The sequence below is a fragment of the Halobacillus massiliensis genome (assembly GCF_900166625.1).
Classification (GTDB): domain Bacteria; phylum Bacillota; class Bacilli; order Bacillales; family Halobacillaceae; genus Halobacillus_A; species Halobacillus_A massiliensis.
Window position 1 is genome coordinate 3,445,702 of sequence record NZ_LT800499.1, and the last position, 97,694, is coordinate 3,543,395.

Here is a 97,694-nt window from a genome sequence, read left to right on the forward strand (position 1 = left end):
GGGCCTGAGGAAACAACTCGCTTTCCATGGGCAAACACTGAGATATCTCAGGCTAGAGCTCTCAAGGGTCTCACCTGTTCTTTGCTCCCAAGGAGGCTTCTTTAATTTTCGCATAAATGGGAAGAGAATTCCGTTTACCTTGATATAGAGAATCGGGCCTGAGGAAACAACTCGCTTTCCATGGGCGAACGGTGAGCTTCCTCAGGCTAAAGCCTTCCGGGATCTCACCCTGTTCTTCTCTCCCATAGGAGTCTCGCCGTTTCCCCCGGCCCTTTATTTTTTTGGAGTAACGGAACGTTGGGTAGGTGGATTAAAGAGCGTATTTAAATTATAGCGTTCCTTTTTCCCTACTAGAGATAAAATTGTTTCCCAGCCGCTTTTTGCTACTTTTGGTAAACGGAACAGCCTATTTCCTTCTCAAAATGTAATAGACCAAGAAAAACAAAGAAACGCAAAAATAATAAACACAATAACTAAACTTTTTTACTCTTTTGTCAGTGATTCTATATACTCTCTTAATACATGGATAGTTCTCACGCAGTCATTTAATGTAGACCACTCTTCAGGGTTATGACTGATCCCCTTCTGGCTTCTTACAAATAACATTGAAACAGGGAGATGATGGCCGACAATTAACGCATCATGGCCCGCTCCGCTCGGTATTAGTTTTGGTTCGATGGAGTGGTTCTGCAAATGTTTCTCTAAGCGATCAATATATTCATCTTGTATAGGAACAGGAGTCACCCTGATGGTTTGCTTATAATTTAAAGAAACGCCATAATTCTCCGCCGTATTTCCTGCTTCTTTAATAATTAAATCAGCAAGCTCATCCCGTGTATCTTCGCTAATATCTCTTATATCTACGATAAGTTTTACCTCTCCCGGTATAACGTTAGGACCATTTGGAGATACGTTTAGCTTGCCTACCGTAGCGACAGCTGTATCGCTTACTCTTTTAGGCAGTGCATGGATTTTACTGATAAACTCTCCAGCTGCTACTAAAGCGTCTCTACGATCATTCATAGGAGTATTCCCAGCATGTCCGGCTTCCCCTTCAAATGACATATCCAGCCATAGAGGTCCGGCAATTCCTGATACAATTCCAGTCGGTTGACCATATTGTTCTAGAAGCTTCCCTTGTTCAATATGCACTTCTACAAAATGACTAATTTCATTGAGGTCTCTATTTATTTCAAAAAAGGCGCTTGCTGACAGCCCAGCTTCATCTAATACTTTTTCAAACGGTTTATTTTTTTGGTCCATTAATGTGTACTGAACATCCTTTTCAATTTCCCCAGTCATTGCCCGGCTGCCTGTAAGTCCACTGTTAAACCTTGAGCCTTCTTCATCTGTAAAAATGACTACTTCATAGGATCTCTCCGGCTGAAACCCTTCTTTATTCCATGCTTCAACAATTTCCAGGGCAGAAAGCACTCCAAGCGGGCCGTCAAAATGGCCTCCGTTTGGCACACTGTCCACATGAGAGCCGCTTAAAACGGAAGGAAGCTTTGGATTCTTTCCTTCTAGTCTCCCAAAGACATTTCCTGCTCCATCTTCATATATCTCGAGTCGTGCTTTTTTCATCCAGCCTTTTACTAAGTCTTTAGCTCGTTTCTCTTCATTGGAAAAACCGGTTCGGTGACTCCCTCCATCAGATGTTAATCCTATTTTAGAAATTTCATGTAGGCGTGCAGCCAGCCTTTCTCCATCAATTCCATCACGGCTTAATTTTTCATCATATTCTTTTAACAAATTCGCTGACAAGTTCCATTCCAATTGCCTCACCCCAGTAGATTTTTATAAACTTTTCCATCCTTCATTACAAAAGAAATATTTCGAGAATTCTCTAGGGAGCGGACATTCTTTATAGGGTTTGTCTCTGTTATAATAAGATCCGCATATTTCCCTTCTTCTATTGTTCCAACCTTGTCATCCCATCCTAAACATTCTGCTGCAGTTTTCGTTGAAGCAACAATAGCTTCCATAGGAGACATCCCTATGTCACACATAAGCCCAAGTTCTCTGAGGTTTGTCCCATGTTCCATTACCCCAGCATCCGTTCCCATGGCAATCTTTACACCTGCTTCATACGCCTTTGCAATAGAGGCTTTATGGGCTTCTATAACTTCTTTTGATTTTTCAATCGCATATGGTGCCATTCTGTCGTCTTTTTCCCCTGATTCAAGCACAGAAACAGGCGCTAATAATGTAGGAACTAGAAATGTTCCGTTTTCTAACATTAGTTCTATTGTTTCTTCATCAATATAGATGCCATGTTCAATCGAATAGATACCTGCTCTGATTGCATTCTTAATTCCTTCCGCTCCTTGGGCATGCGCCATAACTTTTACACCATTTCGGTAAAAGGCTTCTTCAACCATTACTTTTAGTTCTTCATAAGAAAATTGTGTAAATTCCGGATGATCGGTCGGACTTGTTACTCCCCCTGTTGCATGTACTTTTATAACGTCAGCTCCTGCCCGGAGCATTTTTCTAACAGTCTTCCTTACTTCTTCCACTCCATCACAAATACCACTTGGCATGCCAGGATATGTTTGGAGAGTGGTATCTACACCAGACCTTGTCCAGTTATCTCCATGGCCTCCCGTAATCGTAAGAGGGTTTACACTGATCTGCATCCTTGGTCCGTCAATCAATCCGTCCTCAACAGCTTTCTTTGTACCCATATCCGTAAACCCTGCATCTCTGACAGAAGTAATTCCTGCCTCTAACGTAGACTTAAGATATTTGGCACTCTCATAAAAACGATAGGAAAATGGTGTCGAAATGGTATCCTGGATACTTCTTATTTCCATTGTCATATGTACATGAGTATCTATAAATCCTGGCAGAATATACTTCCCCTCAGCATCAATTACTTTTCCATCCTCTAGATTCCGACTAAAACTGTCTTGTCCAATCTCCACTATTTGATTATCTTCTATTAATATCCATGCATCACTTACAGGTTCTGTTCCTTGTCCATTGATTAAAGTGACATTTTTTATTAATGTAAATCCCATATTTATTGGCTCCTTTTTTAAAGTGTACTTATTAGTATACTTGCAATCACAATAGATCCGACTGTAACTGAGGTGAATCCGCCTATTAACATGGGCGCTACTAATTCGTCCATTATCCTTTTTTCTTCTTCTTTTGTACGTCCTACACTCCGACTTACTTCTTCTACAATTAAGTAATCACCAGGAAAGCCGTATAATGCTGTTAATACAACAGGTATAGATTTTGTAGATTTCCATTTGAAAATCTTACCTCCAATTATTCCGCCCAATACTAAACCTAGCGTTCCTATAGCTATGATTGTTATAACAGCTACTAAAGAAGAAACTACCTGCTCAAACGTAATCCCGACTAGTGAACTAACTACCACTACGATGAGGGCAACCATAGCAAATCCTGAACTGTTCGAACGGTCCAGGGCCCTTGAAGGATAAAAGCCGATAGCTGCCCCGGCAACACCTATAGCTAAAGACCAAAGACTGTAATTAATTCCTGTTATACTCCCAAGCCACGTAGCTAATGCGCCGCCAATAAACAATAAGAATAATAGGATAAAATTACTTTTTAGAAACTTATCTGGCAAGAGGAGTTTTTGATTATTTTCCTTTTCTAGCCCTTCACTTCCAGCTGCTACTTCGCTTTCAGATTTTATCGAAACTTCCCTATCAAAAGTCTCTCTTATAGTAACTGCATATTTGCTTAATAGAATAGAAGTAAGTGGCATACCTACTAAGTTTTGCAGAGCAAATACGACAACAGGAATAGCGGCGAGAGCTGTAAATCCTGCTTCTGTCAGCCCCTCAGCGGTAACGATATAAGCTATGATACCTCCTGTAAGCGGCCCTGCTCCTGCTACAGCGGTGCGATAGTCGAAAAATAAAGTTATTAAAGTAAGCATTAAAGCTACAGAGATTAATAACCCTATTAAAGTAATAATTACAGCTTTATACTGTGCTTTAATAACAGAGATAGGTATCATTGTTCCCAAATGCACAATTAATACTGGAACAAGTACGCCCCCTACTGCTACCAACGTTGAGGCTTCAATATAAGATTCCGGCAATATCCCTGTCTGCAGCAACAGGAAAGTCACGGCCACAACAACTAGCAGAGTTGGAACTTTTGCCCTCGATGTTATAGAAAGTATTTCACCTAGAGCAATAATCGCAATGAGAATTAGTACTATATAGATTGGTTGCATATTCCACTTCCTTTCTTCGGTAATATTCCAAATTATAAGACAATTTAAAAAATAAAAAAATAAAGGTAACCGACAAAGTTTAGTTAAACATTTTGTCGATTACACACAATAGAGACTTATTTATTGTTAAAAGTATTTAGTAAATGTAAGGCTAATTGTAATTCGAACACACTTTTCCCGTTTATATTTTTTATATTTAAAAGTTCTTTTATAGTCTTCAAACGGTACTTTATTGTATTTACATGGACAAATAACTTTCTTGAACTAACTGACATGTTTTGGTTTGCATTTAAATAAACCTCCAGTGTAGTTAATAGCTGCGAATCGTGTTTAGTATCATACTCGATAACACTTCCTAATGTTTCGTTTACATACTCTTTTAATTCTCTTAGATCTGTATTTAAAAATAAGCGGTTAATTCCTAACTGACTATAGCCCAGAACTCTCTGCATAGTGTCAGACGATCGAATAGATTGGATACACTGTTGTGCTTCTTTATAGGATTGAGGAACATCATTAAGGTTCTCTACTACTTTTCCTATCCCTGTAAAATGGTCCAACTCATAATACTTCACAGAGGTTCCATTAATATTATTAAATAAGTCTGTCAGTTTTTTTATAACCTCTCCTTCCCTTTCATTGGAGGGCACCGTAAACAAAATAGTTAATTTATAGTTCTGATTGTGAACGACAGTTTTATAGGGCTGTCTTGCAATCTCTCTATAAATTAACCTGTTGAGCTGAGCTTTCCTTTCATTTATTTTTTCATAAGTGAAGAGAGGATTTTCGATTAAGAGCTCAGCTATTACGTAATTATGATATCTGCGCTCTGGAAAATTGATTTTAACAGCATGGTCAGACGGCAGGACGTCATATCCCCCACTTATTAGCTGTTCCAGCAAAGCTCCTGAGTAGCTAAGGTCTTCTGCAAGTAATTTCTCTTGTCTGTCAATTTCCATTGCAAAAATATTGACTGCTTGTTCAACTGCAAATCTGTCGAGCGGATCTAAATCGGAATTTTCCCCTTCTAATACAATAGTAAGAAGGCCTAGTCTTAGTTTTTCATTTTTAATGGGGAAAAAGTATATTTTAAGAGTTTGATTATCCACCTTTAAGTCCTTGTTGGAAACTTCTCCTTTAGTAATAGCTTCATTTAAAAATTTATTATTACGTTCTCTTAGAATCTTAGAAAAGCGGGTAGCTTTATCATCTGAAGCAGTTAAAAACTCTACAAGTTCATTAAAGATAAAGACATGCTTATCGATAAGGGAAGCTAGGGTCTTCGTAATATCTTCGAGTCCTTTTTTAGAAAGAAACACTTTGGACAGCTCTTCATGAATTTTTTGAGTACGTACATTTTGCGAAAATAAAGTTGCATTTTCAATCGCTATTGTTGCTTGTGCGGCAAAAGTTTCTAGAAGCTGCAAATCAGTTTCAGTAAACTGTATATCTTGCTCATAAATATCTACAGTAAGTACTCCTATACATTCATTGTAAGACATGAGAGGAACACAAATTGCACTCATGGGATACTCCATACTTCCTAAAGAGCTGGCATAAAGATCTTTAACTTCCGTCGTAAGGTTTTCCATGCCAAGATATGTATCTTTAGGTGAAGTAAACATAATCCCCTCTTTTGCAGAAAATGTTTTTCCGCTCATCCCCTGACCAGGTTTCATCCGAATCTCTTTTAAATAATCCATATCAAAACCAATGGAGCTCTTTGCGTAAAGTTCGTTTTTTTTCTTATCGTATAAAAATAGAACGCTTGCGTTCGAACCTTCTATTACATTTAATACCTCTTTGATGAGTTGATGTAATACCGCTGATAAATCTCGTGTAGAGTTTAAGACTCTAACAGAATTAATTAAGCTCATTAACCTTCTTTCAGATTCCAAGTCTTCTCCCCCTTCCTCTGGTATCTTTAGAGCTGCTTTCTTCTGTTTTTAAAAATATATTACGTCATTAACAAACCTATCCTATTATACTTATCGTAACACGAACTTTATTGACGAAGAGGCCGGTGTCACTCAAAATAATAATTAGAATGGAGGCTGTCGTTTATGGAGCTTATCCCTTTAATGGTTCAGTTAAATAATAAAAAAGTCATTATTATCGGCGGTGGTCGAATAGCTGATAGAAGAATTCACACTTTACTGCCTGCTGAAGCGGCCATTCATGTAATCAGTCCGGAAGTTACGCCGACTATTCATGCGCTTCATGTTGAGAAACAAATCACCTGGCATAAAAAAAAGGTCGAGCGCGATGATTTGCTTGATGCGTTTCTCATAATTACAGCGGCAGATGATGTTAAAATTAACGAGCTGGCTGCTGAATGGGCACCTTCTAATGCGTTAGTCAACTGCAGCGGGGTTCATGAATATGGAAATGTTCATTTTCCTTCATCCTTTAAGCGGGGCAGGCTGCAAATCAGCGTTTCGACGGGTGGAGCGAGTCCGATCCTCGCTTCAAAGATAAAAAAACAGCTGGCGGCCTCCTATGATGATCGGTACGAGCAGTATGTAGACTTTCTTTTTGAGGCCCGTTCCTTAATTAAGGAATCTCGGCTTTCTAAAGAAAAGAAACAGGCTCTCTTAAGGGGAATTGTGGAAGAAGACTATTTCGAGTCAGAAAAACAAAGAAATTTTATTTTTCATTTAAAAAATGATCTCAGTTTATCCTGAGATCATTTTTTTATGAAGAAGCGTTCTGCTGATAATATTTAGTGAGCTCAACAACTAAAGCCCCCATCTTGGGCTTCTCCGGCTCAACAATCTGTTCGATGCCGAAGGTTCTGAGTTCCTTGGCTGTTACTTTTCCAACCGCTCCTGCAAGGACATGCTTTTTAAAAGCATTCAGCACGGCTTCATCCTCTTTGGCAAAAAGATTTTGGACTTGTGTTTTGCTCGTAAAAAGAACAGCATCCAGTTGATTCTGTGTGATCAAATTTCGTAATTCCTCGATCGTGTCAGAGTCAGGGGATTCATAGTGATAAGGCAGAGATTGATAGAGTTGAATAGGAAGTGATGTTAAGCGGTCAATCAGCTGTTTTTCATCCTTATTATAAAGCTGGAGAAAAAAGTTCTGTTCATTTAGATCTACCATTTTTAAATGCTCAATTAATTCATGCATTGTTCCATCGCTTGACACTATTTCTGCGTTTAAGCCTTTCTCTCTCATCCATTTGACGGTTTTGCTTCCGCGTACCGCCAGCTTCGCTCGTTTTAAGGCGTCGAGAAAATCCTGCTGGCGGCCCGTGCGCTCTGCTGCTTCTTCTAAAGCCTTAGCGCCGATCCCTGTCGTTAAAATCACCCAGTCAAAAGAAGTGTCGATCAGTTTGTCAACATCCCGTTCAGCACTGGCCTCATGGAGCCATTTTCTTCCCTGGATTGATTTAGTCACAGCTTTGCCGCCCTGTTTTCTGATCATTTCTTCGATAGCTTCAGAGTTGCGGTCTGCAGCAATTCCGATTGTTTTATCTGCTAAAACGCTCATTCGTTTACATCTCCTCTATCAGAAAGAGGCATATTAAAGGACTCTTGGACCCGCTCTACTAAAGCCGCCTTCATATTCTCGTGATCGCTTAAGTAATGAGTGAGAGAAATGTCATATCCCTCTTCCTTCAATGCTTCCACCTTTTTCTTCATCGATTGAATGAGCAGTCCGTCAAACCATAAATAAGGGGCGACAATCAGTGAAGATTGTTCATTCATTTGATCTAATGCTTCGTCAAAGGAAGGCTTTATCGCTGCTAAATAAGCAGTGTCTACCTTTCGATCCAGGCGCTTTGAAAGCGAATCTGCAATTCCTTCAATATCTTTTCTCGTCTGAGGATCATAGCTGCCTCTTCCTATTAATAGGATATTACCCGTTTCATTGACTTCATGAATTCGATCCTCTACTACATCAATCAAACGTTCCTGTACACCTAATGGTTCACCGTATGAAAATGAGATAGAAGGATATTTTTGCTGAGCTTCCTCCAGTTCCACCGGGATGTCTTTTAAGGCATGGCCCGCAGTTAATAATAGGATCGGAACAACAGAGATTGAATGCGCACCAGCTTCAACGAGCTTTTGAATACCTTCTTCTATGTTTGGGCTGTTAATTTCCAGGAAGCAGATTTCCTGAAGAGTGGCATCGATTTCAGGTTGAATCGAACGGATAAATTCAATGGCTTCCTGTTTTCCTTTTTCATAACGAGTGCCATGACTTACATAAAGTACTCCTTGCATCGTGATCCTCCTCTTTTTCATTGGGGCCGGCTGAAGGAGTCGTCTCGTAAAACGACTCTGCCAGCACCGGCCTTTTTAAATGACGGAAGATATAACAGGGAGCTGGTTCTTCTCAAACCATTTGATCTGCTCGCGCATACGGACAACTTCTCCAATGACAATCATAGATGGATTGGCGATTTGATGAAGCTTGTCTTTAATGGTTTCAAGTGTTCCGGTCACAGTTTTCTGTTCAGTGGTCGTTCCCCAGTGAATAATTGCTACAGGTGTTTCAGGATTCATTCCATATTTAATAAGCTGGTCACAGGTGTGCGGAAACTTTTTCACACCCATATAAATACACAAGGTTCCTTTATGCTTAGCTAAATGTGTCCAGTATTCTATTGTATCCTGTTTCGGATCCACTCCTGATACAAACGTAACCGAAGAACTCAACTCACGATGAGTCAATGGAATACCGGCATATGCAGGGGCAGCTGCACCTGAGGTGATTCCGGGAACAATTTCAAAGTCAATTCCTTTTTCACTAAGAAGGGCTGCTTCCTCACCGCCTCTTCCAAATATGAAAGGGTCTCCCCCTTTCAACCGTGTCACTACTTTCCCCTGTTTGGCGTAATGACATAACAAATCATTGATTTCATCCTGCGTTAATGTATGCTGATCCGGCATTTTGCCGCAGTAAATGAATTCAGTCCCAGGGGAAGCGTATTGAAGGAGTTCTTCATTAACTAAACGGTCATATAGAAGCACATCAGCTTTCTCAATCGACTTCATGCCTTTTACTGTAATTAAATCCGGATCTCCTGGACCTGCTCCCACTAAATATACCTTCGCCACTGCTATACCCCCATTTTATTGGACTTACTGTTTAAATCCAACTTTTTTGTTGTAATAACTCAATAATTCTATCTGCCGAAGCTTCTTCTGACTCTTGATCTGTATGGACAACTATCTCACTGTTAAGCGGTTCTTCATAAGGAGAATCGATTCCTGTAAAAGAAGGAATTTCTCCCTTGCGTACCTTTTTATAAATTCCCTTTGGATCACGTTTCTCACATTCTTCTAAAGGGCAGCTTACGAATACTTCAATAAAATCGTTTTCTTCTAAATTGCTGCGGATTTGTTCCCGGTCGGAACGAAACGGGGAAATAAACGAAGCGAGGACGATAGTGCCGCTGTCGGCAAACAGCTTGGCAACTTCTCCAATACGCCGGATATTTTCCTGTCTGTCTTTATCACCGAAACCTAAATCCTTGTTCAGTCCGTGACGTACATTATCTCCATCCAACACATAGGTTTGTAATCCCTTTTGATAAAGCTTCTGATTAATGATGTTTGCGATAGTAGACTTACCAGAACCAGAGAGTCCGGTAAGCCAGATTACACCGCTTGAATGATTATTTTTGCTTCTGTAATCTTCTTTATTAATCGATGTTTCATGCCAAGTTAAATTCGTACTCATTTTCTTGCTCCTTCCTTACTGAGGTACTTTCTGCAGACCTTCAATTAATACACCTGCTACTTCCGGACGGCTGAATGTTTCAGGCGGCTTCTCCCCGTTGCGCAGCATTTCTCTTACTTTTGTTCCTGAAAGAATGACATGCTGATCTTTATCATGCGGGCATGTTTTGCTGGATACCATTGCTTTGCACGTATGGCAGTAAAAGCTGTGTTCAAAGAACAGCGGTGTAATTCCCAGCTCATCCTCTGTGAAGTTAGAGAAAATCTTTTGTGCATCGTACGTTCCGTAGTAATCTCCTACACCGGCATGGTCTCTTCCAACGATAAAGTGAGTGCATCCGAAATTTTTACGGACAAGCGCGTGGAAAATCGCTTCTCTTGGCCCTGCATAGCGCATCGCTGCATTAAAAACGGCAAGGAAAACGCGGTTTTTCGGATAATAGTTATCAAGCAGCACGTGATAGCTTTTAAGTCGTACATCACTTGGAACATCATCGCTTTTCGTTTCACCTACAAGCGGATTTAAAAACAGGCCGTCTACTGTTTCAAGTGCTGTTTTCTGGATATGTTCGTGAGCCCGGTGCACAGGGTTACGCGTTTGGAAGCCTACGACCTTTTTCCAGCCCAGCTCAGCAAATTCATTTCTTGTTTCCGCAGGGTCAAGATAATAAACTTCAGAGTGTTTACGAGGCGGACGCTTCACTACATGAATCGGACCACCGACGTAATAGACTGAACGTTCAAACAGCTTCTTCACGCCAGGATGCTCAGTCTCTGTCGTTTGATAGACTTTCTCGGCTTCCAGCTCCTTATCCGGCTGATAGATTTCTTCAATCTCGATCCAGCCATAAGTCTCTCCATCCTTAGTCAGTTTGGCTTTGCCGCCCTTTTCAAGTTCATTCGCTTTCTGCTCATCAACAGGCAGTGTGATTGGAATACTCCAGGCGATCCCATTAGCAAGCCTCATATTATTCACAACAGATTCATAGTCTTTCTTGTTTAAAAATCCGGTAATCGGGCTGTAAGCACCGTTTCCTATTAACTCCAGATCGCTGATTGCGATTTCGTCCAAAGCGATCTCATTCGTGATTTCAACGTTAGCCAGTTCTTCTTTTTCTACGAGTCGATTTACTAATTGTCCTCCATGAGGTTTACTAATTGTCATAATTGATTTCCTCCTTCAATGGCTTCTTCAATACAGCCCCTCGGCCGAAATTTGTAATGATTAATGTGGCTAGAATTCCGCCAACTATAATTGCAGCATTGTAAAAGCTGGAATTAATAAAAATGTCTGTGAGAATAAAAGCAAATACTAACGAAACAATGGGAGATGTGATCCAAACTTTAATAATTTGGTAGATTGTCTTGTTTCTCCTAGTTCCATGCCAATTTTTCGCTGCTCCCACTCCTACGATCCCGGAAGTCGTAACCTGAACCATAGGGATAGGAATTCCAAATAAGGAAGATGTAATAACTAAGATTCCCGTCGTTCCTGACACAGCTATTCCGTCTAAAAGGTTCAACTGAGAAATTTTCTTTCCATTTGTTTCAAGTACTCTTCCTCCAAGAAAGATACTTCCTAACGCAACAAATACGCCCCCCACAATAAGGCCGATATTAGTATCTATAACGCCAGCTCCTACCAGTGGTCCTACCGCATTAGCTACATTATTCATCCCGGCAGCAAAGGCTTCGATAAACCCTGTAACTACAAGGAGAAGTCCGAGAACCTTTACAGTTTTCGAGGAGGCCTTTACAGGGTATTTTCTTCTCACCCAGTTCGTAAATCGTACAAATAGAAAAACAACGAAGAATGAAACAAATGGAACCAATATCCAGAATGTAACAATTTCAAGTAAGTTAAAAAAATATACCTTCTGAATAGCCAGCCCCACTCCAATGATTGATCCAACAGTTACTTCGCTTGTAGAAAGTGGGATTCCTATCATGTTTGTAAAATAAAGAGTAAAGGCAGAAGTAAACAAGATGATCATGGCAATGTGTATACTCATCATTCCCTCAGGAATTAATCCCTTCCCAATCGTTGTTACTACTTCTCCTCCTAATAATGCCCCTAGAAAGCAGCCCGCTCCGCTGAGGATTAAAGCGACCCGTTTTCGTTTGATCACTCCTGATCCGTAAACGGCCCCCATCGTAGCGGAAGCACCGCTGGCTCCTATATTAAAGGCGAAGAAACTGGAGATAAGCAGTGCGATAATGAGAATAATCATGACTCGCTGCCCTTAGACTGAACGGTATGCAGGCCGCATTCCGTTTTCTCGAACCCTTGCCACCTTCCTGACCGGTTGTTTGGATCATCTGATGGAGTAGTACATGGCATACATCCAATACTTGCATACCCTTTATCATGCAATTCGTTATATGGGAGGTTATTCTCCTTAATGTGATTCCAAACATCATCCCATGTCCAGTGGATCAGCGGACAGACTTTAATGGAACGGAATCGCTCATCTTTATTCACATAGTTCGTTTTACTGCGTCCTGGAGACTGCTCTCTTCTCAAACCTGAAACCCAGGCCTCTGCCCCTTTTAATGCATCTTCCAGAGGCTTTATCTTTCTGATATAACAGCACATGTCCGGATTAGTCTGCCACAGCTTTTCTCCGTGCTTCTCTTCCTGTTCCGGCAGGGTTAAACCTGGCTGCTTCATAGTAATTTGCAGATCGGGAAACCGCTCCTTCATACGCTCGATCAGTTCATACGTTTCTTGAAAATGTACATGCGTATCAAGGAATACAATGTGAGCATCCTTTTTCACACGCGAGATTAAATCAATGAGTACAATTCCTTCAGCCCCGAAGCTGCAGGCATATACGATATTGTCATATTTGCTGTATGCCCATTCCAAAACGGTAAGAGCACCCTTTGTACCGTCTTCTGGACTTTGCTTTAAAAAAGGATCCTGTTGAAACGATTCAAAAGTGACGATTTCTTGCACTTGAAAAACCCCCTTATATTGAAAAAACCTCTTCTTATTAAAGATAAGAAGAGGAAGAGCACCACGGATAATCATCCCATCTTATCTTTCAAGCAGTAATGCTTGCTGGAATTAGCACAGTACTTTGAATAAGTCTGTTGCCGAGGTTTCAACGGGCCAGTCCCTCCACCTCTCTGGATAAGAATACATATTAAGTTTATGCGATTTAATGGAAATATACAGCATCCTTGAGCCCCTGTCAAAGGGTTATTTTAGCAAAATCTGGTCATTTGATGCTCAAAACCCTTTTATTCCTAGTGTTTTAGTTGGTTTTAAATTTTTTAAAAAAATTTTGAGAAGCTAAAAAAATGACTTCTCAATCTCTATAGGGCTCATTAATCGATTGATCAATTCTATTCGTAACGTGTGGAAAAGTTCCGAAACAATGGATTGATTTTTTCAGGACACCATTAAGGGTTATTTAATTCTCATTAAAAATGAGAAGCCAGTTCCGCATGCTTGAATACAGAGAACCGGCCCCATGGAAAGTCTGAGGACAAATCCGCTAGAAATTTAAAGGAAATTCCCTTGTTCCGTTTACCATGATAAAGAGGATCGGGCCTGTGGAAACACCTCGCTTTCCATGGGCAAACGGCGAGCTTCCTCGGGCTTTTAGCCCTCCGGGATCTCCCCCTGTTCTATCCTCCCAAGGAGTCTCGCCGTTTCCCCCGGTACTTTATATTATTAAAGTAAAGAAACCTTGGAATAGCGAGGACAAATTCGCTAGAAAGTTGAAGGGAATTCCCTTGTTCCGTTTACCATGATAAAGAGGGGCAGGCCTGTGGAAACACCTCGCTTTCCATGGGCGAACGGTGAGCTTCCTCGGGCTTTTAGCCCTCCGGGATCTCACCCTGTTCTATCCTCCCATAGGAGTCTCGCCGTTTCCCCTGGCCCTATATGTTTTTTTGAGTAACGGAACATTTAAGAAGAAAGGATCGATACCATGAGAGAGCTTACTGAGATTACAGCGTTCCGTTTCCCCCATTAAATTTAAAGAGGCTGGGAAATGGTGAGACTCCTGCAGGGAGATAGAGCCATGGTGAGATCCGCGAGTTCAACGAGCTAGCTCACCGGCTCCCCGCGGAAAGCGAGCTATTTCCCAGCCGCTTTTCTCTTACTACAGTATACGGAACTGTCCTTATTTCTCTAATCATTATAATAAACAGAACCCGTTTGGTACAAAAACATGAAAAAGGGCTTCCCTATAATAAGAGAAGCCCTGATTTTTAAGCTTGATGCATTTTTTTATACATAGGCAGAAAGCCAAGAACTAAAAGAAAGACTAAGCTCGTCCCTGTTACCCCAAACCACCGGAAATTCTCCCACAATGTGCCGACTGCTGTACTTCCAATCGTCACTCCTATGTAATAGCTGATTAAATAAAAACCGGAGGCTCCACTTCGGTGATGCTTTGCTGATTTAGTAACTAATGCAGATGCCATAGAGTGAGCGATAAAGAACCCCATACAAAGCAGTCCCAGCCCCATAACGACAAACAGAGCAGGAGTAATAAGTGTCAATCCTACCCCACTTAGAAGCAGCAGGACACCTGCAAGCATCACTTTAGGTAGCCCTATCCGGTTTGAGATTCTTCCGGCAAGCGGCGGTGCCAGTACACCTAACCCATAAGCAAAATACGTAAATGCTATCCACTTCAGCGGCCAATTGTACGGTTCAGACTGTAAGTAAAACGGAAGATACGTCCATATAGCTGTGAAAACGATTTGAAGCACCATCCCCATTAAAAATAGGGAAAGCATCTTTTTATCCGCCAAATGATACAGCATCCCTTGTAAATCTTGACGCAGCGGCTGATGCTGTTTTGTGAAAAATCTTTCTTTTGGCATTAAAAAGATAAAAAGTACTGTTGCTGCAATACCGAAAATTCCTACTGCTAAAATGGTTGTCTGCCAAGTGAATAGATCAGTTAAATAACCAGCGAGCACTCGGCCCCCCATGCCGCCTAACGCATTGCTGGATATGTAAAGGGTCATCGCAAGACCAATATCACGCGGCGAAATCTCCTCTCCCAGATAACCCATGGCCGCTGCCGGCACTCCTGCTAAGAAGAAGCCTTGTAGAAACCTTAGGATGACAAGCACGCTAAAAGAAGGAGTAAAAGGCATAGCGATTAATAATACAGCCGTTATGCCTAAAGAAATAATCATTACCCACAGTCGTCCATAACGATCTGCGAGAAAACCTAATACAAATAAACCAAATATCATAGAAAAGACACAGGCAGACACAAGCAGGCTGGACTCTGTCGCACTTACATCAAATTCACGGACAAAGACCGGCAGCAAAGGCTGAAAAACATACAGTGTAGAAAATACAAGCAGAGAGGCAATCATCAATGCTGCTGTGACCCGCCAGAACCCCCGCTCTTTAGGAGTATAAGGAGCAGAAGCTTCTTTGCTCATGTCCATGTTTATCCCTCTTTATTATTTAAAGTTTGCTGGAAATGATGTTAGATCAATATCCCACACAATAGGTAAATAGAAATAGATTGCTAAAGTAACTAGTACAATAGAAAGTATGTTCAAAGCAAATCCGGCCTTAGCCATGTCAGGGATTCTTAAATAACCTGAACCGAACACGACGGCATTTGGCGGTGTCGCAACCGGCAGCATAAACGCACAGCTTGCAGCTATACCAGCAGCAATCATTAAACTATACGGATGCACATTTATCGCTGCGGCAAGAGAAGCCATAATCGGGAACATCATTGTTGCTGTAGCCGTGTTTGAGGTGATTTCCGTTAAGAAAATTACAAGTGTGGCAACGACAGCTAAAATAAAAATAAAACTTATCCCCTCAAGTACTGTCAGCTGTGTACCAATCCATTCAGCAAGCCCGGATTCCTGAAATCCTGCTGCAATTGCAAGACCTCCACCAAATAAAAGGAGGATGCCCCACGGCAGGCCTTTGGCTGTATCCCAGTCCATAATAAATTCTCCTTTTTTACGGGCAGGGATTATAAATAAAATCACAGCAGCGATCATAGCGATAATCGTATCATCTATATTCGCATTTATATTAACGAGGAAGAAGGACCTTGTGATCCAGGCCAATGCTGTAATTGAAAATATGGTTAACACAATTTTTTCTTCTGTTGCCATGGCCCCTAAGGCCTTTTGTTCTTTATGGATGACGCTCTTCCCTCCAGGAAGCTTCTTAACTTTCATTGGATAGGCCACTTTGACTAAGTAGAACCATGTAAGCCCCATTAAAATAATGGTTAATGGGACACCGAAAGCCATCCAGCCTGCAAATGATATCTGGATTCCATAGTTTTGCTCGACGACTGCACGGAAAATCGTGTTAGGTGGTGTACCGATCAAGGTACCCAAGCCCCCAATGGAAGCACTATAAGCGATACCTAGCATTGTTACTTTTCCAAAATTAAAGGAAGAGTGATCAACCTGGAAACCTTGCTTTTTCTCCAGCTGTTCAGAGGATTGATAAATAACTGCCAGCCCGATTGGCACCATCATCATCGCTGTCGCCGTATTTGATATCCACATGGACAGAATTCCTGTAGCCAGCATAAATCCGAGTACAATCATTTCTGTATTTGTGCCAATTAAAGAAATAATAAACAAAGCAATACGTTTATGTAAATTCCACTTCTGCATAGCGAGTGCTATTATAAATCCGCCCATGAATAAGAAAATGGTATTGTCGCCGTAAGAGGAAGCAGTAGTTCCTCCATCCAGCCCGCCTGTAAGCGGAAACAAAACTAATGGCAGCAATGAAGTGGCAGGAATCGGTATTGCTTCTGTAATCCACCACGTAGCAATCCAAATGGTGCTGGCAAGTACAGCCACAGCACTTTGAGAAAGTCCTTCTCCTTCCATAAAAAGCAAAGTAAGCGCAAACAAAAGAGGTCCTAGAATCAGCCCAGCTTTTTGGCGTGTTCCATAAGACGGCCCGAATCCATCAGGTCCGGAACTTGAACTGCCGGATTTATATTTTTGTTTCGTATCAGCCTGAGACTTGTTGACCGATCCAGTAACTGTAAATTTCATCAAGTCTTTCGCTTGATCGTGCATTTCCCAAAGACGAGTCCAATAACTTCTTATTAATGATTGATTATTCACGCCTTCTCCTCCCATCCTAATCGTGTTGTATAGAATATATGAAATTTTCATACATTATCAAATTTTATCACAATTTCCCGATATTTACATAGGAAGAAAGAGATAGAGAAGGCTCCTTATTTTAATCGGCAGGGGAAGCGGTCTGTAATCCCCTTGAGAATGACTCACGGGGCCGCGTCGACCGGTACCAGTGCAAGCAGATGAAAAAGATGATCACAATATCAATTAAATCACCGCCATAATACATAAGCATAGATCCTTTTTCCGCCTGACTGACAGGGACACCAGCTGGAGGGTTTCCGTAAATGTATTTAGAAAGAATCCCATGACCAGCGAGAGCTACTACCATAACAGCTGATCGATAAAGATAGCTTCTTCTATGAGGAATGGGATCAAAATATACCATTGAGATGGTAAACAAGTATCCAGCAAGAAATACATGAAAATGTATAAAGAGATGAATCAGCAAGCTCTCATGCATGGCTTCATATAATGGAGTAGTATATAAGACCCATAATCCTCCTACATTAAGTATTGATGCAGTAATCGGATCACTTATGATTCGAACAGGCCAAGACTTGAGTACTGTTGTTACCCGTTTAGCCGTCTTGACTCGTAATGCTCTTAGAAACAAGGTCATAGGAGCTGCGGCTGCCATTAGAAGCGGTCCAAGCATTCCAAGCAGCAAATGGCCGAGCATATGGGCCGTGAAATCAAAGTGGGCTCTTACAGCAAGAGGCCCAGCCACTGCTGCAAGCGAGCAAATAATACCAGCTGTCCAGAGAAGTGTACGGTGAATCGGCCATTTTCTTCCCTTTCTATTAGCAGCAAGCAGAGCGGCCGCGTATAGAAGGAAAGCAATAACAAATGGAATTGCCAGCAAGATTTGTGACAGATCAGCCATAGCACTCATTTGATTGTGTGGATCATGCATATCCTTTTACAGCAGCCTTTCTCGTACGGACCAGCAGGATAAGCCCCGCAACGATCATGATAAGTGCGATTACGTTCCATATGATATCGTAAATCATCACATTATCTACGTAACGTATTTGGTGAAGCCGCATTAGTTTGTGCTGAATCGTACCATCATAGAGCTGAAAGATTCCAGAACCCAGTAAACTGGCTCCCCACCAGCGCTTCAGCCAAAACGCCTTTCTGCGCCTTAGATCAGCGACTAAGAATAAACCGCCTACTGTGGCGAACCAGCTGAACGCATGGAAAAATCCATCAGAAATCAAGCCAACATCCGTCGTAGATTTATCGTAAAAGTGATGCCAGCGAAGCAATTGGTGAAACAATGTTTCATCGACAAAAGCTGCAAAACCAATGCCAAACAGAAGCCCGGATAAGAGGTTCCGGTTTAAATAAGAATGTTTGTTGTCATTCCCTATAGCGGCCATAAGATCCTCCTTTAAACAATGTGCTTATTGAAGAAATTCCCTTACGTTTACTCAGTAAACTAATTATCCTGAAAAAATATTTCTTTCATTTCATAATAAACGCCCAGGCAGCTCATGCGCCTGGGCGTTTGGTTATGCTTCTTTTAGTCCAGCTTCCATGTTCCAGGAATTTTTCAGGACGTCGATTTTTTCACGAAAGCGGACAACCTCTCCAATAATGATCATGGCTGGATTCTCGATTTTATCTTTTTCTACAATCGTTACTATATTAGAAATCCTGCCTGTGACTACACGCTGCTCAGTAGTTGTTCCCTGCTGAATTACGGCAACCGGTGTGTCAGCTGACTTTTCGTTTTTTAATAGCTGTTCACAAATATAAGAGAGATTGCTGACTCCCATGTAAATAGCGAGCGTGTCAATATTCTGGGCCAGACTTCTCCAGTCTATTTCTTTATGATTGGATTTACAGCGATGACCTGCCACTACTGCAAACGAACTTCCCAGCTCTCTATGGGTGACAGGAATATCAGCATAAGCCGGTGCAGCAATTCCAGAGGTTATTCCAGGAACCACTTCAAATGGAATGCCATGACGGGCAGCTGCTTCTGCCTCTTCGGCTCCCCTGCCAAAAACGTAAGGATCGCCTCCTTTAAGCCGAGTAACTATCTTCCCTTGTCTGGCATATTTGACGATGAGCGAATTTATTGTTTCTTGTTTAAGAATATGAAATTTAGGGTGTTTTCCGCAGAATATTAAGTCAGCCTCTTGTTTAGCTTCTTTGAGAAGTTCTTCATTAACCAGCCGGTCATAAAGAATTACATCGGCTTTTTGTATGCACTTTAATGCCTTTACTGTTATTAACTCCGGATCTCCCGGTCCTGCGCCCACCAAGTAAACTTTTGACATGATATGCCCCCTAAGGATTATTATTCCGGCAGTAAAACATAGGCCTGTCCATTTTCAACTTCTACTTTAAACGTATTTACACAGCCTGTATCATGGCCCTGTACTTGACCGTCCGTTACGTTAATTTCCCAATCATGCATTGGGCAGAAGACACTATCTCCGCTCACTAATCCTTCTGCTAAAACTCCCCCTCTATGAGGACAGCGATTTTCGATCGCTTTAATCCTTCCGTTTGAAAGCTTGAAAACAGCTAACTCCAGATCACCTATCTGTACGGTTCTCCCTAATTGTTCCGGAAGTTCCTCAATATTTGCTATAAACACCTTCTGCTTCAGCTGTGCCATGTTTCATTCCTCCTTTATTAGTTAGAACCTGCTGGAATTTTCACGTTCTGGTAAAGGTCTCTAAGGAGCGTTTCATCATTTATAACCTGTTCCCAAGGTTCCTGAATGACGGACAAAGCTTCGTCCATTCGCTGAATAAGATCGATAAACGCTTTTTTATCACTCATTACTTTTTGGACATATTCAATTCCTACTCTTTCTACCCATGCTGAAGTTCTTTCAAGATAGGCGGCTTCTTCTCGATAAAGCTGAAGAAAAGCAGCCGTATAATCGATAACTTCTTCCTCTGTCTTCACTTTAATTAACAGATCCGCTTTTCTCATATGAGTTCCGCCATTTCCACCGACATAGACTTCGAACTCACCATCAAGACCGACGACTCCCACATCTTTAATAGATCCTTCCGCGCAGTTTCTAGGGCAGGCGGAAACACTCATCTTCACTTTATGAGGGGTGTTCAATCCTTCAAATTTCTTTTCAATTTGAACTCCTAATCCGACAGAATCCTGTGTTCCAAATCGGCAAAAGTCTGCACCTACGCATGTTTTTACAGTTCTTAAGCCTTTCGCGTAAGCTGATCCTGATTTCATTCCAAGATCTGACCATATACTTGGAAGATCCTCTTTATGAACACCGAGAAGATCTATCCGCTGTCCCCCTGTCACTTTAATCATCTTCACCTTATATTTTTCAGCAGCGTCCGCGATTTTTCTTAAGTCATCGGCATTTGTTACCCCGCCATACATCCTCGGTACGACAGAATACGTTCCATCTTTTTGAATATTTGCATGAAGACGTTCATTTACGTAGCGGGATTCCTTTTCATCTTCATATTCGGTTGGATGGACCATTCCTAAATAATAATTTAAAGCCGGCTTACACTTAGGGCATCCTTCTTCAGTAGACCAGCCTAGAACATTCATTACTTCTTTTACATGGGTCATCTGTTTTTCTTTAATCTCTTCAATTACTTCATCCCTGGACAAAGTAGTACATGCACAGATTGTTTCTTTTTGATTATGGTCGTATTCATCTCCAAGCGTACATTCTAATAAATCAGAAACTAAGGATTTACATCCGCCGCAGGAACGTGAAGCACTCGTACACCCTTTTACCTGCTCCACAGTTGTCAGACCTTCATCCTGTATAGCTTGAACGATCGTACCTTTTGACACCCCATTACAGCCGCAAATCATCTCCTCATCCGGCATGGAAGCAATGAGATCGATACCAGACTCTGCTGTCTGATCTGACTCGAGATACTCCTCTACAGGGGCTTTTTTATTGATTAAACTGAGCAGCCGATTACCGTCTTTTGTATCGCCAAATAATACTGCACCTGTTATTTTCCCTTCATCTACAAGTACCTTTTGATAAATACCGCGCCAGTCATCAAAAACTTTAATCGATTTAGTATTCTCGTCCTCGGTTATTTTTCCAGTAGAGAAAACATCAACACCGGACACTTTTAACTGTGTCGATAATACAGAACCTTGATATCCTTCGCTTTCCTGTCCGCAAATTTTCTTTGCAAGCTCCTTGCCCTGCTGGAATAAAGGAGCGACAAGACCATAGACCATTTCTTTATGTTCGGCACATTCTCCGACCGCAAAGACGTCAGGTACTTCTGTTTCTAAATGATCATCCACAAGAATACCGCGGTTGACAGGAATTCCGCTCTCCTTTGCCAATGTTACATTCGGTCTGATTCCAACGGCCATGACGACGAGGTCGGCCTCCACTTCTTCACCATCGCTGAATTTTAATCCTTCCACACGATTATTACCTGTAATCTCTGCTGACTGCTTCTCGAGAAGGAAGTTCATCCCTTGATCTTGAAGTTCTTTTAACAGCATCTTTCCTGCTGTTTTATCAAGCTGTCTTTCCATTAAGCTGTCAGCTATGTGAACAACATCCACTTTCATCCCAAGATTCAGTAACCCCCGGGCAGCCTCGAGCCCCAGCAGGCCTCCGCCAATTACGACTGCTTTTTTATGATTTTTCGCAGCTTCCATCATTTTTTCACAGTCTTTAATGTCTCTAAAAGCTGTAACTCCTTCTTTGTCTGCACCAGGAAGCGGCAGCATAAACGGTACAGAACCTGTAGCTATAATCAGTTTGTCGTAAGAGACCATTCGATTTTTATCTGTAAACACAAACCGGCTGCTTGTATCCATATGGGTGACTGTTTCTCCCGGATAAAGAGCGATATTATTTTCCTCATACCATTCCCAGGTGTTGAGGGTAATGTCTTCGATTTCCGTGTCCCCTTGCAGAACTTTGGACAGTTGAATTCGATTATAGTTCGGATAAGGTTCACTTCCAAATACAGTAATCTCAAAGCCGTCAGGATCGAGTTTCAAAATTTCTTCAACTGCCCGGACTCCCGCCATTCCATTTCCAATCAGCACAAGCTTTTGTTTTCTCATTATTTGATCCCTCCAAAGATTAGTGATCTATAGCTTTCCTGCTTAAATACGGAGCTGCTCGAACCGCTGTCACTTTAAAACCCGGCATTTTGCAAAAAGGATCGAGTTCATCTGATACAAGCCTGTTCACATTTTGCTCTCCTCCCCAGTGAAAAGGTACAAAAACCGTGTCTTTTCTTATTTTTTCTGAAAAAAGTGTCCGTACTGTAATCTTTCCAAACCTTGATTCGATATTGACGAGTGATTCATTTTGGATATCGTATTTCCTGGCGGTAGATGGATGAATTTCAAGAAAAGATTCAATATGCCTCGCTGCCAGCGAATGACTCTTACGGGTCTGCACCCCTGTTAAGTAATGAGACATCACCCGGCCTGTCGTCAATGTGAGCGGATATGCTGCATCTTCAACCATTTCTTGAATTTCATTAGCCGGTGTAAACATTAAAGCTTTACCGTCTGAGTGGGCAAACCGCTCCTCAAACAAACGCGTTGTTCCTTCGTGGTTTTCATTTGGACACGGCCATAAAATACCGTTCCGGCTTCTAATCTTTTCATAAGTAATTCCTGAATAATCCGCTTTACCACCCTTGCTGGCCCGCCTTAACTCTTCAAAAATCTCCTCTGCTGACTGAAACTGGAACTTGTCCCCTTTTCCTAAAAGCTTCGCTAAATCGCAAACAATCTGCCAGTCGTGCTTGACCTTTCCCGGCAGTGGGTAACTGGCTTCTCTTAATGTCACCCGCCCTTCCACATTGGTCATCGTGCCTTCATCTTCTAAATAGGAAGAAGCCGGCAGGACGACATCGGCATGTTCAGCAGTTTCTGATAAAAACATATCGACAACGACAAGGAACTCCAGTTTTTTTAACGCTGATTTGATAAATCCGGCATTAGGGCCGGAATTGACAGGATTGGAACACATGACCATCATTCCTTTGATCAGCTGTTCATCTGCCTTTTCAAACATTTCATAAGCAGACACCCCTTTACCCGGAAGCTCTTCTTCATCAATCTCCCATACGCTCGCTATATAAGCGCGGTCTTTCGGATTTTCAATCGACCGATACCCTGGCAGCTGGTCTGCTTTCTGTCCGTGCTCTCTTCCCCCTTGACCATTACCCTGCCCTGTCACCGCCCCATAGCCTGAATAAGGCTTTCCGATTTTTCCGGTAGCTAATAAAATGTTGAGAAAGCTGCGAACGGTATTTGTTCCGTTCACCTGCTGTTCAATTCCTCTGGCCGTAAAAATCATTCCTGACTCTTCCTGACCAAAAGCGGTTGCTGCCTGATACAGCTCCTCTAATGGAACACCTGTCGTTTCAGCACAGCCTTCTAAATCCAGATCGTCTAAATAATGATAGATCTCTTTAAACCCGGTAACTCTCTCATCTATAAACTCCTGGTCTGCTAAGTTCTCTTTTATGATAATTTTTAAAAGAGCATGAGCCAGGATTTCATCTGTCCCCGGTTTATTCTTTAAATGTAAGTCTGCCAGATCCGTAGTCGCTGTTTCTCTCGGATCCACAGCTATAATGTAAGCCCCGTTTGCTCTTGCTTGTTCAAAATAAGGCATTATGGTCGGCTGACATTCTGCGATATTCGTCCCGGCCAGAATGATACATTTCGTCTTTGGAATCTCCTGCAGGCTGTTCGTAAACCCTCTGTCCATACCAAAGCTCTGATTTGCCCCGGTAGCCGCCGAAGCCATACATAGGCGGCCATTGTAATCAATGTACTTCGTTTTAAGGGCCACTCTGGCGAATTTGCCTAGTAAGTAGGCTTCTTCATTGGTAAGAGAGCCGCTGCCATACACAGAAAGTGCATGATTTCCATTCTCTCTTTGAATCTTGGAAAAGTTTCTATGAATAGCAGCATAAGCTTCCTCCCAGCTGACAGGTACAAATTCTCCGTTCTTCTTGAGCAACGGCTGCTTCAAGCGATCACGATGAAAGCTGTGCTGATGGGCATTCATTCCTTTCACACATAACCTTCCTTCTGTCGTAGGATTATCTGCCCCAATAGTTTTATAAGTCGTTCTTGAGACCACCCTTTGTTCAATAAGCTTCATTTTGCACTGCATGCTGCAGAAAGGACACTGGGAATCATAGACCTTTTCGGATTGAATGTCTTTTTGCTTATCTCTAAAATACTTCAGCATTAATTCTGTCAACCCGGCTCACCTTTCTTACTTCTTCAGTATTTGTTCAGTATCTTCTTCAAATGTATGAAGCAATACGTGACGCAGTTCTTCATCAAAAATAGCTTCTCTGATGTGAATAATCCCTAATCGTTCGACCCACTGCCACGTTCTTTCTAAATACCTTGCTGATTTACGATAATACTGCAGACAGGCTGTCAGTATCGTTTCTGTCTCATCTTCGTTATCTGTGGTACAAAGGAGCTGACCGCGCTTTTTACTGCTGCCGCCAATGTAAATTTCCCATTTCCCCTCAGTATAAATAGCTCCCATATCCTTTCTATCGGCATAAGATCTATTGTGAATGCATCCGGAAATGCCTGCCTTTAACCGATAGGGAACTTGCAGCCTTTCTGTCTTTCTTTCAATAGACTGAGCCAATTTAATAGATTTAAACTTTTCACACGTACATGCTTCATCTCCAACTGAAGTGGCTATCGTGTCGATTTGATTGCCACTAAGGCTTTTTAGAGGCATGTTCAGCACTTCTTTTATTTTTGGCAGATCATTTTCGGCTGCTCCAATCAGCTGAATTCTCTGATCAAGCGACAGCGCTACCTTCAAGTACGGAAATTGCTCAGCTGTTCTCGTAATCCTTCTCAGCTCTTGTGCCGTGACAAGGCCTCCGTAAGTTTGAGGCACCACTGTACTCACGCTCTTCTCTTCCACAAATTCTTTGGGAGAGGGATAAATCATTCCTAAATAGTAATCAACAGCCAGCCGGCAAACCGAGCAGCCGCCTTGTTTCCAGTGCAGACGCTGGAATACCTCTTCTGCTGTTTTCAAGTTCTGAAGCTGTATCTGTTCTACCAGCTCATCTTCTGTCAGGCTTGTGCAGGAACAGAGAGATGAATTCGGTAAGGCTTCCTGCGGTTCACTCTTAATATAATGAAGAAGTTCGGTGACGAGAGGCTTGCAGCCGCCGCATGAGCTTGACGCTTTTGTCTTTTCTTTCACATCTTCAAGAGTGGCTGACCCTTCCTGCTGTACCGCCTGCACGATATCAGCTTTACTTACCTGGTTACATGAACAGATTGCTTTATTCATCGGATAGGAAGCCGCTGCTGATTTTTTCGGATCTGGACTTTCCAGCAGAAGAGCTTTATCTTTACGTGATAGCACCTTCTGCTTGATTACAGCCTCTTTAATAGCTTCACTAAGCTCGGATGCTCCTATTAATATGGCGCCTGCTGCTTTATTTCCTTTAAAGAAAATTTTCTTATAAACCGAATCTTCTTCATTAAAGAATTCAATTGATTTGGTATCACCGTCAGGCTCTATCTGGCCGATAGAGAAAACTTCCACACCAGAAATCTTTAATTGAGTATAAAGATGGGAGCCTTTATAACCTCCCGTTTCTTTGCCGCATAAATGTTTGGCCAGTACTTCAGCCTGTTCGTAAAGCGGCTGGACCAGTCCATAAACATTCTCCCTATGTTCGGCGCACTCTCCAGCGGCATACACACCGCTGCAGTTCGCTTCTAAAAAATCATTCACTATAATTCCGCGGTTTGTTTTAATTCCACTTTCTTGAGCTAAGGAGATTCTAGGTTTAATTCCTGCAGCTATAATCACTAAATCTGCTTCAATACTGGAACCATCTTTAAAACGCAAACCTTGAACTCGCCGGCCTCCAAAAAATTCTTCTGTCGACTTATTCAGCAAAAAGCGGATTCCCTGCTTTTCAAGCTCACCCTGCAGCAAAGAGGATGCTCGATCATCCAGCTGTCTGTTCATAATCTTAGAAGATATGTGGACCACATCTACTTTCATTCCACTGTTCAATAGCCCTCTGGCTGCCTCAAGACCGAGAAGCCCGCCGCCAATGACGACAGCTTTTTTACAGGTTTCCGCTTCTTTTAATATCTTTTTACAGTCATCCATTGTTCGAAAGGTCATAACCCCTTCCTTATCCGCCCCTTTTATAGGAAGAACGGCAGGTGTGGATCCTGAAGCGAATACCAGCTTGTCGTAGACCACCTTCCGATTATGATCAGTAGTAAGAATTTTTTCATTTGTATCTACCTTAATTACTATTTCTCCAGTAACTAGCGTTACGCCATTTTCTTCATACCAGGAATCAGAATGGATTATAATGTCGTCAACCGCCGTCTCTTCCTGTAAAACAGACGACAGCATGAGTCTGCTGTACCCTGGATGGATCTCACTTCCAATAATGCAAATATCGTAAAATGACGGGTTTTCGCGGAGAATGTTTTCAACAATCCGGACACCTGTCATGCCATTTCCGATAATAACCAGCCGTTGTTTATCCATTCCGAACCTCCCCGTGTGTTTTGTCGAATATATCATGCAAAAATAATAATGTAAGCTACCATGTCAGAAAACCTAACACAAAAATTCCAAATGGTTCCTCATATTTTTTTTGGAAATGTACTGGTTAAGATTATTCATAGATAGGACAAATGAACGAGTTTTAAAAGGATTTGCAGAAGGAAATATACAATTTAGTGATTGAACAAACCATATTAGGGTATGGAGTAATAATTGTAATAGGAAAGGAGACAGTTTTGAAAAGTTAAAATCTTTGGTAAAATCATGCTATAGAAATATAACTTACATAGATAAGGAGAGGGTCGATTATGGACGAGGAGAAAAAGAAGAAAAGACTCAAATTTATGAACAGTGTGTTTTGGGTTTCTTTCATTATTGTCTTCTTATTCGCATTATGGGGCGGCCTGGCCCCGCAGCAACTTGGCGAACAGGCAACTTATATTTATGATTTCATTGCCGGTACCTTTGGGTGGTTTTATCTAGCGTTTGTACTTTTCCTCATCATCTTCAATTTTTATCTTGCCTTTAGTAAATACGGAAGAATCCGTCTCGGCGGTGATGATACCAGACCGAAATATCCGTTGTTCACATGGATTGCCATGCTGTTCAGCTGTGGATTCGGTGTAAGTATCGTATTCTGGGGCGTTGCCGAACCGATGACGCACTTTGGAAGTCCTCCTCCATTTGATCCTTCTGTTGAAGCAGGAACTGCAGAAGCTGCACGCACAGCGATGTGGAATGCCTTCTTTAACAATGGCATTCACCAGTGGGCCTCCTTCACCTTCGTAGGACTTGCTATTTCCTGGTTTATTTATCGTCAGGATGAAAGAAGCATGATCAGTGATACGATGAATAACGTTATCGGAAGCAGTGGGAAAAAGCCGCTTCGCAACACAATTGATATCATAGCCATTATCGCGACAGTCATGGGAGTTGCCACTACATTAGGTTTAAGTGTTCTTCAAATTAATAGTGGGCTTGGCAGCGTATTTAACCTGCCAACAGGAGCAACAACCCAGCTGCTTATTGTCATCGCCATGTTTATCTTTTTCTCTATATCTGCCTTATCCGGCTTAGACAGAGGAATTAAATACTTAAGTAACACGAACTTAGCTTTAGCTCTTATTCTTATGGTAGTTGTGATCATCATTGGTCCTACACAATTTATCTTGGAAAGTATTACAATGGGAATGGGAGATTACTTACAGAACTTCTTTGAGGCAAGCTTAAGAATGGACAGCTATACTGAAGGTTCATGGGTACAGGATTGGCCGATTTATTACTGGGCATGGACGATCGCCTGGTCCCCATTTGTCGGTATGTTCGTTGCCCGAATTTCCCGAGGACGTACTGTTCGTGAATTTGTCCTTGGTGTTATGGTCGCTCCCCCGATGATCGGTATCGTTTGGATCGGGATTTTCGGCGGCACCGCCATGCACCTCGATTTGTTCCAGGGAACAGATATTGCATCGGCCGTAGCTCAGGATCCGACAACTGCACTATTCAGTATGCTGGACAACCTTCAGCTCGGCTGGCTTTTATCCATCCTGTCCATCTGCCTGCTGTTTACTTTCTTAGTCACATCGGCTGACTCGGCAACATTCGTACTCGGTATGATGTCCACAAATGGGGATCAAAACCCATCAGCTGTTATCAAAATGATCTGGGGTACATTAATCGCTGCCCTTGCTATCATTCTTATTATCAGCGCAGGATTGGAAGGGCTGCAGACCGCGTCACTCATTGGTGCCCTGCCGTTCGCCGTCGTCCTGTTTGTCGCCGCAATCTCGCTATTGAAATCTATTCGGGAAGACTATAAAGAAACCCGACGTGCGAGAGAAGAAGAACGGCAGCGGAGAATCCAGGAGCAAATTGAAAGTTACAATTCTGAAAATGGAAATTAATCTAAAAAGCAGCGTTTCCTCTTTAGGAAACGCTGCTTTTTAAATTAATTTCAATCTTATTTGGTTACTTCAATTGGTTCCTTTCTTCACTTTCTTTGTTTTCTTTCACGTCTAATGCCGAGATTGCTGCAGGCGTCTTTAACGTATTGTTGATTAAAAATTCCTTGTAAGAGTTGTATTACCTCAGAAAAACCAAAGAAAAATATCCCTATACCTAGACAATTAATAAAAATCATTAATCCAATAATCTCTTGTAAAGATTCTAATTCAATAAAGTATTCACTTGTGCCAAAATATATTCCTGCAACAATACCAACAGCTATAACTATTGCTCCAAAGATAAAAAGTAAAGAGACTATACGATTTTGTTTCACAGCTACTCCCCCTTACTATGATAAATATATTATTCATCACTCGGAAAAATATCACTTTTTATACCAAATAATATTTAGCCGTTTAGGTTTTCTTCCATCGGAGAGTGCCTTCTGACTCTATAATCTATAACTATAAATGAGAGGGTTCTCTACTTCTTATTTCTATATAAATACATCGTAAGCGGAGCAAAAATAACGAGAAAAACTGCCGAAGAAAGGAATACCCATCCGATTGCTTCAGCCGTCACATTTCCATGCATAAAGCCTCTTACGGCATTAACAAGCAGGGATATAGGATTCACATCTACAAAACCTTCAAGCCAGGAAGGTAACGTCTGTGGATCTACAAATACATTACTTACAAAGGTGAGAGGAAAGAGCACCATAAAACTGACCATCATAAGAGACTTTTCGGATCTCATTATGATCCCAAGCGTCGTCCACACCCAAGATAAGCAGAAACAAAAGATTAAAATCATTCCAACAGCACCGATAACCCCAAGAAAGCCTCCTTCTGGACGAAAGCCCAGGATAAAACCGAGAGTAAGCATAATAAGCGAAGCTCCGGAGTAGCGGATCATATCTACTAACAGGGCTCCGACGAGAGCAGACGGCAGCCATATCGGCAGTGTCCTAAAGCGATCAAAAATCCCTTTACGTATATCGTTATTTAAATCAATTCCCGTATACATTGTAATTTGGGACACAGTCATCACAAGAATACCCGGAAGGAGAAATTGTAAATATTCACTAGTAGAGCCGGCAATGGCTCCTCCAAACAGGTACGTAAACATAAGCAGAAAGATGACAGGAAATACCGTGACATCAAACAGCTGCTCCGGCACATGTTTTATCCTGAGGAGTGCTCTTGATGAAAAGGTCAAAGAAGTCGTCAGTGCTGAGGGACGCTCTGGGCGCTTCCTTGAGGTAATGGCTTTACGCAATTGCTCTTCCCTAATGTCATTTGGCTGACTCATTTCTTCTCCTCCGCTTTCTCTCCTGTTAATGTTAGAAAAACTTCATCAAGACTCGGCTTTCCTAAGGAAAAATCACTAACTCGTATGTTTTCATTTGTGAGGTCTCCTAAAGCTTTAGCAACTAGGGAAGCATCACTTACTTGTACCGTCAAAGCGCCTCCTTCAGGGGGTGAATGTATGGAAGTCTGAAGCTTCTCCTGAAGAATGTGGATCGCTCGCTCTTGCTGATCTGAGTCATCCAGCTGTACGTGAAGTGTTCCTGCTCCAACCGATGCTTTCAATTCACGGCTCGTACCTTCTGCAATAATTTTCCCTTTATTGATTACTGCAATTCTTTCAGCGAGCTGATCAGCTTCTTCGAGGTACTGTGTTGTTAATAATACGGTTGTTCCCGCCTTAACCAATGTTCGGATAATTTCCCAAACCTGATTGCGGCTTCTAGGATCAAGTCCGGTTGTAGGTTCATCGAGGAAAAGAAGATCCGGAGTAGAAATAAGGCTTGCCGCAATATCGATCCGGCGCCGCATACCTCCAGAATATTTTTTTACTTGTTTTTTAGCTGCTTCTCCAAGACCAAAAGCCACAAGCAATTCATTGGCTCGCACTTTAGCTTCCTTCCGGGAATAGCCTGCGAGCTTGGAGAGAATGACGAGGTTCTCCATACCCGTTAAATCCTCATCAATTGAAGCATATTGTCCTGTTAAACTTATGCGCTCCCGAACTTTTCCTGCTTCTGAAACAATATGATGACCAAAGATGTGAGCTTCTCCTCCATCCGGCTGCAGCAGTGTGGCAAGCATTCGAATCGTCGTAGTCTTACCCGCTCCATTTGGCCCAAGGAACCCGTAGACCATCCCTTTTGGAATCGAAAGATCGACACCATCTACAGCACGCTGATCGCCAAATACTTTAACAAGCCCTTTAGCTTTAATAGCATATTCATTCGTCATTTTTTTCACCCTCTGCTTTTTTTTAAAATCAAATAAGAGTATGTACACCTAAACGAACTATTCCTCTCTTAAATGCTAGTATTCCCCTTATTCTAAGAGTTCATAAAATACAATTCGATTACCGAAGGGATCGCCTACCCTTATTTCACGAGTATTCCAAGGAGTGGGTTCCATGCCGGGAGGGCGAATTTGTATTGTTTTACAGTGAGGTTTTCATGAAGGGAAGAAAGGTTTTCACCATTCTGACAGAGGAACCTGGACAGGCTTCCCCATGATTCTCAGAAAGATGGATTTTACAGCTGCCCTGAGATTTGCACGTCTAAACAAACTTATGCTCCCAACCTACTTCAAACCCTAAAAAAATTAAATAAAACTCTTTTACCTTGTCCACATCAAACATATGGAAAACGGGTGTTGAATTTTTTAATTTTGGAGATGTCATTCATTTGCCCTAAACGGTCTGTACTTACATTATATATTTCAGAAATTTTTTTTGGAAAGGTATTTTGAAACCAGATTTTTTAACAGCATAAGAAAACCGGCTGCTTATATAGCAGCCGGTTTTTAAGTATCTATATAGGAAGAAAATGACCTGACTAGAATATTATAGTGAGCTGCTTAAAAGGACCTTCTCCCCTGCTTCACTTTTATTCGTCCACGGACTCATCTCCAAATGAGTTTTAGTCACAATTTCTTTTCCAGCCATGTCACGCACTCCACGTGACTCGTCTGTGGAAACATATCCACAGGCTGAACCTCTTTCGTCTCATACCCACGTTCTTCAAGAACAGCTAAATCTCTTGCTAATGTCGATGGATTACAGGATACGTATACAATACGCTCCGGCTGCATATCCGTCATGGCATGCAGCAATTCTTCCTCACAGCCTTTACGCGGCGGGTCTACAACAATAACATCAGGCTCAAGGCCCTGCTTGCTCCACCACGGCATAAGCTTCTCAGCTTCTCCAACAAAGAACTCTGCATTTTCCATTTTGTTTAATCGTGCATTTTTCTTCGCATCTGTCACAGCTTCAGGGACAATTTCCACACCGTATACTTTTTTTGCTTTTTGAGCAAGGAAAAGGGAGATTGTGCCAATGCCGCAATACGCATCAATAACGGTTTCGCCTCCGCGTAAATCGGCATATTTTAGAGCCTGATCATACAGCTTCTTCGTCTGAGTCGGGTTGACCTGATAAAACGATTTTGGAGAGATCATGAACTTAATATCACCAATGGTATCGTAAATGTATTCTTCTCCATAGATAACGTGTGTTTCTCGGCCTAAGATGACATTCGTTCGTGCCGGGTTCACGTTATGAACGATTGATTTTACATTAGGGTAGGCATCACGAATTTTTTCTATCAGGGCTTCTTTATGAGGAAGCTTCTTCGTTTTCGTCACGAATACGATCATAATATCCTTTGTTTCCTGTCCTGTCCTTACCATTATATGCCTGAGGACCCCGCGGTGAGTCTCTTCATCGTATGCAGAAATGCCGAGATCTGTAGCAATACGGCGAACAGCTTCTACCATTCGATCGTTCATTTCATCCTGAATTAAACATGTATCTATATCAATGATATTATGGCTTCTCTTTTGATAAAACCCTGTCATCAGCTGACCGTCTTCTTTTTCTCCTACCGGTATTTGGACCTTATTGCGATAACGCCACGGATCGTCCATTCCGATCGTTTCATGAACCGGGACGTCTTCCAAGTGGGCGATTTTTTTCATGGTATTCTTTACTTGGTTTTGCTTCATATCGAGCTGCATTTGATAGCTCATATGCTGAAGCTGGCAGCCTCCGCACTGGTAATAAACATCACATGGCGGCTCTATCCTGTGCTCGCTTTTTTCTATGACATTCAGCAATTTTCCGAACCCAAAGTTTTTCTTTACTTTCACTACTTTTACTTTTGCACGTTCGCCCGGCAAGCCATAAGGAACAAAAAGCGGGTAGCCGTCTATTTTTCCAACTCCGTTACCTTCATGAGTAAGATCCTCAAACTTAATTTCAATTGTTTTGTTTTTTTGTACAGGCGGTTTTGGTTTCGCCATGATTCATCCGTCCTTTTTATTTATAACTGTCCAAAGCTTACAGTATTTATGAGAAAAACGCCACCGTTCAACGGCAGCGTCTTTTAGTTTATTCGTTATCTTTTGTGGCTTCAGCAAATTTCTTCTTAGGCACAAAGAAGTCAATGTGCCGATAGAGGTTGACGAACTCTCCAGGGAGCATTCCGCCGAATTCTCCATCGATGTTCAGCTGCATTTTTTCATCTGTTTTTACTTTCACACGGCTCGCTGTCGTATGAATAAATTTAGGATGAGAGAGATGGTTTCCCTGTATGGCTAATGTAGCCAGTCTTACAAATTCAGCAATGTTCATTTTCTCAATGATCATTAAATCAAACACTCCGTCGTTCATCTTGGCTTCAGGTGCAAGCTTCTCAAGTCCACCGACAGAATTTGTATTAGATACAAGGAACAGCATAACCTCTCCCTTATAAATACGTCCGTCACATTCCATTTCCACATAAGTAGGGCGTATAGAAGGAAGCATTTCTATCCCTTTTAAATAATAAGCCAGCTGGCCAAGCACAGTCTTCAGTTTACTTGGTACTTCATATGAGACTTCGGTAATTTTTCCTCCACCGGCAATGTTCATAAAATAATGGCCATTGACACGGCCGATATCTAAAGGTGTTGTAAAATTATCTAAAATGACGTCAACGGCTTGATGAATGTTTCTTGGTAGGCATAATGCCCTTGCAAAGTCATTTGTCGTCCCTACTGGAAGAATACCCAGCTTAGGAATGAACTCCTGCTCAGCAATTCCGTTTATGACTTCATTTATAGTACCGTCTCCGCCTGCAGCAACGACTACATCAAACTTTCTTTCCACAGCAAGTTTTGCTGCCTGTGTAGCGTCTCCGGCACATGTCGTCGCATGTGCGGACGTTTCATAACCAGCCTGTTCCAAACGCTGCAAAATATCTGGAAGAACTTTTCTAAAGATCTCTCTTCCAGAGGTAGGATTATATATAATTCGGGCACGCTGCATACTAAGACCCCCTCATCCATCGTCTCCAAATACCATCATAGCTTGTGTCGTGTTATTTGGAAACTATTTAAATTAGAAACTTTTTGTTTTTTAACGGAAATGGTTATCCATATAAAAAGCACGCACACTTTAGTACGTGCACTTTATATGGACGGAGAGAGGCTCTCCTCCGTCCTATTTTTATCTTTGTTCCATTTCTTCTAAAATGATTTTGTTTACCATAGGTGGGTTTGCTTGTCCTTTTGTTTGTTTCATTACCTGTCCGACAAGAAAACCAAGGGCTTTATCTTTTCCGTTCTTATAATCTTCAATAGATTGCTGGTTGTTATCAAGGATTCCTGTAATAATTTCACGAAGCTGCCCTTCATCTGAAATTTGTACAAGTCCTTTATCTTTAACGATCTTATCAGGATCGCCGCCTTTTTCTACGAGATCGCCAAAGACTTTCTTAGCAATTTTAGAAGAGATCGTGCCATCCTCGATCAGCTTAATCAATTTAGCCAGCCCTTCAGGTGTTAAGGCAAGGTCGCTGAACTCTTTATAATGCTTGTTCATGTAAGCAGACACTTCACCCATCAGCCAGTTGGAAGCCTGTTTAACATCGCCGCCGGCTGCGATCGTCTCTTCATAGAAATCGGACATTTCTTTATTGTTTGTAAGAACCATCGCATCATACGCTGGAAGACCAAGTTCTTCAATGTAACGCTTCTTCCTTGCATCCGGAAGCTCAGGAATTTGGCTGTAAATCCGGTCTTTCCACGCTTCATCAATATGAAGAGGGACAAGATCCGGCTCCGGGAAGTAACGGTAATCGTCTGAACCTTCTTTGACACGCATTAGAATCGTTTCTTTCGTCTGTTCATCATAACGGCGTGTTTCCTGAAGGATTTCTCCTCCAGCCAGAAGAACTTTTTCCTGACGTGTTTCTTCAAACTCAAGACCTTTCTGCACGAAAGAGAAAGAGTTTAAGTTTTTAAGCTCTGTTTTCGTTCCAAACTCTTCTTGGCCAATTGGTCGAAGGGAAAGGTTCGCATCACATCTTAGAGAGCCTTCTTCCATTTTACAGTCAGAAACACCCGTATATTGAATGATGTTTTTTAAAGCCTCTAAGTAAGCATATGCCTCTTTAGGAGAGCGGATGTCTGGCTCTGATACGATTTCTACAAGCGGTGTACCCTGACGGTTATAGTCGACAAGCGAGTATCCGTCATCACTGTGCGTCAGCTTTCCGGCATCCTCTTCCATGTGAAGACGGGTAATGCCGATGCGTTTCTTCACACCGTCAACATCGATATCAATATACCCATTTTCACCGATCGGCTTATCGAATTGAGAAATTTGATAAGCTTTCGGATTATCGGGATAGAAATAATTTTTACGATCGAACTTAGTGTCTGTCGCGATTTCACAGTTAAGCGCCATCGCCGCTTTCATAGCGAAATTTACTGCTTCTTCATTTAATACCGGCAGAACTCCTGGATAGCCCAGGTCAATCGGGTTTACGTTTGTATTGGGATCATCGCCGAACATATTCGGAGAAGGACTAAAGATCTTAGAATTCGTCTTTAATTCTACGTGGACTTCAAGTCCGATTATTGTTTCAAAATTCATTAGCGCGCACCTCCAAGGGACGGGCGTTGTTTATGGAAATCAGTAGCCTGTTCAAAAGCATGAGCTGCACGGTAAACACTCTTTTCATCAAAGTGGCGGCCGATAATCTGCAAGCCAATCGGCAGACCGTCAGAAGAGAACCCGCAAGGCACTGAAATCCCCGGCACTCCAGCCAGGTTAACTGGAATCGTTAAAATATCGTTGGCATACATCGTTAATGGATCATCAATCTTTTCTCCGACTTTAAAAGCAGGAGTTGGCGTTGTCGGTCCAATAATGACATCATAATCTTCAAGAACTTTTTCGAAGTCTTCTTTAATAAGAGTTCGAACCTGCTGGGCTTTTTTATAGTAAGCATCATAGTAACCGGAGCTTAACGCAAACGTTCCAAGCATGATTCGGCGCTTCACTTCATCGCCAAAGCCTTCTGCACGGGAGTTTTTAAACATATCGATCATTGTTCCAGCATCTTCTGTACGCTTGCCGTACCGTACACCGTCAAAACGGGCAAGGTTGGCAGATGCTTCAGAAGAGGAAAGCAGGTAATAAGTGGCTACTGCATACTTAGAATGCGGCAGGGATACTTCTTCCCATGTCGCTCCCAGCTCTTCATATTTTTTCAAGGCAGACTGAACCGCTTCTTTCACTTCTGGAGTTACCCCTTCGCCAAGGTATTCCTTCGGTACAGCTATTTTTAAGCCTTTCACATCACCTGTTAAAGCTTCTGTGTATTTTGGAACCTCTACATCCGCGGAAGTAGAGTCCATGCGGTCATATCCGGCAATGGTTTCAAGCAGATAGGCATTATCTTCTACAGAACGGGTAATCGGTCCAATCTGATCCAGAGAGGATGCGAAAGCAATAAGACCGAAACGGGAAACACGGCCATACGTCGGTTTCAGTCCAACAACACCACAAAAGGCAGCGGGCTGACGGATCGAACCTCCTGTATCTGATCCAAGGGAGAATGGAACTTCGCCTGCTGCTACAGCTGCAGCTGAGCCGCCGCTTGAGCCGCCGGGAACATAGTCGGTATTCCATGGATTACGAGTGCCGTCATAGCTTGAGTTCTCATTTGAAGAACCCATAGCAAACTCGTCCATATTCAATTTACCAATCGTTACAGATTTAGCTTCATTCAGCTTTTGTACAACTGTTGCATCGTAAAGCGGATCTGTAAAGTTATCTAAAAACTGACTGGCAGCGGTCGTCCGCAGCCCTTTCGTTACGATGTTGTCCTTTACTCCAATTGGAAGACCGAAAAGTTTTGCCGCTTCTTCTCCGCGCTTTTCATCCAATTCAGCTGCTTGCTTAAGTGCAGCTTCTTTATTTAATGTAAGGAAAGCTTTGACATGAGCGTCAACTTCCTCAATTCGCTGATAGGATTCCTTCACAAGATCTGTAACAGTGATCTCCTTGCTATGTAGCTTTTCTGTCAGTTCTCTTAAAGAATTTTCAAATAAAGACATAAGTGTCCCTCCTTATTCCAAGATAGATGGTACTTTAAATTGACCATCCTGCTGATCTGGTGCGTTTTTCAGAGCGTCTTCTTTCTCAATCCATTTCTTAGGCTCGTCTTTACGCATGACATTTTTAATATCCAATACGTGTGTTGTAGGTTTAACACCTTCTGTATCCAGTTCATTTAATTGTTCTGCATACGTAATGATATCGTCCAGCTGTTTTGTAAACATATCGGCTTCTTCTTCGGTGATAGCTAAGCGTGCCAAATGAGCCACATGTTTAACCTCTTCTTTGCTAATACGAGACATGTTGTTACCTCCATTTGTTCTTACATAATATATGATCATACCAAAAATCTGTTTTCATACGCAACGTACGGTAATACACCTCTCCTATAATAACATAAAGGAGGATGGCGGGGGAAATGGTGAGAGCCAAGTTTCAGATGAAAAGTTGCTGGTAATACAGAAAGAAAATATCATTTAAAAAAGCCTCTGGCCGAAAGCCAGAGACTTGTTTAGGATCTAAAATTAGCGACGAGTAACTTCCTCAAATTCGGCTTTAACTTCTGGTGCCGGCTTGCCAGCCAGACTGACTAGAATCGCCACAATACCAGATAGTAAGAATCCTGGGACAAGTTCATATAAATCGAAGATGCCTCCACTTAAGAAGTCTGCCCAGACAACAACTGTAACAGCACCAACGATAATACCTGCTAAGGCACCATTACGTGTAATTCCCTTCCAGAACAGGGAGAGAATGATAATTGGTCCAAATGCAGCACCGAACCCTGCCCATGCATATGATACAAGTTCTAATACTGTGCTATCAGGGTTACCTGCAATGAGTACGGCAATTAAAGCAATCCCTGCTACTGCCGCACGTCCTACCCATACAAGCTCACGCTCTGACGCGTTTTTACGGAAAATCGCTTTATAAAAGTCCTCTGCCAGTGCTGAGGAAGATACGAGCAGCTGAGAGTCAATTGTACTCATAATCGCGGATAAAATAGCTGCTAACAGAATACCTGCAATGACAGGATGGAATAAAACTTGAGAGAACGTAATAAAGATTTTTTCTGAGTCGGCAAGCATCTGCATACCGCCTTCGGTCGTTAACGTGACACCAAAGTCATCCAGACCGCTGATATCTTGTGTAGCAATAAAAGCTAAACCAAATAAACCAGTAAAGATTGCACCGTATAGGCCGATAACCATCCAGCCAATTCCGATTAAACGTGCTTTCGGCACATCTTTAGCTGAACGAAGGGCCATAAAACGGACAAGAATATGCGGCTGGCCAAAGTAGCCAAGTCCCCAGGCAAGTGAGGAGATAATAGCCATCGCTCCTACACCTTGTACCATTTGTAAATGGTTGGGATCAATTTGTCCTACGGCATCAACAGCAGCACTGAATCCTCCAAGCTCCTGCATGGCTACGATTGGTACGACAATTAGAGCTAAGAACATTAGAATACCTTGCACAAAGTCTGTCCAGCTTACGGCAAGGAAACCACCTAAGAAAGTATAAGAAATTGTGACAATAGCACCAATCCAAAGAGCTTGTGTGTAGCTCAGTTCAAAGGAAGCTTCAAAGAGTTTTGCTCCGGCAACCATTCCGGAAGAGGTGTAAAAGGTGAAGAATACTAAAATAACAAGTGCGGAAATCACACGTAAGATATGAGAGTGATCGTGAAAACGATTCTCTAAATAGTCTGGAACAGTAATCGAGTCTTGAGCGACCTCTGTATAAACACGTAGACGCTTTGCAACAAACTGCCAGTTTAAGTAAGCACCAATAGCTAAACCTACACCAATCCAAGCTTCTGCTAAACCGGAAGCATATATAGCTCCAGGCAGACCTAACAGCAGCCATCCACTCATATCGGATGCTCCTGCACTTAAAGCGGCAACTCCTGGTCCTAAGCGTCGCCCTCCTAATACATAATCAGATAAATTGCTTGTTAAACGGTATGCGGCAAATCCAATAAGAAGCATACCTATGAGATAAACTATAAAGGTAATTAACGTTGCTGAACCCATGTCTTTTTATTCGCTCCTCCCAGTAAATAGTGTAATGATTGATAAAATGATTAAAAGCGGCATTGGTACAAATAACCAAAACCATGTTACTCCAGCAATTGAGTGCTGCCCTGCTGCGGTTGCTAATTCAAACACATTGTCACCTCCGCTTAATTGTAATATACAGCTCCTATGCATTTTTTGCATAATTCAGAATGCCTGTTTCTTCAGGCATAGAAGCAAAAAAAGCCAAACACAGGTACAACTATAGCATATTATATTTTCAAGAACATTGCAAAAATTATAATATTAACTTTTACTTGTATAATTATTCAATATTTTTGCTTATATATGAAATTTTGTCCTATATATACAATATCTATTCACAAAACTTTATAAATAAAAATTCGAGAAATCTATACACCCTCTCAGTTGGAGGTTGGATATACCTAATCAAATAGTCTTATTAAAGAGAGAGGATACAGATGTTAAAAAAGCTCCTTTTGGTTGTCAAAAGGAGCTTTTAATCTTATAGCATTATAACATCTCAGATGTGGTTTTTCCTTGCATGTGGTGAATCAGGTAATCCGGTCCGCCTGCTTTCGAGTCGGTCCCTGACATGTTAAATCCTCCAAAAGGATGGTAGCCGACGATCGCTGCTGTGCATCCTCTGTTGAAGTAAAGGTTACCGACATGGAAATCTTCCCGGGCTTTTTCCTGGTTTTGACGATTGTTTGTTATGACCGCTCCTGTTAATCCATAATCTGTATTATTCGCGATTTCGATTGCTTCATCAAAGGTTTTTGCCTTAGTAAAGCCAACGATAGGCCCAAAAATCTCCTCCTGCATAATACGGGCTTCCGGATCTAGATCGGCAAAGATTGTCGGCTCTACAAACCAGCCTTTGCTGTCATTGCCTTTGCCTCCTGTAACCAGTTTTCCTTCTTTCTTACCGATCTCAATATATTCAAGAATCTTATCATACGCACCTTGATCAATTACAGGTCCCATATAAGTATCGTGTTTTGTCGGATCTCCGTAAGATACGGATTCTTTTGTTTTCTTCGCTACTCTATCCAGAAGCTCATCATACACATCTTCATGGGCTACTACACGTGAGCAAGCAGAGCACTTCTGCCCTGAGAAACCAAAGGCAGAATACGTAATCGCATCGGCCGCTAATTCTAAATCTGAATCCTTGTCCACGACAATTGTGTCTTTTCCGCCCATTTCAATAATCGTGCGTTTCAGCCACTTCTGACCCGGCTGGACTTTTGCCGCCCTTTCAAAAATTCGGGTACCTACTTCACGTGAACCTGTAAAGCTCACAAACCTTGTGCGCGGGTGATCCACAAGGTAATCTCCTACTTCTTTTCCACTTCCAGGGATATAGTTGATAACTCCTGCCGGCATACCTGCCTCTTCAAGTACTTCCATCATTTTATAAGCAATAATAGGTGTGGCGCTGGCTGGCTTAAGAAGTACGGTGTTTCCGGATACCATAGAAGCCACAGTTGTGCCGCACATAATGGCAAATAAGAAATTCCAAGGAGAAATAACAACACCTACACCTAATGGAATATAATGGAAACGATTATTTTCAATCGGACGGGAATTAACCTCTACCCCTTTATCGATTTCAATCATCTGACGGCCGTAGAATTCCAGGAAGTCGATAGCTTCTGCTGTATCCGCATCCGCTTCTTTCCATGGCTTGCCGGCTTCTTTCACTAGATGGGCGGTAAACTCGTGCTTACGACGGCGGATAATGGCCGCTGCGCGGAAAAGAATGTCTGCACGGAATTGCGCTTTTGTTTTACGCCACCATTTAAAAGTTTCATCAGCGACCTGATGCGCTCTTTCTGCTAAATCCTGATTGGCTTTTGAAACATAACCAATCACTTCTTTTTTGTTAGCTGGATTCACGACTTTAATCTTTTCATCTGTCATAATCCTTTCTCCGCCAATAATAAGTGGATAATCTTTTCCAAGGTTTGCTTCTATACCTTTGATTTCTTCCTCTAATGCCAGACGATTTTCACTCTGTGAAAAATCAGTAAATGGTTCGTGTTTGTATGGTACTACCATAAGTAATCCGCCTCCTGAATGATTAGTTGGGACGCTTTCTTATTTTGGAAAAAATACTAAATTAAGCGCTTCCACAAAATATTTTATCCTAACTCTATTTATTGTTCAAATTCTTTCACTAATTATCCATGATCCCTTTAAAACTTTGCTATTTCCTATCGGGGTGGACTTAGGGGAAGGGTTGTTCCGTTTATCAAGTATGACCTCGTTTTCCGCGGGGAGCCAGTGAGCTAGCTTTTTATACTCACGGATCTCAACTTGGCTCTATCTCTTGAGGACGTTTTAAAAGAAGGATCCGTTTATCAAATGCGGAGAAAAGCGGCTGGAAAATGACTCGCTTCTTCTCATTTTTGAGAAGTGTAATGACGGTTCCGTTTACTTTATAAAGAGAAACGAGGCTGGGAAATAGCTCGCTTTCCGCGGGGAGCCGGTGAGCTAGCTCGTTGCACTCGCGGATCTCACCCTGGCTCTATCTCCCTGCAGGAGTCTCGTCATTTCCCAGCCTCTTTTACCGTGTGCGGTATAAACGTAACACTATAGTTTCAGTAACCTCTCTTAAGGATATGGTTATTTCTTATTCAGTGTTCCGTTACTCCTAATAAACGCAAAGGGCTTGGGGAAACGGCGAGACTCCTATGGGAGGATAGAACAAGGTGAGATCCCGGAAGGCTTTAGCCTGAGGAAACTCACCGTTCGTGAGTTGTTTCCCCAGGCCCGATTCTCTATATTCAGGCAAACGGAACGCTCTGCCCCTTTTATGTGAGGATTAAAGTAGTTTCCTGGGGAGTATTGAACATGGAAAGATCCTGGGATGCTTTAACCTGAGAAAGCTTACAATTCGCCCCTGAAAAGAGAGTCGTTTCCCCCGACCTGTTTTTACAATATGGCAAACGGAATCTCCTATTAAGGAAAATTGAATTCATTTCATATCCACTAAAATCATTACTTTGAAAACAGATTAAATAGACATAAAAAAACTGGCCGAGAAACCTTAAAGGTTTTCAGCCAGCTTTTAAATCACTCATATATGTGAACAAAAGCCTCTTCTTCACCGACTTTTTTAACAATAAGGGCTTCCTGTTTGTCCATACTGTTAATTCGTACCTGTACGGAGTAATGATCCTCAAACATTTCCATGACCAGGCTGTACACATACTGGGTAAACCCAATGACTTCTGTCTGAGAATCAAACTGGATAGGAATATCGATGGTCACTTCCCGCAGTTCATCATCCACGTAAAAGCCATTGGCGATCATACCTACGAAGTTAGGGAAATAATCAGAAACAGATGCTCTAAAGTCCGAGAACTTTTCAGCATCATCGAAGTGCTCTTCCTCTGCCTCAGCTGAAGGAAACAGGATGTTCTCTTCATTGATTTCCTGCCAGTTTTTAACGGAATTATCGTTTCCTCGCGCATTCCCCTTCAATAAGAAGTTACCAGGTGATTCAGAGTTCGCTGATTCTTCTTCATAAATAGCAAATACGACAGGGATGTCTTGCAGGTCTTCCATTCCCCGGATTCTTTCAAGAATTTTCTGCGCATATTCCTTGCCTTTTTCAATGGATTCACTCGTTGGAATTTCTTGTGAGTAATCGCGTCCTTCTGCTGTGAAATTATAGGCAGATCTCATTGTAATTCCAATTGTCAGACCGGAAAGCTCTACCACATCATCTTCTGTACGGACAAGATAATCCTGCTCTACAATATTAGAGATGTATCTTGGCGTCTCGCGAAAATCCTTTTCTGAAGCTTCTTCCTCATTTAAAGCAGGATTGAGACCATCAGGGTTATTTTCTTTATCATAACGGGACAGCCAGCTCAGGATCGTGTCATCGTCTAAATATTGACCCGGCTGAAAAAAATAGTCTTTCGGATCATAATGTTCTTTAGAATGACGCATCATCCCGCGTTCAAATTCGGCGATATCCAGACGGTTTCCCATCTGGTTCATCGTCACTCCGCGGGCAGCTGAGATCTTTTTGCTTCCGTCCGTTAAGATCATTCTATAATTATCATCTTCTAAATCATAATTAGGGATGATCGCTTTTTCATCACTGTTTTCTTCTGTCGTTTCCCGTACCACTTCGTCGGTAGTATCATAAACGGGGGTACACGCGCTGACCAATAGGATGACAGCCAGCAATAGTGCGTGCAGCTTCCTCATATCCTCCACTCCCTAATCCTCTAAGGCATTCGCAAAATCTTCTTCATTCCAAACTTCGATGCCCAGCTCTTCGGCTTTTGTAAGCTTTGAACCGGCGTCTTCCCCTGCGATCAGAAGGTCTGTCTTTTTACTGACACTTCCTGTCACTTTACCGCCAAGCTCCTGAACTATATTTTTTGCTTCTGAACGTGTATAGTTCTCCATTTTTCCAGTTAACACAATGGTCTTGCCATTAAAAGGTGAGTCTTCAGGGCCTTCGTTTAACAGGGGGCCGTTGTATTCCATATTGAGCCCTTCCTGTTTTAAAGCATGAATCAGCTCATGCACTTGCGGCTTATCAAAATAACGGGCAATGGAATCAGCCATTTTCTCTCCGATTTCAGGAATCTGTACAAGACGATCCGCATCGGCTTCCATCAGCTTATCCATTACTCCAAATTCCTGGGCCAGCGTGCTCGCTGCTTTCGTTCCGACATAGCGGATACCTAAGCCAAAGAGTAGTTTCTCTAAGGAGTTTTCTTTTGAGGCTTCAATTGCTTTTAACAGGTTATCTACCGACTTTTCCCCCATACGCTCTAACTGAAGGAGCTCGTCCCTGTCGAGCTTGTACAGATCGGAAATATTATGGATCAGTTCTTCTTGAAAAAGCTGGGCGATTACTTTTTCGCCTAGTCCTTCAATATCCATAGCATTTCTTGATACGAAATGGATTAAGGCTTCCCGCAGCTGTGCCTGACAGTTAGGGTTAATACAGCGAAGAGCCACTTCTTCTTCCAGCCGAACGAGTTTACTGCCGCATTCAGGGCAGGTTTCAGGCATTGAGAAAGGTTCCTCTTCTCCTGTTCGTTGATCATCCAGTACGCGGACGACTTCCGGAATAATGTCTCCGGCTTTTTTGATTATGACAGTATCACCGATTCGGATGTCTTTTTCACGGATTAAATCTTCATTATGAAGAGAAGCACGCTGAACCGTGGTACCTGCGACCTGCACAGGTTCAAGAATAGCTGTCGGGGTTACGACGCCTGTTCGGCCAACGCTAAGTTCTATGGTTATAAGCTTTGTCACAGCTTCTTCAGCAGGGAATTTAAAAGCGGTTGCCCATCTCGGGCTTTTCGCTGTAAATCCTAATACTTTTTGCTGGTCCAGCCTGTCTACTTTAATCACAATTCCATCAATTTCATAATCCAAATCCGCTCTATGCTCAATCCAGCCGTTAACATATTCGATCACTTCATCAATGTTTTTACACTTTTTCCATTCAGGGTTCGTTTTAAGTCCCAGCTGTTTCATCCGTTCCAGCCGCTCACTATGTGACTTGGATGCTTCCCCCTGCCATTCACCGACACCATACAGAAAGATATCCAGGTTTCGCTTAGCAGCAATTCTCGGATCAAGCTGCCTTAAGGATCCGGCTGCCGCGTTTCTCGGATTGGCAAAAACCATTTCGCCTTTTTCTTCGCGTGCCTTATTCATGCTTAAAAACGATTTTTTCGGCATGAAAGCTTCTCCTCGGACTTCAATGGTCTCAGGAGCATCCAAACGCAGCGGGATGGTTCGAATTGTACGAAGGTTAGCTGTAATGTCTTCACCTGTCGTTCCATCTCCTCGGGTAGCTCCCCGTACAAGCAAGCCATCCTCATACTTCAATGAAACAGCAAGTCCATCAATTTTTAACTCGCATACATAGGAGACCTCTTCTTCCGTCCCTTGCCGGGCCCGTCTGTCAAAATCTCTGAGCTCCTGTTCGTCAAAGGAGTTTCCGAGACTTAACATCGGAACATTGTGTCTTACCTTTTGAAAAGCATCCAGCGGCTCTGAACCAACTCGCTGAGAAGGCGAATCTGCCGTAATGAGTTGTGGAAATTCAGTTTCAATATCTAACAGCTCACGCAATTTTTTATCATATTCATCATCTGAAACACTTGGCTGGTCAAGGGTATGGTATTCATAGTTATAGCGGCGGAGTTGTTTTCTTAAGGTTTCCAGCTTCTCTTTAGCTTCGGTTTGTTTCATACGAACACTTCCTTACGCTTTCTTAATAGGGGCAAACTTAGCCAGTAACCGTTTAATCCCAGTTGGAGCAGGAAACGCAATATCAAGCTCCATCGCTTCCCCTTCTCCTTTAACTTTTACGACAGTTCCTTCTCCCCATTTGTTATGAACAGCTTTATCACCCGGCTGCCAGGTGACCTTCTCTCCTCCTGAGGTCTGTTTCTCGATACGCTGCGGTGCTCTTCTTTTTGGAGAAGACGGCTTGGCACTGCTTTTCTCTTTCATTTGGTTGAAAAATGGAAGCGTCTCTTTCTCTTCTTTTCCATCAAGGAGATCCTGTGGAATTTCACCGATAAACCGGCTGACAGGGTTCATGTTCGTCCTGCCGAAAAGTGTACGCATTTTTGCATGTGTAATAAACAGCCGTTTCTCTGCCCTTGTAATGCCCACATAGCATAAACGACGTTCTTCTTCCATCTCATTATCGTCCATTAAGGAACGACTGTGCGGGAATACATTTTCTTCCATACCAATAAGGAAGACGACAGGAAACTCAAGCCCTTTGGCAGAGTGAAGCGTCATGAGTGTCACCGTGTCATCACTGGCTGGATCATCGTTCATCGAATCGATATCAGCAATCAAGGCGAGGTCTGTTAAAAAGGAGACTAGCGTTTTATCCTCGGAAGTTTCTTCAAAGTTCTTCGTAACTGTTTTGAATTCTTCAATGTTTTCGATTCGGCTCTGGGCTTCCAAGGATTTCTCATTTCTAAGCATTTCTTCATATCCAGTAGTTTCAATGACCTGGTCGACCATATCTGTTGCTGATAAAAATTCCTGCTGCTGTGTCCAGTTTTTAATCATCATGTAAAAATTCATGATTGACTTGGCGGCTTTGGTGCTGACTCCCACAAAATCAATCTCTGCGGAAGCCTCATATAGTGAAATATCATGGTCTGCAGCGTATGCCTGTAGTTTCTCCAGACTCGTCTTTCCTACACCGCGTTTTGGTTCATTAACGACACGCTGGTAACTAAGATCATCATTAGGATTAGCGATTAGACGTAAGTAGGCGAGCAGGTCCTTGATTTCTTTACGGTCGTAGAACTTTGTCCCGCCGACCATTTGATAGGGAATCCCGGCTTTAACGAATGTTTCCTCAATAGAACGCGATTGGGCATTTGTCCGGTAAAGGATGGAAATATCCTGATATTTAAATTCACCGCTTCTTATTAAATCTTCAATTTGATCTGTAATATAAAGAGCTTCGTCACGCTCCGTTCCCGCTTCTTTATACTGAATTTTAGTTCCTCCGCTATTGTCTGTCCAAAGATTTTTAGCTTTTCGTCCTGAATTATTTTTAATGACCTGATTGGCTGCATTTAAAATAAGTTCGGTGGACCGATAGTTCTGCTCAAGCAAAATTGTACGCGCTGTGGGATAGTCCTTTTCAAAGGATAAGATATTCGTGATATCCGCTCCGCGCCAGCGATAAATGGACTGATCAGAATCCCCCACAACACAGAGGTTCTGATAGCGGCTTGCTAAGTGATTAACGAGCTGATACTGGGCATGGTTCGTATCCTGATACTCATCGACATGAATGTATTGGAAGCGGCGCTGATAGTACTCCAAAACTTCCGGCAGACGTTCAAAAAGGGTTAACGTCTGCATAATTAAGTCATCAAAGTCGAGAGACTGATTTTTACGCAGCTTCTTCTGGTAAAACTTATACACTTGGGCAATCTGCTCTTCATGGATCGAAGAGGCTTCCTTTTCATAAGCTTCGGGAGTGATCAGCTCGTTCTTTGCGTTACTGATCGCGCCCAGCATCGCACGGGGATCCCATTTCTTTGGATCCAGATTCAATTCTTTTAAAACCTGCTTAATGACAGAAAGCTGGTCACTAGAATCTAAAATAGAAAAATTACGATCATAGCCAATACGATCAATGTCCCTGCGTAAAATCCTTACACACATAGAGTGAAACGTAGACATCCAGATTTTATCTGCTTGAGATCCGACAAGCTTTTCAACACGATCTTTCATTTCTCGTGCCGCTTTATTTGTAAAAGTAATAGCTAACACGTTTCTCGGTGAAACGTCCTTCTCTTCCATCAGGTAAGCGATCCGATGGGTTAACACCCTCGTTTTTCCACTTCCTGCTCCGGCCATAATTAACAGCGGTCCTTCCGTATGAGTAACCGCATTTCGCTGTTGTTCATTCAATCCTTTGACTAAAGGATGCATCGCTTGAGTCATAAGGACACCTTCCTTTTTTAATATATTATTTACAGGCTTCTACCGTTCGTAACGCTGCCTGAATGTCTTTATATATAATATTGCCGACAACGATGACATCCGCATACTGCTTCATCATTTGTGCCTGCTCTTTTGTCTCGATCCCTCCGCCATAAAAAAGAAGGGTATGATTAAGTTCTCTTTTGACTTGCTTCACGAGCTCGGGATCTCCCCATGTTCCACTATACTCTAAGTAAAAAATCGGCAGATGAAACATGTGCTCCGCTATTTGAGCATAAGCGACTGCGTCGTTAGCTGTCGGCAGCTGACAGCTTGTCTCCTGATAAACCTTTGCCTCATCATTCATGACACAATATCCTTCAACGAGTAGATCGTTCCATGTAATAAGATCACCATATTCTTTCACGGCATGATGGTGGAGTCCAATAATGAACTGCCTGTCTCTACTGTTTAAAACGGAAGGAATTAAATAGCCGTCAAACCCTGGCATAATCGCTTCCAGGTTGGAAAGCTCCAGAACACAGGGGATGTCATACTGCTGCACTCTTTCCCACAGATCAAACACTTTATTGAAGGTTACTCCGTCTGTTCCTCCGATGATCAAGGCATCTGTGCCTGAATGACAGATCATTTGAAGAGAAGATTCCTGAAGAGGCTTATTAGGATCCAGTTTAAAAACATGCTGCCAGTTCTTAACTTGTAACAAGGGTTTATTCCTCCAAGTTCGATTTGTCCATTCATATATTATAGCATTTTTTCACGTTCTACATAAATTGATCGTCTAGTTTTTACGAAAGAAATATAAACCAGTGTGCATACGGGAAACCTTCCTGCTTTTTCGTCGTTTCTCTCCGCTCTTTCGGCCTTTCTTCCCTCTCTTTCGGCACTTTTCTCCGTGCTTTCGACACTATCCTCCCCCTTTCAACAAAACAAAAAAATCCTCCGGATAAATCACCGAAGGACTGGTATAGCATTTATTTTGTTTTATTCTCTTGCACACGATCCAGCGCCAGGGTGTAGGCGTCATTGCCATAGTTTAAGCAGCGTTTCACCCGGGAGATTGTCGCTGTGGATGCCCCTGTTTCTGTTTCGATCTTATGATAAGTGTAGCCTTCTCTTAACATTCGAGCGACTTCGAGGCGCTGAGCCAGTGACTGGACTTCATTCATCGTGGCCAGGTCGTCAAAGAACTCATAACATTCTTCTACATTATTCAGTGATAAAATGGCTTCGAACAATTGATCGAGGGTTTTCCCTCGTAATTTATCAATCTGCACTGATTTCCCTCCCATTACTCTGTTGTTACGGTGCCAGGATCTTCAGGTATAATATTCACCCATGTCTGCCCCTTCACAAAAGAGACAAGATGACCATTTTTATATGGCAGTAATCGACCCTTTATATTCTTCCATTCTACATCAAATTGCCGGCCTTTTTGCAACAAATAACCTTTACCTCCTGTGGAAAGGTCAATATTTCGCCGGCCTTCTTCGTCTATTATTTCATGTGGAGCATGAATAATAAATACATTATCAAGGGAAATTTGGTCTTCTGTCTCCTGATCTACGCTCGGTTCTCCATTACTGAAACGAAGATACTTTTCACTCTTTTGCTCATATTCATAATGGACGATTTCTTCCTGCGCATAAGTGATCGTTACTTTGTTTGCTGTTTCCCCTTCTTCTTCTGCTCCTTCACTAAATGGCAAGGGGTCAATGTCTTTCTTCATTTGATACCCTTTGCTCTGTATGAGCATATCGATCCCATTTGTAAGCAAATAAGAGTTATGGGGAGCCTGTCGGTCTTCCGTTCTTTTAAACAGCATCCTGTCATTATCATATTTCGCACCGTCCGCGTAGTCAATGCCGCTGTTGCTGACCTGTTGATTAATAAAAGCAGCTGCGCCATGGTAAGTATAAATTCCATCAAATCCTTTGGCAATCTCCATATAATATGGACGGGCACTTCGCACAGGTCCAATCGTTTCCGGCAGGCGGCTTTGGTAAAGAGCTAAAAACCTTGTAATCGGCCCTTCAGCTAATGCTTCATAAACAACATCCGCTTTACTCAGACCTGACTGTGGCCGGGCTTTCACATGATTATTAACCATAACTGCTATCACCCGATCATCCACAGGTTCTTCACTGCTTTCCCCTGTTAGAGGATAAACGTATGAAGAGCCATCGATCTCCTCGCGGCCGTCATCGGTCTTACCTTCCCCTTTATTGCAGGCGGCAAGAAATACAATCAGGACGAACAGAAACAAGATCCCTGACTTTTTCATTTTCATATACCCCTCATTAAAAAGTTATTTCTCTCTCTAACTTCTATTTTACCTCATTATAGCGGGGTATAGAACCTCATTCTTTTTCACATCCATTAATCCTTGAGGTGTAATGCGGACAAATGGCAGGTGAACAGAGGATAGGAATAAAAGCGTATATACAGGGTCATCGAATTTAAATCCGTAGTTCTTGAGATGTTTTTTCAGCTTGACTTCTTCTTTCATTAACTTGTCCATTGGCAGATCTGCCATCATTCCGGATAGGGAAAGAGGGAGTTCGAAGATTACTTTTCCTTGGTCCACCAGGACAATACCGCCGCCTATTTCTTTCATTCGGTCAAATGCAATCTTCATATCTTTGCGCGACTTGCCTAGTATTATAACATCTCCAGTATTGGAATATGTGCTGATTAATCCGCCAAGAGAATTTGTAAACCCTTTCAGTATTGTGTTTACTTTCCACTTTCCTTCACGATCCATTAGGGTGAGGAATGCTTCATGATGATCGTGAGATAGTCTTTCAACGGAAGCCTCAATATCCACAGGGTAAGGCTTCATGATCACATCGTTTGCCATTTCCATTCCAACAGGCATGGAAAACTGCAGATCGTCTTCTGTCAGACTCCACGCGAGATCAAGAGGTTTTACTCCGTGTTTTGTCCAGTTAATTTCCGAATGGTCTTTCACAAGCTTTCCATCTTTTTTCACCCATTCGCCCTTAGCTATGACAGCATGGGGATGCGGGTTTTTCGGATCGGACAGGAAATTAAGATGGGCGACCCTTCCAGGAGCAAGACTGCCTACTCGGTCTTCTATGCCAAAGTGTCGAGCTGCCTGATAGGATCCCATCATATAGGCATCAATCGGATCAATTCCTTTTTCAATCGCGATTTGAATGCATGGATTAATGATTCCCTCACTATAAAAACCCGGCGTAGAACCATCAGTTGTAAACATCATATGGTCAAAGCTTTGAATATTTTTCTCCAATAGACCATCCAAAATTTTCGGCAGGTCAGGGCGGATGGAGGAATATCGCAGACCTGTCTGATAACCGAAGCTCAGACGTTCAATCACTTCATCTGCTGTCATGGATTCATGTTCTGAATCTATGCCGAGCAGTCTCATTTTCACAAGGGTTCTCCAGGATGCCCCTGGAAGGTGACCTTCTAAAGGTTTACGTGACCGCTTCGTCTCTTGCATACGGTAAAGCGTTTGATCGTCTCCGCCGTAAAGCACGCGGGGCCACGCTGTCAGTTCCCCTCCTTGAATGACAGCATCATGCTGGATCCACGGAAGAATCTGTTCATCAAATGCAGCCTGCTCGTCTTCCTGTAAGGCAGACTGCGAATCAAACCTCGCCCACCAGAAGACGCTGGCTGATAGATTCATGAATTCTTCAAGCAGGTCAAAAGCCTGCGTCTGATCAGTTAAGAACAGCCACATTAAATTATCATTAATCAATGTGGTCGTGCCTGTCTGGACTGCATAATCAGCCAGACTCCGGGGATTATATAACTGAAATGGATGAGCATGAGGCTCTACGTATCCTGGGACAACAAATGTGCCTTCTGCATCTATAATTTCTGTTCCTTCCAAGTTAGCCGGGAGCTCTTGTCCAGTATATATAATTCTGTCTTCATATATCCAAATGTGGCCGTTCAGCCATTGTTTGAGATAAACGTTTAAGTATGTTGTGTTTTTTATAAGTTTTGTAGGTGCCAGCTTTCCGTCTATGACAGCCGTATGTTCTCTAAGCTGTCGATTTCGCCAGCGGAAGCGTTGTTCATTCATGGAGCTCCCCCCTGATTCATTTGTTTTATAGTAACACAGGATGAAACCGTTCGCTAAGCAAAAAGAAAACGCTTTATTTACAATTTTGTGTCCAAATACACTTATCCATTCAAAAAAACAAAAAAAGACGGGCAAGCCCGTCTTTTTAAAGAAAAGGATGTGATTCAATGGATTTCCTGGAATACTTGACTGACGTAGGGTTTGTAATCTCCGTTATTATTGGTACAATCGCAGCATTACTCTATGTTTTGATCAGAAGAAACAGAGACTGAGCGTCCGATATCCTTTCTGTAAAAGAACTTATCCTGGGGTTCAAAGGCCTCTAAAGTGTGATACACCTTATCGAGTGAATCGGACAATGTTTTTCCTTTTGCTCCGAACAAAAGAACCCGGCCGCCGTCCGATACGTAATTTGCTCCGTCCTTTTTTGTTCCTGCATGAATGGAAAACACCTCTGTTTCACGATTCCATTTCGGTAGCTGTACACCCTTTTCGTAAGGACCTGGATAACCTGCAGATGCTACAACAACTCCAGCACAGGCCTCTTTTGAAAATCGAAGCTTTGGATCTTTGTTATCCAGCACATCCATAATGACCTGTACGAGATCATTTTCAAGAAGCGGCAGAACAACCTGTGTTTCAGGATCACCAAAGCGCGCATTAAATTCGATGACTTTTGGGCCTTGCTCTGTCTGAATTAATCCCGCATACAGTATCCCTGTAAAAGAACGATCTTCCTCAATAAGTGCCCGAGCGGTTGGGATTAAAATATGATCGACAGCGTATTGATAGGTCTCTTCTGTCACTACACGTGATGGAGCAAAGGCTCCCATCCCGCCCGTATTTGGTCCTTCATCATTTTCATATGCTCGCTTATGGTCTCTCGCCGTCACCATTGGGTAGACATTTTCACCATGGACAAAGGCCATCAGTGAATATTCCTCCCCTTCCAGAAATTCTTCAATGACGATTTCCGAACTCGCTTCACCGAACTGATGATCCAGCAGCATATCTTCTACAGCCTGAATCGCCTGTTCTATGGTTTCTGCAACGACAACGCCTTTTCCTGCCGCCAGCCCGTCGGCTTTTATAACGATAGGTGCTCCTTTTTCCCGAAGATATTTCTTTGCCTTTTCAGCATCGGTAAAGGCGGCATACTCTGCTGTCGGTATGTCATATTTATGCATCAGCTGTTTCGCAAAATGCTTACTTCCTTCGATGAGTGCTGCAGACTTTGTCGGGCCGAATACTTTGAGTTCTGCCTGCTTAAAGCTGTCAACAATTCCTTCAAGAAGTGGGTTTTCAGGGCCGACAAACGTAAGATCCACCTGCTGTTCTTTTGCAAATTTCACAAGCTGTTCATGATCGGTTTCTGTAATTGGCAGGCATTCGGCCTGTTCCTCCATGCCGGCATTTCCAGGGGCTGCATAGACTTGCGACACCTGAGGACTTTTGGCAAATTTCTGGACTAAGCTGTGTTCACGGCCGCCGCGGCCAATGACTAATACCTTCATTTCGTCAGCTCCTCTTTTAATGTTTAAAGTGACGCATTTTTGTAAAGACCATAGCAATTCCATGTTTATTACAGGCATCAATTGAATCCTGGTCACGCTTTGATCCGCCTGGCTGAATAATCGCCGTAATGCCAGCCTCGGCTGCGGCTTCAACTGTATCAGGCATTGGGAAAAAGGCATCTGAAGCCATAATTGCTCCTTTTGCTTGTTCGCCTGCCTGTTCAAAGGCAATTTTCGCTGCTCCCACTCTGTTCATCTGTCCTGCGCCTACACCTAGTGTCTGATCAGCTTTTGCCACGACGATTGCATTAGATTTCACATGTTTTACGACCTTCCAGCCAAGCTCCAGGTCTTTAAGCTCCTGCTCGTCAGGCTGGCGCTCTGTTGCAACTTCTAGTTCGACATCTTCAAGTGATCCTTCATCTGTATCCTGGACAAGCAGGCCGCCGCTGACGGATGTAAGCTTTTGAGTCTGCGTCTCTGGCTTGTTCATTTCTACTTTTAATAAGCGTAAGTTCTTTTTCGCTGTCAAAATATCGAGGGCCTCCTGGCTGAAAGAAGGGGCGATAACAATTTCAAGGAAAATCTCTTTTAATTTAGCAGCTGTCTCGCCATCCACTTCGCGGTTAAGGGCCACGATGCCTCCAAAAATAGAAACCGGGTCAGCTGCATAAGCCTTGCTATATGCTTCAAATAAATCTTTTCCAATTCCTACACCACATGGATTCATATGCTTAACCGCAACGGCTGCCGGCTCAGTAAATTCCAGTACGACATCAAGGGCGGCATTGGCATCCTGAATGTTGTTATAAGAAAGCTCTTTTCCATTCAGCTGCTCTGCATAGGCAAGCGAAGCTCCTTTATGGTTGGCTTTTTTATAAAAAGCAGCTGTCTGATGAGGGTTTTCTCCATAACGAAGCGACTGAACCTTCTCGTATGTAACGGTATAGGTTTCCGGATACGCTTCTTCGACAAGTTCTGCAAAATAACCCGCGATCATTGCATCATAGTTGGCTGTATGACGGAAAACCTTGGCCGCAAGTTTTCTGCGTGCTTCGAAAGATAAATCTTCAGATTGAAGGCTGTTAAGAACTCCTTCATAATCCTCAGGGTCAACGATCACCACTACGTCTTCAAAGCTTTTAGCTGCTGAGCGAAGCATAGTAGGACCGCCGATATCAATATTTTCAATAGCATCGGCTTCTGTAACGTCCGGTTTAGCAATCGTTTCTTTAAAAGGATATAAATTAACGACTACTAGATCAATGGTTTCAATATTAAGCTCATCCAGCTGACGCATATGGTCTTTATTGCTCCGTTTAGCCAAAAGACCTCCGTGGACAGAAGGATGCAGAGTTTTCACACGTCCATCCATGATCTCAGGGAATTCTGTTACTTCAGAGATAGAAAGTACAGGAAGGCCTGCTTCTTCAATGGCACGTTTTGTTCCTCCTGTAGAAATAAGTTCATATCCTAATTCCACAAGGCCCTTTGCAAAGTCTGTAAGACCGGCTTTATTTGATACGCTGAGCAGTGCACGTTTAGTTGTAGTCATTTAGCTTCCTCCTTGGTGAGTAATGATTGAATGACACGCGGATATAGCTTATGTTCAACCGCCTGGATTTTCTTTTGAACCTCTTCCTTTTTGTCACTTTCCGTAATCGTAATGGCCTCCTGGGCGATAATCGGTCCGGTATCCATTCCATCATCAACGAAGTGAACCGTAACTCCCGTTACCTTTACCTTTTTAGCCACAGCCTGTCCAATCGCGTCCTTGCCTGGAAAAGCAGGAAGAAGGGAAGGATGAATATTAATAATACGGTTATGGTAGGCTTCAAGCAGGGTTGGGCCGATCAGACGCATATAGCCGGCAAGGATAATCCATTCGACCCCTTTATCTCGGCAGTCTGCGAGTAGTGCCGACTCATAGGCCTTTTTATCAGAAAAGGATTTAGGATGATACACAACGGTGTCTACTTCTCTTTTCTGCGCTTTTTCAATCACACCTGCCTTGATGTTATCAGAAACGAGAAGACAGACTTCGGCATCCAGCTCTCCTGATTCTACAGCGTTCATAATGGCATCAAAGTTTGAACCTGTTCCTGATGCGAATACGGCTATTTTATTGCTCATGTCCACTGAATTCCTTCTTCGGCTGTGACTTGACCAATTTTTACAGCTTTTTCTCCCTGTTCACTTAAGATACGAAGAGCTGTATCTGCTTCTTGTTCTTCCACAAGTGCGACCATTCCAATCCCCATATTAAATACTCCAAACATATCTTCTACGGAGAGGTTTCCCTGTTCCTTAAGGAAGTTAAAAACCTCAGGAATTTCCCAGCTTTTTTCCTCAATAGAGACACCGAATCCCTCAGGAAGGGTGCGGGGAATGTTTTCATAAAAACCTCCGCCTGTTACATGGGCCAGTCCTTTAATTTGCACTTGTTCTTTTAAAGCTTTAAGTGCTTTGACATAAATTTTTGTCGGTGTTAAAAGCACTTCACCTAACGGCTGACTAAAAGGTGAATACACTTCCGTTAAATCAAGGTTATGCTCTTCAATAATCTTACGTACTAATGAAAAACCGTTGGAATGAACCCCGCTTGATGGAAGTCCGATTAAAACGTCTCCAGGTTGTACAGATTCTCCTGTAATCAGCTGTTCTTTGTCAGCCATACCAACAACGAAGCCGGCTAAATCATATTCTTCCGGTTCATACATCCCCGGCATTTCCGCTGTTTCCCCGCCGACAAGGGCGCAATTGGACTGTTCACAGCCATCGGCTATACCCTTGACAATCTGTTCTATTTTCTCTGGCTCATTTTTCCCGCACGCGATGTAATCGAGAAAAAGAAGAGGATCTGCTCCCTGAGCCGCTATATCATTGACACACATGGCGACGACGTCGACCCCGATTGTGTCATGTTTGTTCATTTCAAAAGCCAGCTTTAGCTTTGTCCCTACACCATCCGTCCCCGTTACAAGGACAGGATGGTTATAGGTCAGCGAACTGATATCAAATAAGCCGGCAAAAGACCCTAAGCCGCCGATGACTTCTGGTCTCATCGTCCGCTTTACATGCTTTTTCATCAGGTCAACAGCCTGGTAGCCGGCTTCCACATCGACTCCGGCCTTCTTATAAGATTGGCTCATAGGTGAGTCCTCCTCTGCTTTATGCCTTTTCATAAGGCGGGACAGTGTTTGGATAAATTTCTGTCGGATAATTTCCTGTAAAACAAGCTGCACAGCCGCCGTGATTCAGCGACTCCTGCCCTTCATAGATGGCTTCATTCAGGCCATCAACTGTTAAATAAGACAAACTGTCAGCTCCAATAATTTCTTCTATTTCTTCAACGGTGTTGTTTGCTGCAATCAGCTCTCCGCTTGTTGACGTATCTATTCCGTAATAACAAGGGTTTTTAATGGGCGGTGAGGCAATTCGGACATGGACCTCTGCTGCCCCCGCTTCTTTTAAAAGCTTCACAATCCGCCGACTTGTCGTTCCTCGCACAATCGAATCATCAACCATAACGACGCGCTTTCCTTCTACGATTCCGCGCACCGCAGAAAGCTTCATTTTAACTCCCTGCTCCCGAAGCTCCTGAGATGGCTGAATAAAGGTACGGCCGACATAGCGGTTTTTAATTAAGCCCAGTTCATAAGGAATACCTGCTTCCTCGGCATAACCGATAGCTGCCGATATGCTTGAATCAGGAACTCCTGTCACTACATCTGCCTCTACAGGTGCTTCCTGTGCCAGCTTTTTGCCCATACGTTTACGGGAAGCATGCACATTACGGCCGTCAAGGTTGCTGTCCGGACGGGAAAAATACACATATTCCATTGAACATAGCGTACGCTGAATCGGAGCGGAAAAACGTTTCGTTTCTACACCATTTTTATCAATTATCAGCAACTCTCCAGGCATTACTTCACGTTCGTAAGTTGCTCCAATGACGTCAAAAGCACAAGTTTCAGAGGATACGACCCAGGCATCTCCTAAATATCCGATACTAATCGGACGTAAACCACGCGGATCGTTCGCCACATAAATCTTTTCATCCGTCATAATTAAGAAGGCATACGCGCCTTTTATCATAGATAACGCCTGAGTAATGGCATCTTCAACTGGCAGGTGTCCTGCTCGTTTAATAAGGTGAGCGACGACCTCCGTATCAGAAGTTGTCTGTAAGATCGAGCCTTGGGCTTCAAGCTGTCCTTTTAAGGCTTGAGCGTTGACAAGATTACCGTTATGGGCAACCGCGAGTCCACCTGTCTGAGAACGAAACATAAGCGGCTGGATATTCTCAAAGCTTCCATCCCCAGCTGTGGCATAACGAACGTGGCCAATAGAAATGTCCCCACTCAATTCATTGAGCCGCTCCTGAGGGAAGACCTCTGAAATTAAGCCATGTCCTTTGGAAGCTTTCATGTGAGAACCGTCACTTGTAACGATTCCCGCCCCTTCCTGACCGCGATGCTGCAGGGCATGCAGGCCATAATACGTCAGCTGAGCGGCATCCGGATGGCCGAACACACCAAAAATTCCGCATTCTTCATTTAATCCTTTGATTTCACCAAGCATGGAATAGCTCCTTTCCAAAGCTGCTTTAATATTGATGTCTGCTCTTCCACGACGGTTTTACCTTCTGATTGAATGCGATACATCCCATCTTCGGTAACTTTTCCGATTAGGGTAGTATCTTCCATCTGTTTCTCAAAAGCTGATTGATTTTCAGGGTTAACGGAAACTAAAAAGCGGGACTGTGTTTCTGCAAATAATGCCGTCGTTACATCTTCGGTTACATTGACTTCACAGCCAAACTCTTTATTAAAAAGACTCTCTGCTAATGCGACAGCCAGACCGCCTTCTGATAAATCATGTGCGGATTCAATGATTCCTTTTTGGATAGCAGCCAGCAGCTGATTCTGTCTGATCCCTTCCACTTCAAGATCGATGGCCGGAGCCTTACCAAAGTGACGGCCCTCTAACATCCCTTGCAGCTCACTTCCTCCAAACTCTTCCCTTGTTTCACCGATCACATAAATAAGATCGCCTGCATTTTTCATATGAGATTGGGTGATATGATTCGTATCTTCAACTAGTCCGACCATGCCAACAATCGGTGTCGGGTAAATCGCCTGTCCGCCAAATGATTCGTTATAAAGAGAAACGTTTCCGCTGATTACAGGAGTACCAAGATCACTGCAGGCTTGACTCATTCCTTCTACACTCTTTTCCATCTGCCAGAAGATTTCCGGTTTCTCCGGCGAACCAAAGTTCAATCCATCCGTAATTCCAAGCGGACGTGCTCCAGAGCATACAATGTTGCGTGCAGCTTCTGCTACAGCAATTTTCCCGCCTGTTTTCGGGTCAAGATAGATATAACGGGAGTTACAATCTGTTGTCATCGCCAATGCTTTTTTCGTACCACGCACACGTACTACAGCTGCGTCTGATCCCGGCGTTACCGCTGTATTTGTCTGTACCATAGAGTCATATTGATCATAGACCCACTCTTTGCTTGCAATCGTAGGCTGCTGAAGCAGTCGTTTTAACGTTTCCCCGTAGCTGCTAACCTCAGGGACGTAGTTTTCCATCGATTGGTATTCTTCATAATAAGACGGTACTGCGGATGGCTGGTGGTAAACAGGTGCATCTTCTGCTAAGGAATCTACAGGAACATCAGCGACGATCTCTCCAAGGTGGCTAAGCCGGAAACGCTGATCATCTGTTACTTCCCCGACAGAGACTGCTTCAAGGTCGTACTTACGAAAAACTTCAGCAATTTCTTCCTCGCGTCCTTTTTCAACAACAAGGAGCATTCGCTCCTGTGACTCTGAAAGCATCATTTCATATGGCGTCATGTTAAGCTCACGCTGTGGTACTAAATCCAAGTTCATCAGCATGCCTGTACCTGCCTTACTTGCCATTTCACTGGCGGAAGACGTTAGACCGGCGGCTCCCATATCTTGAATCCCGATGAGAGCATCATGGTGAATGACCTCTAAGCACGCTTCGATGAGCAGCTTCTCCATAAATGGGTCGCCGACCTGCACAGAAGGGCGTTTCTCTTCTGACTCTTCTGAAAGCTCCTCAGAGGCAAAAGTAGCTCCGTGTATGCCGTCCCGTCCTGTCTTAGCACCCACATACATGACAGTGTTTCCAATTCCAGCCGCAATTCCTTTTTGAATATCTTTATGATCAATTAAGCCGACACACATGGCATTAACGAGCGGGTTACCGTTATACGCATCATCAAATTGAACTTCTCCACCAACGGTTGGCACACCAACACAGTTACCATAGCCGGCAATGCCCCGAACGACTTCTTCAAAAAGATACTTCACACGTGGATGTTTCAATGAACCAAAGCGTAAGGAGTTTAAAAGGGCAACAGGACGTGCTCCCATCGAAAATACATCCCGTAGAATTCCTCCCACACCAGTGGCTGCGCCTTGGTAGGGCTCCACAGCTGAAGGGTGGTTGTGGCTTTCCACTTTAAAAACGACCGCCTGCTCATCACCAATATCAATAATTCCTGCTCCTTCACCCGGCCCCTGCAGAACATGAGGGCCTTCCGTAGGGAATTTTCTAAGGAGAGGCTTGGAATTTTTATAGCTGCAGTGCTCTGACCACATGACAGAGAACAAACCGGTTTCTGTATAGTTCGGCAGGCGTCCGAGAATATCTTCAACCGACTGGAATTCTTCATCTGTAAGACCCATTTCTTTATATAACTGCTGGTCTTTAATTTGCTGCGGGCTGACTTCAAGCTTTGATGGCATACTTATCCCTCCAATGAGTAAGAATCGACTGGAACAAACGAAGGCCGTCTGTCGTTCCTACTAGTGAATCAACAGCGCGTTCAGGGTGAGGCATCATGCCAAGGACATTGCCGTTTTCGTTGGTAATGCCTGCGATATCAGCCACTGAACCGTTCGGGTTGTTTTTATATCGAAAAGCAATCTGGTTATTGTTTAATAGAGTCTGATAGGTGTCTTCATCGCAATAATAGTTTCCATCACCATGCGCAATCGGAATTTCAATTTCTTCCTGTTCTTCATATTGGTGTGTAAACATTGTGGCTGAGTTTTCAACGATTAATGTTTCATAGTGGCACATGAACTTCAAATGCTTATTAGGAAGCATAGCTCCTGGCAGCAGTCCCATCTCTAAAAGCACCTGGAACCCGTTGCACACACCAAGAATCGGCTTTCCTGCAGCAGCTGCTTCTCGGATCTGTTCTATAACGTCTGATGTTGATGCAATAGCCCCGGAGCGCAGATAATCTCCATAAGAGAAACCGCCCGGAAGAAGGATTGCATCATAAGAGGAAAGATCGGCTTCCTGATACCAGATAAGATCTGCTTCTTCACCTAGTGCTTCAGTAACTGCGTAGTACATATCTCTGTCACAGTTGGATCCTGGGAAAACGACAACAGCAAACTTCACTTAGACGACCTCCTCGATCGTATAGGAATAATCTTCGATGACTGGATTGGCTAACAGCTGATCACACATTTTATCAACCTGTTCTTCAATATCCTTTGTGTCCTCTACCATGACTTCCATGTATTTACCAACGCGAACATCTGCCACGTTTTTATACTCCAGGGAGTGTAGTGAATTTTGAACAGCCTTTCCTTGTGGATCAAGCACGCCTTCTTTTAATGTGATATAGATCTTTACTTTGCGCATGTGTTCTCCTCCAGTCGTTGTAATATGTTTTCATATACAGAGATTAAGTCTCCTAAGTTTTCACGAAAAACATCTTTATCCATCTTCTCACCCGTGTTTTCATCCCACAGCCGGCAGGTATCCGGAGAGATTTCATCAGCGAGAACAATCGTCCCATCTGCTAAGCGGCCAAATTCAAGCTTAAAGTCTACTAATTTTAAACCGGACTGCTTAAATAAATCTTTAAGGTGTTCATTTATTTTAAGAGCTGTTTCTTTTATAAACTGTATTTCCTCTTCCTTTACATCGGTTAAATAAAGGGCATGCTGATCATTGATAATAGGATCATCCAGTTCATCTTCTTTGTAGTAAAACTCAACGAGGGGAGGGCTGAATATTTCCTTTTCCTTAATGCCAAGCCGTCTTGTAATGCTTCCGGCTGCTACATTTCGAACAACCACTTCCAATGGAATAATGGTTGTTTTGGAAACGAGCTGTTCCGTATCGTTTAAAGATTTAATAAAGTGGGAACTAAGACCCTGCTGTTTTAAGTACTCAAAGACTTTTGATGTAATTAAATTATTCAGCCGGCCTTTGCCCTCGAATTGATCTTTTTTCTTACCATTAAAAGCCGTGGCATCGTTTTTATAGGATAAAACCAGCTGCTCTGGTTCGTTTTCAACGTAGTATACTTTTTTCGCTTTACCTTCATATAAAAGAGAACCCTTCATAAATAGAACACCTCGCGATTTGGAATGGTAGATTCTTAAAGTCCGATACGGTCAAATGTACGGTCAACCTGTTTTAAATGGTGCTTATAATCGAAGCAGGCATCCAGCTGATCTGTTGAAAGAACTGAAGTGATTTTTTCATCGGCTTCAATTAGTTCTCTGAACGGAATTCCTTTTTCCCATGATTCCATTGCTTTTGGCTGAACGAGGTCATACGCTTCTTCACGGACAAAGCCTTCATCAATAAGAGTAAGCAGAACACGCTGAGAGAAGATAAGGCCATATGTTTTCTCCATGTTTTCCTGCATCCGCTCTGGAAATACGGTTAAGTTCTTCACAATGTTACCGAAACGGTTCAGCATATAGTTCAGTGCAATAGTGGCATCCGGCAGAATAATACGCTCTGCTGAGGAGTGAGAAATATCGCGCTCATGCCAAAGCGGCACATTTTCATAAGCAGTCAGCATATGACCGCGGATAACACGTGCCATTCCTGTCATATTCTCAGAGCCGATTGGATTTCGTTTATGAGGCATAGCGGAGGAGCCCTTCTGCCCTTTAGCGAAAAATTCTTCGACTTCTCGAGTTTCTGTCTTCTGCAGGCCGCGGATTTCTACGGCGATTTTTTCAATAGATGTGGCAATCAGAGCTATTATAGATAAATAGTGAGCATGACGGTCACGCTGAAGAGTTTGAGTAGAAACAGGTGCTGCTTGTAAGCCAAGCTTTTCACACACATACTGTTCAACAAATGGATCTATGTTGGCATAAGTGCCTACAGCTCCTGAAAGCTTTCCGAATTCAATATGTTTGATAGCTAAATCCAGACGTTCAAGGTTACGCTTCATTTCTTCATAGTAAAGAGCCAGCTTCAACCCAAACGTTGTCGGCTCTGCATGGACACCATGTGTCCGTCCCATCATTACGGTGTGTTTATGTTCCAATGCTTTATCGGCTAATATATCAATAAAATTCACTAAATCTTTGCGGATGATAGCATTCGCCTGCTTCAGCTGGTAAGACAGCGCTGTGTCTACAACATCAGTAGAAGTAAGGCCGTAGTGTACCCACTTCCGCTCTTCACCTACGGTTTCTGAAACAGCTCTTGTGAAAGCTACCACATCGTGGCGGGTCTCTGCTTCAATTTCATGAATACGCTCGATGTTAAAGGAAGCTTTCTCGCGGAGCTTATCCACGTCTTCTTTCGGAATGACACCAAGTTCACTCCATGCTTCACATGCTAGAATTTCTACCTCCAGCCATGCCTGATAACGGTTTTCTTCTGTCCAAATCGCACCCATTTCGGGTCTTGTATAACGTTCTATCATTGTTCTCCTCCTCGTCAATTACCACATATGAACTTTGTTTTTTGCTATAAGGTTATCAATCTCTTCCAGGGATTCTCCGATAAATGTAATATGCCCCATCTTACGATTCGTCCGTGAGTCCTTCTTGCCATAATCATGAAGATGCATATCTTGATATTCTGCTAGTTTTGGCAGCAGGATGTCCCTGTGCTTGCCCAATACGTTGATCATGACGGCTGCCGGAAAGCTGTGGATAGGCAGCAGAGGCAGGCCGCAAATCGCGCGGATATGCTGTTCAAATTGGGAAACATTGCAGGCTTCAATCGTGTAATGCCCGGTATTATGCGGGCGCGGTGCCATTTCATTGATGTAAATTTCTCCGTCTTTTACGAACATTTCTACTGCAAACGTCCCGGCAATGTTCATTTTTTCTGAAAGGACGGCAACCGCATGCTGGACCTTCTCTTCCACTTCTTTTGAAACTTGAGCCGGTACCCTTGTCTCGTGTAAAATCTGATGGCGATGCACGTTTTCGCCGATGGGGAAGTAAGTAATCTTCCCATCAAGACTTCTTGTAAATACTTGAGAGATTTCAAGATCGAACGCCAGCCATTGTTCCACAATGTACTTTCCGCCTTCTTTCAAAAAGCTTCCAGCCTCGATTAAGTCCTTTTTACTCTCCAGCTTCAGCTGACCCTTGCCATCATAGCCGCCGCTGATCGTTTTGATAACTGATGGAAAACCGATATTTTCTACGGCTTCTTTCAGTTGATTCTGTGATTCGATGATTGCAAATTGTGCAACAGGGAGTCCGGCTTCAACAGCTGTCTGCTTTTCTTTCTCTCTGTTCTGAGTGACTTCAAGAGATAAAGCGCCCTGTGGAAGCTTGCCCGCTTCCTGCAAAAGTTTTGCCACTTTTAAGTCGACGTTTTCAAATTCGTAAGTTACAACACTGCTTTCTTCCGCAAGCTTTAGAGCTGCATCTATATCGTCATATTCTGCTTTAATGTGAATGTCAGCGACCTGGGCACACGGACAATCCTCTGTAGGATCTAATACTGCAATTCGATAGCCCATATGCTTAGCAGCAACAGCCATCATTCGTCCCAGCTGTCCGCCTCCTAAAATTCCAATAGTATCTCCAGGGATTACTACATTATTTTTCACGAAGTTCACCTCGCATTACTTCTACTTTCTCTTTCATTTCATCCCGATATTTTTCCAGACGCTGTTCGACCTGTTTATCAAATGCACCGATCATTTCAGCGGCTAACAACCCTGCATTCTTCGCTCCAGCTGAACCGATCGCCACAGTGGCTACTGGAACACCGCCTGGCATTTGTACGATTGAATAGAGAGAATCCACGCCGTTTAAGGCTTTGGACTGCACAGGGACCCCGATCACAGGAAGAGTTGTTTTTGATGCGACCATACCAGGGAGATGGGCCGCTCCACCGGCTCCTGCAATAATGACTTTCAAGCCTCTTCCCCTTGCTTCCTCTGCATAACGGAACATATTATCCGGTGTACGATGTGCTGAGATAATTTCCTTTTCGAAACCGATGCTCAGCTCATCCAATACCTTGCATGTTTCTTCCATAGTAGACCAATCTGAGATACTTCCCATAATCACACCAACTTGAGCCATGTTATCCCTCTTTTTCAACGTTTTAGGTCATTCTTTCATTAAAAAAGCCTGCTTTTCCCCCTCGTATGAGAGGAGAAAAACAGGCAGACGTAGAGCCAGTTTATATGATTCAACTGCTTGGTCTCCCCTCATAGTCCGGACATTTACGGTATCCAGGTAGAAACGTTCGGGCCCTATCCCCGACTTATATGAGGTCCAATATCCAATTCTGTTTACATCATAGCAGTAACTGGTGCTTGCGTCAATCCAAATAACGAACGTTAAATAAATCTATTTAATCATTGTTCGGGTTTATTGCTTAACCGCTTGAAAAACAATACTTCTTCCCACAGGTTCTATTCTTTTTTCACCATTTTTTACATATTCTTTAAAAATTGGCTCTTCGGCCCGGCGAATCGGTATATACCCATCCTTCTTTATGCGGTCGAGACACTGATCAATGGTTTCCTTTTCACCCACTTCATAGCGCTTCTTGCTGTTCTTTTTGGGCATCGCGGATTCTCCCCTTCTTCACCTGCTTCACCCAGAAGCCTCCATGAATCTGTTTTGGCTCATAGGCAATGATAAATGCTTTAGGATCTATAGTTTTAATCGTCTCATAAAGAGTGAGTTCATATTTACGAGGGGTGAGGATCTGCATTGTCAGCCGGTCCCCTTCCATACCATATGAATACCAGCTGGTCACTCCATAACCAGCATCGCGAAGCTTACGAGTGAATTCTATATCCGGGTTGGATGAAATCACATTGACTGTTGTGTAGCCAAGAGCGAGCTTCTCTTCTATTTTCATTCCAACGATAACCCCTAAACCATAACCGACGGCATAAGCAATTACATTCTCAATTCGATTCAAATTGTCGAGAACGAGCCCTAGCCCGATAATATATATGAGAATTTCGAATATGCTGATAAACGCCGCAAAGTAACGCTGTCCCTTTAAAGTGAAAATCATCCGAAGCGTAAAAAACGAGACATACACGATGTTGACAACTAATATGATGGATACCATCATCCATGGATTCTGCAGCAATTTTATTCCTCCTAAGTCTTTCACTGCTGTGTGAAAAACCTCAGTATACTCGACCGATCATCGCAAGCTGCCACCAGGGCATTCACCCAAAATGAACAATCTGCATACACTATATAACAATCCATCTTGATAGCACAATAAAATTCTTCGAAAAAGATTGTCGAACGAAAGGAGTTTTTATTATGAATCCATTTGATGATTGGAAACAAAATTTAGATCGTTTTTTCGGCCAGGATTTCTGGGGGGATTTTGAAGGTTTGATGGCTCCTACCGTCCCCCAAATGAATATTTACCAATATGACAATGAGCTGCTTTGTATGGTCAATATTCCCGGCATGGATCATCCTAAAAATGTTGATGTGCTCGTTAACCACTCTACCCTTACCATCAAAGGAACGATTGACATTAACCACCGGGGAGGCCACCAGATCAAATCGGAGATTTCTACAGGAGCCTTTGAGCGTTCGATTGATCTCCCATTCTCAGTTCGAAGCGATAAAATTGATGCTACCTACAAGCACGGCCTGTTAATTATTCAGCTTCATCGGCTTATTTCGGAATCTACAAATCCAAAGGCAATCAAAATCCGCCACCTGGAGGATGAGTAGGAAATAGTTCGCTTTCTATAAGCGGATGGTTCCATTTCAAAACTAATAAAAATGGTTTCGTTTACCTTAAACAGAGAAGCGGGCCGGTTGAATCAGCTCGCTTTCCATGGGCGAACAGTGAGCTTCCTCTGGCTTTCAGCCTGTTCTGTGTATCCCATAGGAGTCTCGCCGTTTCCCCCGGCCCTGTATGGTATTAAGAGTAACGGAATTTTGACGAAAGCGAGCTTAAAGATCTTTTACACTGAATTTTAGTGTTCCGTTTCAACTATTAAATAGGTAAGCGGCTGGGAAATGGCGAGACTCCTGATGGGAGATAGAGCCATGGTGAGATCCGCGAGTGTAACGAGCTAGCTCACCGGCTTCCCGCTTAAAAGCGAGTCATTCCCAGGCCGCTTTTCTCTTTTACTGTAAACGGGACAACCTTTTCCTGTCCATTTTCTCCTCTATGCCAAGAAAATAAAGTAAAGAATGAATATGACGAAAAGGAAGTACATAAGAGGATGAATCTCTTTTCCTCTCCCCTTCAATAAAAGGGTGATTGGATAAAAGATAAAACCAATTGCGATTCCCGTAGCAATACTGTACGTAAGCGGCATAGCTGCAATGGTGAAAAAAGCGGGAACGGCTATTTCAAATTGGTCCCAGTCGATACTTTTCAAAGTTGATGCCATTAACACACCGACAATAATAAGGGCAGGGGCCGTAACTTCAGCCGTTACCACACTGAGCAACGGTGAAAAGAACAAGGCAAGCAGAAAGAATCCTGCCGTTACAACCGACGTGAATCCTGTACGGCCTCCTGCACCTACTCCCGCTGTTGATTCAATATAGGATGTCGTAGTTGAGGTACCGGCAATCGCACCGGCAACCGTCGCTGTAGAATCTGCAAACAATGCACGGCCCGCACGTGGCAGCTTATTGTCTTTCATATAACCCGCTTGTGTTGCCACAGCTACAAGCGTTCCTGCGGTATCAAAAAAATCTACGAATAAAAACGTTAAAATTACAACAAGCATTTCAATTGTAAATATATCCCCAAAGTGGGCAAGAGCTGCACCAAACGTAGGAGACAGGCTCGGCGGCTGACTAACTATACCACTCATACCAGTCGGCGGCGCAATTAACCCCGTAACCATTCCGGCTATGGCGGTTAAGATCATTCCATAAAAGATCCCGCCTTTAATACCTAAAGCCATAAACATAACAGAAACTATAATTCCAAATATTGCGAGCATGGTCGTCGGCGAGGTGAGATCACCTAAAGCAACGAGAGTATCTGGATTCCCTTGCACAATTCCACTGTTCTGAAAACCGATAAAAGCAATAAACAAACCAATTCCTGCCCCAACTGCAAGCTTAAGATTGGCTGGAATAGCATTAATAATTTTTTGACGAAGCCCAGTTAAGGTCAGTGCCATAAAAATAAGACCAGAAGCGAGAACGCCTGCTAATGCCGTTTCCCACGGAATGCCATAGCCAAGCACAACGGTGTAAGCAAAAAAGGCATTAAGCCCCATTCCCGGTGCCAAAGCTATTGGATACTTAGCAAGAACTCCCATGACGAGCGTTCCAATTGCAGCCGCAATTGCTGTTGCTGTAAAAACAGCCCCCTGATCGATTCTAGTTACTCCCTCAGGCAGTTCTTCAATCCCTGTCAAAGCTAGAGTGGACGGGTTTACAAATAATATATAAGCCATCGCCAGGAAAGTCGTCATTCCCGCGAGAAACTCTGTACGATAATTTGTGCCGTATTCTTCGAAGTTAAAGAATTTCTTCATTACTTTTGTTCCTCCCCTTATTATCAGCCAGTCTGTCATTCAACTTGATGGAACTTGCTGAGAATATAAAAAACACCCTCAGCATATGGCCAAGAGTGTTCTAAACAATCAGGAAATGAACAGCACGGAATAGATGTGCAGTTATTTTCTGACGTAGTCGGACCATTTACGGCAGTCCGGTAGAAACTCATGGGCCATATCCCCAAAATTATACGACAGGATTTATTTAATTTAGTTCTTTATCCATCATACAGCTGTCGACAATTGTCGTCAACAGAAACCGAACATTAACACTTAAATCCGCAATGAATATTCGTCCTATTCCCATTCAATGGTGGAAGGAGGCTTGCTTGTTACGTCATATACGATACGATTTACGTCGTTTACTTCATTTACAATTCGGTTGGATATCCGCTCAAGAACTTCCCACGGAATACGGGCCCAGTCAGAGGTCATTCCATCGATAGAAGTTACCGCGCGAATGCCAATCGTATGGTCATACGTCCGCTCATCTCCCATGACACCGACTGACTTAATATTAGGAAGGACGGTGAAGTATTGCCAAATATCGCGTTCCAATCCTGCATTGCGAATTTCTTCTCTCAAAATAGCGTCAGACTCCCGAACGATCTCAAGCTTGTCCTCTGAAACAGCCCCAAGAATTCGAATAGCAAGCCCTGGACCAGGGAAAGGCTGCCTCCATACAATATGTTCAGGTACTCCTAATTCAAGACCAAGTGCGCGTACTTCATCTTTAAACAGCGTATTCAATGGTTCGATCAGTTGGAATTGCATATCTTCCGGTAGACCGCCCACGTTATGGTGTGATTTGATCGTTTGCGCTGTATCTGTGCCACTTTCGATAATGTCAGTGTATAGTGTACCTTGCGCAAGAAAATCGATATCCTTCAGCTTACCTGCTTCATCATCAAAAACATAAATAAATTCATTTCCAATAATTTTCCTCTTTTGTTCAGGGTCAGAAACCCCTTCCAGTTTGCTTAAGAAACGCTCTTTCGCATCTACTTTAATGATGTTCATGTTAAAACCATCACCAAGTGTACGCATTACATCATCTGCTTCATTTTTCCGAAGCAGCCCATGATCAACGAAGATACACGTCAGTTGATCCCCGATTGCCTTATGAATGAGTGCTGCTACTACAGAAGAGTCCACTCCACCGCTTAGTGCGCATAACACTTTTCGATCGCCAACCTCTTGACGGATTTTTTCAACTTCCATCTCAACGACATGTTCCATCGTCCAGTCATCTTCTGCTTCGCATACATCGAAGACAAAGCTTCTCAGAAGATCATTACCATATTCAGAGTGACGGACTTCTGGGTGGAACTGTACTCCATACATACGTTTCTCATCGTTACTGATCGCAGCGACCGGGCATGATGGGCTGGTTGCATCTACCATAAATCCAGCAGGTGCTTCGATGACTTTATCACTATGACTCATCCACACCGTTTGTTCTTTCGGAGTTTTTTTGAAAAGGGCAGGATCATTTTTCACAGAAATATCAGCTTTTCCGTACTCTCTCTGATGAGCTCTTTCTACTTTGCCGTTAAAGTGGTGCGTCATCAGCTGCATTCCATAACAGATGCCAAGTACAGGTATGCCAAGCTCAAACAGGTCTTCATCACAGCGGAAGCTGTGTTCACCATACACACTGTTTGGACCGCCGGATAATACAATACCGCTCGGGTTTAATTCTTTTATTTCCTCAGCTGTAATCTTATGAGAATGTAGTTCACTGTACACCCCGAATTCTCGGATACGGCGGGTGATCAGCTGGTTGTATTGACTTCCAAAGTCTAGGACAAGGATCATTCCCTGAACTTGTTCCATATGCACTTCAGCTCCTTTAATTAATGTAACCCTATAAAAAATAGACTTCTGCCTACGTTGATACGTGAAGGCAGAAGTCTTCTTACATACAGAAAATTCTGCCTTCATAGTCAGAGCATTTACGGTGCTCCGGTAGAGACTTTCGGTCCATATTACCGAGGATATATGAAGGAAGTTCGTTTGATTTTTACCATTCTACCAATGGTCAGGCCTTGAATCAAGACAATGTCTTTTTAATTAAATTTTCCCATAATTCTGTGACCTTTCCGGTTGATTCTGGATCCATTTTATTTCTATAAAGTGTCCGCTCATAATAATGGGTAAGCTGTCTCATTTCACCAGACTGGTAGCGTAGGTCAACAAGGGCTGCAAAATCCCTGAGCGTCTGACCGTTACGGCGTTTTAAGCCACGGCTCTCGAGGGCTTTTAGCAGAAGCAGATAAGCCCGCTCGAATGTATCCCCATCCGGAGTATTTCTAAATCTTTTGCCATAGAACCAGGCCAGCCACTTGAATCTGGTAAAATAAACCACTGCGGCCACCGCAGATATCACGGCGAGAGAACTTAGGAAAGCCGTCAAACCAGGGGAACCATTGTCTGAGCCGGATGCTCCTCCCTGTGCCGTTTCATCGTCTCTCTGCAGATCCTCCTGGTTAGGATTAGGTGTGTCGCTTTCTTCAGACTCAGGAGTATTCGAGTTCTGTTCGTCTTCCTGACTGCTTCCTTCTGTATCCTCTACTTCAAGGAAAAAGTCGGTATTGTTGGAGAAACCTTGAGTAGGTTCGAACGGCACCCATCCTACATCAGGGAAAAATACTTCCACCCAGGAATGAGCATTTCCGCTTGTTACTTCATAGACGCTTAAGTCTTCCCCTTCAATAGCAGCACTTTCTTCCAGACGTTCACCGCTCGCAAATCCTTTTACCCAGCGGGCAGGAATGCCTTGAGAGCGAAGGAGAACAACCATTGATGTCGAAAAGTTATCACAATAACCGACTTGTGTCTCAAACAAGAATTGATCTACATAATCTTCCTCTTCTTGCGGTACAGCGACATCCTCTGTTTCGTATTCAAAGCCATTAGAAGAAAAATAGGCTTCCACAGCTTTTGCCTTGTCATAACGATTATCCTGTCCTTCAATAATCTCTTCACCTAAATCGATAACTCGCTGCGGAAGGCTTTCCGGCAGCTGTGTGTAAAGCTCGGCAATTTCTCGCGGATCGCTTTCCTCAGCCTCACGAAGCTGATTATATTCAAAAGAGGGAGTGTCATAGTTAAGAAGATAGCTTTGAACTTGAACTGGGTTTCCAGCCATTAACGTGTCCATTTCTCCTGTGTAAGTGTGGAGATTTAATGCCACGTCCTGCGGAAATCGATCTAAAGATTTCGCTCCATACGCGTACACAAGCTTATTAAAATTCGCATCATTCGTAAAAGATAAGTATGATACACTCTCTTCTGTTTCTACATTATCTGTGAACGTCTCAAACTGAAGGTCCTCTGGAGCTATCATGTCTGTATCACCCTCAAGAGTATCCTCCCATCCTTTGCCTGTATAGGTATCTTTCGATTCTATACGCCAGTACTGATCATCCTGGCTGAAAGCACGGAAAACGAGGGTATCATCCTGAATAAATCCTCCTCCGAGCTGTGAGTCATTCTCCCCGTATCCTACCTTTTGAACAGTACTGCCAAAGCCTCCATTTCCTGGCCCTGCTCCTGGATTACCACTCGTCAAATAAGGGACAGGATCCGGCCACTGAGGTTCAAGTTTAGGGGCAGCGAATCCAAGCACAGATGCCAAGAGTACGAATGTAATCAGCGGAGCTATCCACCTGTAGTGCTGATGCTGCAGAGAAAGAGACTCTTTTTCCATCTCTTTGAAAAAATGAGTAATCCCTAATGCGATCATAGCTACGATGAAAGTACGTACGATCGCCCATTGACCATCGTAAATTGTAAAAGTATCAATAATCGTTACATAGATGATCGTCATTACTACAAATAGCAGCATACGCTTGGCAATAATAAACCAGTAATATAACAGGTAGCTCATAAGCCATAAAAGCACGAGGAACAACAGCGTTCTGAACATCGGCGTCATCTGCCACCATTCCTGCAGCTGCATAATATGAATATTATAAAGAATCTGGTCGTAAACAGCAGAGAACCATTCCCTGCTGAAAATACGTTCTTCCAAGAAGGTGCCATCGATAATAAAGATTAATCCAGTAAGTTTTAACGGCAAGGATAGCATCCATGAAACTTGCAGAAATGAAATAAAGAAACAGTAGCCGGCATAAATTAAAAAGATACTTACATTCTTAAATTCGGCAATTTCATCAAGTGGACGAAGCCACTCTAAGAACAGTATAAAACCGCATATATATATGAGACTGTGGTATAAGGTCTGCTGGGATCTGGTGAGACTCATTATGTACTCACCTCAAATTCTTTCTGGCTAAGCTGCTCTTCCGTTAACACCTGCACACTGACTCTAGAATTTGTTAATTTTTTTATAAGTTTATGATCCTGGAAGTCAAGCTGATGTAAAGGTCTTACATAGAAAAACTTCACCTGTCTAACTTTTAAAGCCAGCTGGGTTAGTACATCGGCAATACGGGCATCCAGCTGATGGCTGACAATAAAAACGACCATTCCCATCGGCAAAACAACCCGCTCCTTTTCAAGCTGTTGAGCAAACGCATTCATGCCTGACGGCTGGATTTCAGCAAGAAGTTTATCAATATTCCCCTTCTGCATCGGTGTCTTTTGACCAGAGCAATAATGTTTCTTTTCCCCAAGTGTCATTAATGCAACAGGGGACGACCGCTTACTAAGCTCTTCAATAAAGGAAGCACTAAACTCCACAGCACCTTCAAAACTTAAGGAATGTGCTTTTTTGTCATGAGCCGCGTTTAACAACAGCAGCATTTCAACACTTTTCTCCTGTTCAAACTCTTTTGTCATCATCTGACGACTCTTCGCTGTATTTTTCCAGTCTATCCACGAAACCCGATCTCCCGGCACATACTCCCTGACACCAGAAACCACACTTGTGCTTCTGTCATTCAGCCTAAAAGACGGACTTGCGCCCTGCTCAAAGCTGTAGGCTTTTTCAGAAATCCTAACCGGCCGCTTATAAGGAAAGACCATTAATTGATCTCTCAAATCGAAAATATGTTCTTTTTTTATAAAACCAAAGAAATCACCCGTTTTCACCTTAAGTGAATGGATTTGATGCATCCCCCGCGGGATCTGATCAATCTCATAATAGTAGGAGAGTTTGCGCTTCATCCATGGAAAGGAAATCATTTTTACGATTCTTTTTTCATTTACATGTGACTGATCATTCATTTCTTTATATTTTTCTATCCGTTTATCCCTTTTCATTAGCGATGACGGGAAATGCTCTTCCACTACACAGTAATACAAGGGAAAGGGGGATTTTCGAATAATAGAAATATCTACAGTAATTGTCTCCCCTGCGGTTACTGTCTTTTTAGAAAAAGCTCTTTTTACTTCCCAACGGTCGATACGATAAAACGTAAGAGCTGTTATATATAGAAGAAATGGAACAAAGCCGGCAAATAAAAACCAGCTGACAAACCCTCCCTGAAACATGGCGTAGGAAAAGAGTACGGCAAAAACTAAGAAAACAACGATCATTCTTGCTGCATTATGAAAGTTTTTTTTCATTCACGTACATTCCTCTGCACAGGAATAGAGGTATCAGCCAGAAGCTCAAAAATAACTGACTCTGGAGTTGTCCCTTCAAATCTTGCTTCTGAAGTAAGTATCAATCGATGAGACAAAACATATGGAGCTAAATATTTCACATCATCAGGCAGGACATAATCACGATCACGAATGAACGCATAAGACTTGGCAGCTTTCATTAAAGCAATCGCTCCGCGCGGGCTGGCTCCAAGATAAACCCCCGGATGATTACGGCTTCCTGTCACAAGACTTACTATATATTGATTGACCGTCTGATCAACATATACTTCAGAAGCCTGCTTCTGAAGATCCACAAGCTCATCCCGGCTCAGTACAGCCCCTACCTCCTCAATTGGATGGCTTCCTGAAGTACGGGTCAGCATCTGCATTTCTTCCTGCGGCGTCGGGTACCCCATTCGCAGTTTTAGCAGGAAACGATCCAGCTGTGCTTCAGGAAGCGGGTATGTCCCCTCATATTCAATTGGATTTTGAGTCGCCATTACAAAAAACGGAGACTTTAATGGCAGGGCTTCTCCTTCTACTGTAATACTCGTTTCTTCCATTCCTTCAAGTAAAGCAGACTGGGTTTTCGGCGAGGTCCTGTTTATTTCATCAGCAAGCACAATATTTCCGAGTATTGGACCAGGGCGAAATTCGAAAGTCAGCGTATTAGGATTATATATAGAGACGCCTGTGACATCAGACGGCAGTAAATCGGGGGTGAACTGAATACGTTTAAATTCACAATCCAGCGATTTAGCGAGGGTTCGGACAAGCATCGTCTTTCCGACTCCCGGTACATCTTCCAGCAAAACATGCCCTTTAGCCAGCAGCGCAACGATGCTTAAGAGGGCTTCTTCATCTTTACCAATCATCACTTTCTTGATGTTCTTCAATACCTCGGAAATCTTGGGCTGGTATATAAACGTCTGCTTTGACATTCGTAAAATCCCCCGTTTCTATAACACTATTTTCAGAAAAATTCCATCTATTTAAACTATACTATATCCAAAGTATTACGACAAAAATTGTGGTTGAGCAAATATGCCACAATGCAGCACTGTTCCAGAGCTATTCCTCCACTCTGAAATATCGGTCAGATTAAGACGGATCTCTATTATAATACAGCAAACATTGTAATACGACAGTAACATTCGTAATAAAAACTATCAGTCTACAACCTTGTCAAGTATGAAAAAATACTAATTTTTATTAGTATAACCAAGAATCTTCCAAGTTATAATTCCAGTTACTCAATATGAAAAATCAGGTAACCTCAGTTGTACCAATACATAGACGGTGTCAGAACCTATTATCCTAGTACTTTCTTCACGCTATTATCCTATTTTTCTCTTTTTCCAAATCCCTCCTATAATATTACAAAAATCAGATGGTAGTATGGAATTGTCGAAAAAAGACCAAAAATTTTCACAGGAGGAATTCACTTATGAAAAGAAAGTCACTTATCATTTCCGGAGCGCTTGCTCTATCATTATTGGCATCACCTGCAACATCATTTGCTTCTACAGGAGAACAACAAGTACAGAAGCAAGCTAACGTTAATATAGAAAGCATCTTAAATTGGGTTAATCAAAATGAAGATGCCCTGAAAAGTAACAAACTTCAAAATGTGGATATCCAATCTCTTCTAAAAGAGTGTGGTTTGGAAAACATTCAAGTTCAGCCAACTAAAGCAGAGCCTAAAGTTCAAGAACAACCTAAAGCTCAGGAGCAGCCTAAAGCTAAAGAACAGCCTGCTGAACAACCTAAAGCACAAGCACAGCCTGAAACTCAACAACAGCCTGCTGAACAGCAAGCACAAAAGCAGCAAACTGCTGATGACACTCAAGCATCTGAAGTTTCCGCATTTGAAAAAGAAGTCGTAGAGCTTACTAACCAAGAGCGTCAAAAGCAAGGACTTGCTCCTCTTGAACTGGATACAGAACTTAGCAAAGTAGCAAAAGACAAATCACTAGATATGCAGCAAAACAACTACTTTTCTCACAATAGTCCGACTCACGGATCTCCATTTGATATGATGAAAGCTTACGGCATTAATTACAGCACAGCTGGCGAAAACATTGCAAAAGGACAAACTTCTCCTGAGCAAGTTGTTCAAGGCTGGATGAATAGTCAAGGTCACCGTGAAAACATTATGAACCCTAACTTTACTCATATCGGTGTAGGACACGCTGAAAATGGTAACTACTGGACTCAAATGTTCATCGGAAAATAATAACTGTACAAAAACCTGCCTCTCGGCAGGTTTTTTTTATTCAATAAAAAATAGATAAACCTGCCAATTATAGGAATAAAGGTTGAATTTTACTTTTATTGGTTTATAACTACTTAAAATCGTAAAAAGGGCTAGTACTACTTAAATAAAAGGAGAATGGAAATGAAAAAATGGTTCGTACTAAGCTTACTATTTCTTCTTTCAGGAATACTAGCTGCTTGCGGCGGAGACGATACTCAATCAGATACTCCGCGTACAGGTGAAGATACTGCTGAACAACAGGCTAATCAAGAGAACACAGAGCAAAACAATGAAGGAACAACGAATATGGTAAACGTAACGATGATGAACGGAGATGAAGATGAGGTTGGGACAGCCGAGCTTATTGACCAAGACGACGGAGTATTAATAAATTTAGAAGCCAGTGATCTCCCAGAAGGAGAGCACGGTTTTCATATTCACGAATCAGGTCTTTGTGAAGCTCCAGAGTTTAAATCAGCCGGAGACCACTTTAACCCTACAGATGTAAGTCATGGAACAGATTCTGAGGATGGACCACATGCAGGAGACTTACCAAACCTGGAGGTCGGTGAAGATGGAACTGTAAAGGAAGAAATCACTGCTGAAAATGTAACATTGGAGAAAGGTGCAGAAAATTCTATTCTCGATGAAGATGGAACAGCATTAGTCATTCACGCTCAAGCGGACGATAATACTTCCCAGCCTTCCGGCGAAGCAGGAGCTCGAATTGCCTGCGGGGAAATTACAGAACAACAATAAAGATAAGAACCTTGCGGATGGTCCGATCTGCAAGGTTCTTTTGTGAATGAGAGGGGATAATTATTTTTCTAAGAAGAGAGCAAGCGTTTCTGATGGTTTTTTGTTGGAAAAACGGAGAGAATGCGGTCTTTAGAAAAAGTTCTTACTTCTTTTCTTAAAAAACAATAAGCAACCACTCTGGCTTCATACACGTTTAGAACTCTTACTGTTCTTTGGGACAGTGTGGAGTCATGAGATAAATAGATCATTTCCAGCCTTTCTTTTGAATCGGCTGAACGTTTCAAGAGAGCTTCCATTTCACATCCTCCTTTATACGAACGTTTGTTCTTATTATATGCGAACAATCGCAGAAGATGCAACTAAAAAAACTCTCCAACGCTGGAGAGTTTTTCCTTAACTTTAGGAATCAGGTTTATCAGTTAGTGAACGGTGAGCTTTCATGAAGATACTATGCTTCTCTGGAGATCCTGTAATGCTCTGTTCCGTTTAATGAAAGAGCACCGGACCGGGGGAAAGACTAGCTTTCCATGGACGAACGGTTAGTTTCCTCAAGCTAAAGCTTCCGGAATCTCACCCTTGTTCTGTGCTCCGATAAAGGCTTCTTTGGTTCTCAATAATAATCCTGTTCCGTTTGCCTGAATAACGAGAACCGGGCCTGGGGAAACGACTCGCTTTCCATGGGAGAATGATGAGCTTCCTCGGGCTTTTAGACTTCCAGGACCTCACCCTTGGTCTGTACTCCCATAAAGGCTTCTTAGATTAAAGGGAATTTTGTTCCGTTTGCCTGAATTTGGAGAACCGGGTCCGGGGAAACAACTCGCTTTCCATGGGCGAACGGTGAGCTTCCTCGGGCTTTTAGCCCTCCGGGATCTCACCATGTTCTATCCTCCCATAGGAGTCTCGTCGTTTCCCCCGGCCCTTTACGTTTATTAGGAGTAACGGAACACTGAGTAAGAAAAGACCATTTCCTTAAGAGAGGTTACTGAAAGTATAGTGTTCCGTTTATACTCCCGATGTTAAAAGAGGCTGGGAAATGACGAGACTCCTGCAGAGAGATAGAGCCAGGATGAGATCCGCGAGTGGAACGAGCTAGCTCATCGGCTCCCCGCGGAAAGCGAGTGATTTCCCAGCCGCTTTTCTCTTACTACAGTAACGGAGCTTTTCAAACCACTCATGGAAAACTGTTTCCTTTCCCTTAGAAAACCAGATAAGAAACTACAATATAAACGGTACTTATCACTAAAGATGGAAGTGCGTATCTCCAGTTGTTTGAAATTCTCTGTCGGAATAAAAGGTAAATGACCACTAAGGTCATAAATATTCCGAGACCAGCCATATAAACATGAGACGAACTTGAGGAAGCAAGCACTGCTCCATCTCGATAAGCCAGATCGGTAATGGCCAAAAGCTGCATATTAAATAAATTACTGCCTAGTATAGACCCAATAGCCATCCCGTAATTCGCCATTTTAAATGCTGCCAGCACAGTAACTAATTCTGGCAGTGAAGTGGAAGCCGCAATGAATACACTTCCTACAAAGCTCGAGTCCAGCCCAGAAATCTTTGCCATTTGATCACCTGAAATGGAAAGTATACTTCCGGCGGCAAATACAGAAACTGCCAGCAAAATAAAGCGTATGACGGCTTGTTTTAACGTGTAATCTTTTTTAGTTTCTTCTTCAACCGCAGGTGCTGCTTCACCTTCTTGTTCTTCAACGCTGGAAAAGAACTTAGTCATTCCAATGTAGAGAATGACAACAATAATCATTTCTATACCAATCCCAAACAACTCTACGGGAGCCGGGTTTAATAAACCGAAAATCGCGATGGCCATAAAGGCTAAACCCGTAATTGCAGACACCATATGATCTTTGGCTCTCACTTTTTGGAATAAACGACGCTTCCTATAGATGATATCAACTACTGCCAATATCAGCAGGTTAAATACATTACTTCCAATCATATTTCCAACTGCAATATCCGGATTATCGATATAAACGGCTGTAATACTAGTTGTCAGCTCAGGGAGTGATGTAGCCCCTGCAATTAAAAATGTACCGACGGCTGCACCGCTTAAAGCTGATTTTTTACTAATGATATCTCCATATTTGTTAAGCTGGACAGCTGCTAATACGACGACAGCCGCAGAAATTATAAATATAATGTAAACCATTTGAATCTCCTCTCTCGTACCATGTCCATAAAAAAGAGACCTTGGTACAAATTTGTGTACCAAGGTCTCGCGTACTAATTCTAACATAGCCTTTAGAACCGAGTAGATCTCTACTGAATTGACGGTTCTAAAGCCGCTTATTTGCGGTCGCTACTCCCCTTGTTATCTCTTACTATATTCACCCCCTGTCTTTCAGTCAAGAAATAAGGTGTTTTCTATTCTTCATAGCCTCTCATATAAAAGAATGGGAGAACGTGCCCAGTTTTTAATTGAAAAAAGTCCTCTTCTGTGGAAGTCCTCCTCCGTCTTTTCCCTTTTTCTTCCTAATAATATGGTATTTTGTTTGGATTATAGTAGAATATATTGTATTCCTACATGGAATTGATATGATGAAATATAATTACGGATAGCTTACAGGCTGCCCTTATGGACTACTACTATTAACCTTTGAAAGGAGCAATCATTATTTCTCATTCATCCCAATCTAATCAAAAACTAATCCTGTACATAATCAGTGGATTACTGACTTTGGGCATCCTTCTCTATTTTTCACCCGCTTCTGCTCAAGCACTAAGCGATGGGGAATATAAAGTAAATGCCGACTCTTTAAACGTAAGAAGTTCTCCCAATCTTGACGCCCCTGTTATTGGCTCTCTGGCCAAGGGTACCATCGTATCAGTAGAGGAAGAAAAATACGGCTGGTCAAAAATCGACTACAACGGCAAATCAGGATGGGTCGCTGGTTATTATTTAGTGGCAGCCTCTTCCTCCTCTCCGTTAAAGGGAAAACATATTACACTTGACCCTGGTCACGGAGGATATGATCCCGGAGCGGTAGGTGTAAACGGAAACTACGAGAAAGATGTGAACTTAAAGACAGCCCATGCCACTTCCACCCGCTTACAGGCAGCAGGGGCAGAGGTTACTATGACAAGAGACAGTGATGTATACTTACCTTTAGAAAACAGAGTAGCCGTCAGCCACTCTTCAGATTCTGATGCATTTATAAGCTTTCATTATAATGCAAGTACTTCTTCTGACGTAAAAGGCATAGGCAGCTACTATTATAAGGAAGCTGACGCCCTGCTCGCACAGCAAATTCAAAACGAGCTTGCTTCACAGACTGACCGTCAAAATGATGGAGTAAGATATGGCGACTTCCATGTGCTTAGAGAAAACAAAAAACCATCTGCTTTGTTAGAACTTGGATTTTTGTCTAATCCTGAAGAAGGAGCTCTTGTTGAGACGGATGCTTATCAAAACCAGGTATCTGAAGCCGTAACTAACGGTATAATCAACTACTTCAGCAACTAATAATCAGCAAGCTTACAGTATCCACAAAGGACCCCCTATACAAACCTCTCTTTAAAGAATGGTTTTTGTATAGGGGGTGAATTTTTCCGATTCAATTAATTAAACAACGCAGCTATGACTTATTCCCACTCTTTTCCAAAAGTCTTATTGCTTCTAACTGTATTGATCGGCCGGACAGAGCGTTCAATCTCTTCACGCTTTGGTTCAAGCATTGGCGGAAGTGAAAGCTTTTCTCCAAGCGTTTCATAAGGTTCGTCTCCCATGAAGCCCGGACCGTCTGTTGCAAATTCAAATAAGATCTGCGGGGCCACTCCTACATATAAGGATTCGAAATAATGGCGGTTCACATACCCTGATGTTCTGTAGCCGAATTTAGGAATGTGATCAATCCACTCTTCCAGAGCGTCACGGTCTTCTACACGAAAAGCCACGTGATGGACGGTCCCAAACCCTTGTCTGGCTGAAGGAAGAGCCGGCGCATCTTCAACGACTACCTGTGCTCCATTTCCACCCTGCCCTACTTCAAACAAATGAAAGGACCCTTCTTCTTTTACTTTTTTAAAGCGCAGAACTTTTTCCAGCATCTCTTTAAAATATTTATAGTTCTCAATTCTAATATGAATAGGTCCTAAACCGGTAATCGCAAACTCTAATGGAATCGGGCCATCCTGCCAGGGGGTACCTGGCGCCACTCCTTGATCGTATTCATCCGAAATCAATTCGTATGACTGGTCATCAAAATCCACAAAGGGAAGAACTTTTCTGCCAAACCGTTTCTTAATCCCTTTTTGCTCGATATTTAAACGGTCAAACCGTTTTACCCAGTAGTCAAGTGCCTCATCAGACGGCACCCTGAAGGAAGTCGTGGAGATTTCATTTGTTCCATGTGACCCTTTAGGGATTCCCGGGAAGTCAAAAAAGGTCATATCTGTACCCGGGCTTCCTTTATCATCTGCAAAAAATAAGTGATATGTTTGTATGTCATCCTGGTTCACTGTTTTCTTGATCAATCTCATTCCTAAAACATATGTGAAGAATTCATAGTTTTTTTCTGCACTGCTCGTAATAGCCGTAACATGGTGAATTCCTTTTAAATCATTCATTTTATTACATCCTCCTCTTCAGTAAGAGCTATTCTACTTCTATCGTAGCTGTTATTTATCTCAATTTCAAGATATATGCTTTAAAATTTTCATAGATTGTCATTTCTTATACATGCTACAATGAAGAATAGACTTACAATGGAAAAAGGAGTTTTACCTACATGTCTATGACTGAAAAATCATTATCTCCTCTTACTCCCGCCTATGATCCATGGGAAGCCTATATGGATGTAGAAGAACACGGAGAGATGACCCTTTCCAATGTCGAATTTACGACAACCTATTTATGCAATATGAGGTGTGCTCACTGTGCCGTCGGCTATACCTTACAAAATAAAGATCCAGATGCTCTTCCGATTGATCTAATTCTGAGCCGGCTGGATGAGATTAAGCATTTACGTACATTAAGTATTACCGGCGGGGAACCTATGCTTTCCAAAAAGTCAGTGGACCAATATGTCGTTCCCCTATTAAAATACGCCCATGAGCGTGGTGTTCGAACTCAAATTAATTCCAACCTTACACTTCCATACTCCAGATATGAAGCGATTATTCCTTATCTGGATGTCCTTCACATTTCTCATAACTGGGGAACTGTAGAGGAATTTGCAGAAACCGGCTTTGCCAATATGGAACGTAAACCGAACTTTGAGAACAGGGCAAAGTTCTTCGACCGCCTTGTAGAAAACAGTCAGAAGCTGTCTGAGGAAGGTGTTATGGTATCAGCAGAAACTATGCTTAATAAACGCACTTTTCCCCACCTGGAAAAAATCCATGATCATATCTTAGAAATGGGCTGTGCAAGACATGAAGTTCACCCAATGTACCCTGTAGATTTTGCCACCAACATGGAAACGTTAACATTGGAAGAAATGAGGGAAGGCATCAATCGTCTGCTTCAACACCGTAAATCTGATACTTGGATGCTTTTCGGTACCCTTCCTTTTTATCCTTGTAACTCCTCTAAAGAAGACTTAGATATGCTCAAACGTCTGGATGACGCGCCAAATGTGACGGTGAGAAATGATCCGGATGGTCGTTCACGGCTGAATATCAATATCTTCTCAGGCGAAATCATTGTTACCGATTTTGGTGATGAGCCGTCTCTTGGAAACATAAAACACACATCACTGCCCGATGCGTTTAATCAGTGGATGGGAACAAAGACAGCAGCTGCCCTTAATTGCCACTGCCCTGCCGCCAAATGCCTGGGACCTAACCTGCTCGTTAAAAACACGTATTATAAAGATGTAAATTTTCAAGAGCGTAAAGCTAATATTTCTTTAAACAGATAATCGATGTTAAATTTTTTACACCCGTTTTCCTATGTACGCCAAAAAACCTGTAAAGGCAGCAGCCTTTACAGGTTTTTTATTTCATTAAAAGTCATACTCTTCAAGGATCTTCTGAGTAATTAAATCATATCCCTTTTTATTTGGATGAAGCTCATCACTGAAATATTCGGTCGATTTTTCCTGAAAAAGGTCATTTGTCGAAATGAACTTAATTTTTTCGTAATCTCCCACAATTTCCTGGCTCGTGTCGTTCCATTCAGTCACTACCTCTTCAATTTCTGCAGAATCGGGATAAGGATTATAAAGTCCTAGAAATAGTATCGGAGCATCCGGGTTTTCTTCTCTTATAATTTCAAAAATTTCCGTCAGGTTGTTCACATAATCTTCTTTTCCTTTTTGGATTCGTTCTTTATAAAGAGGCTGTAAGTCATTTCCGTTATGTTTAATTAAGTCATTGGTACCTATAAAAATAACAAAATATTCGGCATCGCTTAACTGTGATTGAATATCCGGACGATTGATCTGTTCGAGCAAACCATCTGTCTGCTGACCTGGAATGCCGAAGTTCTGGACAGTAACTTTACCCTCTTTATTCTCCGTCAGAAGCTCACCTAAATTTTCGGCATATCCGTTTCCTGACTCATCCCCTACTCCATATGTTAAGGAATCCCCTAGAGCAAAAAGGTCCTCTTCTTTTGTCATGGCTATATCATTCTGCTGGTTCGAATTTATATACCAAATAACAGCCGCGATTACTATAACGACCGCTGCTGAGATGCCTATTATCTTTTTCATCGATGTGTTCCTCCTCTGTTTGTCTAGAATTGTAAACTACCCTTTTCCTAATGATGTTAAACCGTAGTAGTCTCCTATACTAAATTCTAATTTTATAGAATATTTTTCTTCCCTTAAGGCGACAATGGTAAAAAAGAACGAGGAGCTATATTATGAACAGGAATAATTCATACGGTGAATCTTCATCGGTTAAATCAGCGAATTCACAGCCGATCTTTCCCGATATCCAGAAGAATATCGATCATTTAAAAATGCTGCTCGGACGTCCTTTTGACCTGACTTATCGAGTATTTAACTATAAGCATTCATCGTTTGCAGTTGTTTATATAAATGGATTAATCAGTAAGGAAGACATCGAATTAAGTGTCATTCCGCCACTTATGCGCTGGTTTAAGGAAAATGATTCTACAAAAGACCTGTTAATAGAAGATTTTGAGCAGCATATCCAGATTCCCCAAACTTTGAAGAAAACAGAAAAACTCTCTAAAGCTGCCGAAGCTATTCTGCGAGGCCATGTTCTTATATTCGTTAACAAGAGTAATAAAGCTTTTTTAATAGCTGATCAGCGCTGGGAGACGAGGTCTATTGAAGAACCTTCTTCGCAGACAATGGTTAGAGGACCAAGGGAAGGTTTTGTTGAAACACTCGCCGTTAATTCCGCCCTGATTCGGAGAAGAATTACAAACCCTAAACTACGTTTTAAAAGATTTACCGTAGGCGAGTTGAGCCAGACTTCGGTTTTAATTACTTATATCGATGGTTTAGTAGATGAGCAGGCACTAGATTTCGTTTATGATCGGTTAATGAGCAGTGAAATCTCGGAAATTTTTGAGACCGGAATGCTGCAGGAAGTGTTCGAGAAAAAAGGATACTCCCCTTTTCCTACATTAAAAGATACCGAACGTCCTGATGTTGTCTGTGCGGCGCTTACAGAAGGAAAACTGGCGATTATGATCGAAGGATCGCCCTTCGCATTAATTGGTCCGGCCACCTTTATTTCTTACTTTCAAACAGCAGAGGATTACTATAACCGTTTCGATTTATCTACTTTTATGCGTTGGATTCGTATGCTGGCTTTCGTTATTGCTTTTGCACTGCCGGCATCTTATGTAGCACTCACTACTTTTCATCAGGAGTTAATCCCTACAGATCTTCTTATCAGCCTGGCAGCCCAGAGGGAAGGTCTTCCCTTTCCTGCCCTTGTTGAAGCTTTAATCATGGAGTTTATCTTTGAAATATTAAGAGAGGCCGGTATTCGCATGCCAAGGCCAATTGGGCCTGCTGTTTCGATTGTAGGGGCTATCGTAATTGGTGAAGCTGCTGTTTCAGCCGGACTTGTGTCCCCTGCTATAGTAATCGTGGTTTCCTTGACCGCAATTGCCAGCTTTGCAAACCCTTACTATTCAATTGCAGGATCGATTCGTATTCTAAGATTTATACTAATTATGTTTGCAGGAACAGCCGGAGTATTCGGAATGATGATTTTCACATTAATACTATGTGTACACCTCGTTTCCCTGCAATCGCTGGGGCGCCCTTTTATGTATCCATTTGCACCATTTTCTTTAAAGAGACAAAAAGATACAATCTTAAGGTTCCCTCTATGGTGGAGTTCCCGTCAATCTAAAAAGAAGCAGGGGGCAAAAACATGAAGCATATCTTTTTTATACTCTTTTGCACGCTTTGTTTGATAAGCGGGTGTAGCGGGCAGCAGGAATTAGATGATCTGCTTATTCTAACAGGGATAGGTGTAGACTTAGGAGAAAACGAAGTAGTAAAAGTCACGTTTCAAGCATCAAACCCCCAGTCGGAAGCTGGCGGGCAGTCTACTGGCGGAGGGGTCAGCCAGGCAAATGCCTATACTTTTGAAAGTGAAGGAAAAGATATTATTGAAGCGGTAGAAAATTCTAAAGATTTAATATCACGTAAACTTTTCTTCCCTCATATCTCAACACTCGTCATAAGTGAAGAATTTGCAAAGGAAAGAGGGGTGAACCTTCTTATTAATTTCTTGGAACGTCATTATGAAATAAGAGACAGCTATTTAGTGTTTATTGCAAAAGAGGATACAGCGAACCATATTTTAAACACATTTCCTCCATTGGAAAATTCATCTGCTCAGAACATGGAACAGTTAATTCAAATGCCCAATAGTCCCTTAAGTTTGAATGACGGGATTCAATTAGAAGATTTTATCAGATGGAGATATGCTGATCAGCAGGACCCTGTAGTAACTGGTATAGAGAAGGTCAGTAAAGAAACTGACTCTTCAAGTTCTGAAACTTTAAATAATATTGAAGGAAATATGAATGCTGTTCGTTTAACTGGATTTGCTTTATTTAACAAATCCCGATTAGTCGATTGGCTGTCAGAAAAAGATTCGATTGCGTGGAGCATTATTACTCAAAAAACGAACAAAGTAAAGTCTTATCATATCAGCTGCCCCGAAGAAAAAGGTAAAGGTTCGATACATTTTTTATTAAAAGAAATGAAAATAAAAGCAAAGCCCAAACTTAAGAATAGTCAATTAACCTACGATTTACAGCTAAAAGGCCATCTTTCTTTACAAGGTCTTCATTGTAACTATAAACTTTCAACGACAAAGGGAGTCACAGAGCTTCAAAAAGTAATAAATGACTCGGTAAAAAAAGACTTAGAGACCGCCGTAACAAATGTCCAGAAGCAAGGGTTAGACTCTTTCGGTATTCGAAATCAGCTTTCCAGAAACTACCCAAAACAATGGAAGAAAGAAAAAGACAACTGGGAAGACTTATATGAAAACATGAAAGTAAAGGCCTATGTAGACATCTATATAGAATCCACTGGAGCGAGAGTCGATAATAATGAAGAAGAAAAATAAAAAAACACTAAAAGAAAAATTAATCATTTCCGGAGTATGGGTATTTTCGTTTGTGTATGCCATTTCCTATATATGGGACATCTATATTCCGATCACTGAAGGGCTGCAGGGGATCTATGAGCCTGTCTATGAAGTTTTATTTGGAGGTAAAACATGAAGATTAAGCTTTCCAATTATCAGTTTTTTAGTGTTATTTTTAATTTTATTATTTTCAGCTCCATTCTCATGGCTCCGGCGCTTACGGTTGCAGGGGCTAAGCAGGACGGATGGATCTCCATGCTGCTGGCATCGATTATAGGATTACTTTTAATGGCGCTTTACCTTTTCCTATTTAAAAAATATAATTACCCTTCCCTGTTTGAACTCATGGATAAAGCAGCAGGCAAATGGCTCGGAACCATTATAAATTTGCTTATTATTTTCTATGCTATTCACCTTGCCGCTCTAGTCGTTCGAAATCTTAGTAATTTCATGGTAGTAAGTGTTATCCCTTACTCTCATCCCTGGAATTATCAAATTATGATTCTTGTACTCGTATCCTACACGGCAGTGCTGGGTGTAAAAAAGCTTTTTCTCGTAAGTGAATTATTGTTTCCTCTGGTCATATTTTTCCTGCTCGGTTCGCTGCTTTTAGTCACTGAAGAATTCGCGTTTCTAGAGCTAAAACCCGTTTTTAAAACTGGTTTCTCTCCTATTATTGAAGGGGCTTACCCTACCTTAGGCTTTCCGTTCATTGAAGTTCTGTTATTAAGTACTTTCCTTCAATTTTTGGAGAAAAAGGATAAAGCTATGATGACCTTTTTATCAGGAATCGCTGTCGGCGGCCTTATTCTGTCAGTGACCGTTTTTTTTATCATTGGAGATGAAGGTGCCTATATGGTAGGGCGAGAATCTTTTCCAACCTATTCAGTACTGCGGGACATCGACTTTATCGCTATCTTTGAACGAGTAGAAATCCTGATGGCCATTGCCTGGATAAATGGTTTATTCGTTAAAATAACGGCTTGCTTCTTAGTAGTCATGATTGGCTTGCAGCATTTAGCTAAATCATCCAATTATTATTTCTTTATAATACCAGTCGGTATACTTATTTGGGCAATGAGTAATCATTTGCATAAATCTATTATGGATTTCAATAACTTTGTAAATACGAGCTGGACCTTATATTGGTTGACCCTTTACTCTATAATAATCATTGTCTTTTTAATAGGTTTTGTACGAAAAAAACAAATTAACGCCAGTCTATAAAACAGCCATCCTATACAAGTTATAGGATGGCTGTTTTATAGTTCTATGCGAGACTAAATAAAATGGTTTTAGCCCCCATCATGAGAGTTGAACCAGAATTTACAAAGTAATAGTTTGAAGCCGCATCCAGTGTTAGTGGCCCAGTCCAAGTAATAGTTGCAAACTGACTGTTAAACACGCCGGTCGGCGGTACATCACTAGACGCACCTCCAACAGTTACGCTTCCCGCTATATAGGAATTAGATATTTCTGAATACACGGCCACATTTAGAATACCATCAGATTGACTGTCAACCATCCGCTGAATCCTTACCCCAGGGTCAACTATTGTATTCACACGACTGTGATAAATATAAGTGTTAATTTGCCCCTGATGAGGGTCCGCCATATTCGGACCGATGCTTCCAACCACCCTTGCATTTAGAAGCTGAAACTCAATGGTTGTAAATGGATCGAGCGGGTCTGTATTCAGAAAAGAAACGTTCCCACTAATTATTGCTCCATCCGTATAGTTAGTATGCGTGCTCACAGAAGTACCATTATTTAGAGTTCCTATCACTGTAACCGGCCGTGCATCAAAGGCAGGACCTTGATTGAGATATACATTCTCGGCCGCCTGGCTCGTTTGAATTGTAATGTTTCTTGGAACCGAAGAAGCAAAATTAGCTAATTGAGCGTTTCCTAATGTCCAAGGTCCAAGACCAAGCAATTGAATATGCCGGGCAGGAGGTATAAGGATATCTTCATCAAAATTGGAACCAGAAGCGATTAAAACGGTCAACCGTGCTCTCATTCCAAGCGCAACAGCAATAGGGCTGGACGTAGCAGCAGTAACAGCGGCCTGTAGAGAATTAAACGGGTTAGCCGGTGTGCCGTCACCAGGACCTGGTGCAGTGGAATCAGCCCATATTACGGTTTCGGCTCCCCATTCAAAAACTCCAGGTCCAGTTGGGCCTGTTGTGCCGGTTGGTCCTGTTGGGCCGGCTGGTCCTGTTGCCCCTGCTGGCCCGGTTGATCCTGTAGAGCCTGTTGGTCCTGTTGGTCCTGTTGGTCCTGTTACCCCTGTTGGCCCAGTTGATCCTGTAGGGCCTTGTGGTATATCTACCGCGAGCAAAGCTACATCATCCACATAGACATTTGATCCGCCAGGCTGAGGTAACTTTTGTATAAATACTCCTGCAAAAGAAGTGTTGGCAGGGGCAATACCAGTGGTTTGATAAACCTCCAGCCAGGTGCCCACTGGTGGAAGTCTGTTTGGAAGAATAGAAAAGGTTAGTCCAGTGCTTAAAGGGTTAAGCATCGCATCATAAAATACAACATTGATTTGGATTCTAGGAGATGGAGCGGCAGTAACTCTTGCAAACGAAGCAAGAAATTCAAAGCTTTCTCCGGGGCTCGCGTTAACAATCTGGTTAATAAACCCTAAACTTGAAGGCAGGATTAACTGGGCACTATATTGCCCTGAATGGCTGGCAGTTGAAGTGACGTTGGCATTGAATCCATTCCACGGTGCTAAACTTCCCGTCTCGAATCCTCCATTAATAATTCTATTTTCGATTGTCATCGTTTTCACCATCCTTTCGTTTTAAATATTAGAAGCTAAAAAAGCTTCCTCTATTAAACTATGATGGCCGCTGTTTTTAGTTTGGACAAAAGTTCCAGAAACCATTAAAAAATGACGAAATCCACCGAAAAAACACAATAACTTCATCAATAACCTTTTGTGAACAAAAAAAGCCTCTCTGATCGAGAGACTTTTTCTATCCATTTATTTTCCCGCATTTCCTGCAAATTCATGAAAGTCCGTTCCTGATTTAACTTCCTCCACATAACCTGCTCGAATCACAAAATCACCGAAGTGTTCTTTTTCTTTTCGTTCTTTAGCATAGTGGGAAATAATTGGCTTGAGCTCATTAAGAATTTCTTCCTCGCCAATGTTTTCACGGTACATTTTATTTAATCGATCCCCTGCAAATCCCGCTCCTAAATACATATTGTATTTACCTGGTGCTTTACCAATAAAGCCGATTTCTCCAAGAGCCGGACGTGAACATCCGTTTGGACAGCCGGACATTCGAATAATGATCTCCTGATCACGTAATCCCTGCTCATCAAGCAGATCTTCAATTTTATCAATTAGTGATGGAAGATAGCGTTCAGACTCTGCCATGGCCAGACCGCACGTTGGAAAAGCAACACAGGACATGGAATTTCGTCTGAGAGCTGAATTCTCTTTTCCATCGGTTAAGCCATAGAAAGCTACAAGTTCATCGATCTTTTCTTTTTGCTCATCCGTAACATTAGAAATGATTAAATTCTGATTGGCCGTCAGTCTGAATTCAACGGTATGAGCTTTGGCAATTTCTCGAAGGCCTGTCATCAGTTTGTAGTCTTCTGTATCTTTTATGCGGCCATTCTGAATAAAAAGCGTAAGATGCCATTTCCCATCTCCCTTTAACCAGCCGTAACGATCTCCATTATGGTCAAACTGATAAGGGCGTTCTTCTTCAATCTCCCACCCTAATCTTTCATTAAGTTCATTACGAATCCAATCTAATCCTTTTCTATCGACTGTATATTTAAATCTGGCATTCTTTCTTTCTGACCTGTTTCCATAGTCACGCTGTATCGTGAGGATTTTTTCACCGACTTCAAGCATTTGTTCCGGCTTACAAAATCCAATGACCCGTGAAAGCTGAGGATATGTATTTGTATCCCCATGCGTCATTCCCATACCTCCGCCTACTGCAATATTAAACCCTTGAAGCTTGCCATCCTCTAGAACTGCAATAAATCCAAGGTCCTGTGAATAGACATCCACATCATTGGAAGGTGGAATCGCTACACCAATCTTAAATTTTCTCGGTAAATAAAGCGATCCGTAAATAGGTTCGTAATCTTCATCTCTGCTGTCAGCTACTTTTTCTTCATCGAGCCAGATTTCGTGATAGGCTCTCGTGCTCGGGAGCAGATGATCACTTAGTTTATGTGACCACTCATACACTTCTGCATGCACATCTGACTGATATGGAAGGGAGTTACACATGACATTTCGGTTTACATCCCCACATGCAGCAATTGTATCCATCAGCGCTTCATTTATGCCTTGAATGGCATTCTTCATATTCCATTTCAGGATTCCATGAAGCTGGAATGTCTGTCTAGTCGTCAGCTTCATCGTCCCATTGCCATATTTGTTAGCGAGTTCATCCATTGTAAGCCACTGGTCGGGACTTGCAACACCGCCCGGGAGGCGTACACGAATCATAAATTGATAATTGGGCTCAAGCTTCTGCTGTTTTCGTTCATTACGGACATCACGGTCATCCTGCATATAGCTTCCGTGGAATTTAAGCAGCTTTGTCTGTTCATCAGGGATTCCTGCACTTATCCGCTCCAAAAAGCTCTCCGTTAACGTTCCTCTTAAAAAATCGCTTCGTTCTTTAATATCTTCCATTTCACTGGGAGGGCCATGCTGTTCAGGAAATTCTTTCTTTGTCATTCAAAAGCTCCTCTCTCTATTAATAAACATCACGCTGATAGCGCTTGTCTTTACGCAGTTCCGCTAAATAGTTTTTCGCTTCTTCTTCTGTCATTTCTCCCTCTCGCTGGATAATTGCAAGAAGAGTGTTATTCACATCTTTCGCCATAAATTTTTCATCACCGCAAACATAAACATGGGCTCCTGCCTGCAGCCATTCAAATATAGCTTTACTTTGTTCAAGCATGCGATGCTGAACATACACTTTTTCTGAAGTATCTCTTGAGAAGGCAACATCTACCTTAGTAAGCACCCCGTCTTTCAACCATCGCTGCCAGTCTGTCTGGTAAAGAAAGTCCGTAACAAAATGCTGTTCTCCAAAGAATAACCACGAACCACCGGATGCTTCTGTCTCTTCTCTTTCTTCAAGAAACGCACGGTAAGGGGCCACTCCCGTTCCAGCGCCTATCATAATAATCGGTGTTTCCGGGTTAGACGGCAGCTTAAAATTCTGATTCCGCTGCACAAATACCGGTAGAGTTGTACCCGGTTCTGCACGCTCAGAGCATTGAACGGAGCAGACACCGGAGCGTTGACGACCATAAGAATCATATCTTAAGGCACCGATCGTAAGGTGAACTTCATCAGGGTTTGCTTTTAAGCTGCTGGCAATAGAATATAATCGGACAGGAATTTTTCTTAAAACTTGAATAAAGTCTTGGGGTTTTATGTCCCAAGGGCCGAATTCTTGTACGAGATCAATCAAATCACGGCCATAAATATATTCCTTAACCTTCTCTGAATTCTCCGTCAGCTTCTTAAGATCTTCACTGCCTGTTACATCTGCGATCTTTTCAAGCTGGGGTTTTGTAAGACTTGTAATTTCAAAAGTTGAGGATAACGCCGCACGGATAGCGCGCAAATCTCCCTGTTTGTTAATAGATACACTTTCTTCAGGGTTCCAGCTCATAATCTCAATTAGATGGTCAACTAGTTCCGGATCATTCTCCGGGTAAATCCCAAGGCTGTCTCCAGGCTCATATTTAAGATTCGATCCTTCAAGGTCAAGCTCCAGATGCCGGGTTTCTTTGTTTGATCCGCGGCCGTTTAAGTTGATGTTCTCTAACACTTCCGCTTGAAAAGGGTGGCTTCTTGAGTAAGAAGGCTCTGTATCCAAATTGACTTCTGAAATACCGGTTGCTGCCGCCTCCTGCTCACCCTGTCCTTGAGCAATTTCGTTTAAAACTCCTGTAAACCACTCATTCGCCGGCTCTTCAAAATCTAAGTCACAATCCACACGGGAGAAAATTCGTTCTGCTCCCAGTTCTTCAAGACGCTTATCGAAATCTTTTCCGGTCTGGCAGTAAAATTCATAAGAGCTGTCTCCAAGAGAAAGCACTGAATATCTCACACCTTCAAGCTTCGGCGCCCTTTTGCTGTGAAGAAAATCATAAAACGAGAGCGCATTATCCGGTGGATCACCATCTCCGTGAGTACTCGTTAATATGAGTAAATCTTCTACCTTCTTTAAGGACTTCGGCTTAAAATCATCCAAGGAAGCAACGTTCACATTATATTGCTGCTGCTTCAGCTTCTCTGAAAACTCATCGGCTAAAGATTGACAATTACCAGTATGAGATCCATATAAAAGAGTTATCTCACGTGTTTTCCCTGGTGAGCTTACTGGGGCACTTTCCGCTGTCTCTGATTGAGCAGCCGGTGCGCCTGCTGCTGCCGTTGCTGCTAAGTATCCACTCAGCCAAAGCCTCTGGGATTCTGTCAGAGTTGGGAGCAGTTGATTGAGCTGCTCTGCCTGGGATTGATCAAACGGACTGTTCTTTTCTTTAAGTTGCAAAACTACCACCTCGCCAATTGTTAAAATTGTGATAAAAATGGATAAAAACCTTTATGAGGACTCATTCCCTATAAACTATGCAAGACTCTGTAAACATAGTTGTTTAGTCGGGTTTTGAAATAAAAAATAAAAGCCTCTCTTTCTAATAAGAAGAGAGGCTAATCAATGTATGACTGCTTCTTCTTATTTTTCAGGTTATCCCTGCTGGAATTGGCACAGTATCTGAAAATAAAACACTTCAGACCCGTTGCCGAGGCTTCACAGGGCCAGTCCCTCCACCTCTCTCAATAAGAAATTGAATATTAAATTTCAAGGTAATTAATGGTACATATCTTATGCTTTATAAGAGCAATTGTCAATACATTTCACAAAAAAACCTACAATTCTGATTGGAATTATTGAAGTGAACTCTTATAAAAAAGTTAATGTGCCAGGTATGGGAGATTATCACCATTGCCTGGCACATTTTGTATTATTTAGACCATAACTTTCCTTTTACTTTATAAACATTTACAGAGTGTGCCGGGCTTTCAATCGTCAGGTTCCCTTTCTTGCCTTTGATCACCGGCTTTTCTTCAAGCAGTGAATCAAACTTTACAGTATTCGGGGTTTTCTGGTCATAAAGATCAAGCAGTGGAACATTCTGTTTCTGATCACCCTGATTAACGATCACAATCACTTTTTGCTGCCCTGCCGCCCTCTCATAGATAAGAAGATCTTCCGTACTGTAAACGACCCGGAGTGCACCCTCAGTAAGAGCTTTGTTCTCTTTTCTTATTTCAATAAGTTTCTTATAATGAGCTTGGACATCAAGGTCTTGTTCTGCTTCATCCCAAGGCATCATTTCGCGATAGTAGCGGTCTTTCCATTCATCTACAAGGTTGTGATCTCCGCTTTGTGAAAGAGCTACTTCATCACCATAATAAATAATTGGCGCTCCTGGCAGTGTAAACTGCAGGGAAGCAGCATTTTTTAAAGTTTTCGTATCACCGTCTGCCTCATAAATAAACCTTGGCATATCATGACTGTCCAAAAATGTTGCCGGAACAAATTCGTCGTGATAAGTGTCGAATATTGACTCAAGAGATGATCCAAAATCATTCATGCTGCCGCCATTAATCATAGCTTCATAAATGGCTGTTTGTGTTTCAAAGTCAATGGCGCCATCAAGTTTACCAGTATAAGAAGTGATTTTCTCTAAGCTGTCCCATACTTCTCCGAAAATAAAAGTATTTGGATCCTTCTGTTTTACCGCATGGCGAAAGTCTACCCAGAAGTTGTAGCTCGGCCCTTTCGCATAGTCCAGCCGGAATCCATCTACACCGATATCGTCCATCCAGAAAGGAACAACCGTTTCAAGCATATATTGTCTCGTTTCCGGATTGTCATTATTTAATTCAGGCAGTTCCTTTACATCGTAAAATGTTTCATACTCATTGGGCCAATTTATGAAAGTAAACCAGTCATAATATGGGCTGTCTGTTCCTTTTTCCACGGCATCTTTGAAGAAGTTATGCTGATTAGAGACATGATTAGGTACCAGATCATAAACCACTTTCATATCGCGCTTATGAGCTTCATCAACGAGCTCTTTCATCAGTTTATTGCTTCCAAAGCGTGGATCCACTTTTAAAAAGTCGGAGGGATGGTACCCGTGAGAATATGGTCCCTCATAAATTGGGGAAACCCAAAGTGTATTTACTCCCAGGCTCTCAATATAATCGAGCTTCTCAATCACACCCTGCAGGTCTCCTCCCATCCAGCCTTTTAAACGTTCATCTTTTGGAAGGGTAGGGTCTACAGAGGTGTTATTGCTTTTATCGCCGTCACGAAAGCGGTCAACAAATACCTGGTAGATTACTGATTCTTTTGCCCAGTCCGGTGATTGATAATTTTCTACATAATAGGCAAACTCTGTCGCTTCATCAGAATTTAATGCGTTGTTATCAGCAAACTGTGAGCCTTCACTGTCTGAGTTCCACACATCTATTTTATATTTAACAACTGTATTATTTTTTTGTTTAGGTATAGTGCCTTCAATAGTAGAAACCTTAAGGCCGTCTTCTTTCACCTCTGTGTCTGTTACTTTTAAATCAGCGACTTGTCCGTTTTCAACCGTGCCGCGCTTCCCATCAGGAGAAGAACCGTCTGTTGTATAGTATACGGCACCTTGATCAACAGGACCATAATGTTCGACCGTTACTGATAATTTCGGCTCATCATGCTTGGTCGGCGTATATGGTGTGTGATTAAAATTATGAGTAATGCGCTTTGCGACCGGCATGTTCTCCCATGCTGAAACTTCATCATAATAAATCTTGTTGTCTTCCGTAAATACAGCCTCTCTCGGAGCTTCTATTAATTCTTTATACGATTCACCGCCTAGGCTGTATATGTACTCTAAGCTCTCTCCTGCTTCTCCTCTAACCTCAATTTCATAGCTTCCATCCTCCAGCTTCGTAAGAGGACTGACAGTATAATTAAACTTATTGAGATTAGAAGCTAAAGTAGGCACTGCCCAGTCAGGCGTGTTTTCAGGGACCGTAAGATGAAGTGTCAGGCTTCCTGAAGATGTATCCGCAAGCTGCACATCCACTTTTCTTTCATCTTCCGGATAAAAACTGAAAATATAGTCACCATCCTGTGGAGGAGTGAACGTTAAATTAGCCCCAGGCATCCAATTCCCATCATAAACATACTTAAATTCAACGGTTTTCCCGCCTTCAAGCGAAATAGGAGAACTCACCCACTTTTTACTTTCACTGTCATAAGTAAGCGGATTGTTATTCGATCCCCAGTCCAGAGACTCTGCACTTCCCCGAAGAACTACATTGTCATAAGTTTGTTCATCTGCCTTCGATTCGATTTGCGCAATCGGTTGCACAAATGTTGTAAAAAAAAGCACAGCAACAAGGACCAGCAGTAACTTTTTCAAAAACATCCCTTCTTTCTCATTAATTGTAATCGCTTACATAATAAAGGAAAAGATCATGAAAGTCTATAGTAAGAAAGTATCAGGTAATCTAACACCCCTGTAAGAATCTCAACTGTTTTAAACATTTAGAAAGATAACTATTTTAGGTTTTTGCCCCCAATAAAGGGGTAAAATAAATCGAATGCTGTCGATGAAGGAGAATCAGCGATGGACAAGAGAAAAAAATTAAAAATGAGACGAATTGCTTTATTTACACTAATAGGAATTATTTCAATAGCCTTTTACCTTATAAATGTAGCATGGATCAGTAAAGATCAAAAAGAGACAGTGTCCCCTGAATCTTTTATTAAAAAAGTGGAAGGGGACCGGGTGGGGGCGTGGACAGCCAGTATGCAGGAGCCTTTTGAGGATGGAATTTCTCGAGAAGGTTTTGAAGACCAAACAATACGAATGATCCTGCACCCACAGACTAACGGGGACCAGATGAGGGTTCGTTTGTCCAACACATTTGGTGAAAAGCCGTTAACCATTGATAAGGTTCATGCGGCTGTCTCAAAAGGTGGAGCAGAAATCGATCAGGACACAGAACAGAAGATTACTTTTGACGGAAAAGAAAAGGTTACAATACCTCCGGGAGAGAAAATGTTTAGCGATCCCATTCCTTTAGAGGTGGACAGTGAAAAAGAAATAGCTGTCTCGATGTATGTGAACGAAAAAACTGGCCCTGCCACATGGCATCCCCGTTCGATGCAGACCAATTACATTAGTTCCGGGGATCAGGTATCTGAAGCGGAAGGATTCACATTTGAAACTGAGGAAGAATCATGGTTTTGGCTTGAGTCCGTAGATGTCATAGCTGATTCATCTGTAAAAGGAGCTCTCGTTGTAGTCGGAAGTTCCATTGCAAACGGAAACTATTCAGAAGTAAATGCCAACCACCGCTGGCCTGATTACTTGGCAGACCGTATGAATTCTGAAGACCCAGCAGTAAAACTGTCAGTATTAAATGCCGGTCTCTCTGCAAATCAGCTGATCGACAGTCCGCCGGAAAAAGGGGAAAATGCGCTCGACAGACTCGAAAGAGATGTATTTGACCAAACCGGAGTAAAAGGAATTCTCCTGCACATGGGAGAGAACGATATTAGGCATAACCCCGATTACAGCTCTGAAAAAATAATTGATCGGATGAAAGAAATTATTAAGGCAGCACATGAGAAAGATCTTAAAATATACGGTGGCACTCTTATGCCTTTTAAAGGTTCCAGTATGTTTACAGAAACAGGCGAGAAAACCCGTCAGGAAGTGAATGAGTGGATTCGAACAAGCGGAGAATTTGATGGAGTGGTCGATTTTGATAAAGCAGTAAGAGATCCAGAAGAACCAGAACGTTTCCTTGCTGAATACGATTCTGGTGACCAGCTGCATCCGAATGACAAAGGGTACAAAAAAATGGCCGAGTCCGTCGACCTTTCTATTTTTGAAAAATAGTCGACTCGCTTTCTATGGGCGAACAGGTAGCTTCCAAGAGGCTTCTTTGGTTCTCACTAAAACGGGAAGAGAGTTCCGTTTGCCTGAATATTGAGGATCCGGCCTTGGGAAAGACTCGTTCCAAGGGCGAACGGTGAGCTTCCTCGGGCTTTTAGCTTTCCGGGATCTCACCCTTGTCCTTTACTCCCCTAAAGGCTTCTTAGATTAAAGAGAATTCTGTTCCGTTTACCTGAATATGGAGAACCGGGCCTGGGGAAAGACTCGCTTTCCATGGGCGAACGGTGAGCTTCCTCGGGCTTTTAGCCCTCCGGGATCTCACCCTGTTCTATCCTCCCATAGGAGTCTCGCCGTTTCCCCAGGCCCTTTATGTTTTGTAGAGTAACGGAACATTGGATTAGAGAAGCCTAATTCCTTTAAAGCGGTTTCTGAAACTCCAGCGTTCCGTTTATATAACTAATGATAAAGAGGCTGGGAAATGACGAGACTCCTGCAGGGAGAAAGAGCCAAGGTGAGATCCGCGAGTGTAACGAGCTAGCTCATCGGCTCCCCGCGGAAAGCGAGTTATTTCCCAGCCGCTTTTCTCTTACTACAGATAACGGAACAGCTTTTTCCTTCCTCAATAATTTAGACAAATGAATGGCGAGACTGCTGCAGGGAGAAGAGCCAAGGTGAGATCCGCGAGTGCAATGAGCTAGCTCACCGGCTCCC

79 protein-coding genes and 5 riboswitches are annotated in these 97,694 nt (G+C 42.4%); of the genes, 13 read left to right on the plus strand and 66 right to left on the minus strand.

The window, feature by feature from the left end:
- Positions 1 to 483 precede the first annotated feature (483 nt).
- The 4 genes from B7E06_RS17220 to B7E06_RS17235 all read right to left on the minus strand — a co-directional run bounded on the left by B7E06_RS17220 (position 484) and on the right by B7E06_RS17235 (position 6,120).
- Complete coding sequence (locus B7E06_RS17220) at positions 484 to 1,785, minus strand: Zn-dependent hydrolase (RefSeq protein WP_082235168.1); 1,302 nt, start codon at positions 1,783 to 1,785, stop codon at positions 484 to 486.
- On the minus strand, positions 1,782 to 3,023 hold the full coding sequence (locus B7E06_RS17225; RefSeq protein WP_082235170.1) for a metal-dependent hydrolase family protein: 1,242 nt from the start codon (positions 3,021 to 3,023) through the stop codon (positions 1,782 to 1,784). The genes B7E06_RS17220 and B7E06_RS17225 overlap by 4 nt, the downstream gene beginning before the upstream one ends.
- 17 nt (positions 3,024 to 3,040) lie before the next feature.
- Positions 3,041 to 4,222 (minus strand): hypothetical protein, encoded by a 1,182-nt coding sequence (locus B7E06_RS17230; RefSeq protein WP_082235171.1) that lies wholly within the window; start codon positions 4,220 to 4,222, stop codon positions 3,041 to 3,043.
- Positions 4,223 to 4,338: 116 nt separating this feature from the next.
- Positions 4,339 to 6,120, minus strand: a complete 1,782-nt coding sequence (locus B7E06_RS17235) for a helix-turn-helix domain-containing protein (RefSeq protein WP_082235172.1) — start codon at positions 6,118 to 6,120, stop codon at positions 4,339 to 4,341.
- Between the two features lie 165 nt (positions 6,121 to 6,285).
- On the opposite strand from B7E06_RS17235, the gene B7E06_RS17240 reads away from it, so the two are divergent.
- Positions 6,286 to 6,906, plus strand: a complete 621-nt coding sequence (locus B7E06_RS17240; RefSeq protein WP_082235173.1) for an NAD(P)-binding protein — start codon at positions 6,286 to 6,288, stop codon at positions 6,904 to 6,906.
- A 10-nt stretch (positions 6,907 to 6,916) separates the two neighbouring features.
- Here the strand turns inward: B7E06_RS17240 and B7E06_RS17245 are convergent, their stop codons facing one another.
- From B7E06_RS17245 to nirB (B7E06_RS17320), 16 genes are all read right to left on the minus strand, one after another.
- Positions 6,917 to 7,717, minus strand: coding sequence for a uroporphyrinogen-III synthase (locus B7E06_RS17245; protein WP_082235174.1), 801 nt, complete (start codon positions 7,715 to 7,717; stop codon positions 6,917 to 6,919).
- The gene (locus tag B7E06_RS17250; RefSeq protein ID WP_082235175.1) at positions 7,714 to 8,457 is read right to left on the minus strand and encodes a sirohydrochlorin chelatase; all 744 of its coding nucleotides are present in this window, start codon (positions 8,455 to 8,457) and stop codon (positions 7,714 to 7,716) included. Before B7E06_RS17250 ends, B7E06_RS17245 begins: the two co-directional genes overlap by 4 nt.
- A 75-nt stretch (positions 8,458 to 8,532) precedes the next feature.
- Complete coding sequence (gene cobA / locus B7E06_RS17255) at positions 8,533 to 9,294, minus strand: uroporphyrinogen-III C-methyltransferase (RefSeq protein WP_082235176.1); 762 nt, start codon at positions 9,292 to 9,294, stop codon at positions 8,533 to 8,535.
- A gap of 31 nt (positions 9,295 to 9,325) precedes the next feature.
- On the minus strand, positions 9,326 to 9,919 hold the full coding sequence (cysC, locus tag B7E06_RS17260) for an adenylyl-sulfate kinase (RefSeq protein WP_082235177.1): 594 nt from the start codon (positions 9,917 to 9,919) through the stop codon (positions 9,326 to 9,328).
- 15 nt (positions 9,920 to 9,934) lie between these two features.
- Positions 9,935 to 11,083 (minus strand): sulfate adenylyltransferase, encoded by a 1,149-nt coding sequence (gene sat, locus B7E06_RS17265; protein ID WP_082235178.1) that lies wholly within the window; start codon positions 11,081 to 11,083, stop codon positions 9,935 to 9,937.
- Entirely contained in the window at positions 11,073 to 12,149 is a 1,077-nt protein-coding gene (locus B7E06_RS17270) for a sulfate permease (protein WP_082235179.1), read from the minus strand. The genes sat and B7E06_RS17270 overlap by 11 nt, the downstream gene beginning before the upstream one ends.
- Complete coding sequence (locus tag B7E06_RS17275) at positions 12,146 to 12,877, minus strand: phosphoadenylyl-sulfate reductase (protein ID WP_245807763.1); 732 nt, start codon at positions 12,875 to 12,877, stop codon at positions 12,146 to 12,148. The genes B7E06_RS17270 and B7E06_RS17275 overlap by 4 nt, the downstream gene beginning before the upstream one ends.
- A gap of 78 nt (positions 12,878 to 12,955) precedes the next feature.
- Positions 12,956 to 13,061, minus strand: a riboswitch (SAM riboswitch).
- A gap of 1,081 nt (positions 13,062 to 14,142) precedes the next feature.
- Entirely contained in the window at positions 14,143 to 15,345 is a 1,203-nt protein-coding gene (locus B7E06_RS17280) for an MFS transporter (protein WP_082235181.1), read from the minus strand.
- Between the two features lie 15 nt (positions 15,346 to 15,360).
- On the minus strand, positions 15,361 to 16,971 hold the full coding sequence (locus B7E06_RS17285; protein WP_245807823.1) for an SLC13 family permease: 1,611 nt from the start codon (positions 16,969 to 16,971) through the stop codon (positions 15,361 to 15,363).
- Between the two features lie 169 nt (positions 16,972 to 17,140).
- Entirely contained in the window at positions 17,141 to 17,953 is an 813-nt protein-coding gene (locus tag B7E06_RS17290; protein WP_082235182.1) for a cytochrome c oxidase assembly protein, read from the minus strand.
- On the minus strand, positions 17,946 to 18,422 hold the full coding sequence (locus B7E06_RS17295; RefSeq protein WP_082235183.1) for a DUF2243 domain-containing protein: 477 nt from the start codon (positions 18,420 to 18,422) through the stop codon (positions 17,946 to 17,948). The genes B7E06_RS17290 and B7E06_RS17295 overlap by 8 nt, the downstream gene beginning before the upstream one ends.
- A gap of 132 nt (positions 18,423 to 18,554) precedes the next feature.
- Positions 18,555 to 19,328 carry a uroporphyrinogen-III C-methyltransferase gene (gene cobA / locus B7E06_RS17300; RefSeq protein WP_082235184.1) on the minus strand — a complete coding sequence of 258 codons (774 nt, stop codon included), beginning with the start codon at positions 19,326 to 19,328 and terminating at the stop codon, positions 18,555 to 18,557.
- A 20-nt stretch (positions 19,329 to 19,348) separates the two neighbouring features.
- The gene (gene nirD / locus B7E06_RS17305) at positions 19,349 to 19,672 is read right to left on the minus strand and encodes a nitrite reductase small subunit NirD (RefSeq protein ID WP_082235185.1); all 324 of its coding nucleotides are present in this window, start codon (positions 19,670 to 19,672) and stop codon (positions 19,349 to 19,351) included.
- 17 nt (positions 19,673 to 19,689) lie between these two features.
- On the minus strand, positions 19,690 to 22,101 hold the full coding sequence (nirB, locus tag B7E06_RS17310; protein WP_082235186.1) for a nitrite reductase large subunit NirB: 2,412 nt from the start codon (positions 22,099 to 22,101) through the stop codon (positions 19,690 to 19,692).
- Positions 22,102 to 22,120: 19 nt separating this feature from the next.
- Positions 22,121 to 24,271: an assimilatory nitrate reductase catalytic subunit NasC gene (nasC, locus tag B7E06_RS17315; protein ID WP_082235187.1), complete on the minus strand. Its 2,151-nt coding sequence runs from the start codon at positions 24,269 to 24,271 to the stop codon at positions 22,121 to 22,123.
- A 15-nt stretch (positions 24,272 to 24,286) separates the two neighbouring features.
- On the minus strand, positions 24,287 to 26,575 hold the full coding sequence (nirB, locus tag B7E06_RS17320; RefSeq protein WP_082235188.1) for a nitrite reductase large subunit NirB: 2,289 nt from the start codon (positions 26,573 to 26,575) through the stop codon (positions 24,287 to 24,289).
- A gap of 326 nt (positions 26,576 to 26,901) precedes the next feature.
- On the opposite strand from nirB (B7E06_RS17320), the gene B7E06_RS17325 reads away from it, so the two are divergent.
- The gene (locus B7E06_RS17325) at positions 26,902 to 28,497 is read left to right on the plus strand and encodes a BCCT family transporter (protein ID WP_082235189.1); all 1,596 of its coding nucleotides are present in this window, start codon (positions 26,902 to 26,904) and stop codon (positions 28,495 to 28,497) included.
- 86 nt (positions 28,498 to 28,583) lie between these two features.
- Here B7E06_RS17325 and B7E06_RS17330 read toward each other — a convergent pair whose 3' ends face one another.
- The 19 genes from B7E06_RS17330 to B7E06_RS17415 all read right to left on the minus strand — a co-directional run bounded on the left by B7E06_RS17330 (position 28,584) and on the right by B7E06_RS17415 (position 51,550).
- The gene (locus tag B7E06_RS17330; RefSeq protein ID WP_082235190.1) at positions 28,584 to 28,871 is read right to left on the minus strand and encodes a hypothetical protein; all 288 of its coding nucleotides are present in this window, start codon (positions 28,869 to 28,871) and stop codon (positions 28,584 to 28,586) included.
- A 149-nt stretch (positions 28,872 to 29,020) separates the two neighbouring features.
- The gene (locus B7E06_RS17335) at positions 29,021 to 29,848 is read right to left on the minus strand and encodes an ABC transporter permease (protein ID WP_082235191.1); all 828 of its coding nucleotides are present in this window, start codon (positions 29,846 to 29,848) and stop codon (positions 29,021 to 29,023) included.
- Positions 29,845 to 30,798, minus strand: coding sequence for an ATP-binding cassette domain-containing protein (locus tag B7E06_RS17340; protein ID WP_082235192.1), 954 nt, complete (start codon positions 30,796 to 30,798; stop codon positions 29,845 to 29,847). The genes B7E06_RS17335 and B7E06_RS17340 overlap by 4 nt, the downstream gene beginning before the upstream one ends.
- Positions 30,799 to 31,117: 319 nt before the next feature.
- A complete protein-coding gene (locus B7E06_RS22440) occupies positions 31,118 to 31,240 on the minus strand; it encodes a glyoxalase superfamily protein (RefSeq protein WP_425432208.1) in 123 nt (40 codons plus the stop codon).
- 242 nt (positions 31,241 to 31,482) lie between these two features.
- Positions 31,483 to 32,862, minus strand: a complete 1,380-nt coding sequence (rlmD, locus tag B7E06_RS17350) for a 23S rRNA (uracil(1939)-C(5))-methyltransferase RlmD (protein WP_082235193.1) — start codon at positions 32,860 to 32,862, stop codon at positions 31,483 to 31,485.
- Between the two features lie 88 nt (positions 32,863 to 32,950).
- Positions 32,951 to 33,868, minus strand: a complete 918-nt coding sequence (locus B7E06_RS17355; RefSeq protein ID WP_082235194.1) for a diacylglycerol kinase — start codon at positions 33,866 to 33,868, stop codon at positions 32,951 to 32,953.
- 180 nt (positions 33,869 to 34,048) lie between these two features.
- Positions 34,049 to 35,479, minus strand: coding sequence for an Asp-tRNA(Asn)/Glu-tRNA(Gln) amidotransferase subunit GatB (gatB, locus tag B7E06_RS17360; protein ID WP_082235195.1), 1,431 nt, complete (start codon positions 35,477 to 35,479; stop codon positions 34,049 to 34,051).
- On the minus strand, positions 35,479 to 36,948 hold the full coding sequence (gene gatA / locus B7E06_RS17365; protein WP_082235196.1) for an Asp-tRNA(Asn)/Glu-tRNA(Gln) amidotransferase subunit GatA: 1,470 nt from the start codon (positions 36,946 to 36,948) through the stop codon (positions 35,479 to 35,481). Before gatA ends, gatB begins: the two co-directional genes overlap by 1 nt.
- A gap of 12 nt (positions 36,949 to 36,960) precedes the next feature.
- Positions 36,961 to 37,251 (minus strand): Asp-tRNA(Asn)/Glu-tRNA(Gln) amidotransferase subunit GatC, encoded by a 291-nt coding sequence (gene gatC / locus B7E06_RS17370; RefSeq protein WP_082235197.1) that lies wholly within the window; start codon positions 37,249 to 37,251, stop codon positions 36,961 to 36,963.
- 222 nt (positions 37,252 to 37,473) lie between these two features.
- The gene (gene putP, locus B7E06_RS17375) at positions 37,474 to 38,985 is read right to left on the minus strand and encodes a sodium/proline symporter PutP (protein WP_082235198.1); all 1,512 of its coding nucleotides are present in this window, start codon (positions 38,983 to 38,985) and stop codon (positions 37,474 to 37,476) included.
- Between the two features lie 6 nt (positions 38,986 to 38,991).
- Positions 38,992 to 39,120, minus strand: a complete 129-nt coding sequence (locus tag B7E06_RS22270; RefSeq protein WP_281249119.1) for a hypothetical protein — start codon at positions 39,118 to 39,120, stop codon at positions 38,992 to 38,994.
- Between the two features lie 381 nt (positions 39,121 to 39,501).
- Positions 39,502 to 41,052 carry an L-glutamate gamma-semialdehyde dehydrogenase gene (gene pruA / locus B7E06_RS17380; RefSeq protein ID WP_082235199.1) on the minus strand — a complete coding sequence of 517 codons (1,551 nt, stop codon included), beginning with the start codon at positions 41,050 to 41,052 and terminating at the stop codon, positions 39,502 to 39,504.
- A 1,017-nt stretch (positions 41,053 to 42,069) separates the two neighbouring features.
- Complete coding sequence (locus B7E06_RS17385) at positions 42,070 to 43,218, minus strand: CamS family sex pheromone protein (RefSeq protein ID WP_082235200.1); 1,149 nt, start codon at positions 43,216 to 43,218, stop codon at positions 42,070 to 42,072.
- 12 nt (positions 43,219 to 43,230) lie between these two features.
- A complete protein-coding gene (gene ligA, locus B7E06_RS17390; RefSeq protein WP_082235201.1) occupies positions 43,231 to 45,234 on the minus strand; it encodes an NAD-dependent DNA ligase LigA in 2,004 nt (667 codons plus the stop codon).
- Positions 45,235 to 45,246: 12 nt separating this feature from the next.
- Positions 45,247 to 47,472 (minus strand): DNA helicase PcrA, encoded by a 2,226-nt coding sequence (gene pcrA, locus B7E06_RS17395; protein ID WP_082235202.1) that lies wholly within the window; start codon positions 47,470 to 47,472, stop codon positions 45,247 to 45,249.
- A 25-nt stretch (positions 47,473 to 47,497) separates the two neighbouring features.
- Positions 47,498 to 48,178: a heptaprenylglyceryl phosphate synthase gene (gene pcrB / locus B7E06_RS17400; RefSeq protein ID WP_082235203.1), complete on the minus strand. Its 681-nt coding sequence runs from the start codon at positions 48,176 to 48,178 to the stop codon at positions 47,498 to 47,500.
- 268 nt (positions 48,179 to 48,446) lie between these two features.
- Positions 48,447 to 48,749 carry a YerC/YecD family TrpR-related protein gene (locus B7E06_RS17405; RefSeq protein ID WP_082235204.1) on the minus strand — a complete coding sequence of 101 codons (303 nt, stop codon included), beginning with the start codon at positions 48,747 to 48,749 and terminating at the stop codon, positions 48,447 to 48,449.
- Positions 48,750 to 48,763: 14 nt separating this feature from the next.
- Positions 48,764 to 49,756: a DUF3048 domain-containing protein gene (locus tag B7E06_RS17410; protein ID WP_082235205.1), complete on the minus strand. Its 993-nt coding sequence runs from the start codon at positions 49,754 to 49,756 to the stop codon at positions 48,764 to 48,766.
- 48 nt (positions 49,757 to 49,804) lie between these two features.
- Positions 49,805 to 51,550 carry an adenine deaminase C-terminal domain-containing protein gene (locus tag B7E06_RS17415; protein WP_082235206.1) on the minus strand — a complete coding sequence of 582 codons (1,746 nt, stop codon included), beginning with the start codon at positions 51,548 to 51,550 and terminating at the stop codon, positions 49,805 to 49,807.
- A gap of 167 nt (positions 51,551 to 51,717) precedes the next feature.
- On the opposite strand from B7E06_RS17415, the gene B7E06_RS22445 reads away from it, so the two are divergent.
- On the plus strand, positions 51,718 to 51,822 hold the full coding sequence (locus tag B7E06_RS22445) for an EYxxD motif small membrane protein (protein WP_425432209.1): 105 nt from the start codon (positions 51,718 to 51,720) through the stop codon (positions 51,820 to 51,822).
- On the opposite strand, the gene purD is transcribed toward B7E06_RS22445, so the two are convergent.
- The 14 genes from purD to B7E06_RS17485 form a co-directional block, all read right to left on the minus strand.
- On the minus strand, positions 51,787 to 53,064 hold the full coding sequence (purD, locus tag B7E06_RS17420) for a phosphoribosylamine--glycine ligase (RefSeq protein WP_082235207.1): 1,278 nt from the start codon (positions 53,062 to 53,064) through the stop codon (positions 51,787 to 51,789). The two genes, B7E06_RS22445 and purD, sit on opposite strands and share 36 nt — an antisense overlap.
- Before the next feature lie 16 nt (positions 53,065 to 53,080).
- Positions 53,081 to 54,619: a bifunctional phosphoribosylaminoimidazolecarboxamide formyltransferase/IMP cyclohydrolase gene (gene purH, locus B7E06_RS17425; protein WP_082235208.1), complete on the minus strand. Its 1,539-nt coding sequence runs from the start codon at positions 54,617 to 54,619 to the stop codon at positions 53,081 to 53,083.
- Positions 54,616 to 55,197, minus strand: coding sequence for a phosphoribosylglycinamide formyltransferase (gene purN / locus B7E06_RS17430; RefSeq protein ID WP_082235209.1), 582 nt, complete (start codon positions 55,195 to 55,197; stop codon positions 54,616 to 54,618). Before purN ends, purH begins: the two co-directional genes overlap by 4 nt.
- Positions 55,194 to 56,216 carry a phosphoribosylformylglycinamidine cyclo-ligase gene (gene purM / locus B7E06_RS17435; protein ID WP_082235210.1) on the minus strand — a complete coding sequence of 341 codons (1,023 nt, stop codon included), beginning with the start codon at positions 56,214 to 56,216 and terminating at the stop codon, positions 55,194 to 55,196. The genes purN and purM overlap by 4 nt, the downstream gene beginning before the upstream one ends.
- A gap of 19 nt (positions 56,217 to 56,235) precedes the next feature.
- Positions 56,236 to 57,648, minus strand: a complete 1,413-nt coding sequence (gene purF / locus B7E06_RS17440; RefSeq protein WP_082235211.1) for an amidophosphoribosyltransferase — start codon at positions 57,646 to 57,648, stop codon at positions 56,236 to 56,238.
- Positions 57,624 to 59,852, minus strand: coding sequence for a phosphoribosylformylglycinamidine synthase subunit PurL (gene purL, locus B7E06_RS17445; protein WP_082235212.1), 2,229 nt, complete (start codon positions 59,850 to 59,852; stop codon positions 57,624 to 57,626). Before purL ends, purF begins: the two co-directional genes overlap by 25 nt.
- On the minus strand, positions 59,836 to 60,519 hold the full coding sequence (gene purQ, locus B7E06_RS17450) for a phosphoribosylformylglycinamidine synthase subunit PurQ (RefSeq protein ID WP_082235213.1): 684 nt from the start codon (positions 60,517 to 60,519) through the stop codon (positions 59,836 to 59,838). The genes purL and purQ overlap by 17 nt, the downstream gene beginning before the upstream one ends.
- Positions 60,520 to 60,765 carry a phosphoribosylformylglycinamidine synthase subunit PurS gene (gene purS / locus B7E06_RS17455; protein ID WP_082235214.1) on the minus strand — a complete coding sequence of 82 codons (246 nt, stop codon included), beginning with the start codon at positions 60,763 to 60,765 and terminating at the stop codon, positions 60,520 to 60,522.
- Complete coding sequence (purC, locus tag B7E06_RS17460) at positions 60,753 to 61,475, minus strand: phosphoribosylaminoimidazolesuccinocarboxamide synthase (protein ID WP_082235215.1); 723 nt, start codon at positions 61,473 to 61,475, stop codon at positions 60,753 to 60,755. The genes purS and purC overlap by 13 nt, the downstream gene beginning before the upstream one ends.
- A 35-nt stretch (positions 61,476 to 61,510) precedes the next feature.
- On the minus strand, positions 61,511 to 62,803 hold the full coding sequence (gene purB / locus B7E06_RS17465; protein WP_082235216.1) for an adenylosuccinate lyase: 1,293 nt from the start codon (positions 62,801 to 62,803) through the stop codon (positions 61,511 to 61,513).
- 18 nt (positions 62,804 to 62,821) lie between these two features.
- A complete protein-coding gene (gene purK, locus B7E06_RS17470; RefSeq protein ID WP_082235217.1) occupies positions 62,822 to 63,949 on the minus strand; it encodes a 5-(carboxyamino)imidazole ribonucleotide synthase in 1,128 nt (375 codons plus the stop codon).
- Positions 63,939 to 64,430 carry a 5-(carboxyamino)imidazole ribonucleotide mutase gene (gene purE / locus B7E06_RS17475; RefSeq protein ID WP_082235218.1) on the minus strand — a complete coding sequence of 164 codons (492 nt, stop codon included), beginning with the start codon at positions 64,428 to 64,430 and terminating at the stop codon, positions 63,939 to 63,941. The genes purK and purE overlap by 11 nt, the downstream gene beginning before the upstream one ends.
- Positions 64,431 to 64,541: 111 nt before the next feature.
- Positions 64,542 to 64,642, minus strand: a riboswitch (purine riboswitch).
- 79 nt (positions 64,643 to 64,721) lie between these two features.
- Positions 64,722 to 64,922, minus strand: a complete 201-nt coding sequence (locus B7E06_RS17480; protein ID WP_082235219.1) for an NETI motif-containing protein — start codon at positions 64,920 to 64,922, stop codon at positions 64,722 to 64,724.
- Positions 64,891 to 65,442 (minus strand): DUF2179 domain-containing protein, encoded by a 552-nt coding sequence (locus B7E06_RS17485; RefSeq protein ID WP_425432230.1) that lies wholly within the window; start codon positions 65,440 to 65,442, stop codon positions 64,891 to 64,893. Before B7E06_RS17485 ends, B7E06_RS17480 begins: the two co-directional genes overlap by 32 nt.
- A 200-nt stretch (positions 65,443 to 65,642) precedes the next feature.
- On the opposite strand from B7E06_RS17485, the gene B7E06_RS17490 reads away from it, so the two are divergent.
- Entirely contained in the window at positions 65,643 to 66,068 is a 426-nt protein-coding gene (locus B7E06_RS17490) for an Hsp20/alpha crystallin family protein (protein WP_082235221.1), read from the plus strand.
- A 443-nt stretch (positions 66,069 to 66,511) separates the two neighbouring features.
- Here the strand turns inward: B7E06_RS17490 and B7E06_RS17495 are convergent, their stop codons facing one another.
- From B7E06_RS17495 to B7E06_RS17515, 5 genes are all read right to left on the minus strand, one after another.
- Positions 66,512 to 67,846, minus strand: a complete 1,335-nt coding sequence (locus tag B7E06_RS17495) for an NCS2 family permease (RefSeq protein WP_082235222.1) — start codon at positions 67,844 to 67,846, stop codon at positions 66,512 to 66,514.
- A gap of 134 nt (positions 67,847 to 67,980) precedes the next feature.
- Positions 67,981 to 68,082: riboswitch (purine riboswitch) on the minus strand.
- A gap of 82 nt (positions 68,083 to 68,164) precedes the next feature.
- Positions 68,165 to 69,703, minus strand: coding sequence for a glutamine-hydrolyzing GMP synthase (guaA, locus tag B7E06_RS17500; RefSeq protein ID WP_082235223.1), 1,539 nt, complete (start codon positions 69,701 to 69,703; stop codon positions 68,165 to 68,167).
- A gap of 87 nt (positions 69,704 to 69,790) precedes the next feature.
- Positions 69,791 to 69,892, minus strand: a riboswitch (purine riboswitch).
- 28 nt (positions 69,893 to 69,920) lie between these two features.
- Positions 69,921 to 72,137 carry a DUF4129 domain-containing transglutaminase family protein gene (locus tag B7E06_RS17505; protein ID WP_082235224.1) on the minus strand — a complete coding sequence of 739 codons (2,217 nt, stop codon included), beginning with the start codon at positions 72,135 to 72,137 and terminating at the stop codon, positions 69,921 to 69,923.
- Positions 72,137 to 73,402, minus strand: a complete 1,266-nt coding sequence (locus B7E06_RS17510; RefSeq protein WP_082235225.1) for a DUF58 domain-containing protein — start codon at positions 73,400 to 73,402, stop codon at positions 72,137 to 72,139. The genes B7E06_RS17505 and B7E06_RS17510 overlap by 1 nt, the downstream gene beginning before the upstream one ends.
- On the minus strand, positions 73,399 to 74,364 hold the full coding sequence (locus B7E06_RS17515) for an AAA family ATPase (RefSeq protein WP_082235226.1): 966 nt from the start codon (positions 74,362 to 74,364) through the stop codon (positions 73,399 to 73,401). The genes B7E06_RS17510 and B7E06_RS17515 overlap by 4 nt, the downstream gene beginning before the upstream one ends.
- A 506-nt stretch (positions 74,365 to 74,870) precedes the next feature.
- Between B7E06_RS17515 and B7E06_RS17520 the strand changes: the two genes are divergently transcribed.
- Positions 74,871 to 75,659, plus strand: a complete 789-nt coding sequence (locus B7E06_RS17520) for a CAP domain-containing protein (RefSeq protein ID WP_082235227.1) — start codon at positions 74,871 to 74,873, stop codon at positions 75,657 to 75,659.
- A gap of 162 nt (positions 75,660 to 75,821) precedes the next feature.
- The gene (locus B7E06_RS17525) at positions 75,822 to 76,439 is read left to right on the plus strand and encodes a superoxide dismutase family protein (RefSeq protein WP_082235228.1); all 618 of its coding nucleotides are present in this window, start codon (positions 75,822 to 75,824) and stop codon (positions 76,437 to 76,439) included.
- Between the two features lie 68 nt (positions 76,440 to 76,507).
- Here B7E06_RS17525 and B7E06_RS17530 read toward each other — a convergent pair whose 3' ends face one another.
- Entirely contained in the window at positions 76,508 to 76,735 is a 228-nt protein-coding gene (locus B7E06_RS17530; protein ID WP_082235229.1) for a WYL domain-containing protein, read from the minus strand.
- A gap of 899 nt (positions 76,736 to 77,634) precedes the next feature.
- Positions 77,635 to 78,612: a sodium:calcium antiporter gene (locus B7E06_RS17535; protein WP_082235230.1), complete on the minus strand. Its 978-nt coding sequence runs from the start codon at positions 78,610 to 78,612 to the stop codon at positions 77,635 to 77,637.
- 528 nt (positions 78,613 to 79,140) lie between these two features.
- On the opposite strand from B7E06_RS17535, the gene B7E06_RS17540 reads away from it, so the two are divergent.
- Positions 79,141 to 79,926, plus strand: coding sequence for an N-acetylmuramoyl-L-alanine amidase family protein (locus tag B7E06_RS17540; RefSeq protein ID WP_179134081.1), 786 nt, complete (start codon positions 79,141 to 79,143; stop codon positions 79,924 to 79,926).
- A 119-nt stretch (positions 79,927 to 80,045) separates the two neighbouring features.
- Here B7E06_RS17540 and B7E06_RS17545 read toward each other — a convergent pair whose 3' ends face one another.
- Positions 80,046 to 81,029 carry a ring-cleaving dioxygenase gene (locus B7E06_RS17545; protein ID WP_082235232.1) on the minus strand — a complete coding sequence of 328 codons (984 nt, stop codon included), beginning with the start codon at positions 81,027 to 81,029 and terminating at the stop codon, positions 80,046 to 80,048.
- A gap of 161 nt (positions 81,030 to 81,190) precedes the next feature.
- Between B7E06_RS17545 and yfkAB the strand changes: the two genes are divergently transcribed.
- Positions 81,191 to 82,324: a radical SAM/CxCxxxxC motif protein YfkAB gene (gene yfkAB, locus B7E06_RS17550; protein ID WP_082235233.1), complete on the plus strand. Its 1,134-nt coding sequence runs from the start codon at positions 81,191 to 81,193 to the stop codon at positions 82,322 to 82,324.
- A gap of 84 nt (positions 82,325 to 82,408) precedes the next feature.
- Here yfkAB and B7E06_RS17555 read toward each other — a convergent pair whose 3' ends face one another.
- On the minus strand, positions 82,409 to 83,119 hold the full coding sequence (locus B7E06_RS17555; RefSeq protein WP_082235234.1) for a DUF459 domain-containing protein: 711 nt from the start codon (positions 83,117 to 83,119) through the stop codon (positions 82,409 to 82,411).
- A 152-nt stretch (positions 83,120 to 83,271) separates the two neighbouring features.
- Here B7E06_RS17555 and B7E06_RS17560 point away from each other — a divergent pair, with 152 nt between their 5' ends.
- From B7E06_RS17560 to B7E06_RS17570, 4 genes are read left to right on the plus strand one after another with little or no spacing between them, the layout of a single operon-like run.
- Positions 83,272 to 84,771: a spore germination protein gene (locus tag B7E06_RS17560; RefSeq protein WP_082235235.1), complete on the plus strand. Its 1,500-nt coding sequence runs from the start codon at positions 83,272 to 83,274 to the stop codon at positions 84,769 to 84,771.
- Positions 84,768 to 85,979 (plus strand): Ger(x)C family spore germination protein, encoded by a 1,212-nt coding sequence (locus tag B7E06_RS17565; RefSeq protein ID WP_082235236.1) that lies wholly within the window; start codon positions 84,768 to 84,770, stop codon positions 85,977 to 85,979. The genes B7E06_RS17560 and B7E06_RS17565 overlap by 4 nt, the downstream gene beginning before the upstream one ends.
- Positions 85,963 to 86,136: a hypothetical protein gene (locus B7E06_RS21940; protein ID WP_179134082.1), complete on the plus strand. Its 174-nt coding sequence runs from the start codon at positions 85,963 to 85,965 to the stop codon at positions 86,134 to 86,136. Before B7E06_RS17565 ends, B7E06_RS21940 begins: the two co-directional genes overlap by 17 nt.
- A complete protein-coding gene (locus B7E06_RS17570) occupies positions 86,133 to 87,227 on the plus strand; it encodes a GerAB/ArcD/ProY family transporter (protein ID WP_082235237.1) in 1,095 nt (364 codons plus the stop codon). The genes B7E06_RS21940 and B7E06_RS17570 overlap by 4 nt, the downstream gene beginning before the upstream one ends.
- Before the next feature lie 43 nt (positions 87,228 to 87,270).
- Here B7E06_RS17570 and B7E06_RS21610 read toward each other — a convergent pair whose 3' ends face one another.
- From B7E06_RS21610 to B7E06_RS17590, 4 genes are all read right to left on the minus strand, one after another.
- Positions 87,271 to 88,791, minus strand: a complete 1,521-nt coding sequence (locus B7E06_RS21610) for an NTTRR-F1 domain (protein ID WP_179134083.1) — start codon at positions 88,789 to 88,791, stop codon at positions 87,271 to 87,273.
- A 204-nt stretch (positions 88,792 to 88,995) separates the two neighbouring features.
- Positions 88,996 to 90,729 (minus strand): assimilatory sulfite reductase (NADPH) hemoprotein subunit, encoded by a 1,734-nt coding sequence (cysI, locus tag B7E06_RS17580; RefSeq protein ID WP_082235238.1) that lies wholly within the window; start codon positions 90,727 to 90,729, stop codon positions 88,996 to 88,998.
- 19 nt (positions 90,730 to 90,748) lie between these two features.
- On the minus strand, positions 90,749 to 92,563 hold the full coding sequence (locus tag B7E06_RS17585) for an assimilatory sulfite reductase (NADPH) flavoprotein subunit (RefSeq protein ID WP_082235239.1): 1,815 nt from the start codon (positions 92,561 to 92,563) through the stop codon (positions 90,749 to 90,751).
- 180 nt (positions 92,564 to 92,743) lie between these two features.
- Positions 92,744 to 92,857, minus strand: a riboswitch (SAM riboswitch).
- 178 nt (positions 92,858 to 93,035) lie between these two features.
- Complete coding sequence (locus B7E06_RS17590) at positions 93,036 to 95,498, minus strand: alpha-amylase family glycosyl hydrolase (RefSeq protein ID WP_082235240.1); 2,463 nt, start codon at positions 95,496 to 95,498, stop codon at positions 93,036 to 93,038.
- A 207-nt stretch (positions 95,499 to 95,705) separates the two neighbouring features.
- Between B7E06_RS17590 and B7E06_RS17595 the strand changes: the two genes are divergently transcribed.
- A complete protein-coding gene (locus B7E06_RS17595) occupies positions 95,706 to 96,986 on the plus strand; it encodes an SGNH/GDSL hydrolase family protein (RefSeq protein WP_245807764.1) in 1,281 nt (426 codons plus the stop codon).
- Positions 96,987 to 97,694: the final 708 nt, after the last annotated feature.

What these genes read in the sequence shown, in the direction of transcription:
- B7E06_RS17225 (WP_082235170.1), bottom strand. Translation starts at nt 3,023, where the DNA reads ATGGGATTTACATTAATAAAAAATGTCACTTTAATCAATGGACAAGGA.
- B7E06_RS17230 (WP_082235171.1), bottom strand. Translation starts at nt 4,222, where the DNA reads ATGCAACCAATCTATATAGTACTAATTCTCATTGCGATTATTGCTCTA.
- B7E06_RS17240 (WP_082235173.1), top strand. Translation starts at nt 6,286, where the DNA reads ATGGAGCTTATCCCTTTAATGGTTCAGTTAAATAATAAAAAAGTCATT.
- B7E06_RS17245 (WP_082235174.1), bottom strand. Translation starts at nt 7,717, where the DNA reads ATGAGCGTTTTAGCAGATAAAACAATCGGAATTGCTGCAGACCGCAAC.
- B7E06_RS17250 (WP_082235175.1), bottom strand. Translation starts at nt 8,457, where the DNA reads ATGCAAGGAGTACTTTATGTAAGTCATGGCACTCGTTATGAAAAAGGA.
- cysC (WP_082235177.1), bottom strand. Translation starts at nt 9,919, where the DNA reads ATGAGTACGAATTTAACTTGGCATGAAACATCGATTAATAAAGAAGAT.
- sat (WP_082235178.1), bottom strand. Translation starts at nt 11,083, where the DNA reads ATGACAATTAGTAAACCTCATGGAGGACAATTAGTAAATCGACTCGTA.
- B7E06_RS17270 (WP_082235179.1), bottom strand. Translation starts at nt 12,149, where the DNA reads ATGATTATTCTCATTATCGCACTGCTTATCTCCAGTTTCTTCGCCTTT.
- B7E06_RS17280 (WP_082235181.1), bottom strand. Translation starts at nt 15,345, where the DNA reads ATGGACATGAGCAAAGAAGCTTCTGCTCCTTATACTCCTAAAGAGCGG.
- B7E06_RS17285 (WP_245807823.1), bottom strand. Translation starts at nt 16,971, where the DNA reads ATGCACGATCAAGCGAAAGACTTGATGAAATTTACAGTTACTGGATCG.
- B7E06_RS17290 (WP_082235182.1), bottom strand. Translation starts at nt 17,953, where the DNA reads ATGCATGATCCACACAATCAAATGAGTGCTATGGCTGATCTGTCACAA.
- B7E06_RS17295 (WP_082235183.1), bottom strand. Translation starts at nt 18,422, where the DNA reads ATGGCCGCTATAGGGAATGACAACAAACATTCTTATTTAAACCGGAAC.
- cobA (WP_082235184.1), bottom strand. Translation starts at nt 19,328, where the DNA reads ATGTCAAAAGTTTACTTGGTGGGCGCAGGACCGGGAGATCCGGAGTTA.
- nirD (WP_082235185.1), bottom strand. Translation starts at nt 19,672, where the DNA reads ATGGCACAGCTGAAGCAGAAGGTGTTTATAGCAAATATTGAGGAACTT.
- nirB (WP_082235186.1), bottom strand. Translation starts at nt 22,101, where the DNA reads ATGAGAAAACAAAAGCTTGTGCTGATTGGAAATGGAATGGCGGGAGTC.
- nirB (WP_082235188.1), bottom strand. Translation starts at nt 26,575, where the DNA reads ATGGATAAACAACGGCTGGTTATTATCGGAAATGGCATGACAGGTGTC.
- B7E06_RS17325 (WP_082235189.1), top strand. Translation starts at nt 26,902, where the DNA reads ATGGACGAGGAGAAAAAGAAGAAAAGACTCAAATTTATGAACAGTGTG.
- B7E06_RS17335 (WP_082235191.1), bottom strand. Translation starts at nt 29,848, where the DNA reads ATGAGTCAGCCAAATGACATTAGGGAAGAGCAATTGCGTAAAGCCATT.
- B7E06_RS17340 (WP_082235192.1), bottom strand. Translation starts at nt 30,798, where the DNA reads ATGACGAATGAATATGCTATTAAAGCTAAAGGGCTTGTTAAAGTATTT.
- B7E06_RS22440 (WP_425432208.1), bottom strand. Translation starts at nt 31,240, where the DNA reads ATGACATCTCCAAAATTAAAAAATTCAACACCCGTTTTCCATATGTTT.
- rlmD (WP_082235193.1), bottom strand. Translation starts at nt 32,862, where the DNA reads ATGGCGAAACCAAAACCGCCTGTACAAAAAAACAAAACAATTGAAATT.
- B7E06_RS17355 (WP_082235194.1), bottom strand. Translation starts at nt 33,868, where the DNA reads ATGCAGCGTGCCCGAATTATATATAATCCTACCTCTGGAAGAGAGATC.
- gatB (WP_082235195.1), bottom strand. Translation starts at nt 35,479, where the DNA reads ATGAATTTTGAAACAATAATCGGACTTGAAGTCCACGTAGAATTAAAG.
- gatA (WP_082235196.1), bottom strand. Translation starts at nt 36,948, where the DNA reads ATGTCTTTATTTGAAAATTCTTTAAGAGAACTGACAGAAAAGCTACAT.
- gatC (WP_082235197.1), bottom strand. Translation starts at nt 37,251, where the DNA reads ATGTCTCGTATTAGCAAAGAAGAGGTTAAACATGTGGCTCATTTGGCA.
- putP (WP_082235198.1), bottom strand. Translation starts at nt 38,985, where the DNA reads ATGGGTTCAGCAACGTTAATTACCTTTATAGTTTATCTCATAGGTATG.
- pruA (WP_082235199.1), bottom strand. Translation starts at nt 41,052, where the DNA reads ATGGTAGTACCATACAAACACGAACCATTTACTGATTTTTCACAGAGT.
- B7E06_RS17385 (WP_082235200.1), bottom strand. Translation starts at nt 43,218, where the DNA reads ATGAGGAAGCTGCACGCACTATTGCTGGCTGTCATCCTATTGGTCAGC.
- ligA (WP_082235201.1), bottom strand. Translation starts at nt 45,234, where the DNA reads ATGAAACAAACCGAAGCTAAAGAGAAGCTGGAAACCTTAAGAAAACAA.
- pcrA (WP_082235202.1), bottom strand. Translation starts at nt 47,472, where the DNA reads ATGACTCAAGCGATGCATCCTTTAGTCAAAGGATTGAATGAACAACAG.
- B7E06_RS17410 (WP_082235205.1), bottom strand. Translation starts at nt 49,756, where the DNA reads ATGAAAAAGTCAGGGATCTTGTTTCTGTTCGTCCTGATTGTATTTCTT.
- B7E06_RS17415 (WP_082235206.1), bottom strand. Translation starts at nt 51,550, where the DNA reads ATGAATGAACAACGCTTCCGCTGGCGAAATCGACAGCTTAGAGAACAT.
- B7E06_RS22445 (WP_425432209.1), top strand. Translation starts at nt 51,718, where the DNA reads ATGGATTTCCTGGAATACTTGACTGACGTAGGGTTTGTAATCTCCGTT.
- purD (WP_082235207.1), bottom strand. Translation starts at nt 53,064, where the DNA reads ATGAAGGTATTAGTCATTGGCCGCGGCGGCCGTGAACACAGCTTAGTC.
- purH (WP_082235208.1), bottom strand. Translation starts at nt 54,619, where the DNA reads ATGACTACAACTAAACGTGCACTGCTCAGCGTATCAAATAAAGCCGGT.
- purN (WP_082235209.1), bottom strand. Translation starts at nt 55,197, where the DNA reads ATGAGCAATAAAATAGCCGTATTCGCATCAGGAACAGGTTCAAACTTT.
- purM (WP_082235210.1), bottom strand. Translation starts at nt 56,216, where the DNA reads ATGAGCCAATCTTATAAGAAGGCCGGAGTCGATGTGGAAGCCGGCTAC.
- purF (WP_082235211.1), bottom strand. Translation starts at nt 57,648, where the DNA reads ATGCTTGGTGAAATCAAAGGATTAAATGAAGAATGCGGAATTTTTGGT.
- purL (WP_082235212.1), bottom strand. Translation starts at nt 59,852, where the DNA reads ATGCCATCAAAGCTTGAAGTCAGCCCGCAGCAAATTAAAGACCAGCAG.
- purS (WP_082235214.1), bottom strand. Translation starts at nt 60,765, where the DNA reads ATGCGCAAAGTAAAGATCTATATCACATTAAAAGAAGGCGTGCTTGAT.
- purC (WP_082235215.1), bottom strand. Translation starts at nt 61,475, where the DNA reads ATGAAGGGTTCTCTTTTATATGAAGGTAAAGCGAAAAAAGTATACTAC.
- purB (WP_082235216.1), bottom strand. Translation starts at nt 62,803, where the DNA reads ATGATAGAACGTTATACAAGACCCGAAATGGGTGCGATTTGGACAGAA.
- purE (WP_082235218.1), bottom strand. Translation starts at nt 64,430, where the DNA reads ATGGCTCAAGTTGGTGTGATTATGGGAAGTATCTCAGATTGGTCTACT.
- B7E06_RS17480 (WP_082235219.1), bottom strand. Translation starts at nt 64,922, where the DNA reads ATGCCCAAAAAGAACAGCAAGAAGCGCTATGAAGTGGGTGAAAAGGAA.
- B7E06_RS17485 (WP_425432230.1), bottom strand. Translation starts at nt 65,442, where the DNA reads ATGATGGTATCCATCATATTAGTTGTCAACATCGTGTATGTCTCGTTT.
- B7E06_RS17490 (WP_082235221.1), top strand. Translation starts at nt 65,643, where the DNA reads ATGAATCCATTTGATGATTGGAAACAAAATTTAGATCGTTTTTTCGGC.
- B7E06_RS17495 (WP_082235222.1), bottom strand. Translation starts at nt 67,846, where the DNA reads ATGAAGAAATTCTTTAACTTCGAAGAATACGGCACAAATTATCGTACA.
- guaA (WP_082235223.1), bottom strand. Translation starts at nt 69,703, where the DNA reads ATGGAACAAGTTCAGGGAATGATCCTTGTCCTAGACTTTGGAAGTCAA.
- B7E06_RS17505 (WP_082235224.1), bottom strand. Translation starts at nt 72,137, where the DNA reads ATGAGTCTCACCAGATCCCAGCAGACCTTATACCACAGTCTCATATAT.
- B7E06_RS17510 (WP_082235225.1), bottom strand. Translation starts at nt 73,402, where the DNA reads ATGAAAAAAAACTTTCATAATGCAGCAAGAATGATCGTTGTTTTCTTA.
- B7E06_RS17515 (WP_082235226.1), bottom strand. Translation starts at nt 74,364, where the DNA reads ATGTCAAAGCAGACGTTTATATACCAGCCCAAGATTTCCGAGGTATTG.
- B7E06_RS17520 (WP_082235227.1), top strand. Translation starts at nt 74,871, where the DNA reads ATGAAAAGAAAGTCACTTATCATTTCCGGAGCGCTTGCTCTATCATTA.
- B7E06_RS17525 (WP_082235228.1), top strand. Translation starts at nt 75,822, where the DNA reads ATGAAAAAATGGTTCGTACTAAGCTTACTATTTCTTCTTTCAGGAATA.
- B7E06_RS17530 (WP_082235229.1), bottom strand. Translation starts at nt 76,735, where the DNA reads ATGGAAGCTCTCTTGAAACGTTCAGCCGATTCAAAAGAAAGGCTGGAA.
- B7E06_RS17535 (WP_082235230.1), bottom strand. Translation starts at nt 78,612, where the DNA reads ATGGTTTACATTATATTTATAATTTCTGCGGCTGTCGTCGTATTAGCA.
- B7E06_RS17545 (WP_082235232.1), bottom strand. Translation starts at nt 81,029, where the DNA reads ATGAATGATTTAAAAGGAATTCACCATGTTACGGCTATTACGAGCAGT.
- yfkAB (WP_082235233.1), top strand. Translation starts at nt 81,191, where the DNA reads ATGTCTATGACTGAAAAATCATTATCTCCTCTTACTCCCGCCTATGAT.
- B7E06_RS17555 (WP_082235234.1), bottom strand. Translation starts at nt 83,119, where the DNA reads ATGAAAAAGATAATAGGCATCTCAGCAGCGGTCGTTATAGTAATCGCG.
- B7E06_RS17560 (WP_082235235.1), top strand. Translation starts at nt 83,272, where the DNA reads ATGAACAGGAATAATTCATACGGTGAATCTTCATCGGTTAAATCAGCG.
- B7E06_RS17565 (WP_082235236.1), top strand. Translation starts at nt 84,768, where the DNA reads ATGAAGCATATCTTTTTTATACTCTTTTGCACGCTTTGTTTGATAAGC.
- B7E06_RS21940 (WP_179134082.1), top strand. Translation starts at nt 85,963, where the DNA reads ATGAAGAAGAAAAATAAAAAAACACTAAAAGAAAAATTAATCATTTCC.
- B7E06_RS17570 (WP_082235237.1), top strand. Translation starts at nt 86,133, where the DNA reads ATGAAGATTAAGCTTTCCAATTATCAGTTTTTTAGTGTTATTTTTAAT.
- B7E06_RS21610 (WP_179134083.1), bottom strand. Translation starts at nt 88,791, where the DNA reads ATGACAATCGAAAATAGAATTATTAATGGAGGATTCGAGACGGGAAGT.
- cysI (WP_082235238.1), bottom strand. Translation starts at nt 90,729, where the DNA reads ATGACAAAGAAAGAATTTCCTGAACAGCATGGCCCTCCCAGTGAAATG.
- B7E06_RS17595 (WP_245807764.1), top strand. Translation starts at nt 95,706, where the DNA reads ATGGACAAGAGAAAAAAATTAAAAATGAGACGAATTGCTTTATTTACA.